Annotated in this window: 98 protein-coding genes, 8 tRNA genes, 5 pseudogenes and 1 riboswitch (1 of these 112 running past the window's edge); of the genes and pseudogenes, 55 read left to right on the forward strand and 56 right to left on the reverse strand. The window is 72.9% G+C overall.

The features are described 5' to 3' along the window. Positions 1-170: 170 nt before the first annotated feature. Positions 171-1,940, reverse strand: a complete 1,770-nt coding sequence (locus tag V1L54_RS19825) for an ATP-binding SpoIIE family protein phosphatase (RefSeq protein ID WP_330119411.1) — start codon at positions 1,938-1,940, stop codon at positions 171-173. Between the two features lie 235 nt (positions 1,941-2,175). Continuing rightward, the gene (locus V1L54_RS19830; protein WP_330119412.1) at positions 2,176-3,588 is read right to left on the reverse strand and encodes an NAD(P)/FAD-dependent oxidoreductase; all 1,413 of its coding nucleotides are present in this window, start codon (positions 3,586-3,588) and stop codon (positions 2,176-2,178) included. Between the two features lie 332 nt (positions 3,589-3,920). On the opposite strand from V1L54_RS19830, the gene V1L54_RS19835 reads away from it, so the two are divergent. Both V1L54_RS19835 and V1L54_RS19840 read left to right on the forward strand, forming a co-directional pair. Beyond that, positions 3,921-4,754, forward strand: coding sequence for a TetR/AcrR family transcriptional regulator (locus tag V1L54_RS19835; RefSeq protein WP_330119413.1), 834 nt, complete (start codon positions 3,921-3,923; stop codon positions 4,752-4,754). An 857-nt stretch (positions 4,755-5,611) separates the two neighbouring features. Continuing rightward, a complete protein-coding gene (locus V1L54_RS19840; RefSeq protein WP_330119414.1) occupies positions 5,612-7,711 on the forward strand; it encodes an NPCBM/NEW2 domain-containing protein in 2,100 nt (699 codons plus the stop codon). Between the two features lie 57 nt (positions 7,712-7,768). Here the strand turns inward: V1L54_RS19840 and V1L54_RS19845 are convergent. From V1L54_RS19845 to V1L54_RS29505, 3 genes and pseudogenes are all read right to left on the reverse strand, one after another. Next, positions 7,769-8,706 (reverse strand): annotated as a pseudogene (locus tag V1L54_RS19845) (IS481 family transposase); the annotation flags it as partial. 73 nt (positions 8,707-8,779) lie between these two features. Further along, positions 8,780-9,379 carry a class I SAM-dependent methyltransferase gene (locus V1L54_RS19850; RefSeq protein WP_330119415.1) on the reverse strand — a complete coding sequence of 200 codons (600 nt, stop codon included), beginning with the start codon at positions 9,377-9,379 and terminating at the stop codon, positions 8,780-8,782. Positions 9,380-9,445: 66 nt separating this feature from the next. Further along, complete coding sequence (locus V1L54_RS29505) at positions 9,446-9,877, reverse strand: FAD-dependent oxidoreductase (protein ID WP_443076710.1); 432 nt, start codon at positions 9,875-9,877, stop codon at positions 9,446-9,448. 91 nt (positions 9,878-9,968) lie between these two features. On the opposite strand from V1L54_RS29505, the gene V1L54_RS19860 reads away from it, so the two are divergent. Beyond that, entirely contained in the window at positions 9,969-10,571 is a 603-nt protein-coding gene (locus tag V1L54_RS19860) for an XRE family transcriptional regulator (protein ID WP_330119416.1), read from the forward strand. A 349-nt stretch (positions 10,572-10,920) separates the two neighbouring features. Here the strand turns inward: V1L54_RS19860 and V1L54_RS19865 are convergent, their stop codons facing one another. Then, entirely contained in the window at positions 10,921-13,149 is a 2,229-nt protein-coding gene (locus V1L54_RS19865) for an asparagine synthase-related protein (RefSeq protein WP_330119417.1), read from the reverse strand. Positions 13,150-13,801: 652 nt separating this feature from the next. On the opposite strand from V1L54_RS19865, the gene V1L54_RS19870 reads away from it, so the two are divergent. From V1L54_RS19870 to V1L54_RS19905, 8 genes are all read left to right on the forward strand, one after another. After that, entirely contained in the window at positions 13,802-15,307 is a 1,506-nt protein-coding gene (locus V1L54_RS19870) for an NsdA family TPR-like regulatory protein (RefSeq protein WP_330119418.1), read from the forward strand. Between the two features lie 85 nt (positions 15,308-15,392). Then, positions 15,393-16,685 (forward strand): L-2-hydroxyglutarate dehydrogenase, encoded by a 1,293-nt coding sequence (gene lhgD, locus V1L54_RS19875; RefSeq protein WP_443076718.1) that lies wholly within the window; start codon positions 15,393-15,395, stop codon positions 16,683-16,685. A gap of 166 nt (positions 16,686-16,851) precedes the next feature. Further along, complete coding sequence (locus V1L54_RS19880; protein WP_330119419.1) at positions 16,852-18,417, forward strand: outer membrane protein assembly factor BamB family protein; 1,566 nt, start codon at positions 16,852-16,854, stop codon at positions 18,415-18,417. Positions 18,418-18,499: 82 nt separating this feature from the next. Further along, a complete protein-coding gene (thyX, locus tag V1L54_RS19885; protein ID WP_330119420.1) occupies positions 18,500-19,285 on the forward strand; it encodes an FAD-dependent thymidylate synthase in 786 nt (261 codons plus the stop codon). Positions 19,286-19,413: 128 nt separating this feature from the next. Then, complete coding sequence (gene trmB / locus V1L54_RS19890; RefSeq protein WP_443076719.1) at positions 19,414-20,181, forward strand: tRNA (guanosine(46)-N7)-methyltransferase TrmB; 768 nt, start codon at positions 19,414-19,416, stop codon at positions 20,179-20,181. Positions 20,182-20,367: 186 nt separating this feature from the next. Continuing rightward, positions 20,368-21,591, forward strand: a complete 1,224-nt coding sequence (locus V1L54_RS19895; protein WP_330119532.1) for a PrsW family intramembrane metalloprotease — start codon at positions 20,368-20,370, stop codon at positions 21,589-21,591. Positions 21,592-21,782: 191 nt separating this feature from the next. Next, positions 21,783-22,559 carry an HNH endonuclease gene (locus V1L54_RS19900; RefSeq protein ID WP_330119421.1) on the forward strand — a complete coding sequence of 259 codons (777 nt, stop codon included), beginning with the start codon at positions 21,783-21,785 and terminating at the stop codon, positions 22,557-22,559. Between the two features lie 26 nt (positions 22,560-22,585). Further along, positions 22,586-23,101: a very short patch repair endonuclease gene (locus V1L54_RS19905; protein WP_330119422.1), complete on the forward strand. Its 516-nt coding sequence runs from the start codon at positions 22,586-22,588 to the stop codon at positions 23,099-23,101. On the opposite strand, the gene V1L54_RS19910 is transcribed toward V1L54_RS19905, so the two are convergent. Together V1L54_RS19910 and V1L54_RS19915 are read right to left on the reverse strand one after the other, a co-directional pair. Then, a complete protein-coding gene (locus V1L54_RS19910) occupies positions 23,015-24,214 on the reverse strand; it encodes a DNA cytosine methyltransferase (protein WP_330119423.1) in 1,200 nt (399 codons plus the stop codon). The two genes, V1L54_RS19905 and V1L54_RS19910, sit on opposite strands and share 87 nt — an antisense overlap. 272 nt (positions 24,215-24,486) lie before the next feature. Further along, positions 24,487-25,119: an ATP-binding protein gene (locus V1L54_RS19915; RefSeq protein WP_330119424.1), complete on the reverse strand. Its 633-nt coding sequence runs from the start codon at positions 25,117-25,119 to the stop codon at positions 24,487-24,489. A 215-nt stretch (positions 25,120-25,334) separates the two neighbouring features. On the opposite strand from V1L54_RS19915, the gene V1L54_RS19920 reads away from it, so the two are divergent. The 4 genes from V1L54_RS19920 (at position 25,335) to V1L54_RS19935 (ending at position 31,215) form a co-directional block, all read left to right on the forward strand. Then, the gene (locus tag V1L54_RS19920; protein WP_330119425.1) at positions 25,335-26,180 is read left to right on the forward strand and encodes a helix-turn-helix domain-containing protein; all 846 of its coding nucleotides are present in this window, start codon (positions 25,335-25,337) and stop codon (positions 26,178-26,180) included. Continuing rightward, the gene (locus tag V1L54_RS19925) at positions 26,180-26,398 is read left to right on the forward strand and encodes a DUF397 domain-containing protein (protein WP_330119426.1); all 219 of its coding nucleotides are present in this window, start codon (positions 26,180-26,182) and stop codon (positions 26,396-26,398) included. Before V1L54_RS19920 ends, V1L54_RS19925 begins: the two co-directional genes overlap by 1 nt. Positions 26,399-26,662: 264 nt before the next feature. Then, positions 26,663-28,207: an ATP-binding protein gene (locus tag V1L54_RS19930; RefSeq protein WP_330119427.1), complete on the forward strand. Its 1,545-nt coding sequence runs from the start codon at positions 26,663-26,665 to the stop codon at positions 28,205-28,207. Between the two features lie 26 nt (positions 28,208-28,233). Further along, entirely contained in the window at positions 28,234-31,215 is a 2,982-nt protein-coding gene (locus V1L54_RS19935; protein WP_330119428.1) for a Z1 domain-containing protein, read from the forward strand. 70 nt (positions 31,216-31,285) lie between these two features. Here the strand turns inward: V1L54_RS19935 and V1L54_RS19940 are convergent, their stop codons facing one another. After that, complete coding sequence (locus V1L54_RS19940; RefSeq protein ID WP_330119429.1) at positions 31,286-31,873, reverse strand: ATP-binding protein; 588 nt, start codon at positions 31,871-31,873, stop codon at positions 31,286-31,288. A 286-nt stretch (positions 31,874-32,159) separates the two neighbouring features. Here V1L54_RS19940 and V1L54_RS19945 point away from each other — a divergent pair, with 286 nt between their 5' ends. After that, on the forward strand, positions 32,160-32,648 hold the full coding sequence (locus V1L54_RS19945) for a glutathione peroxidase (protein WP_330119430.1): 489 nt from the start codon (positions 32,160-32,162) through the stop codon (positions 32,646-32,648). Positions 32,649-32,721: 73 nt separating this feature from the next. On the opposite strand, the gene V1L54_RS19950 is transcribed toward V1L54_RS19945, so the two are convergent. Beyond that, positions 32,722-33,912: an epoxide hydrolase family protein gene (locus V1L54_RS19950; protein ID WP_330119431.1), complete on the reverse strand. Its 1,191-nt coding sequence runs from the start codon at positions 33,910-33,912 to the stop codon at positions 32,722-32,724. Between the two features lie 137 nt (positions 33,913-34,049). On the opposite strand from V1L54_RS19950, the gene V1L54_RS19955 reads away from it, so the two are divergent. Both V1L54_RS19955 and V1L54_RS19960 read left to right on the forward strand, forming a co-directional pair. Next, on the forward strand, positions 34,050-34,787 hold the full coding sequence (locus V1L54_RS19955; RefSeq protein WP_330119432.1) for an antibiotic biosynthesis monooxygenase: 738 nt from the start codon (positions 34,050-34,052) through the stop codon (positions 34,785-34,787). A gap of 64 nt (positions 34,788-34,851) precedes the next feature. Beyond that, positions 34,852-35,313: a PPOX class F420-dependent oxidoreductase gene (locus V1L54_RS19960; protein ID WP_330119433.1), complete on the forward strand. Its 462-nt coding sequence runs from the start codon at positions 34,852-34,854 to the stop codon at positions 35,311-35,313. Positions 35,314-35,595: 282 nt separating this feature from the next. Here V1L54_RS19960 and V1L54_RS19965 read toward each other — a convergent pair whose 3' ends face one another. From V1L54_RS19965 to V1L54_RS19980, 4 genes are all read right to left on the reverse strand, one after another. After that, positions 35,596-36,663, reverse strand: a complete 1,068-nt coding sequence (locus V1L54_RS19965) for a M23 family metallopeptidase (RefSeq protein WP_443076711.1) — start codon at positions 36,661-36,663, stop codon at positions 35,596-35,598. Between the two features lie 11 nt (positions 36,664-36,674). Further along, a riboswitch (cyclic di-AMP (ydaO/yuaA leader) is annotated at positions 36,675-36,832 on the reverse strand. Between the two features lie 317 nt (positions 36,833-37,149). Further along, positions 37,150-38,370: a PP2C family protein-serine/threonine phosphatase gene (locus V1L54_RS19970; protein WP_330119434.1), complete on the reverse strand. Its 1,221-nt coding sequence runs from the start codon at positions 38,368-38,370 to the stop codon at positions 37,150-37,152. 98 nt (positions 38,371-38,468) lie between these two features. Continuing rightward, entirely contained in the window at positions 38,469-39,779 is a 1,311-nt protein-coding gene (locus V1L54_RS19975; RefSeq protein WP_330119435.1) for an APC family permease, read from the reverse strand. A gap of 118 nt (positions 39,780-39,897) precedes the next feature. Continuing rightward, a complete protein-coding gene (locus V1L54_RS19980; RefSeq protein ID WP_330119436.1) occupies positions 39,898-40,713 on the reverse strand; it encodes an AfsR/SARP family transcriptional regulator in 816 nt (271 codons plus the stop codon). 270 nt (positions 40,714-40,983) lie between these two features. On the opposite strand from V1L54_RS19980, the gene V1L54_RS19985 reads away from it, so the two are divergent. From V1L54_RS19985 to V1L54_RS19995, 3 genes are all read left to right on the forward strand, one after another. Continuing rightward, positions 40,984-41,892, forward strand: coding sequence for a manganese catalase (locus tag V1L54_RS19985; protein ID WP_330119437.1), 909 nt, complete (start codon positions 40,984-40,986; stop codon positions 41,890-41,892). Positions 41,893-41,992: 100 nt separating this feature from the next. Further along, on the forward strand, positions 41,993-42,328 hold the full coding sequence (locus tag V1L54_RS19990) for a hypothetical protein (protein WP_330119438.1): 336 nt from the start codon (positions 41,993-41,995) through the stop codon (positions 42,326-42,328). After that, entirely contained in the window at positions 42,321-43,745 is a 1,425-nt protein-coding gene (locus V1L54_RS19995; RefSeq protein ID WP_330119439.1) for an Nramp family divalent metal transporter, read from the forward strand. Before V1L54_RS19990 ends, V1L54_RS19995 begins: the two co-directional genes overlap by 8 nt. Positions 43,746-43,789: 44 nt before the next feature. On the opposite strand, the gene V1L54_RS20000 is transcribed toward V1L54_RS19995, so the two are convergent. Together V1L54_RS20000 and V1L54_RS20005 are read right to left on the reverse strand one after the other, a co-directional pair. Continuing rightward, on the reverse strand, positions 43,790-44,326 hold the full coding sequence (locus tag V1L54_RS20000; protein ID WP_330119440.1) for a GyrI-like domain-containing protein: 537 nt from the start codon (positions 44,324-44,326) through the stop codon (positions 43,790-43,792). A gap of 99 nt (positions 44,327-44,425) precedes the next feature. Beyond that, positions 44,426-44,689 carry a hypothetical protein gene (locus V1L54_RS20005; protein ID WP_330119441.1) on the reverse strand — a complete coding sequence of 88 codons (264 nt, stop codon included), beginning with the start codon at positions 44,687-44,689 and terminating at the stop codon, positions 44,426-44,428. A 271-nt stretch (positions 44,690-44,960) separates the two neighbouring features. Between V1L54_RS20005 and V1L54_RS20010 the strand changes: the two genes are divergently transcribed. Together V1L54_RS20010 and V1L54_RS20015 are read left to right on the forward strand one after the other, a co-directional pair. Continuing rightward, the gene (locus V1L54_RS20010; protein ID WP_330119442.1) at positions 44,961-45,503 is read left to right on the forward strand and encodes a hypothetical protein; all 543 of its coding nucleotides are present in this window, start codon (positions 44,961-44,963) and stop codon (positions 45,501-45,503) included. A 94-nt stretch (positions 45,504-45,597) separates the two neighbouring features. Then, positions 45,598-46,656 (forward strand): fatty acid desaturase family protein, encoded by a 1,059-nt coding sequence (locus V1L54_RS20015; protein WP_330119443.1) that lies wholly within the window; start codon positions 45,598-45,600, stop codon positions 46,654-46,656. Here the strand turns inward: V1L54_RS20015 and V1L54_RS20020 are convergent. Continuing rightward, complete coding sequence (locus V1L54_RS20020; protein ID WP_330119444.1) at positions 46,637-48,418, reverse strand: SpoIIE family protein phosphatase; 1,782 nt, start codon at positions 48,416-48,418, stop codon at positions 46,637-46,639. The two genes, V1L54_RS20015 and V1L54_RS20020, sit on opposite strands and share 20 nt — an antisense overlap. A gap of 201 nt (positions 48,419-48,619) precedes the next feature. Here V1L54_RS20020 and V1L54_RS20025 point away from each other — a divergent pair, with 201 nt between their 5' ends. Then, on the forward strand, positions 48,620-51,103 hold the full coding sequence (locus V1L54_RS20025; protein ID WP_330119445.1) for a SpoIIE family protein phosphatase: 2,484 nt from the start codon (positions 48,620-48,622) through the stop codon (positions 51,101-51,103). 106 nt (positions 51,104-51,209) lie between these two features. Here the strand turns inward: V1L54_RS20025 and V1L54_RS20030 are convergent, their stop codons facing one another. The 7 genes from V1L54_RS20030 to V1L54_RS20060 all read right to left on the reverse strand — a co-directional run bounded on the left by V1L54_RS20030 (position 51,210) and on the right by V1L54_RS20060 (position 56,263). Next, positions 51,210-51,551 carry a hypothetical protein gene (locus tag V1L54_RS20030; protein WP_330119446.1) on the reverse strand — a complete coding sequence of 114 codons (342 nt, stop codon included), beginning with the start codon at positions 51,549-51,551 and terminating at the stop codon, positions 51,210-51,212. Positions 51,552-51,654: 103 nt separating this feature from the next. Continuing rightward, positions 51,655-51,727, reverse strand: a tRNA-Lys gene (locus V1L54_RS20035). 216 nt (positions 51,728-51,943) lie between these two features. Next, positions 51,944-53,944 (reverse strand): DEAD/DEAH box helicase, encoded by a 2,001-nt coding sequence (locus V1L54_RS20040; RefSeq protein ID WP_330119447.1) that lies wholly within the window; start codon positions 53,942-53,944, stop codon positions 51,944-51,946. Between the two features lie 232 nt (positions 53,945-54,176). Then, complete coding sequence (locus V1L54_RS20045; protein WP_330119448.1) at positions 54,177-54,941, reverse strand: hypothetical protein; 765 nt, start codon at positions 54,939-54,941, stop codon at positions 54,177-54,179. A gap of 55 nt (positions 54,942-54,996) precedes the next feature. Then, positions 54,997-55,395, reverse strand: a complete 399-nt coding sequence (gene crcB, locus V1L54_RS20050) for a fluoride efflux transporter CrcB (RefSeq protein ID WP_330119449.1) — start codon at positions 55,393-55,395, stop codon at positions 54,997-54,999. Beyond that, positions 55,392-55,904 carry a fluoride efflux transporter FluC gene (locus V1L54_RS20055; protein ID WP_443076712.1) on the reverse strand — a complete coding sequence of 171 codons (513 nt, stop codon included), beginning with the start codon at positions 55,902-55,904 and terminating at the stop codon, positions 55,392-55,394. The genes crcB and V1L54_RS20055 overlap by 4 nt, the downstream gene beginning before the upstream one ends. Then, positions 55,901-56,263 carry a metallopeptidase family protein gene (locus V1L54_RS20060; protein WP_330119450.1) on the reverse strand — a complete coding sequence of 121 codons (363 nt, stop codon included), beginning with the start codon at positions 56,261-56,263 and terminating at the stop codon, positions 55,901-55,903. Before V1L54_RS20060 ends, V1L54_RS20055 begins: the two co-directional genes overlap by 4 nt. Before the next feature lie 115 nt (positions 56,264-56,378). On the opposite strand from V1L54_RS20060, the gene V1L54_RS20065 reads away from it, so the two are divergent. The 4 genes from V1L54_RS20065 to V1L54_RS20080 all read left to right on the forward strand — a co-directional run bounded on the left by V1L54_RS20065 (position 56,379) and on the right by V1L54_RS20080 (position 58,443). Then, complete coding sequence (locus tag V1L54_RS20065; protein ID WP_330119451.1) at positions 56,379-58,064, forward strand: metallophosphoesterase family protein; 1,686 nt, start codon at positions 56,379-56,381, stop codon at positions 58,062-58,064. Between the two features lie 116 nt (positions 58,065-58,180). Then, positions 58,181-58,253 (forward strand) — tRNA-Glu (locus tag V1L54_RS20070). 38 nt (positions 58,254-58,291) lie between these two features. Next, a tRNA-Asp gene (locus V1L54_RS20075) sits at positions 58,292-58,366 on the forward strand. A 3-nt stretch (positions 58,367-58,369) separates the two neighbouring features. After that, positions 58,370-58,443 (forward strand) — tRNA-Phe (locus V1L54_RS20080). Positions 58,444-58,542: 99 nt separating this feature from the next. Here the strand turns inward: V1L54_RS20080 and V1L54_RS20085 are convergent. The 3 genes from V1L54_RS20085 to V1L54_RS20095 are packed head-to-tail and all read right to left on the reverse strand — an operon-like array spanning position 58,543 to position 61,351. Further along, positions 58,543-59,757 (reverse strand): site-specific integrase, encoded by a 1,215-nt coding sequence (locus V1L54_RS20085; RefSeq protein ID WP_330119452.1) that lies wholly within the window; start codon positions 59,755-59,757, stop codon positions 58,543-58,545. Beyond that, positions 59,754-61,172 (reverse strand): replication initiator protein RepSA, encoded by a 1,419-nt coding sequence (repSA, locus tag V1L54_RS20090; RefSeq protein ID WP_330119453.1) that lies wholly within the window; start codon positions 61,170-61,172, stop codon positions 59,754-59,756. The genes V1L54_RS20085 and repSA overlap by 4 nt, the downstream gene beginning before the upstream one ends. Beyond that, positions 61,169-61,351, reverse strand: coding sequence for a hypothetical protein (locus V1L54_RS20095; protein ID WP_330119454.1), 183 nt, complete (start codon positions 61,349-61,351; stop codon positions 61,169-61,171). The genes repSA and V1L54_RS20095 overlap by 4 nt, the downstream gene beginning before the upstream one ends. A gap of 236 nt (positions 61,352-61,587) precedes the next feature. Between V1L54_RS20095 and V1L54_RS20100 the strand changes: the two genes are divergently transcribed. Further along, positions 61,588-62,361: a GntR family transcriptional regulator gene (locus V1L54_RS20100; protein ID WP_330119455.1), complete on the forward strand. Its 774-nt coding sequence runs from the start codon at positions 61,588-61,590 to the stop codon at positions 62,359-62,361. Between the two features lie 13 nt (positions 62,362-62,374). Then, positions 62,375-62,887, forward strand: coding sequence for a GNAT family N-acetyltransferase (locus V1L54_RS20105; RefSeq protein WP_330119456.1), 513 nt, complete (start codon positions 62,375-62,377; stop codon positions 62,885-62,887). A gap of 213 nt (positions 62,888-63,100) precedes the next feature. On the opposite strand, the gene V1L54_RS20110 is transcribed toward V1L54_RS20105, so the two are convergent. Beyond that, entirely contained in the window at positions 63,101-64,360 is a 1,260-nt protein-coding gene (locus tag V1L54_RS20110; RefSeq protein WP_330119457.1) for an IS110 family RNA-guided transposase, read from the reverse strand. Positions 64,361-64,779: 419 nt separating this feature from the next. On the opposite strand from V1L54_RS20110, the gene V1L54_RS20115 reads away from it, so the two are divergent. Further along, on the forward strand, positions 64,780-65,397 hold the full coding sequence (locus tag V1L54_RS20115) for a hypothetical protein (protein ID WP_330119458.1): 618 nt from the start codon (positions 64,780-64,782) through the stop codon (positions 65,395-65,397). A gap of 267 nt (positions 65,398-65,664) precedes the next feature. Here the strand turns inward: V1L54_RS20115 and V1L54_RS20120 are convergent, their stop codons facing one another. From V1L54_RS20120 to V1L54_RS20130, 3 genes are all read right to left on the reverse strand, one after another. After that, the gene (locus tag V1L54_RS20120) at positions 65,665-66,114 is read right to left on the reverse strand and encodes a type II toxin-antitoxin system HicB family antitoxin (protein WP_330119459.1); all 450 of its coding nucleotides are present in this window, start codon (positions 66,112-66,114) and stop codon (positions 65,665-65,667) included. A gap of 679 nt (positions 66,115-66,793) precedes the next feature. Further along, complete coding sequence (locus tag V1L54_RS20125; RefSeq protein ID WP_330119460.1) at positions 66,794-67,396, reverse strand: hypothetical protein; 603 nt, start codon at positions 67,394-67,396, stop codon at positions 66,794-66,796. Between the two features lie 234 nt (positions 67,397-67,630). Then, positions 67,631-68,134, reverse strand: a complete 504-nt coding sequence (locus V1L54_RS20130) for a YfbM family protein (protein ID WP_330119461.1) — start codon at positions 68,132-68,134, stop codon at positions 67,631-67,633. 258 nt (positions 68,135-68,392) lie between these two features. Here V1L54_RS20130 and hrpA point away from each other — a divergent pair, with 258 nt between their 5' ends. The 3 genes from hrpA (at position 68,393) to V1L54_RS20145 (ending at position 73,010) form a co-directional block, all read left to right on the forward strand. Further along, positions 68,393-72,409, forward strand: coding sequence for an ATP-dependent RNA helicase HrpA (gene hrpA / locus V1L54_RS20135; protein ID WP_330119462.1), 4,017 nt, complete (start codon positions 68,393-68,395; stop codon positions 72,407-72,409). 144 nt (positions 72,410-72,553) lie between these two features. Next, positions 72,554-72,628: transfer RNA gene (locus tag V1L54_RS20140), tRNA-Asp, on the forward strand. A 163-nt stretch (positions 72,629-72,791) separates the two neighbouring features. Continuing rightward, complete coding sequence (locus tag V1L54_RS20145; RefSeq protein WP_330119463.1) at positions 72,792-73,010, forward strand: DUF6274 family protein; 219 nt, start codon at positions 72,792-72,794, stop codon at positions 73,008-73,010. Between the two features lie 710 nt (positions 73,011-73,720). On the opposite strand, the gene bldC is transcribed toward V1L54_RS20145, so the two are convergent. Both bldC and V1L54_RS20155 read right to left on the reverse strand, forming a co-directional pair. Next, a complete protein-coding gene (gene bldC / locus V1L54_RS20150; protein ID WP_003949541.1) occupies positions 73,721-73,927 on the reverse strand; it encodes a developmental transcriptional regulator BldC in 207 nt (68 codons plus the stop codon). 475 nt (positions 73,928-74,402) lie between these two features. Next, positions 74,403-75,263 (reverse strand): DUF8083 family protein, encoded by an 861-nt coding sequence (locus V1L54_RS20155; protein WP_330119464.1) that lies wholly within the window; start codon positions 75,261-75,263, stop codon positions 74,403-74,405. Positions 75,264-75,518: 255 nt separating this feature from the next. On the opposite strand from V1L54_RS20155, the gene V1L54_RS20160 reads away from it, so the two are divergent. Next, a complete protein-coding gene (locus V1L54_RS20160) occupies positions 75,519-76,712 on the forward strand; it encodes a Leu/Phe/Val dehydrogenase (RefSeq protein ID WP_330119465.1) in 1,194 nt (397 codons plus the stop codon). A gap of 425 nt (positions 76,713-77,137) precedes the next feature. Further along, the gene (locus V1L54_RS20165; RefSeq protein WP_330119466.1) at positions 77,138-77,410 is read left to right on the forward strand and encodes a DUF3073 domain-containing protein; all 273 of its coding nucleotides are present in this window, start codon (positions 77,138-77,140) and stop codon (positions 77,408-77,410) included. A 128-nt stretch (positions 77,411-77,538) separates the two neighbouring features. On the opposite strand, the gene purM is transcribed toward V1L54_RS20165, so the two are convergent. The 3 genes from purM to V1L54_RS20180 all read right to left on the reverse strand — a co-directional run bounded on the left by purM (position 77,539) and on the right by V1L54_RS20180 (position 81,136). Further along, positions 77,539-78,633: a phosphoribosylformylglycinamidine cyclo-ligase gene (gene purM / locus V1L54_RS20170; protein ID WP_330119467.1), complete on the reverse strand. Its 1,095-nt coding sequence runs from the start codon at positions 78,631-78,633 to the stop codon at positions 77,539-77,541. A gap of 64 nt (positions 78,634-78,697) precedes the next feature. Then, positions 78,698-80,257: an amidophosphoribosyltransferase gene (purF, locus tag V1L54_RS20175; protein WP_330119468.1), complete on the reverse strand. Its 1,560-nt coding sequence runs from the start codon at positions 80,255-80,257 to the stop codon at positions 78,698-78,700. 75 nt (positions 80,258-80,332) lie between these two features. Next, a complete protein-coding gene (locus V1L54_RS20180) occupies positions 80,333-81,136 on the reverse strand; it encodes a maleylpyruvate isomerase family mycothiol-dependent enzyme (RefSeq protein ID WP_330119469.1) in 804 nt (267 codons plus the stop codon). Between the two features lie 196 nt (positions 81,137-81,332). Here V1L54_RS20180 and V1L54_RS20185 point away from each other — a divergent pair, with 196 nt between their 5' ends. Then, on the forward strand, positions 81,333-81,611 hold the full coding sequence (locus V1L54_RS20185; RefSeq protein ID WP_330119470.1) for a hypothetical protein: 279 nt from the start codon (positions 81,333-81,335) through the stop codon (positions 81,609-81,611). A gap of 32 nt (positions 81,612-81,643) precedes the next feature. Here V1L54_RS20185 and V1L54_RS20190 read toward each other — a convergent pair whose 3' ends face one another. Beyond that, positions 81,644-82,159: a helix-turn-helix domain-containing protein gene (locus tag V1L54_RS20190; RefSeq protein ID WP_330119471.1), complete on the reverse strand. Its 516-nt coding sequence runs from the start codon at positions 82,157-82,159 to the stop codon at positions 81,644-81,646. 94 nt (positions 82,160-82,253) lie between these two features. Then, a pseudogene (locus V1L54_RS29510) lies at positions 82,254-82,556 on the reverse strand (ATP-binding protein); the annotation flags it as partial. On the opposite strand from V1L54_RS29510, the pseudogene V1L54_RS20195 reads away from it, so the two are divergent. From V1L54_RS20195 to V1L54_RS20205, 3 genes and pseudogenes are all read left to right on the forward strand, one after another. Next, positions 82,517-82,918, forward strand: a pseudogene (locus V1L54_RS20195) (NsdA family TPR-like regulatory protein); the annotation flags it as partial. The pseudogenes V1L54_RS29510 and V1L54_RS20195 overlap by 40 nt on opposite strands. Before the next feature lie 67 nt (positions 82,919-82,985). Beyond that, positions 82,986-83,096 (forward strand): annotated as a pseudogene (locus V1L54_RS20200) (DUF397 domain-containing protein); the annotation flags it as partial. Between the two features lie 134 nt (positions 83,097-83,230). Then, positions 83,231-83,458 carry a DUF397 domain-containing protein gene (locus tag V1L54_RS20205; protein ID WP_330119472.1) on the forward strand — a complete coding sequence of 76 codons (228 nt, stop codon included), beginning with the start codon at positions 83,231-83,233 and terminating at the stop codon, positions 83,456-83,458. Positions 83,459-83,691: 233 nt separating this feature from the next. Here V1L54_RS20205 and V1L54_RS20210 read toward each other — a convergent pair whose 3' ends face one another. From V1L54_RS20210 to V1L54_RS20230, 5 genes and pseudogenes are all read right to left on the reverse strand, one after another. Beyond that, the gene (locus V1L54_RS20210; RefSeq protein ID WP_330119535.1) at positions 83,692-83,952 is read right to left on the reverse strand and encodes an ankyrin repeat domain-containing protein; all 261 of its coding nucleotides are present in this window, start codon (positions 83,950-83,952) and stop codon (positions 83,692-83,694) included. Positions 83,953-84,416: 464 nt separating this feature from the next. Then, on the reverse strand, positions 84,417-85,034 hold the full coding sequence (locus V1L54_RS20215) for a sugar O-acetyltransferase (RefSeq protein ID WP_330119473.1): 618 nt from the start codon (positions 85,032-85,034) through the stop codon (positions 84,417-84,419). Between the two features lie 362 nt (positions 85,035-85,396). Further along, positions 85,397-85,969, reverse strand: a pseudogene (locus V1L54_RS20220) (phosphotransferase family protein); the annotation flags it as partial. A gap of 57 nt (positions 85,970-86,026) precedes the next feature. After that, positions 86,027-86,497: an SRPBCC domain-containing protein gene (locus V1L54_RS20225; protein WP_330119474.1), complete on the reverse strand. Its 471-nt coding sequence runs from the start codon at positions 86,495-86,497 to the stop codon at positions 86,027-86,029. A gap of 155 nt (positions 86,498-86,652) precedes the next feature. Beyond that, positions 86,653-87,303, reverse strand: a complete 651-nt coding sequence (locus V1L54_RS20230; protein ID WP_330119475.1) for a TetR/AcrR family transcriptional regulator — start codon at positions 87,301-87,303, stop codon at positions 86,653-86,655. 104 nt (positions 87,304-87,407) lie between these two features. Here V1L54_RS20230 and V1L54_RS20235 point away from each other — a divergent pair, with 104 nt between their 5' ends. Beyond that, positions 87,408-88,433: a glycoside hydrolase family 113 protein gene (locus tag V1L54_RS20235; RefSeq protein ID WP_330119476.1), complete on the forward strand. Its 1,026-nt coding sequence runs from the start codon at positions 87,408-87,410 to the stop codon at positions 88,431-88,433. A gap of 154 nt (positions 88,434-88,587) precedes the next feature. Here the strand turns inward: V1L54_RS20235 and V1L54_RS20240 are convergent, their stop codons facing one another. After that, positions 88,588-88,761 carry a hypothetical protein gene (locus V1L54_RS20240; RefSeq protein ID WP_330119477.1) on the reverse strand — a complete coding sequence of 58 codons (174 nt, stop codon included), beginning with the start codon at positions 88,759-88,761 and terminating at the stop codon, positions 88,588-88,590. 7 nt (positions 88,762-88,768) lie between these two features. Further along, the gene (locus V1L54_RS20245; RefSeq protein WP_330119478.1) at positions 88,769-89,230 is read right to left on the reverse strand and encodes a GNAT family N-acetyltransferase; all 462 of its coding nucleotides are present in this window, start codon (positions 89,228-89,230) and stop codon (positions 88,769-88,771) included. A gap of 166 nt (positions 89,231-89,396) precedes the next feature. Here V1L54_RS20245 and V1L54_RS20250 point away from each other — a divergent pair, with 166 nt between their 5' ends. Both V1L54_RS20250 and V1L54_RS20255 read left to right on the forward strand, forming a co-directional pair. Further along, positions 89,397-90,041: a dihydrofolate reductase family protein gene (locus V1L54_RS20250; RefSeq protein WP_330119479.1), complete on the forward strand. Its 645-nt coding sequence runs from the start codon at positions 89,397-89,399 to the stop codon at positions 90,039-90,041. Between the two features lie 147 nt (positions 90,042-90,188). Beyond that, entirely contained in the window at positions 90,189-90,677 is a 489-nt protein-coding gene (locus tag V1L54_RS20255) for a type II toxin-antitoxin system CcdA family antitoxin (RefSeq protein WP_330119480.1), read from the forward strand. Between the two features lie 57 nt (positions 90,678-90,734). Here V1L54_RS20255 and V1L54_RS20260 read toward each other — a convergent pair whose 3' ends face one another. Then, positions 90,735-91,976 (reverse strand): hypothetical protein, encoded by a 1,242-nt coding sequence (locus V1L54_RS20260; RefSeq protein ID WP_330119481.1) that lies wholly within the window; start codon positions 91,974-91,976, stop codon positions 90,735-90,737. A 97-nt stretch (positions 91,977-92,073) separates the two neighbouring features. Next, on the reverse strand, positions 92,074-92,991 hold the full coding sequence (locus V1L54_RS20265; protein WP_330119482.1) for a bifunctional helix-turn-helix transcriptional regulator/GNAT family N-acetyltransferase: 918 nt from the start codon (positions 92,989-92,991) through the stop codon (positions 92,074-92,076). A gap of 177 nt (positions 92,992-93,168) precedes the next feature. Between V1L54_RS20265 and V1L54_RS20270 the strand changes: the two genes are divergently transcribed. After that, positions 93,169-93,432 carry a type II toxin-antitoxin system prevent-host-death family antitoxin gene (locus V1L54_RS20270; RefSeq protein WP_330119483.1) on the forward strand — a complete coding sequence of 88 codons (264 nt, stop codon included), beginning with the start codon at positions 93,169-93,171 and terminating at the stop codon, positions 93,430-93,432. Further along, the gene (locus V1L54_RS20275; protein WP_330119484.1) at positions 93,429-93,680 is read left to right on the forward strand and encodes a type II toxin-antitoxin system RelE family toxin; all 252 of its coding nucleotides are present in this window, start codon (positions 93,429-93,431) and stop codon (positions 93,678-93,680) included. The genes V1L54_RS20270 and V1L54_RS20275 overlap by 4 nt, the downstream gene beginning before the upstream one ends. An 85-nt stretch (positions 93,681-93,765) precedes the next feature. Here the strand turns inward: V1L54_RS20275 and purL are convergent, their stop codons facing one another. Genes purL through purS form a run of 3 tightly spaced genes read right to left on the reverse strand, consistent with a single transcriptional unit; the run spans position 93,766 to position 96,957 of the window. Further along, positions 93,766-96,015, reverse strand: coding sequence for a phosphoribosylformylglycinamidine synthase subunit PurL (gene purL / locus V1L54_RS20280; RefSeq protein ID WP_330119485.1), 2,250 nt, complete (start codon positions 96,013-96,015; stop codon positions 93,766-93,768). 1 nt (position 96,016) lies between these two features. Further along, positions 96,017-96,694 carry a phosphoribosylformylglycinamidine synthase subunit PurQ gene (purQ, locus tag V1L54_RS20285; protein ID WP_330119486.1) on the reverse strand — a complete coding sequence of 226 codons (678 nt, stop codon included), beginning with the start codon at positions 96,692-96,694 and terminating at the stop codon, positions 96,017-96,019. After that, on the reverse strand, positions 96,691-96,957 hold the full coding sequence (gene purS, locus V1L54_RS20290) for a phosphoribosylformylglycinamidine synthase subunit PurS (protein ID WP_330119487.1): 267 nt from the start codon (positions 96,955-96,957) through the stop codon (positions 96,691-96,693). Before purS ends, purQ begins: the two co-directional genes overlap by 4 nt. Positions 96,958-97,290: 333 nt before the next feature. Between purS and V1L54_RS20295 the strand changes: the two genes are divergently transcribed. From V1L54_RS20295 to V1L54_RS20325, 7 genes are all read left to right on the forward strand, one after another. Further along, positions 97,291-97,608 (forward strand): histone-like nucleoid-structuring protein Lsr2, encoded by a 318-nt coding sequence (locus V1L54_RS20295; protein WP_330119488.1) that lies wholly within the window; start codon positions 97,291-97,293, stop codon positions 97,606-97,608. A gap of 113 nt (positions 97,609-97,721) precedes the next feature. Continuing rightward, positions 97,722-97,796: transfer RNA gene (locus tag V1L54_RS20300), tRNA-Gly, on the forward strand. 71 nt (positions 97,797-97,867) lie between these two features. Then, positions 97,868-97,940: transfer RNA gene (locus V1L54_RS20305), tRNA-Gly, on the forward strand. Positions 97,941-98,091: 151 nt separating this feature from the next. Next, positions 98,092-99,087 carry an ABC transporter ATP-binding protein gene (locus tag V1L54_RS20310; RefSeq protein WP_330119489.1) on the forward strand — a complete coding sequence of 332 codons (996 nt, stop codon included), beginning with the start codon at positions 98,092-98,094 and terminating at the stop codon, positions 99,085-99,087. Next, a complete protein-coding gene (locus tag V1L54_RS20315; RefSeq protein ID WP_330119490.1) occupies positions 99,084-99,914 on the forward strand; it encodes an ABC transporter permease in 831 nt (276 codons plus the stop codon). Before V1L54_RS20310 ends, V1L54_RS20315 begins: the two co-directional genes overlap by 4 nt. Positions 99,915-99,955: 41 nt before the next feature. After that, positions 99,956-101,251, forward strand: coding sequence for a sensor histidine kinase (locus V1L54_RS20320; protein WP_330119491.1), 1,296 nt, complete (start codon positions 99,956-99,958; stop codon positions 101,249-101,251). Continuing rightward, a complete protein-coding gene (locus tag V1L54_RS20325) occupies positions 101,248-101,904 on the forward strand; it encodes a response regulator (protein ID WP_330119492.1) in 657 nt (218 codons plus the stop codon). Before V1L54_RS20320 ends, V1L54_RS20325 begins: the two co-directional genes overlap by 4 nt. Positions 101,905-102,496: 592 nt before the next feature. Here the strand turns inward: V1L54_RS20325 and V1L54_RS20330 are convergent. Next, entirely contained in the window at positions 102,497-102,685 is a 189-nt protein-coding gene (locus V1L54_RS20330) for a hypothetical protein (protein WP_330119493.1), read from the reverse strand. A gap of 494 nt (positions 102,686-103,179) precedes the next feature. On the opposite strand from V1L54_RS20330, the gene V1L54_RS20335 reads away from it, so the two are divergent. Next, positions 103,180-103,252, forward strand: a tRNA-Gly gene (locus tag V1L54_RS20335). Positions 103,253-103,310: 58 nt separating this feature from the next. Here V1L54_RS20335 and V1L54_RS20340 read toward each other — a convergent pair. From V1L54_RS20340 to purD, 4 genes are all read right to left on the reverse strand, one after another. Then, positions 103,311-104,243: a phosphoribosylaminoimidazolesuccinocarboxamide synthase gene (locus tag V1L54_RS20340; protein ID WP_330119494.1), complete on the reverse strand. Its 933-nt coding sequence runs from the start codon at positions 104,241-104,243 to the stop codon at positions 103,311-103,313. A gap of 171 nt (positions 104,244-104,414) precedes the next feature. Further along, positions 104,415-105,917, reverse strand: coding sequence for a N,N-dimethylformamidase beta subunit family domain-containing protein (locus V1L54_RS20345; protein ID WP_330119495.1), 1,503 nt, complete (start codon positions 105,915-105,917; stop codon positions 104,415-104,417). A gap of 321 nt (positions 105,918-106,238) precedes the next feature. Next, positions 106,239-107,948: a hypothetical protein gene (locus V1L54_RS20350; protein ID WP_330119496.1), complete on the reverse strand. Its 1,710-nt coding sequence runs from the start codon at positions 107,946-107,948 to the stop codon at positions 106,239-106,241. Positions 107,949-108,153: 205 nt separating this feature from the next. Further along, complete coding sequence (gene purD / locus V1L54_RS20355) at positions 108,154-109,458, reverse strand: phosphoribosylamine--glycine ligase (RefSeq protein WP_330119497.1); 1,305 nt, start codon at positions 109,456-109,458, stop codon at positions 108,154-108,156. A gap of 366 nt (positions 109,459-109,824) precedes the next feature. On the opposite strand from purD, the gene V1L54_RS20360 reads away from it, so the two are divergent. Beyond that, positions 109,825-110,565 carry an SLATT domain-containing protein gene (locus V1L54_RS20360; RefSeq protein ID WP_330119536.1) on the forward strand — a complete coding sequence of 247 codons (741 nt, stop codon included), beginning with the start codon at positions 109,825-109,827 and terminating at the stop codon, positions 110,563-110,565. Between the two features lie 20 nt (positions 110,566-110,585). Here V1L54_RS20360 and V1L54_RS20365 read toward each other — a convergent pair whose 3' ends face one another. Continuing rightward, positions 110,586-111,662, reverse strand: coding sequence for an alkene reductase (locus V1L54_RS20365; protein ID WP_330119498.1), 1,077 nt, complete (start codon positions 111,660-111,662; stop codon positions 110,586-110,588). Between the two features lie 135 nt (positions 111,663-111,797). Between V1L54_RS20365 and V1L54_RS20370 the strand changes: the two genes are divergently transcribed. Then, on the forward strand, positions 111,798-112,103 hold the 5' portion of the coding sequence (locus tag V1L54_RS20370) for a MerR family transcriptional regulator (RefSeq protein WP_443076714.1). Its footprint extends 141 nt past the window's final position; 306 of the gene's 447 nt are visible here — the first part of the coding sequence; its start codon is at positions 111,798-111,800; the stop codon falls past the right edge of the window.

The raw sequence follows: 112,103 nt of genomic DNA on the forward strand, positions 1-112,103 counted from the left end.
TGTTGTCAGGAGAGCCACTGGGTCCCTGACAACTCGGGGAACCTTACGGACCGGTCCCCGGGCTGTCAAATCCCTCGCGGAGCGTTCCGCTCCGGGCCACCGGGACGGCCTCTCGGTGCCTCCGGCCGGGTGTCACCCGTCCGGAGGGACGGTCCGGCGCCCCGGGGCCCCTACTGAGGAACGGTCTCCGGGAGGGCGAACTCGCACCACACCGCCTTGCCGCCGCCCGGTGTGCGCCGGGAGCCCCAGGCGGAGGAGATGGTCGCGACGATGGAGATGCCACGGCCGCTCTCGTCCGCCGGCTCCGCACGGCGGCGGCGCGGCAGATGCTCGTCGCCGTCGGTCACCTCGATGATCAGGCGGCGGTCCGTGCGGCGCAGACGCAGGCGCATCGGCGGGGTGCCGTGCTGGAGTGAGTTGGCGACGAGTTCGCTGGCGGCCAGCACACCCAGGTCGTGCAGCTCCGCGGGGAAACGCCAGCTGGCCAGGACTCCGGAGGCGAAGGCCCGGGCGCGGGGCGCGGCCTCGTTGCCGCCGAGGAGGTCGAGCGCGGCGTTGTGGAAGAGTTCCGCGTCCTGGCCGGTGCGGACCGGGTGCTGGAGGACGAGGAGGGCCACGTCGTCGTCGTGTTCCGCGGTGATGCCCAGGGCCCGCTGGAGCCGGTCGCAGACGGTCTGCGGAGTGCCGGTGGCTCCGGCGAAGGCTCCCTCCAGGGCGTCGATGCCCTGGTCGATGTCGGCGTCGCGCCGCTCCACCAGACCGTCGGTGTAGAGCACGGCGGAGGAGCCGGGGCCGAAGGCGACCGGGGCGGAGGTGTGCAGCCAGCCGCCGGTGCCCAGTGGGGGGCCGGTGGCGGCCTCCGCGCGGTGGACAGTGCCGTCCGGGTCGCGGACGAGGATCGGCATGTGGCCCGCGGAGGCGTACACCAGACGGCCCTCGTTGGGGTCGTGGACGGCGTAGACGCAGGTGGCGATCTGGTTGGGGTCGATCTCGGCGGCGAGTCCGTCGAGGAGCTGGAGCACTTCGTGGGGCGGCAGGTCCAGCCGGGCGTACGCGCGGACGGCGGTGCGCAGCTGCCCCATGACGGCGGCGGCCCGTACCCCACGGCCCATCACATCGCCGATGACGAGGGCGGTGCGGCCCGCGCCGAGGGTGATGACGTCGTACCAGTCGCCGCCGACCGCCGCCTCCGTGCCGCCCGGCTGGTAGGCGGCGGCGACCCGCAGGTCGTCGGGGTGCTCCAGCTGCTGCGGCAGCAGGCTGCGCTGGAGGGTGACGGCGGCCTCGCGCTGGCGACGTTCGCTGGCGCGCAGCCGCTCGGCGACCTCGATCTGGTCGGTCACCTCGGCCGCGAAGACCAGGACGCCCCGCTCCGGTTCCGGGCCGGGCAGCTCGATGGGGGTGCAGGTGAAGGTGTAGTAGCCCGGACGGGTGCGGCCGGGGCGGGCGGGGACACGGCGGGACTTGACCGTGCGGGGTCTGCCGCTGCGCAGGACCTGGTCCATCAGCGGGAGCAGGCCCAGCTCGGCCAGTTCGGGCAGGGCCTCGGCGGCGGACGCGCCGGGGGTGCGCGGGCCGAAGACGTCGGTGTAGGCGCCGTTGACGAACGCGACACGGTGGTCGGGGCCGTGGACGAGGGCGACCAGCGCCGGGAGGTGCCCGAGCAGGTCCTGCACGGACAGGGCGTCGATGCCGCGGCCGGTCCCGCCCCTCGCGTCCGCCGCGGCCGTCGCGGCCGTCGTGCCGACCCGGCCCGGCGCCTCCGCCCCGTCGGCCTCGGGGACGGAGGCGCCGCCCTGGCCGTCCCGGGACTCGTTCCGGGCGGCCGGTACGGCGCCGGGCGGGGCGGCCGGTGCCTGGGGCCTGCGCCGTACCGCCCGGGCGGCGGCGATACGCCGCGGTGTGCCGGGCAGCCGGGCGCTCCAGCGCGTGAAGTTCACTGCGTGCGGTCCGATCCAAGTTCCGATGAGTCTGTAGTGCCTGCGTCTGTGTCTGCTGCTGTGCTGCGGGTGGGTGCCGGCGGGATCCGCTCGCGAGAACGTCCACGGGACCGTGCGCCGTTCCGCCCGGGCGTCCGTTCGTGGGACGGCCGGACCGGCGCCGGCCGGCGCCCCCTCATCGGCGCGGGCCCGCCCATCGTCACACGCACAGTGTGGCCGACGGGGCCGACATCCGTCAGGATCCCTTGGGACGGCGGTCGGTGCCCGCGGCGAGTTCGAACTCGGCGCGCGGGTGTTCCAGCGACCCGAGCGAGACGATCTCACGTTTGAACAGTCCGGCCAGCGTCCATTCGGCGAGGATGCGCGTCTTCCGGTTGGCGGTCGGCATCCGGTTCAGGTGGTACATACGGTGCAGCCACCAGGCGGGGTAGCCCTTGAGCTTGCGGCCGTAGACATGTGCGACGCCCTTGTGGAGGCCGAGCGAGGCGACGGACCCGGCGAGGGCGTGCCGATACTCCCCGAGCTCCTCACCGCGCAGCGACGCCACCAGGTTGTCGGCCAGGACACGGGCCTGGCGCAGGGCGTGCTGGGCGTTGGGGGCGCACGTCCGGACCGGCTCCTCCCCGCCGCCCCCCACGCCTCCGGTCCGGGGCTCGTCCTCCGCCGCCAGGTCCGGGACGGCGGCGGCGTCTCCGGCGGCCCAGGCGTGCTCGGTCCCCTCGACGCGCAGCTGGGCGGTGCAGCGCAGTCGGCCGCGGTCGTCGCGGGGGAGGTCGGTGGCGGCGAGCACGGGGTGGGGTTTGACGCCCGCCGTCCACACGAGGGTGCGACACGGATGGCGGGAGCCGTCGCTCAGTACGGCGACCCGGTTCGCGCAGCTCTCCAGCCGGGTCCGGAGGCGTACGTCGATGTTGCGGCCGCGCAGCTCGCGGAGGGCGTACCGGCCCAGTGCCCCGCCGACCTCGGGGAGGATGCGATCGGCCGCCTCGACCAGGATCCACTTCTGGTCCCGGGGGCGGATGTTGTGGTAGTAGCGGCAGGCGTAGCGGGCCATGTCCTCCAGTTCGGCGAGGGCCTCCACCCCCGCGTAGCCGCCGCCGACGAAGACGAAGGTGAGGGCGGCGGCGCGGATGCCGGGGTCGCGGGTGGAGGAGGCGATGTCGAGCTGTTCGAGGACGTGGTTGCGCAGGCCGATGGCCTCCTCGATGGTCTTGAAGCCGATGCCGTGGTCGGCGAGGCCGGGGACCGGGAGGGCGCGGGAGACGGAGCCCGGGGCGAGGACGAGTTCGTCGTAGGGCAGCTCGACGGGACCGGTGCCGGCCTCCCCGGTGGCGGGGGTCTCGACGGTGACGACGCGCCTGGCGTGGTCGACGGCCTTCGCCTCGCCGACCAGGACCCGGCAGTGCGGCAGCACCCGGCGCAGGGGCACGACGACATGGCGGGGCGAGATGGATCCGGCGGCCGCCTCGGGCAGGAACGGCTGGTAGGTCATGTACGGCTCGGGGCCGAGGACGGTGATCTCCACGCCGCCGTTCCCGTCCCGCGCGCGTCTCAGTTCCTTCTTCAGGCGCCGCTGGAGGCGCAGGGCGGTGTACATGCCTACGTAGCCGCCGCCGACCACGAGAATGCGCGCGGGTTCCTTCGTCACCTGTCCATGACGCACCCGCGGACGCACGTTTGTCCACAGGTCGGGAGAATCGTATGACCGGCGGAAGGGTGGGTTCCGGACTGCTCCCTGCGACTGCCCGGTGAACGGAACCGCAGGTCGGAGCGGGAATGCGCATATGCCGGCGCGGCGCTGGGGGAGGTGGCCGGAGCGTACTCCGATCAGGGTGGGGACGTGGCGGAACAACGCTCTTTCTCTGGTGACCGGGCCTCAACTATGTTCGTAGGACGCCGGGGCGGAGTCATGACCGTAGCCCCGGTGGCAAGGGCGGGGAGTCTCCGGGGGGAGACTGCTCATTACCGGGGGAACACAACATGCATATGCAGGGCATTCAGGGCTCTCGTTGGTCGACCGCCGTCGTCTCGGACTCATCCGCGGAGAACGGCGTCACTCACGCGGTCGGTGGAGGAAGCGTCGGGGGAGGCGGGCGCACGACTCCGCTGCGGGTCGACGCCCAGCGCAATCTGGAGCACGTGCTGCGTGCCGCCCGCGAGGTCTTCGGCGAGTCGGGATACGGCGCTCCGATGGAGGACGTGGCGCGTCGGGCACGGGTCGGAGTCGGTACGGTCTACCGGCGTTTTCCCAGCAAGGACGTACTGGTGCGGCGGATCGCCGAGGAGGAGACGGCGCGGCTGACCGAGCAGGCGCGGACGGCGCTGCGGCAGGAGGAGGAGCCGTGGCCGGCGCTCTCCCGGTTCCTGCGCACCTCGGTGGCCTCGGGTGCGGGGCGACTGCTGCCGCCCCGAATACTGCGGGTCGACTCGTCGGACGACGAGTCGACCGGAGACAGCGGTGGCGAACGCGGCGGGTCGCGGGCGCCGCGGGGCGGCGGGCACGGGCAGCCGGGGCTTCGGCTGGTGGACGACCGGATGACCTCGGAGGCGGGGCCGGACACGGCCGGTCGGCGGGGTGACGAGGACGACGCGGGGGCGGCGGCGCTGCTCGACGTGGTCGGACAGCTGGTGGAACGGGCCCAGGCGGCCGGTGAGCTGCGCTCCGATGTGACCGTCTCGGACGTACTGCTGGTGATAGCGACGGCGGCGCCTTCTCTGCCGAACGCGGCGCAGCAGGCCGCGGCCTCGGAACGGCTGCTCGACATCCTGCTGGAGGGGCTGAGGCCGCGGACCGGCAGGCCCGCACAGGCCTGAAGGGCCGACCGGACCGACTGCTGAGGCTTCCGGGGTTGCCGGGGCTTCCGAGGCGGCTCCGGCCGTCCGCCGCGACCGGGCCGAACGGGCCGGAGCGGCGGCCGGCGGCCGGATCGGAGACCGACTGACCGGCTGACTGGGGGCGATCCGACTGCGGGAACCGGGGGACGGGCCGGAGCCGCTCAAAGGGGACTCGAAGGGGGCCGGAGTCGGCCGGGCGACACCGTGCGGGCCGGGCACTGCCGGAACGGAAGTGCCCTGGGGCGGCCGGCCGCCACCGGACCAGGACGCCCCGAGTGGTGCAGCCGAGTGGGCAGCCGGACGGAACGTCCACGGCAGCCCCTGGAGTGCTCGTTCCCGCGGGGCGGTCGCCCGGGACAGCCCTCCGGAGTGGCCGGAGGTGCCGGAAGGGCGGCGCGGAAGCGGGCTCGCGGCAAGCAAGGGCTCGGCCGCCTGTCCGCAGCGCCCCGGTCCGCTCCCGGCTCGTTTCTCAGGCCTTTCTCGGCCACCTTCTGCCCGTTGTCGATCTGTCGCGGCCCGAAAGCAGACCGCTTGGGAGGTGATTTCCGGCCAACTTCGGCGGGTGCAGGCGGGTCCGGGCACTCCCGCGCTCTGTGGGAGCGCTCCTATACAGCGTGGAGACCGTTCGCGCCCACCACTTCACGGTTCGCCGCCCCGGATGGGTGATTGAGAAGCACTCCCGAAGCCCGCGCCGCCACCGTTGTGACACGCTTTGCCGGTGTTCGGTGGCAACGGTGTGTACGGGGGTCCTCGCTTTGAGTGTTGACGAGCGGGAGGAGCCGCGCGTTCCGGGAAGAGCGTGCGGTACGGACGGGGCGGGTGAAGCGGGCGGACTCGTGCCGCGGCGGTGTTCGGGGAACTCAGCGCGTCCGGAGAACCCGGAGGACCCGGAGGACCCGGAGGACCCGGAGAGCGGGAAGAACGGGGAGGACCCGGAGGACGGGGAGGAGGCGCCGCCGGGCGACACCGAGTTGGTGTCGCGGATGCGCGGCGGGAACACCACCGCGTACGAGGAGTTCCGCCGGCGGCACTACGACGCGGTGCGCCGCTACACCGGCCACTGCTGCCGGACCGCGGCCGCCGCGGACGCCCTGGCCGACGAGGTCTTCGCGCGGACGCTGCTGACCGTGCGCGACGGCACGGGTCCGGACACGGCGATGCGCGTCCATCTGCTGACGGTCGTCCGGCAGGTGGCTGCGGCCTGGGGGCGTACGGCCTGCTGGGAGCAGCTGGCCGAGGAGTTCGCGGTGTTCGCGGTGGCGGCCGACTCACCGGGCAGCGGCGAGTCCTTCGAGTCGGACGCGGATGTACGGGCCATGTGGCGGGCCGAGCGCTCGACGGTGGTGGACGCCTTCCGCTGCCTGCCCGAGCGCTGGCAGGTGGTGCTGTGGCACACCGTCGTCGAGAACGAACCGCCGCGCGGGGCCGCGCCGCTGCTGGGCCTGACGGCACCGGCAGCGGAGAGGCTCGCCCGCCGGGCCGAGGAAGGGCTGCGGCAGGCCTACCTGCACGCGCACATCGGCCGGGCCCGGGCCGCGGGCGGGGACTGCGCGCACCACGTCGACCGGCTGGGCGCGTACACCCGCCGGAGCCGGCGGACGCGGCCGGGACGGGGACTGCACCGGCATCTGGAGCAGTGCGCGGACTGCCGGTCGGCCGCGCGGGGCGCCGGGGACGTCCGCGAGCGGCTGCGGCTGCTGCTGCCGGTGGCGGTCATGGGCTGGGGCGCGGCCGAGTACGCGGCGCACCCGAGGTGCCCGGCGCGCTCGGCCTACTCGGCGCACTCGGCCGCGGGCGAGCACGGCGTCCGCCGCGCGGGTCCGTATCCGCGCCCGGCGGAGACGGCCGGTGCGGCGGGCTACGCGGTGGTGAGTGCCCTGGGCGACGGTGCCGTACCGGGCTCGGTGGGCGAAGCCGGCCCGGCCGGTTCGACGTGGCCGGCGAGGGCTGCCCGCGGGGAGGGTCAGGCCGGCCGGAGGTGCCTGCTCGACGCGCCGGCCGGCCGGTCGGGCGCGGACGGCACATCGGTGTCCGACGGCCTGTGCGCCACCGCGAAGGCCGGTGTCACCGCGGGTGTGATGGCCGCCGCGGTGGCCACCGCGCTGACCCTGGCGCTGGTCGGCGACGGCCAGCGGCCCCGCGGGCCGCAGCCGGGCGCGGGAAGCCCGGGCCCGGCCGCGACCCTGCCCGACACGGCGGACGGCGCGGGTACGGGTGCGGAGGTGAAGGGCTCCCGGTTACGGGATCTGGAGGTGGCGGACGCGGAGCCGGCGGTGGGCACGGCAGTGACGGGTCCGGGCCACCGGGCCGGTCCGTCCGGCCGGACGGACCGGCCCGGTGGCCCGGCGGGGGACGCGTCTGTCCCCCCGGCGGCGCCGGGCGTCCCGGGCGGGGGCGTCGTTCCGGACGTCCCGGAGTCCGTCCGGCCGGATGTCGGCAGCCCTCTGACCTCCCCGCCGTCCACGCCGCCTCCGGCGGTACGGCCTCCGGCGGCGCGCTCCGGGCCCACCGTCCACCGGCTGGAACAGCTGTACCGGGACGGGTCCGGTGCCGGTGGGCCCGATGTCCGCAGGGGTGAGAGCGGCTGGCTGTGGCCCCGCTCCCACCTGTACGTCGACGGGCGGGACCGCGGCCCCGGCGCCACGGTGCGCGCCGGTTCGTCGGTGGTGGTCGAGGTGGGCGGGGCCTGCACCGTGTTCGAGGCGCTGGTCGGGGTGGACGATCTGACGCTGGGCCGGGGCGCGGTCCGCTTCGCCGTCCACGCCGACGGGGTCCGGCTGTGGCGGTCGGGCCTCCTCCGCAGGGGTGACGCGCCGGTGCCGGTACGGGTGCCGCTCACCGGACGGCGTACGGTCCGGCTGGTGGTCGAGGCGCGCACCGTCGTGGACCAGACGGTGCTGGCGGACTGGGTCCGGGCGCGGTTCGGCTGCCGCTGACCGGCCGGTCACACCACCCGCGCCGCCCCGTAACACCCGGGGCGCCACGGGGCGGCGTGCGGTGTGGCCACGGTGATGGCTGTAGGTGCGGAGGAAGTCGACCAGAGCTGCGGTGCGCTCGGCGCCGCTGGTGTACGGGCGAACATAGGCCCATTAGTCGGGGAGTGTGCGGTTCAGGCGCTCCACCTTGCCGTTCGTCTGCGGGTGATAGGGCCGGGTGCGTTTGTGGATGATGTCGGCGCCACGCGGAGTCCGGGTGAACAGCCTGGATCTGTAGCAGGATCCGTTGTCCGTGAGGACGCGCTCGACGCTGATGCCGTGTCCGCTGAAGAAGGCGTTTGCCCGCTGCCGGAACTCCGCGGCGGTCTCCTTGCGTTCGTCGTTGAGGGCCTCGCTGCAGGCGAGTCGGGGGTGATCGTCGGTGATCGTCAACGGCTGTGTGGACGAAGCTGTAGCCGATCACGGGGCTGCCGCCTTCGCGCGCGCTGGTCGTGGCTTGCCGGTTGGCGCCGGCCTGCTGCCGGGGCATGACCCGATGCCCGCCGCCGTCGGGAATGTTGCCGAGCTTCTTGATGTCCACGTGGACCAGTTCGCCGGGGCGTGATCGCTCGTACCGCCGGATGATCTGGCTGGTGGGCCGGTCCATCCATCGCAGACGGTCCGGGTTGTGGCGGGTCAGGACACGGTGGACGGTCGAGGCGGGCAATCCCAGGATCGCCCCGGTTCTGGCCGGGCCGGGTTTTCGCCCACGCCGCAGGTCGCAGATGCGGGACTCGACATCTGTGGGGGTGTGGTGGGGAGTTCTGCGCGGCCTGCCGGGGCGGTCGTACAGGCCGGCATCGCCTTCGGCTCGCCAGCGGCCGGACCCACCTGTGAGCCGGGGTGCGGGAGATGCCCATCTCATCGGCTACGTGGGCGACGGGCCTGCCGACCCTGACCCGATCGACGAGGAGCCGTCTGCCATGGACGGTCAGCCGGTCATTGGGGTGGGGCAAGAGGACCTCTGTGGTGGTGTGGAGGTGAAAGACCTCGGCGCTCCCCGGAGGGGCGAGGCGGAGTCCGGCGGGCTTACGGCAGGCGTACCGCTCGCAGGACGGCGTCTTGGGTGTGGTGCGTGCCGGCGGGGGTCGGGGTGGCACGAGGGCGGGTCCCGTTGGTCAGTACGTTCCAGGCGGTGGGGTCGAGGAGTCGGGCGATGTCGTCGGGCTGGTAGTAGTCGGCGGGGTCGAAGTCCTCGCGCGGTGTGAGGTCTGCGCGGGCGTGGGTGGCGAAGAGCAGCGTTCCGCCGGGGGCGACAGCGTTGAGAAGGCCGTGCAGCGCCGTGTGGCCGGGCTGGCGGTGGAGTGGGAAGTAGTGGATGGACACCAGGTCGAAGGCGTCTGCGGGGGGCGGCGTGGTGGTGAGGTCGGCCCGTGCCCACGCCACGCGGCCGTTGACGCCGGCGGCAGCGGCGGCAGCGCGGTGCAGGGCGGTCCCGGAGATGTCGACCGCGGTGACCTGCCAGCCGCGCTGGGCCAGCCAGAGTGCGTCGGCTCCCTCGCCGCATCCGACGTCGAGCGCCTGGCCCGGCGGCAGGCCGGCGGTCTCGGTGACGAGTACGGGATTGGGGTTACCGCTGAATGCCTGATCGCGACTGCGGTACATCTCGTCCCAGTGCTGGGCGTCCATAGCGCCTGAGTCCTCTTCACGGTCTCTCGTCGGTGTTCGGCGTGCGGGGCGCTCGGATCGCTGCCGTCACCGTGGCGTCCCCGTCCTTTGACCCGGCCTCCTCGTCCGGGCCGGACGAGGAGGCCGCACGCGATCACGCCGAGGACGAACACCGCCACGGTCACCCAGAAGGCGACGGTGTTGCCGTGCACGGATGCCCGCCCGGCAGCGTCGGGGTCGCGCGCCGCGGACAGCGCCCGGCCCGCCTGCACGGTGCCGCCGTAGCCGGCCACCTCGGAGCGTCCCCGCTTCCTGCAGCTCACCGGGCGGCGCCCCGGCACGGGAGAGGAAGCCGTGCATGTGCGCCGCCGGTGCGTCGCGGGGCCAGCCGTCGTCGATCACCAGCACGGACCTGCGGGCGCGTCCGAGCACGAGCGCCGCGCTCGAGCCGGCCGGGCCTGCGCCGACCACTACGACGTCGTACCGGCCACCCCTGTTGACCTGGGCGTTTCGGGTCATCGTGACCACCTCCGACCGTCAAGGTGCGCCCACTTCGGCAATCTCGCAAAGTTCTTTGCAGAAATTGCAAACCACAGGCAGGGTGGGACGCATGAGTGATGGCTTCGGTGCCGTGCTGGCCGCGGTCGGCCCCCGGCTGCGCGAACTGCGCCGCCGCCGCGGCGCCACCCTGACCGCCCTGTCGGAGACCACCGGCATTCCGGTCAGCACCCTGTCCCGACTGGAATCCGGGCACCGCAAACCGGGCCTGGAACTCCTGCTGCCCCTGGCCCGGGCCTACCAGATGCCGGTCGAGGAGCTGATCGGCGCCCCGGCCGACCTCGACCCCCGGGTGTATCCGCAGCCGGTCACCCGCAACGGCATGACGGTCGTCCCGCTGACCCGCAAACCCGGCGGACTGCAGGCGTTCAAACACATCCTGCCCGCCGGCCTGACCGACGGCCGCGAACCCGACCCCCGCTCACACGAGGGCTACCACTGGCTGTACGTCCTGCGCGGCCGCCTGCGCGTCGTGCTCGGCGACAAGGACTTCATCCTCACCGACGGCGAAGTCGCCGAATTCGACACCCACCTCCCGCACTGGTTCGGCAACGCCGACGAACACCCCGTGGAATTCCTCAGCATCCTTGGCCCCCAGGGCGAACGCGTCCATATCAAAGCCAGCTACCGCCCCGAAGACCCCCGTCCCCTCTGAACAGCCCGCAGGCACGTACCCCGTGGGACGGGACAAGGCTCACCTCAGGCAGATCGCCGCCGGATGTCAACAACGTTCGTGGTCAACACACCTGGGCGAGGGAGGGAACCCGCGGGCCGACCGGAAGCGCCCGGCGGAGGGCCCGCTCGCGTTGCCGGCCGACGCGGCGAGCACGAGCAGCGGGTTCCCCGGGACCGCGGGGTCCCCGGGGCCGGGGGCGGGGCGTCTCCCTGGCCGGAGACCCGGGAGAGCGCCGGGGCCGCGAGCCGGGTGAGCCCTGGCCGGCGCGGCACCAGGTCATCCGGCCCGCGGGAGCGGCAGCCGTACCGGGCCGGTGCCCGGCGGGGCGTCACAGGCTCGGGCGCTGCGGCACCCCGCCGGCCACCGCCCGCTGGCGCGGCGCGGCGGTGCCCGTCCAGCAGCTCCCCCGGCGGGCCAGCAGCCGCCGCAGCCAGACCTCGGTGGAGACCAGTTCCGCCAGCCCGTCCAGCGGCAGCGGCTCGCCCTCGGCGGCCGCCCGCAGCGCCCGGCGGACGACCCGGGCCTCCACCAGTCCGGCGTCGGCGAGCAGCGGGGCGTCGAAGAGGTCGATGAGCTCGCCGATCCGGCTCCGCAGCCCGGTCCGTGCCGCCGCCGTGTCCGTGACCTGGGAGGGGACGCCCCAGCCGGGCGGCAGCTCGCGGATGCCCGCCCCGGTCAGGACGGCGCGCAGCACCGAGGCCCGCGCTCCCGGCTGGACGCGCAGGGCCTCGGGCAGGGCCCGGCAGGCGCGTACGACCTGGTTGTCCAGGAAGGGCGCGTGCAGCCGCTGGCTGCGCACCTCGGCGGCCTGTTCCAGCAGGCGGTGGTCGGCGGCCAGCCGGGCCAGTGCGGCGCGCGCCCGCCGCTCCCCCGGCCGGGTGCCGGTCTCGTCGGGCACCGGGCGGAGCGCGGCCTGCTCCAGCCGAATCGATACTTCCGCCAGCACCTCGCCCGTCAGCCAGCGCGCGGCCGGTCCCGGCCGGCACCAGGTGAGGGCGGCCAGCGAGGCGTCGAGCGCACCGTACGCGCCGGCCCCGTTACCGGCCCCGCCGCCCGCGCCGACGGCCGCGCCGTCCGGTCCGGCGCCGCCCGCCCCGACCACGGCCGGCTCGTGCTCGCGCAGCCGCCGCGCGGCGTCCAGCATCCCGTCCCGGTACGGGGTGCGGGCCAGCCGCCGCGCCGCCCGGTAGACGGTGAGCGGCACCAGCACCGACCGCCCGGGCGGGCCCTCCGCCCTGGCCAGCGCCGTGACGGGCCGCAGCAGATGGCGGCGGCGCCGGTCCAGCAGCAGGTCGGCCAGCCGGGCCGGGTGCCCGTCGAGCACCTGCCGGGCGCCGTAGCCGCCGAGCTGGTCGGCGCTGCCCGCGGCCAGCCGCCGCCGGTGCCGTTCGGCGGTGATCAGCGAGGGGCCGGGTTCGTCGGTCAGCGGCCCGTCGACGAGCGGGCCGCCGTCCGGTCCGGCGTACGGCAGGGCCTCCTCGCCGAGCGCGACGACGACGTGGTGCAGCCGGGGGTTCTCGGCGATGCTGCGGGCCCGTTCCAGTTCGACCGCGCGGCCCGACGGCAGCCCCTGGGCGCCGGAGGCGTCGAGGGGGCCGAGGGGGCCGAGGGTGAGGTCGTTGAAGGTGACGGCGAGCAGCCGCTCGCCGGCCGCCGTCCCCGCCGTGCCGTACACGGTGCCCGGCATGCCCGGCAGTCCGGCAGCCAGCAGCGCGAGCGTCGCGGAGGCGCTGCCGCCGGACAGGTCGGCGCCGATGCCGGGCGCGGGTCCGCGCGGCGGGCGGCCCGCGCGGCGCTGGGCGGGGCCCATGCCGGGGACCGGGCCGGGGTCGAGGTCGTCGAGGTCGGGCACGGGGGCGTGGCGCGGGGCCGCCAGCCGTACCCGTACCGCCTCCACCAGGGCGTCGCGGATGCCCGCGACCGCGTCGTCGGCGTCGACCGGGGCGGCGGCGACGACGGTGGGGACGGCGGGTTCGTAGCTGACGGTCTCCCGGCTGCTGCCGTCGCGCAGGATCAGGGCGTGGCCGGGCGGTACGCGCCGCACCCCGGCGTACGGGGTGCCGTCGCCCAGGGCCTCGGGCACGTCGGGGCAGGCCAGCAGGGCGGCGAGGTGTCCGACGTCGAGCTGGGCCTCGATCAGGTCGGCCAGCGGCAGGGCCGCGGTGGCGTAGGCGGTGCCGCCCGCCCACGGGGTGTGGAAGACGGGCCGGGCGCCGGCGAGGTCGGTGGTGACGGTGACGCGGCGGCCGATGCGCACCACGGCGGTGTAACTGCCGGGCCAGGCGGTCAGATGGCGCAGGGCGCCGCCGCGGGCGGCGAACAGCCCGACGCGCAGCTGCTCGTCGGAGGCGCCGCAACAGCCCAGCACCGCCAGCCGGTTGCCGCCGTCGACCTCGACGACGCGCACCTCGTCGGGGCGCCAGTCACCGACCGCCCACAGCGGGTCGGGGCCGTCCCACAGCTGCTGTGCGCCGACCGGCCGGATCTCCCGCCCGGGCCGCGGCGCGGTGCCCGAGCCGCGCGCGTTGTCCGCGGCCCACCCCACCAACCACCGCATCCCCGCCTCCGCATGGGCCCGGAACCGCCGGCGGCCGGCCGGCCGCCGGCTGTCAACTGCCGTCGCTGCGGACCATGCTGCCACGGGATGGGCGCGCGGGAGGTGTACCGGTGCGCGGACGCGCGGATGTCGGGCGCCGGTCGTCGACGCCCCTACCGGTTGCCGAATCGCATCGCAAACAGCGTCATTCGGCCAAATATTTGCCGTGAAATATGCCGCGCGAAATCTCGTGCGAACATCCTCGGCAGTCCGGGAGGCATCGTCGCCTCCCGGACCGTACCGCCGCCCGCGGGGAATGGGGCGACGGCGTTCCCCCAGCCCACTGTGTCCAGTTCAGCGGGCCGACCCACGCAGCACCCATGGAAGCGCTTCCCCTCCGCGCCGCACAGAGCGCACGGACCGGCGCACCGGCACACACCCGGAGCACACGCCGAACGGGCATGCCCGGCCGTGCCCGGACGCCCCCGAACCCGCCCCGCGGCGGCCCGGAAAGCGTTCGCACGTTGCCGATCGCGCACTCCCGCACGGAGTCGAATCCCGCCATCCCCTCAGACGCCCCTTAACGGTAGGGATGCGGCGAACTACGCTGGGTTGACGGAATGCCCCGTGTGCGGCACGGGGCGGCCGTCGGCTGTGGGTCAGGGGTGCGCGCATGTCCAGGGAGCCACGCGGTCCGAACGAGAAGCTCGGCGCCGTTCTCGCCCTCGCGGGAATCAGCAACGCCGGACTCGCCCGCCGGGTCAACGACCTCGGCGCGCAGCGGGGGTTGAGCCTCCGGTACGACAAGACCTCGGTCGCCCGGTGGGTGTCCAAGGGCATGGTGCCCCAGGGCGCCGCCCCGCACCTCATCGCCGCCGCGATCGGCAGCAAACTGGGACGTCCCGTTCCGCTGCACGAGATCGGGCTGGCGGACGCCGACCCGACCCCGGAGGTGGGCCTGGCCTTCCCGCGCGACGTGGGCGCGGCGGTGCGCTCGGCGACGGAGCTGTACCGGCTCGACCCGGCCGGCCGGCGGGGCGGTGGCGGCGGCGTCTGGCAGTCCCTGGCGGGGTCCTTCTCGGTGAACGCCTACGCCCTGCCCACCTCCCGCTGGCTGATAACCCCGGCCGACAGCTCGGTCGCGCGGGACGCGGCGGCCCTGGCGAAGGCCGCGGAACGGGAGCGGCGGCGGTCGCGCTCCCTGGGCCCACCGGGCGCCCCGGGCCCGGGCGCCGCCCTCCCGCCGCCCGCCCCGACGCATCTGCGCGTCGGCCACAGCGACGTGGCCAAACTGCGGGAGGCCGCCCAGGAGGCGCGGCGCTGGGACTCCAAGTACGGCGGCGGCGACTGGCGTTCGTCGATGGTGCCCGAGTGCCTGCGGGTGGACGCCACCCCGCTGCTGCTGGGCTCCTACAGCGACGAGGTGGGCCGCGCGCTGTTCGGCGCCACCGCCGAACTGACCCGGCTGGCCGGGTGGATGGCCTTCGACACCGGCCAGCAGGAAGCCGCGCAGCGCTACTACATCCAGGCGCTGCGGCTGGCCCGGGCGGCGGCCGACGTGCCGCTGGGCGGCTACGTCCTGGCGTCGATGTCGCTGCAGGCGACGTACCGCGGCTTCGCCGAGGAGGGCGTGGACCTGGCGCAGGCCGCGCTGGAGCGCAACCGGGGCCTGGCCACGGCCCGCACGATGAGCTTCTTCCACCTGGTCGAGGCACGCGCCCACGCCAAGGCGGACGACGAGGCGGCCTGCGGTACGGCGCTGGCGGCGGCCGAGGGCTGGCTGGAGCGCTCCCGGGACGGCGATCCGGACCCGTCCTGGCTGGAGTTCTACTCCTACGACCGGCTCGCCGCCGACGCCGCCGAGTGCTACCGCGACCTGAAGGCGCCGGGCCAGGTGCGCCGCTTCACCGAGCAGGCGCTGGCGCGGCCGACGGAGGAGTACGCCCGCTCGCACGGGCTGCGGCTGGTGGTCTCGGCGGTCGCGGAGCTGGAGTCGGGCAACCTGGACGCGGCCTGCGCGGCGGGCGCCCGGGCGGTGGAGGTCGCCGGGCGGATCTCCTCGGCGCGGACGAACGAGTACGTGCGGGACCTGCTGCACCGGCTGGAGCCGTACGGCCACGAGCCGCGGGTGGCGGAGCTGCGGGAGCGGGCGCGCCCGCTGCTGGCCGCGCAGGCGTGACGGGGGCCGTGACGGGGCGACGGCACCGGGCGGCGGGTGATCCGGGGCGTCCCGTGAGGATTGCCTGTCAGTGGCACGGGCCATGATGGAAGACGTGTCCACTGTCTCCTCGGCGTTCACGGTCTCCCCCGGTTCTCCGGCGGCCCCCGCGCGGCGCGCCGCGTACGACTGCGACGTGCTGGTGGTCGGCGGCGGCATCGTCGGGCTGGCGGCGGCGTACGCGCTCACCCGGCTCCGGCCCGGTCTGAAGGTGACGGTCCTGGAGAAGGAGCCCGGCCCGGCCCGGCACCAGACCGGCCGCAACAGCGGGGTGATCCACAGCGGCGTCTACTACCGGCCCGGCTCGCTCAAGGCGCGGTTCGCGGTGCGGGGCGCGGCGGAGACGGTGAAGTTCTGCGCCGAGCACGGCATCCCGCACCGGATCACGGGCAAGCTGATCGTCGCCACCGAGCGGGCGGAGCTGCCCCGGCTGCACGCCCTGGTGCAGCGCGGCCGGAAGAACGGCATCCCGGTGCGGGAGCTGGGCCCGGCCCAGATCACCGAGTACGAGCCGCATGTGCGCGGCCTGGCGGCCATCCACGTCGGCACCACCGGCGTCTGCGACTTCGGCGCGGTCGCCGCCGAGCTGGCCCGGCTGGTGTCGGCGGCCGGGGGCGAGGTGCGCTGCGGCGCCGAGGTGGCGGCCGTGGACCGCCGCCCGGGGCTGGGCGTGGCCGTCCGTACGGCGGCGGGCGCGGTGGTGCGGGCCCGGGCCATGGTGAACTGCGCGGGGCTGCACTGCGACCGCGTCGCCCGGCTGGCGGGCGACGTACCGCCGGTGCGGATCGTGCCGTTCCGCGGCGAGTACCACGAGCTGGCCCCGGAGCGGGCGGGGCTGGTGCGGGGCCTGGTCTATCCGGTGCCGGATCCGGCGTTCCCGTTCCTGGGCGTGCATCTCACGCGCGGGGTGGACGGCTCGGTCCACCTCGGGCCGAACGCCGTGCCGGCCCTGGCCCGGGAGGGCTACGGCCGGGGCACCGTCCGCCCCCGCGAGCTGGCCGGGACGCTGGCCTGGCCTGGCACCTGGCGCGTCGCCCGCCGCCACTGGCGGTACGGCGCGGGCGAGCTGCGCCGCTCGCTGTCGAAGGCGGCCTTCACCGAGGCGGTGCGGCGGCTGCTGCCGGAGGTGGACGCGGCGGATCTGCGTCCGGCCCCGGCGGGGGTGCGGGCCCAGGCGGTCGGGCCGGACGGCGCGCTGGTGGACGACTTCCTGATCACCGAGGGCCCGCACACCGTCCACGTCCTCAACGCTCCGTCCCCGGCGGCGACGGCCGCCCTGCCGATCGGCCGCGAGGTGGCGCGCCGGGCCCTGGCGACGCTGGACGCGGCGGTGCGCTGACCCTCCGCCCCTCCGGCCGGGCGGCGTCCGGCCGGCCGGTGCCCGGCCCACCGGTGCGGCGCCCCGACTGGCATGATTCCCCCCGGGCTTTGTCATGTTCCGGTGCCGCTGCACGCACCGGGCGGGCGCCGGGGGGCGGCCGGGAACGGGAACGGGGGGCACGACGATGGCCGAGGACGGCAGAGCGCGCGGCGGCCGGGAGCTGGTACGGCCCGGCCTGTGGCTGGTGGCGGCGGGCGCGGCCCTGGGGCTGGCGCTGGAGTTCCACTTCCTGGGCTGGACGTCCATCCCGGGCAACTCCTGCGGCGGCAGGTACCGCCCCTGCCCGGAGGGCACCACACCGACCATCCTGCTGGCGTTCCTCTTCTCCTTCGCCGGCTTCTTCGCCCTCACGGGGGCGGTCATCGCGTTCCGGAAGGTCCGCCCCGGCAAACTCCTGCCCGCCGTCCTCGTCCTGGTGGGCGCGCCGCTCGCGCTGTGGCCGGGCTGGCAGGCGCACGTGTGGCTGCGCGGTCCGGTGCTCGACCCCGTCTGGGAGGCCGACCGGGACCGTCCGGCGACGGTGCGCGGGCGCGGGACGTGGACCGTGGGCGGGGAGCCCGGCACCGTGGTCCGGGTCCGCGACGACGCACTCACCGCGTACGGCGTCCGGGACGGAGAGCGCGCGTGGACCCTCAAGGCGCCCCCGCGCGCCTCGGTGTGCGGGATGAGCGACACCGTCGTCGACGGCATCGGCCTGGTCGCCTTCGGACCGCACGAGAAGCCGTGCGACACCGTGTGGGGTGTCGACGTGCGCGCGGGCCGCACGGTGTGGGAGCGGAGGATCAGCGGCGTCCCAGACTTCACCTCGGCGAGCGACGGCCTGCTCACGGCCGCCGCGGGCACGGCGGTCGTACTGACGGACGGCGCCGTCCGCGGCTACGGGCTCGCGGACGGGGAGCCGCGCTGGACGGCGGAGCTCACGGAGGCGGGCGGCACCGCCGGGCGGGACGGCGTACGGTGCCGGCCGCAGGTGGCCTCCGCGTCCGACAGGTCCGGCGGTGCCGCCGTCCGGGCCGTCGTCGAGTGCGCGGAGCGGTCCGGCGACTTCCGTTCGGCCTGGCTGGTGACCCTGGACGGCGCCACGGGCGAGGAGCGCGACCGCCGCGAGCTGCCCGTGGAGAGTTCCGTGAGCACGGCGATGGTGGTCTCGGCCGACCCGTTCACCCTCCTGCTGCGGGAGCGGGACGAACGCGGCACCGCCGCCGTCCTGGCCTACGGCGGCCCGGACGGCGGGGGCGAACCGGTGCTCATCCCCCTCACCGCCGACGAGGAGGACCTGGTCGTCGCCCCGGAGTACGGCTTCTTCGCGGCCCGCCCGGCACTGCTGGCCACGGTGGACAGAGACGCGCTGGTCGTCGCCGTCCGGCAGCCCGGCGCCTCCGACCCGGAAGGGGTCTCCGCCTACTCGCTGCGGGACGGACGGCGCCTGTGGCACACCGGCCTGGGCCACGAGGTCACCGCCCTGGCCCCCGCCGGCCGCGGCGGGGTGGCCGTGCTCGGGGACAACGGCCGGCTGTGGACGCTCGCCACCGGCGACGGGGAGCGCCGGGGCGAGGACGACGGGGTCACCCTGCGCGGCGTGTCCCCGGATCTCGACCTCAACCCGCAGCTCGTCCGGGCGGGCGGCACCTGGATCGTCGTCAACTCCGACGGCGACCGCCACCCGCCCCTGCTCGCCCTCGGGCCGTGACCGCGCCCGGGCCCGCCGCCCGGCGGCGGGCCCGCAAATGCGACACTGACCCGTACACTCCCGAGCCCCAACGGAGACCGCCTTGCGCCCCGTCGAACCCGAGATCCGCCTGATCGCCCGCCCCAGCCTCGACTACGAGGAGGTCGCGGCCTACCTGGCCGAGGTCGGCGGCGAGAGCTGGCTGGAGCGCCTGGACCGCGGCGACCTGGACGACGCGCAGAACCTCGCCGAGTTCGCCGGCCGCATCTGCTACCGCTCCTGGGAGCCGGGCCTGAACCCGAACGTCACCCGCATCCGCACCGAGCAGGACAAGTACCTGTCCAACATCCTGGCCTCCGCCCACGGCTCGGTGCTGGAGCACTTGAGCTTCTCCTTCGTGCTGCACAACGTGAGCCGGGTGGCCACCCACGAACTCGTGCGGCACCGCGCCGGTACGGCCGTCTCCCAGGAGTCGCTGCGCTTCGTCCGCCTGGACGACCTGCCGTTCTGGTTCCCGGAGTGGGCGAAGGCGGACGAGGAGCTGATGAAGCGCGCCACCGATCTGCTGGGACGGATGGAGGAGTTCCAGGGCTGGATGGCCGAGCACTTCGGGCTGGACGAGGAGGGCGTGAAGTTCGCCGAGAAGAAGGCGAAGACGTCCTTCATGCGCCGCTTCGCCCCCGAGGGCGTGGCGACGGGCCTGGTGTGGACGGCCAACGTCCGCACCCTGCGGCACGTCATCGAGAACCGCACCGCGCCGGGCGCCGAGGAGGAGATCCGGCTGGTCTTCGCCAAGGTGGGCGAGCTGATGCTGCGCGAGGCCCCGGCGCTGTTCGGGGACTACACGGTCGAGGACGGCGCCTGGGTGCCGGGCTGGCGCAAGGTCTGACCGTCACCGGCCGCCCGCCCGCCGGGACGGGCGGCCGTAGACTCGAAGCCACTGTGTCCGAGAAAGCACCAGAGACCACCGCAGAGACCGCCGCGCACGAGCCGTTGCCCGCCCCGCGCCGCGGGCGGATGTTCCCCGACGGCGACGGCCCCTCCGCCGACCCCGCCGGAGACCGCCACGAGCGCCGCATCCGCAGCTTCCAGCCGCGCCGCAGCCGGGTCACCGTCAACCAGCGCAGGGCCCTGCTGAAGCTGTGGCCGAAGTGGGGCGTGGAGATCGACGGCGACCGCCGGCTGGACCTGGACGCGCTCTTCGACACCCTCCCGCCGGGCGCCCCGGTCGTGCTGGAGATCGGCTTCGGGATGGGCGAGGCGACGGCCGAGATGGCCGCCGCCGATCCGGGCACCGGCATCCTCGCCGCCGACGTCCACACCCCGGGACAGGGCAATCTGCTGGCGCTGGCCGAACGGGACGGGCTGACGAACGTCCGGGTCGCCAACGGGGACGCGATCATCCTGCTGCGCGAGATGCTCGGCCCGGGCGTCCTCGCCGGGATCCGCGTCTTCTTCCCCGACCCGTGGCCCAAGAAGCGCCACCACAAGCGCCGAATCATCCAGCCGGAGTTCGTGTCGCTGGCCGCCTCCCGGCTGCGGCCGGGCGGGCTGCTGCACTGCGCCACCGACTGGGAGCCGTACGCGGAGCGGATGCTCGAGGTGCTGTCCGGCTGCCCCGCGCTGGAGAACACCCGGGCGGACGGCGGCTACGCGCCCCGGCCGGACTTCCGGCCGCTGACCCGCTTCGAGCGGCAGGGCCTGGCGAAGGGGCACGTCGTCCGCGACCTGCTCTTCCGCCGCGTCCCGGACCCGGACCCGGGCACGGGTACGCCCCCGTCCTGACGCCGCCCTCCCGTCCCCTCTCATCCCCTCTCATCCCCTCCCGCCCGGCCTTCCCCGCCGCCCGGCCGCCGGAAACCCCCGGACCGACACCCGGCCGATACTCATCCGATCCGGAGTGGAGTCTGGCAATCCGCCCCCGTGTGGACTAATCCTCGTCGGGTGCACCATGAGCTCCCGACGGCGACGATGACGGCGGACGGCGCGCGGCGCAGCGGCGCCGCGCGCCGCGTTCTGCCCGCCGCGGCCCTCACCGTGCTGCTGGGGCTGTGCGGGGCGGTGATCCTGGCGCTCGTCCACGAGCAGACCGGCTCCCACGGCTTCCTCGTCGGGCTGAGCCTGGCCCTGGTGCCCGTACCGCTGCTGCTGGCCGGCTTCCGCTGGCTGGACCGGGCCGCGCCCACCCCGCTGCGCAACCTGCTCTTCGCCTTCGGCTGGGGCGCCTGCGCGGCCACCCTGGTGGCGATCACCGTGAACGGCTTCGCGACCGAGTGGCTGGCCTCCTCCGTCCTGCCCCGCGCCCCGGACCGGGCCGACGTGCTGGGCACCACCGTCGTCGCGCCCGTGGTGGAGGAGACGGCGAAGGCGGGCGCGGTGCTGCTGCTGTACCTGCACCGGCCGCGGGACTTCGGCGGGCTCCTCTCCGGCGTCGTCACGGCGGGGGTCACCGCCACGGGCTTCGCCTTCACCGAGAACATCCTCTATCTGGGGCGGGCCTTCGGCGAGGACCTGGCGTTCGGGCAGCGGGGCCTGGAGTCGACGACGCTGGACACCTTCGTCCAGCGGGTGGTGCTGGGGCCGCTGGCGCACCCGCTGTTCACGGTGCTGGTGGGGCTGGGCTTCGGCGCGGCGGCCCTGGCCGCCCGGCACCGGCGCGTGCTGCGCACGGCGCTGCCGCTGCTGGGGCTGGTGGCGGCCGTCCTGCTGCACGCGGTGTGGAACGGCGCGGCGTCCCGGACGATGGACGTCTTCCTCACGGTCTACGGCGCCTTCATGGTGCCGGTGCTGGCGGCGGTGGCCGCGGTGGCGCTGTGGGCGCGGCGGCGCGTGCTGCGCACCGTACGGGCCACGCTGCCGCGGTACGCGGCGGCCGGGTGGCTCGCGGACCCCGAGCCGCACGCCCTGGGCTGCCTGCGCGCCCGCACCCTGGCCCGCGACCTCGCCCGCCGCGGCGGCGGGCGGCGGGCCGCCCGCGCGGTGGCCGAGTACCACCGCGCGGCCACGTCCCTGGCGCTGCTCCGCGCCCGCGCGGAGCGCGGCGCCCCGCCCCCTGACTTCCCCGACCACGAGCGCGCCCTGCTCCAGACCCTCTGGCACCGCCGCCCGATCGCGGGCCCGCCGACCGCCTCGGCGGCGTCCCTCAGCGCCCCGCCCCGTCAGGGCGCCCGGCGCCGGGCGGCGTACCGGCACTGAACTTTCTGGTGAGCCCAGCTTCGGCGTATGCGTGCCGTTGAAGGTATCGATGGTGACTCTGGACCGGTTCGAAGCCTGGGTACCCCTGCCAGTCACACCGTTCGCCGGCCGTGACGATCTCGTTCCCAGCCCACGCGGCCCGGACTGGTAGACCTCACTCACAGCAGGAACAATCGGCCATAATGTTAGGCATGCTTCCTGTCTTTGATGAGCCAGCCGATGAAAGCCTCGCCCCGGACGGGACACCTTGGTGGATGCTAAAAACCTGGCCTGGCTCCAAGGTGACTTTTGGCGGAGAACCCAGAATCGCCGCCTGGCTCTGGTTCAATAAAGAAATCGGCGAAACTTTCACAATGCGCGAAATAAGGGAGAAACTGGGAAAAGAGGTAGCAGAAGACGCGGAGCACCTGAATCGTCGGCTACGGGAGCTCAGAAAGTTCGGCTGGAAGATCCCGTCCCACAAGGAGGACCGCACTCTCCCGGTCAACACTTACCGTCTCGAAGGAAGAGGGAAAAAAATTTGGATCAAGGCAGAGCGCACAAAGCGCAATGCCGTGTCCGGCCGCATACGGCGACAAGTTTTTGAACGCGACGGGTACCGCTGCAAACTGTGCGGCGTAGGAAGCGGGGAGGAGTACCCTCGCGACCCTGGAAGCAAAGCTCGCATGACTGTCGGGCACAGAATTCCTCAAGAGAGAGGGGGATCGTCGGAGCCGGACAATCTCAGGACCGAGTGCTCAAAGTGCAATGAGGAACTCCGGGACGACATGAGAAATCCGGAGACCTACGCAGAAGTACTGACCGAGGTAAAGAATCTGAGGACAGCAGACCTGAGGTCTCTCCTTACTTGGCTCCAGGCAGGCGAACGCACTCGCTCCAGGCTTGACGAAGCATTCGACCGGGCGCGTATGCTGTCACACGATGACTACAGCCAACTCATCAAGCATCTGAAATCTCGCCTCGGCTAACGCCCATCGATAATACCGGCCTCAACATGACTACCAACCTTCGGAAAAGTAAATTGGAGCACAACGAAGCTGAGCCAGATGCCTGGCAACCACCGGAGGGATCCTGGGCTTCATCAGCTGCACGGCGGCGGAACATGCAAGCCATCCGGAGCCGGGATACGAAGCCTGAGCAGACGGTCCGGCGGCTCGTGCATGCTCTGGGGCTCCGGTACCGCGTGTCAGCGAGGCCTCTCAAGAACCTTCGCCGGACGGCCGACATGGTCTTCCGCCCGGCGAAGGTCGCGGTGTTCATCGATGGGTGCTACTGGCATGGCTGCCCGGAGCACTACGTGCCCCCGAGGACCAACCCTGGCTACTGGTCAGGCAAGGTAGCGGGGAACATAGCCCGGGACCGGGACACTGACCGGCAACTCACAGAAGCCGGCTGGACTGTGCTGCGGTTCTGGGAGCACGAGTCACCCGACGACTGCGCGCTCAAGATCGCCGCAACGGTCAGCCGGATCCGCGCCGAGAGAGACAGACGGCGTGGGCAGCTCGAATAGCCTGGCATCCTGCGCCTCGCTCACCCTTACCATGCCCTCACATGGATTTTTGGCTCCTGCTTCAAGTGCTGCGGCAATCTGCATGCCGACGGCCTGGGCAACAGGAGGAGGAAAGGCATTTCCTACCTGCCGATAAGCAGCAGTTTTGCGGCCTGTGAACTTCCAGGATGCCGGGAAACCCTGAATGATTGCGGCCTGAGTGACCGTGAGCTTTGGACCGATCGGAACACCTTCGCGGTCCACGCTGTACAGGTCGCGTACAGGGTCCACCATCTCTTCCGGCTCGTTTGCCACTCCCATGGCGTCGACGCCGAGCTTGCGCCAGGCTTTTTTCGCGCGAGTGGGGCCAAGGTCCGCGCCACCGTGCTTCTTCGAACCGCCTACGAGAGTGGGTGCGACGCCGGTCTTGGCCTTCTCATACCACCGCTTGTAGGCGTCCTTGCCCTCTGGCGTGTCACCGAATCTCTTGCGCATCGTGGGTGCGAGCGCCTTGGCAACTGTGACTACCGGGATGTTGTCCGGGTCCGGCCACTGAAAGTAGCCGGCGTAATCCTTCTGCATCGCAACCAGGATCGCCCTGGGCCTCAGTTGGGGAACTCCGTAGTCGCGAGCTTCGAGGACCCTCCAGCCGAGGTAGACATATTCCATGTCTTCCAGGCGCTGGATGATCTCCTCTCGGTAGCTCCTGAACTTTTCCGCTGGCTCCACCAGCCCGCGTACGTTTTCGATCATGACAGCCCTGGGCTGGAGGAACCGCACCAGTTCAAGCGCTTTGGGAAACAGGTCTCGCTCATCGTCCCTGCCCAGCTGTTTGCCTGCGGCTGAGAACGGCGGGCAGGGAACACCGCCGGCGAAGAGGTCGAGGGGCTCGTCTCCCAGACCTGCCTTCTCAGCCAACTCACTGGGCTCCAACTTGGTGAGGTCCTCCTGGAGAACCTTGCAGCCCCCCCAGCCGGGCTTGCCCTTCACGTTGTGCTCGAGGGTGTTGCAGGCGTTGTCATCGATCTCAACGAGCGCCAGGTGGCGAAAGCCAGCGTTGTGCAAACCGAGGGCTTGCCCCCCTGCACCTGCGCAGATCTCCACTGAGGTGAACCTAGACTCAGTGCGGCTCATGCGCCCTCCTTCCAGATGTGCCTGACGGACACATTGCGCGATCCGCCGTCACAGAGGGTTACAGGCCCCACTGACAACGCGGCCTCCAAGACTGGGCTGCCGTGAACGGATGTCACTCTGGTCACGCTGCCCAGCACACTGAACACCCATACGATATTGCTCCCGCCTCCGCTGTCGAGACCGAGGGTGACTCATGGCCTCAGTGGCTCCATCACCGCCTCGGCGCATCATGCCGCACTTCTCGTAACGCTGGCCGGAAAGCCACGAAGCAGTCATGAAGCCCCGCTCCCTGCTCCGTGGCCCGACTGGATTTGGCCAAGGACGCAGTCGGGGTCCCGGCCCTGCGCTGTCAGCCAGTGGCGGAGGTCTGCGATCAGGCCTGTCACTGAACCCTCAAGGGCAGCAAGGTTGCGCGTGCCGGTCGGCATCAGCTGACCAGAGAGACGGCCGTAGACCTCCAGAGCAGTCACAGCCCGCCGGAGCCGCAGGCACTCCTCGCCCGTTCCCAGTGGGAACTCGCACCACACAGCCTTGCCGGACGCAGTGAGAAGCGTCCCCCAGGCGGCGGTCACCGCAGCGAGCAGACGCAGACCGCGGCCGCTCTCGTCGTAGTCGGTGGGGTGGCGCAGCGTGGGGACCGCGTAGCACTCGTCGTGGACCTCGAGTCGGAGTCGGCCGTCGCCCATCATCAGGACGAGTGACGCAGTGGCTCCCTCTCCTACGTGTCTGTAGACGTTGGCAGCGAGTTCACCCGTGACCAGTTCCGCCTGGCTCAGCAGGTCGGTCAGCCCCCAGAGCCCCAACTGCTCCCTGACAGCCGACCGCAGCCTGCCGAGTTCCTCCGGGACCGCCCTGAAGGGCAGCACCGAGCGCAACCGGGGTTCCCTGATGCCGTATGCGTCCATCGGAACGCACTCCCCTCTTGTCGCCTCAGCCTGCGCCTGCCGCTCCCTGCGACTCCGCTGAGTAACTAGATGATTGCGAGTATGGCATGGGATATTTCTTCATGTAACTTCTCACAGAACTCGACCGGGTGAATCCACGGAATATCAACTTGGACCGCTCATAGCCTGGGCGGCCGCGCGTGGGCAGTCGCCCGCAGATCAGGAAGGGTGCCGTTATGCCGTCGAGGGTCACGACCCGACGCCGCCAACTCGGCGCGATGATGCGGAAGTTCCGCGCCCGGTCGGGGATGACGCTTGAGGAGGCAGGTCGCCTCGTCGGAGTCTCGAAGGCCACCGTCAGCCGGTACGAGACGCAGGAAGGGCCGGTGAGGTGGCTCGTCGTGGACGCTCTCTGCCGACGCTACGGGGTGACGGATACCGAGCGGGAGGCTGCCGTCAGGCTCGCCAAGGACGCCAAGCGGCAGGGCTGGTGGGACCCGATCGCGGACAAGCTTCCCGAGACCATGAACCTGCTGCTCACCCTTGAGGACGAGGCAGTACGCGAGGATCACTTCGCCTGCTTGTACGTCCCCGGCCTCCTGCAGACCCGCAGGTACACGGAGGCCGTGCAGCACGCTTCCGAGATGCGGCTCACGAACGAGGAGATCGAGCGGCTCGTCGATCTGCGCATGAAACGGCAGGAGATTCTCACCCGAGACCGGCCGCCTCACCTGTGGGCCGTGCTCGATGAGTCGGTCATCCGCCGCGTCGTGGGCTCACCGGAGGTGATGCGCGGGCAACTCGGGCATCTGCTGGAGGCCGGCAGGTCGCCCAACATCACCCTTCAGGTGCTGCCCTTCTCCAAGGGAGCGCACTCCGCCGCCCTGGGCAGCTTCGTCATCATCGGCGGTGCCGAGTCCTCGTTGGATGTCGTGTACGTAGATATCCACGTGGGCTCGATCTTCCTGGAGAAGGAGGAGGAGCTGGAGCGGTACCGGCTCGCGTTCGACTACCTCCGCGCCCAGGCACTGGACATGGCAGCCTCAGTCGAGCTGATCGAACGTGTCCGTGAGGAGATGTGATGACACCGGCCATACCAGTGCTTCCGGAGAGCGCCTGGTTCAAGTCCTCATACAGCGGTGCAGGGGCGACCGAGTGCGTTGAGACAGCCTCTCTTCCGGGGGGCATGGCAGTACGGGACAGCAGGAACCGCGATGAGGCTGTGCTGGCCTTCTCCGCTGGAGCATGGGGCGCGTTCCTCAGCCGAGTGAAGGACCAGGGCAGCGAAGGCGTGATGTGAGGCGGCATCTGGGCGCTAGGAACAGTGACGGCCTCGTGGCTGCACAGGTGGAGGTCAGTGCGGGGAGTGGGCTCCCCGCGCTGACCGTGGATGCGCAATGAGGGCGCATCCACGCAGATCGTCTGTGGTCAAAGTCAACGACGATTTCATTACAACTAGCGCTCACATGCGACTGTACGCATACACTCACGGGGTCAACAGAACCCATGGGCCACCGTTCCCCCACACGCAGGCCCTCCCTGTGCGCCAAGGAACCGCGAACGTATGCCGCCCTCCGCTTCCCTCTCCGCCATCTGGCAGTACGACGTCCCAACCAGCGGAAGCACCCACCTCCCTCCGGACGCCGGGTATGCGAAAGCCCTGACCAACCAGGGGTACGGCTTCGAGGCCGCCGTCGCTGACCTCATCGACAACTCGATCGATGCCGGCGCTGACGCCGTCGTGGTGCACTTCCTCCGCGACGCGGACCGCATCGTGTCCCTGCTGGTCATCGACAACGGCCGGGGGATGGACGACGCGGCCCTCGACGGTGCCATGACTGTCGGCCGCCGCCGTGACTACGGTGACGAGGCCCTCGGCATGTACGGCACCGGCCTCAAGGCCGCCTCGCTCTCGCAGGCACACTCCCTGACGGTGATCAGCCGTACCAAGCGCAGCCCGGCCGCCGGCCGCAAGCTGACCGCGGAGAGCATTGAGGACGGTTTCCGCTGTGACAAGGTCGAGTCCGGGTTCGCGCAGCAGCAGATCGATGTCTACGACGGCATCATCCAGTGGCAGGGCACGATCGTCCGCTGGGACCGGGTACGCGCCTTCGAGACCGTCGCACCAGGCCAGAGCGAGCAGTACCTGACAAAGGCCATCTCCCGGCTCGAGACCCATCTCGGGCTTTACTTCAACAGGTTCCTCAGCCGCGGGCTCATGCTGGACATCGCCGTGTGGGACGTGACCACGGACGAGGAGACCGACCACATCAGCGTGGAACCGCTGGACCCGTTCGGCTACAAGGTTCCCGGCAAGGCCGGTTATCCGAAGAAGTTCTCCGCGCTGGTGGAGGGCGTGGGCCAGATGGAGCTGGAGGCACACATCTGGCCTGCCAAATCGGGCCTGGCCGGCTTCCGGCAGATCGGTCCCGTGCAGGACCGCCAGGGGTTCTACTTCTACCGGAACGACCGGCTCGTACAGGCTGGCGGCTGGAGCAACCTGCGCAGCCCTGAGGGCCACCTGGTGCTCGCCCGTGTGGCAGTGGACCTGCCGGACAAGGCCAACGAGGTGTTCAGCCTCACGGTCAAGAAGGACGGGGTCGAGGTCACCCCGGCCTTCACCATTGGAGTGGAGAAGGCGGCCGACAGCTCCGGCGCCACGTTCCGTGCGTACCTCGCCGACGCCGAGGCCACGTACCGGGAGGGCATGTCCCGTTCCGTCATCGAGCGACCCAAGGTCATCGAGCCAGGCAAGGGTCTCGACCCCAAGGTCAAGCGGGCCGTACGCGAGGAACTGCCGCTCAAGGAGGGCGAGGACCCCGTCCGTATCGAGTGGGTGTCTCTCCCCGAGGACCAGTTCTTCAAGCTCGACCGTGACGGCCACGCCATCCTCCTCAACAAGGGGTTCCGGGAGGACTTCAACGACGGGCGGCGAGGCGGCTCGAACGACGCTCCCATGGTCAAGACGCTGCTGTACCTGCTGCTCCAGGACAGCTTCGGTCTCGGCCGCTGGGAGAGGAAACGGGCCGACCGCATCGAGTACTGGAACAGCATCCTGCTCGCCGCCGCCCACGCCCAGCGCGAACGCCGTCTCCGGTCCGGTTCCTGAACACCGCCGTCATCCCGGGAAATGACATGACTGATGCTCTGCTGGAGATCCACACTGCGGCCCTGAGCGGCATGGGCGCCACTCCCAGCCACTTCCGCAAGTGGGCTTATGTCGCCGCAGAAGAGGACTTCCCCGACGCCGATCTCAGTGAGGGCACGTTCCGTGCCCGGCTCTCCGATGAAGCGTCGCGTGGCGGCCCACTCGTCTCTCTCTGGGCCCGGGCGCTGACGGCCTGGGACTTCGCAGAAGAACTGCGCTGGTCGGATACCACCCCCCGCACGGACGAGCGCCGCAGCGCGGCCTATGACCGGCTCCGCTTCGGTGATGACCTCCGTAAGGTGCTCGACACGGTCATCCCTGTCTCCCACATGCCCGGGGCCACCGTTATCGCCCGCGAGCACACTCCCTGGTATACCCCTGAGCGCGCTGCGGCACGGTCCTTCTACTGGCAGGCGTACGCGCGCAAGCTCCGGGAGAAGGGCTGGTCCGAGGCGGCGATCGCGAGCCTGGACGAAGCCAGCCGGGCCGTTGTTGAACGTCTCACCGACCCCGAGCAGAGCGCGGTACGGCAGGCGAAGGGCTTGGTCGTCGGAAACGTGCAGTCCGGCAAGACCGCCAACTTCACCGGCGTCATCGCGAAGGCCGTGGACGCCGGGTACCGCCTGGTCATCGTCCTCGGCGGCACCCTCAACCTGCTGCGCGCCCAGACTCAGCGCCGACTCGACATGGAGCTGATCGGCCAGGAGAACATCCTGCGCGGGGCCGATCCCGACGATATCGACTCGCTTGTCGGTATCGATTACGTGGGCGACGACGCCGAGTGGTCCAAGTTCGTGCGGCACGGCGGACGCCCCTCCGCACAGCGTGCCTTCGACATCGAGCGCCTGACCACCCGCGACAACGACTACAAGAGCCTCGCCCAGGGGATTCGCGCCCTGGAGTTCGAGAAGCGCGAGTCAACGCTGCCGCTGTACGACCCCGCCAACCTGCACCACGCGGCGGCCCGGGTGATGGTCGTCAAGAAGAATAAGAGCGTTCTGACAAAGCTGGTCAAGGACCTCAAGCAGATCCACGGCATCCTCGGTGAGCTGCCCGCCCTGATCATCGACGACGAGTCCGACCAGGCGTCCGTCAACACCTCCGACCCCAGGAAGTGGGCTCAGGGCTCCACCGAGCGCACGGCCATAAACGGCCTCATCTCGCAGCTCCTAGGTCTGTTGCCGCGCGCCCAGTACGTCGGTTACACAGCGACTCCGTTCGCGAACGTCTTCATCGACCCGGGTGACGCCCAGGACATCTTCCCCAGCGACTTCCTCATCTCCCTGCCCCGCCCCGAGGGCTACATGGGCGTCCAGGACTTCCACGACCTTGACTCCCCGCTGTCCCACTCAGAGCGCACCGTTGCCAATTCTCACGAGAAGGCGCACGTCCGCGGGATCCGCGACAGCTCCGACGACCGTCTCCGGGAGGCTATGGACAGCTTCGTCCTCGCTGGTGCCATCAAGCTGTTCCGAGCGGACCGCTACGTGGACGACGAGCCGTTCCGGCACCACACCATGCTCGTCCACCAGTCCGTGCGCGTGGACGACCACGCCGAACTCGCCCTGCGCATCAACACGATGTGGCACGAGGCCGGCTACACGTCCACGGAAGGCCACGCCCGTCTCGCCAGGCTGTGGGAATCTGACTTCGCACCGGTTTCCGCCACCCGTGCGGCCAGCCTTCCCAACCCGGCCTCCTATGAAGAACTCCGTCCGTACATCAGCCGTGCGCGGCAGCTCATCGGGCGTGGCGGTAACCCGGTCGTGGTCGTCAACGGCAACACAGACCGGTACTTCGATCAGCTCGACCTCGATTTCGACCGCACACCAAACGTCTGGAAGATCCTCGTTGGCGGCACCAAGCTGTCCCGCGGCTTCACCGTCGAGGGCCTCACCGTCACCTACTACCGGCGTACAAGCCGCCAGGCTGACACCCTCATGCAGATGGGGCGCTGGTTCGGGTTCCGACCCGGTTACCGCGATCTCGTGCGCCTGTACATCGGCCGTGAGGAACCTCTGACAAAGACCTCGACTATCGACCTCTACGAAGCCTTCGAAGCGATCTGCCGCGATGAGGAGTTGTTCCGCCAGCAGCTCATCCAGTACGCCACGCTCGTTGACGGCAAACCACAGGTGATCCCCGCACAGGTTCCTCCGTTGGTCGCACAGCACCTGCCCTGGATCAAGCCGTCGTCCCGCAACAAGATGTTCAACGCCGAGCTTGTGGAGGTACGCTCGCCGGGCAAGCCGATCGAGCCTGCGGCCTATCCCCTGGACCCGGCAGCCCTCCGCCGCAACACCGAGCGGTGGCGGCCTCTGCTGGGCACCTTCTCCGCAGAGCCGACCGCTTTCACCAATCCGTCGAACGAGGGTGACGGCCCCGGCCGGACCTTCACCGCTCTCACCGCACGTGTCAGCCACTCCGAACTGTTCGTGGTGCTCAGCGCACTCGAGTGGGAACGCGAAGGTATCTTCCAGCCGCACCTGCGTTACCTGGTGCAGCTCGACGGCCGGCTGGCCACCGTCAACGACTGGCTGCTGATCTCTCCCCAGCTTGCCCACGGCAGCCGGGTCGAGGCATCCGTGGAGGGCTCCGTCCCCCTCTCCCTCGTACGCCGGAGCAGGCAGGCCGGGAAACCCTCCTTCGGCAGGATCGCCAGCGTGGAGCACCAGGCAGCAGCCCAGCGGCTCATCAACACAGCCGCTGACCCGGCCTCCGGGCCGGCTACGGGGCCTGCCGTGGGGCCGAACACCGGCGTGGCACTGATCTATCCGGTGGTCGAAGGCAAGAAGGAGGATGACGTACGCGCTGCCGTCTCGCGCGGCAAGGCGGACCCGGCAAAGGTGGTGATGGCCTTCACTCTGGTTCCGCCGGAGTCAGCGATCGGTTCCTCGCGTCGTCTCGTCCGCTTCCAGGCCAAGAACTCCCGTCATGACGCGGCGATCATCTCGACAACCGATGTCTGACAGAGACCAAAGCTGACGGGCGGTACGCCGGTGGCCGCGCCCCCGTCGGGGGGCGCGGGCGGGGAGCGCGTCAGTGCGTGGGGGACTTCGCCGTCCGGCGGCGGACGCGCGGGCGGTGGAGCCGGCCGGTGCGGGCGTCGGTGAGGCCGAGGACCAGGGCGAGCCGTATGCGCAGGCTCCGCCGGGTTCGGGCGCGGCCCGGGGCCGGGTGCGGGGACGCCTCGCCGTGGGGCCGGTGGGCGGGGTGGTCCTGCGGGGCGTTCGCCAGCTCGCACCACACCACCTTGACGTCCTCGCGCAGGACGAGCCCCCAGCGGTCCGCCAGGGCGTCGAGCAGCACCAGTCCGCGCCCCGACTCCCGTTCGGCGGACTCACCGGGGAAGGCGGGCAGCGCCCGTACGCCCGGGTCGGTCAGTTCGACGCGGAGCCGCCGCCGGCTCGCCGAGACCGCCAGGGTGACCGGTGTGCCGGTGCCGATGTGCCGGATGACGTTGGCGACGAGCTCGCTCACGCACAGCTGGGCCGTGTCGACGTGTTCGGGGAAGCCCCAGAGTGTCAGCTGCGTACGGAGGGCGCGGCGGAGTTCGGCCACCCTCTGCGGCTCTGCCGGAAAGGAAAGCTCCCACCGTTTCCTGACCAGACAGTGCCTGAGGCGCATGCATGCCGTCCCTTCGGGCCCGGGCGGGGGCCCACCGGTGAAAGTGACCGATCAGGTGCGCTGAGTGATAACGCAGCGTGAGTATGACACGGGACACACTGTCATGAGCTGCTTGAATATGGAACCTTCACAAACCTTCCTACCCGTGACGCCTTCTGTTAAGAAGTTTCTGACCTGCGAAAATCGGTAGAACGTTCGGTACAGCACGGGGAGGTGGGGGAATGCCCGCCGGGGGTTGGAGAACTCACGGCGGCCGGGGGGCGCGCTCTCTGTTAGACAGGGGGTTATGAGCCTCTACGACATCCCCCTGCGCACCCTCTCCGGTGAGCCCACCTCCCTCGCCGAGTACCGCGGCAAGGTCCTGCTGATCGTCAACGTCGCCTCCCGCTGCGGGATGACCCCGCAGTACGAGGGCCTGGAGCGGCTGCAGAAGCAGTACGCCGACCGCGGCTTCACCGTGATCGGCGTGCCCTGCAACCAGTTCGCGGGCCAGGAGCCCGGCACCGCCGAGGAGATCGGCACCTTCTGCTCCGCCACCTACGGCGTCACCTTCCCGCTGCTGGAGAAGACCGAGGTCAACGGGGACGGCAGGCACCCGCTCTACACCGAGCTGACCAAGCTGGCCGACGCCGAGGGGCAGGCCGGGGACGTCCAGTGGAACTTCGAGAAGTTCCTGGTCGCGGCGGACGGTACGCCCGTCGCCCGGTTCCGGCCCCGCACCGAGCCGGAGGCGCCGGAGATCACCGCCGCCGTCGAGGAGCGGCTGCCCGCCTGAGGGACCGCGGACGCGGACGCGGCGCCGCGCCCCGGCGGCCCGGTGCGGCGCCCCGGGCCGCCGGGGCGCGGCCTCACTCCCGCAGCCCGGCGAAGAACGCGCGCAGGTCGGCGGTGAGCAGTTCGGGCTGCTCCATCGCCGGGAAGTGACCGCCCCGTTCGAAGCTCGACCAGTGCGCGGTGACGCCGTCCGGGTCCACCAGGGGCCGCACCGCCGGATCGGCGGCGAACTCCGCGACGCCCATGGGGACATCGGCGGTGGCCGGGTCGCCGGGGCCGGGCGGCGCCGCGGCCAGGCCCGCCATCTCGCGCCGCGCCTCGCACGTGAAGTGGGCGGTGGAGGCTCCCAGGCCGCCGAGCCAGTAGAGCGTCACCTTGGTGAGGAGCTGGTCGCGGTCGACGGCGTCCTCGGGGAGTTCGGCGGCCGGGTCGGTCCACTCGTGGAACTTCTCCACGATCCAGGCGAGCTGGGCGACCGGGGAGTCGGTCAGTCCGTAGCCGAGGGTCTGCGGGCGGGTGGACTGGAGCTGGAAGGAGCCCGTTCCGTCCGCCCCGAAGGCGGGCCCGGGGCGGACGGCCACCGTGCCCATGGCGGAGAGCACCGCCAGCATGTCGTCGCTCCCGGCGAGCGAGAGGTGGACGCCGGCCAGACGCTCGGGGACGGTGCGGCGCAGGGTGTCGGCGACGCCGCTGCCGACGTCGAAGGCGTGGACGCCGTACCGGTCGTGGCCCAGACGGCGCATCAGCCCGTCGAAGGCGGCGGCGGTACGGCTCACGCCCCAGCCCGGCTCGGACAGCGGGGTGGAGAAGCCGAAGCCGGGCATGGACGGGGCGACGACGTGGAAGGCGTCGGCCGGGTCGCCGCCGTGGGCGCGGGGGTCGGCCAGGGCGTCGACGACGCGCAGGAAGTCCACCGGGGAGCCGGGCCAGCCGTGGCACAGCAGCAGGGGCAGTGCGCCGGGCTCGGGTGAGCGGCGGTGGAGGAAGTGGAACCGCTGCCCGTCGATGTCGGTGGTGAACTGCGGGACGGCGTTCAGCTCGGCCTCCCGGGCCCGCCAGTCGTAGCCGGTGCGCCAGTACTCGGCCAGCTCCCGCAGGTACGGCAGGGGCACGCCCCGGCCCCAGCCGGGCTCGGGGGAGTCGGCGGGCCAGCGGGTGCGGGCCAGCCGCTCGCGCAGGTCCGCCAGTTCGGCGTCGGGGACCTCGACGCGGAACGGGCGGAGGGGATGGGGGCCGGCGGTTGCGGCTGTCCTGTTCGCTGCCATGTCCGGCACGCTACGGGGCCCTGCGGAAAGGTTCTGTCCTCGTTGGCCGGACAACCGCTTGACTTCAAGCGGACTTGAGGTATGAGGGTGGGCGCGTACGGACGGACACACCGCTGCTCGCGAGGAGGTATCACGCCATGCCCGAGACCAGACCGCTCACCCACCCCGACCCCGCCCGCCCCGGCGTCGGCGCCCCGTTCTTCAGCTTCTGGGACGTGGGCACGCCCGAGCGGCAGCGCGCCGCCGTCGCGGCGATCGAGGCCGTCTGGACGGGGCGGCCCTGGCCGCTGCCGGGCCTGCTGTCGTACAGCGTGTACGCCGGGACCGACGGCCGGACGCTGCTGCACTACTCCCAGTGGGCCGACGAGCGGGCGTACGAGGACTTCGTGCGCGATCAGCGCGCGCACCGCAACGACGAGGTCGACCGCGCGGTGCCGGGCATCGAGCGGCTCGACCTGGTGCGCACCCGGTACTACCGCGGCTTCGGGCTGCCCGGGGACGGGAACGGGAGCGGGGAACGGCCCGAGCCGGGCTGCGTGGTGATCGTGGACGTGACGTTCGACGGGCCCGACGAGGCGCGGCAGCGGGCCTGGGTGGACGCCGTCGGCGAGGCGCTGGACACCGACCCCGCCCCGCCGGCCGGCGGCATCTCCGGGCACTTCCACCTCTCCACCGACGGCACCCGCGTCGTCAACTACGCGGAGTGGGTCAGCGAGCAGGCCCACCTCGACGCCCTGGCGGCGGCGGGCGAGGGGGTCGGCTCGCCCACCCCGCAGTGGCACCGGGTCCGGAACTTCCCCGGGCTGGTGCGCAGCGACGTACGGCGCTACCGGCTCGCGTTCACCGCCGAGCGGCCCGGGAGCGGCGGGGAATGACGGGAGGGCCGGGGGTGTTGGGGCGGAAGTGACAGCCGGGAGGACAGCCGGGGAGGGGACCGCCATGGCCGGGAACGCGGGGAAGCAGGCGCCGGAGGAGCTGCTCGCCCTCCTCGCCGAGCGCGATCTGGGGGTGCTGGTCACCCTCAGGCGGGACGGGCGGCCCCAGCTGTCGAACGTCAACCACACCTACGACCCCGAGCGGCGGCTGATCCGGATCTCGGTCACCGCCGACCGCGCCAAGACCCGGAACCTGCGGCGCGATCCCCGCGCGAGCTTCCATGTCACCAGCGCGGACGGCTGGGCCTGGACGGTGGCGGAGGGGCTGGCCGAGCTGACGCCGCCCGCCGCCGAGCCGGGCGACGCCACGGTCGAGGAGCTGATCGAGGTGTACCGGGCGATCCGGGGCGAGGAGCACCCAGACTGGGACGACTACCGGCGGGCCGTGGTCGCCGACCGGCGGCTGGTGGTACGGCTGCCGGTGGACCGCGCGTACGGGCAGCCGCCGCGCCGGACCGGCGCGTGAACGGGGTGCCGGGCCGTGCGTGAGGGTGCCGTGGGGGCGGGGAGGACCGACGGCCCTGGTGTCGGGGGGTGGATCACCAGGGCCGCCGGGGCATGTGGGCAGGTGCGGTGCCCGTACGCCGCCGCCTCGTCCCCTCCTGGGCCGGCCGACGTGCACACCGGCGGTGTGCGAGGCGGCGGCGCTGGTGGTGGGGGGTCAGTAGGAGGGGGGAGGAGGAGCGGAAGGAACCTCGTCGGGTCCGGGCCGGCACCGGAGTCCGGGCCGGCATCGGAACCGGCCGGGTCAGATCTTGAGGCCCTTGCCGCGCAGCCAGGTCAGCGGGTCGATCGGGTCGCCGCCGCCGGGGCGGACCTCCAGGTGGAGGTGCGGGCCGGAGGAGTTGCCGGTGGAGCCGACGCGGCCGATCACGTCGCCGGTGGTCACCTTGCCGCTGGTCTTGGTCATCGAGGACAGGTGGCAGTACCAGATCTCGGTGCCGTCGTCGAGCCGGAGGATGATGCGGTAGCCGTAGGAGCCGGCCCAGCCCGCCTCGACGATCTCGCCGGTGTGCACCGCCTTGACCGGGGTGCCGGACGGGGCGGCCATGTCCAGGCCGGTGTGGTTGTTCGCCCACATCGAGCCGGAGGCGCCGAACTGGGAGGAGAGCTGGAACGAGGAGAGCGGGAGGGTGTGGCTGGCGGCGAGCTTGGCCAGGCGCTCGGCCTCGGCCTTGCGCTTCGCCTCCTCGGCTGCCTTGCGCTTCGCCTCGGCCTCGGCCTCGGCGGCCTCCTCGGCGGCGGTGGCCGCGGCCTGGTCGGCGGCGGCCTGGAGGGCGGCCTGGGTGGCGCCCGTCTGCTGCTGGTCGACCTGCTGGAGGATGCGGGCCCGGAGCGCCTCGCCGGCGTCCGTCGTCAGGCTCGCGGTGGTGACGACCGGCGCGTCCTGGTCGGCGTCCCCGGTGCCCAGCGGCGACGCCTGGCCGAGGTTGAGGGGGTTGGCGGTGCTCTCGTCGGAGACCGGGGTGACATCGGTGCCGGTGTCGTCGCCGTCTATCAGGGCGCCGACGCCGGGGACGGAGTCCAGGTCCAGGTCGGGCATGGCGATGGCGGCCGGGGACTTCACCTTGGCCGTGGCCATGCCGCCCGCGCCGACCGCCGCGATCATGCCGACGCCGAGGACCGCGCCGCTGCGCGCCATGCCGTTGCGCTGCTTGACGACACGGTGCCGGCCGCGGACCGGGCGGACGGAATCCTCGGTGGGATTCCACACCCGCCGCTCCCCGTCGCCGTCCGGGCCGAACGGGGCGAAGGTGCCGGTGTGCAGGTCGTACGAGACCTCGGGGGCCTCGGAGGCCGGGCTGCTGGACGCCACGGGGGCGCTCTCCTTTCCTTCCTTCTCGCCTACCGGGTTAGCTGACGGGTTCGGAGCAGGAAGGTCTCCTACGGGCTCGCACATGCGGATGCACGTGCACGCGCTTGCCCGATTCACCCCAAGAAGTGGTTCCCCGGTTCCCTGGGTGCGGGCTCCGCGGTGGCGGAGTCGCACGGTCAGGATTCGGCGACGGCGCACGGTGCCGCCTCTTTCGACGGCAGTGACGACCGCGCTGCGTTATCGAACGTTAATAGAGGGGCAGCCGGGATTCCAAGTCCCTCCTTCACATGGTGAGTAATTTCGACGGGGATTTAACGGGGCATCTCCCGCCCAAAACGGGCGAGTTGCCACCCCCTACGGGTCGAAGAGACGTAAGTCACTCAGCTGAGGGCCGGCCAGATGGTACGGATGTGTGCACGACGGCGATACGCAGCGTGACCGACGGCGCCGCGGCCGGTGGCACCGAGGGTCACCGGGTTCACGGGGTCATCCGGGTTCGCCGGAGCGGGACGGGGGCGGGGGCGGCGCGGGGTCGCGCATGACCGCCAGCAGCGCCATGTCGTCGTCCGTACGGCCGTCCGCGTGCGCGTGGACGTCCGCGACGAGGGCGTCCAGCAGGGCGCCCGGGCCGGGGAAGCGGCGGCCGCGCAGCCGGGCCACCGGGTCGTAGAAGACGCCCTCGGCGTTCCGGGCCTCGGTCACCCCGTCGGTGTGGAGCAGCAGCAGCGCGCCGGGCGGGAAGGGCACCGGGCCCGTACCGCCGTCCGGGCCCTCCGGCGCGTCCGCCGGACCCGCCATGTCCCCCAGCCCCAGCGGCAGCGCGTACGAGTCCGGCTCCAGGGTCCGCACCGAGGCTCCGCCGGCGGACAGCAGCAGCGGGGGCGGATGACCCCGGCTGACGATCCGCACGCTCTCCGGCTCCCCGGCCGGCCCCGGCGGGAGCTCGGCCAGCACGGCCGTGACGAACTCCACGGGCCGTCCGGCGCCCCCGCCCGGGAGGCAGTCCGACTGCCCGGCCCGCTGGGACCGCTCCCGCAGGAGGGCGTGGTCGATCCGGTCCGCGACCGCCGCCAGGTCCGGCTCGGTCTCGGCCGCCTCCCGGAAGGCGCCGAGCACCACGGTGACCGTGGCCACCGCGTCCAGCCCCTTGCCGCACACGTCACCCACCAGCAGCCGCACCCCGTACGGGGTGCGCTGCACGGCGTACAGGTCGCCGCCGATCCGGGCGTAGGCGTGGGCCGCCTCGTAGCGCACCGCCAGTTCCAGGCCGCCGATCCGGCCGGGCGGCACCGGCAGCACGGCGAACTGGACCGCCTCGGCCACCTGGCGGACCGAGGCGAACCGCTGCTCGCCGTGGCGCAGGGCGTGGTTGACGGCGAGGGCCAGCACACCGAAGGCGGCGACCGCGCCCAGTCTCAGCAGGCCCTCCGTCCAGCCGGGGCCGCCCCGCAGCAGCACGGCGGCGTACGCCAGCACCGCCGCGATCCCGGTGAACAGGGTGCCGCGCGCCGTCCACAGCGCCGCCGCGGCCAGGGGCGCGGCACCGAACGCCGTTCCCAGCAGCAGACTGGGCGGCGTCGCCAGGTTGACGGCCAGCCCGGCCACCAGCAGCACCAGCGGCAGCAGCCACGGCGGGCGGCCGACACCCGGAATGGCGCGGGCCCGTTCCCGGCCGCTGTCCGTCGCATGCCGTCGATCGCCGTGCACTTCTCCCACTCTTCCCGACCCGCCGCGGCCCGGCGAGTCGATCAGTGCGGGCGATCAGTGCGAGCGGGCAGTACGGGCGGACGCCGGATCGGCGCCGGTCAGCGCCGCCGGGCGGCGGCCGTACGGCGTACCCCGTACACCGCGGCACCGGCGGCCAGCACCGCCGCCCCCGAGAGGACCGAGACCGCGGGCAGGGCCAGGGCCAGCGCCGCGCACCCGGCCAGCCCGACGACGGGGACGATCCGGGCCGGACGGCCCTCGGCGGGGGTGAGGGTCCGGGCGGAGGCGTTGGCGATCGCGTAGTAGGCGAGCACCCCGAAGGAGGAGAAGCCGATCGCGCCGCGCACGTCCGCCGTGGCCGCCACCACCGCCACCACCGCGCCGACCGCCAGCTCGGCGCGGTGCGGCACGCCGAAGCGCGGATGGACGGCGGCCAGCACGGGCGGCAGATGCCGGTCGCGGGCCATCGCCAGGGTGGTGCGGGAGACCCCCAGGACCAGCGCCAGCAGCGAACCGAGCGCGGCCACCGCCGCGCCCGCCCGTACCACCGGCACCAGCCGATCGGCGCCCGCGGCGCGGACCGCGTCGGCCAGCGGCGCGGTGGCCTCGCCCAGTCCGGTGCTGCCCAGCACGCTCAGCACGGCCACCGCGACGGCGGCGTAGACGGCCAGGGTGATGCCCAGCGCCAGCGGGATCGCCCGCGGAATGGTGCGCTCCGGATCACGCACCTCCTCACCCAGGGTGGCGATGCGGGCGTAGCCGGCGAAGGCGAAGAACAGCAGCCCGGCCGCCTGGAGGACCCCACCGGGCGTCATGCCCGCGCCGTCGTCCGCGCGCAGCGAGAGCCGGGCCGCGTCCGCCGCGCCGGAGGTGAGGGAGGCGACCACCACCGCGGCCAGCACCGCCAGCACCACCGCCACGATCGCCCTGGTCAGCCAGGCGGTCTTCCGCATCCCCGCGTAGTTGACGGCGACCAGCGCCACCACCGCGGCCACCGCGACCGCGTGCGCCCGCTCGGGCCACGCGTACAGGCCCACCGTCAGGGCCATCGCCGCGCACGAGGCCGTCTTGCCGACCACGAAGGCCCACCCGGCCAGATAGCCCCAGAACTCGCCCAGCCGTTCGCGGCCGTAGACGTAGGTGCCGCCGGAGTCGGGGTGGCGGGCGGCCAGCCGGGCCGAGGAGGTGGCGTTGCAGTACGCCACCACCGCCGCCAGTGCCAGGCCGGGCAGCAGTCCGGAACCGGCCGCGCGGGCCGCCGGGGCGAAGGCCGCGAAGACACCCGCGCCGATCATGGAGCCGAGGCCGATCACCACCGCGTCGCCGGTGCCCAGCCGCCGCCGCAGCCGGGGGGACGGGCCGTCCGGCGCTCCCGGCGCCCCGGCCGGCACCGCCGGTGACTCGCCCATCGCCCGCTCCTCCTCGCGTCCGCGCTCCCGTCGGCAGGACCGTACCCGCCCCCGGTGAACGGCATCCGGCCCGCACCGTACGCCGCACACCGCGCGCCGCGCGCCGCGCGCCGGGCCGTCAGGGCACGGCCGGACCGCGGTCCAGTGGACGGCCCAGGCAGGGCGCCATCAGACGCCGGAACTCGGCGGACGGTGCCAGCCCCAGTTCCCTGCGCAGCAGCAGCCGGAAGAACTCGTAGTGCCGCAGCGCCTCGGCGGCGTTGCCCTCCGCCATGTGCACCCGGACGACATGGCGGTGCGCGCTCTCCCGTAGCGGCTCGGCCTCCACCGCGGCCATGGCCGCCTCCATGGCCGCGGTGCGGAGGCCGGCGCGCAGCAGTCGCCGGCACACCGCCTCCAGCGCGTGCAGCCGGGTCTGGCGGAAGTGCTCCCGGGCGATCAGCAGCCAGTCCTCGGGCCAGTCCGGCAGCAGGTCCTCCCCGAGGCAGTCGAGCGCGTACCGCGGCACCGGACCGGCGGCCCGCGCGTCACCGCCGGCGTCACCATCGCCGTGCGGCGCGGTGAGACGGGCCGCGCTCCGCTCCGCCAGGTGCAGGTCGACGCCGACCCGGGGGGCGAGGGAGAGGGTCGCGTCGCCGAGGCGGACCAGCTCGCACGGTCCGCTGCACCGGGACAGCCGCCACAGCGTGGAGCGCAGGCTCGCCCCGGCGCGCCGGACGGCCAGGTCGGGCCAGAGGGTCTCGGCCACGACCGGCCTGGCCACCCCCTCGCGGTGCAGCGCCAGGAAGGCCAACAGCCGCTGCACGGACGGGCTGAGGACCACGCACCGGGAACGTATCTCCAGGTGGAAGCGGCCCAGCAGGGTCAGCCAGGCCTCCCGGTCCGCCGGGTCCGGGTGCGGCTGCCAGGAGGTGAGGGTGAAGGAAGTCGTCATGGTGGGGGCTCTCCGGGTGGGGACGCCGGCCCGGCCGGTCTCCGGATCGGTCGGACGCGGAGGTTCCCGTCCGGCGACTTGTCACACTCTCTGCTGCCATATTCCGACATGTCCATCACGCCGTTCCGCGGAGACGGCGCGGTGACGGGCGCTCCCTAGCGTCCGGAGGGACGGAGCGCACCGGCGTTCCGTGCGCAACGGACCCGCGTACACAGCGCGTTCCGACCCTCCGAAGGCCGGGCCCGACCCGGCCGGGAAGCGAGAGCACCGATGTTCCGACACACCCAGCGGCTGCAGTTCGACGCCAAGCCGGAGAAGCCCGACCCCGTTCTCGCCCGCAAGCTCCAGGAACTCGTCGGCGGCGCGTACGGCGAGATGACCGTGTCGATGCAGTACCTCTTCCAGGGCTGGAACTGCCGCGTCAAGGGCAAGTACAAGGACCTGATCATGGACATCGCCACCGAGGAGATCGGCCATGTGGAGATGCTCGCCACCATGGTCGCCCGGCTCCTGGAGGGCGCCCCCAACACCGAGACCACCAAGGTCGCCGTCTCCGACCCCGCCGTGGGCGCCGTCATGGGCGGCATGGACCCGCAGCAGGCGATCATCGCGGGCGGCGCGGCCCTCCCCTCGGACAGCAACGGCTACCCGTGGAACGGCCGTTACGCGGTGGCCAGCGGCAACCTGCTGGCCGACTTCTACGCCAACGTCGCCGCCGAGGCGCAGAGCCGGCTCCAGGCCGCGCGCATCTACAACATGACCGACGACCCCGGTGTGAAGGACATGCTGAAGTTCAACCTCGCCCGGGACACCTACCACCAGAACCTGTGGCTGGCCGCCATCGAGCAGCTCCGCGAGGACAACCTGGAGGACGTCGTCGTCCCCGGCGCCCTCACGGACGAGGAGCACCGCGAGCACGCCGCGAGCCTGTGGCACCTGTCCGACGGCGACGCCGCCGCGGCCGGGCTGTGGGCCTCCGGCCCGACCCCGGACGGCGACCACGAGTTCACCGTGCTCTCCGACCCCGAGCCGCTGGGCGAGAAGGCGTCGCCCCCGCCGCCCGACCCGAAGCTCTTCGCCACCTACGACGGCTCCTACGGCGAGCCCAAGAGCCCGGCCCTGGGCACCGAGGTGGGCCTGAAGGGCAAGATCAGGGGCGCGCTCTCACCCGACGAGTGAGGCGGTACGGGCCCGCTCCGCGCGGGGCGGGCCCGCCCTCGTCCCACCCCCGCGGACCGCGGGTCCGCGGGCCGCCCGCGAGGAGAGAGCGAGACAGATCATGGGCACACGCGACTCCGCGGTACGCGATCCCGCGGACCGGACGGCCCCGGCGACGGCCGTCCGGCACACCCCGGGTCCGGTCACCGCGACGCTCCTGGCGCTGTACGCCGCGGCCGCGGCCGTCGGCGCCGGCGCCGGGGGGACGGCCGAACGCCTGCTGGCACCGGTCCTGCTCGCCGCCGTCGTCCTGCGGCTGCTCGCCCTGCGGCCGCCCGCCCCGCGGCGGTGGCCCGGGACACGGCCGCGGGGCGGGACACGGCGGAGGACCGCCCCGCCGCCCGCCGCCCGGGGCGGCACCGCCGGGAGCGGGAACGGGGGCGGCACCGATGCTTGACCCGCGCCAGCCCCGCGACCGCCTCCGGGGCGCCCCTCCCACCGCCGCGCCGCTGCTCGACCCGCCGGACACCCCTGACCCCGGCCCGGCACCGGCCCCGGCTGCGGCGGACACCGCGCCCCCCGCCGGACCACCCACCGCACGGCCTCTCCCGGGCGGCCCCGGCCCCGGCTCGGTCACCGGCACCGGGGCCGGTGCCGGTGACCGGTCGCCCCGCCCCGGCGCGCGGGCCGTGGTCGCGATGCTCGGCCCGGCGTTCGTGGTGTCGGTCGCCTACGTCGACCCGGGGAACTTCGCCACCAACATGTCCGCGGGCGCCCTGTACGGCCCCCTGCTGCTGTGGGTGATCGCCCTGGCGAACGTGGTGGCGATCTTCGTCCAGTACCTGGCCTGCAAGGTCGGCGTCGCCACCGGCCGCGACCTGCCGGAACTGTGCCGCGAGCACACCCCCCGGCCGGTGTGCCGGGGCCTGTGGGTCCAGGCCGAACTGGTCGCCATGGCGACCGACCTGGCCGAGTTCGTCGGCGGCGCGGTGGCCCTGTACCTGCTGTTCGGCATCCCCCTGGTGCCCGCCGCGTTCATCGTCGGGGCCGCCTCACTGGTGCTGCTGGCCCTCGCCCCCGAGGGCAGGCGGCGCTTCGAGCTGGTGATCGGCGGCTTCCTCCTGGTGATCCTCGCCGGCTTCCTCTACCAGAGCCTGCGGGCGGGATCGTGGAGCGGAGCGCTGACCGGACTGCGCCCCCGGTTCGCCGACACCCAGAGCATCCTGCTGACCACCGGCATGGTCGGCGCCACGGTGATGCCGCACGTGATCTACCTGCACTCCTCCCTCAGCCGCGGGTACGGCCGCGCGACGCCGGAGCGCAAGCGGACGGTGCTGCGGGCCAACCGCACCGCCATCCTGATCGCCCTGGGCACCGCCGGCCTGGTCAACGCGACCATGCTCACCGTCGCCGCCGCGGCCTTCCACGGCGGGTCCGGCACCTACGAGACCCTGGAGCAGTTCCACCACGGCCTGGGCACCACCCTCGGCACCGGCGCGGCGCTGGCGTTCGCCCTGGCCCTGCTGGCCTCGGGGCTGGCCTCCGCGGGGGTGGGCACCTTCGCGGGGCAGATCATCATGCGCGGCTTCCTGCGCCGCCGCGTCCCGCTGACGCTGCGGCGCCTGATCACCATGGGACCGCCCCTGGCCGTGCTCGCCCTGGGCGTCGATCCCACCCAGGCCCTGGTCCTCAGCCAGGTGGTGCTGTCCTTCGGCATCCCCTTCGCCCTGATCCCGCTGGTGGTCTTCACCGCGCGGCGGAGCATCATGGGCGCCCTGGTGAACCGGCCCGTCACCACCGCCCTGGGCACGGTCGTGGCCCTGGCGATCACCGGGCTGAACCTCTTCCTGGTCCAGGACGTGCTGCTGGGCTGAACCATCCGTCCCGGCCCCTCCGGGCCGGGCCGGGCCGACGGCCGTCAGCGGGCCAGCCGGAAGGCCAGCTCCACCTCCCACCGGCTCATGTCGGGCTCCACCCGCGGATCGGTCAGGTAGCTCTCCAGCCGGCATCCCCACCGCTGCCCCGCGGCCGTCTCCGCCATGTCCCACTCCAGGCCCCGCCTGGCGGCCCAGTCCAGCAGTCCGGCGGTCGCCCCGGTCAGCTCGCCGGGGTGGCCGCGGTGGGTGAGGACGGCGTACCGCCCGGCGGGCAGCGTCCCGTTGAACAGCTCGGCGCCGATGCCGTCACCGCCGCCGACCGGTTGGGGGGCGGCCACCGGCACCCCCGCCTCGACCTCCAGCTCCCCCGCCATGCCGATCACGCGGTACCGGAAGAACGGCGGTCCCTCGGGTGCGGCGCCCCGCTCCGCCAGCCATCCGATGATCTCCGGCAACCGGTCGCCGGCCACGGCGAACGTGTCCATGGTGACGGTGCGCCGCACCCCCACGTACGGCCGCCCGGCCCGCTCCTCGACGGCCGGCCCGGCCGGCTTCCGTGTAGTCCTGCCTGTCGTCATGCCCGGGCGGACCGGCCGACGGCGCGAAACTCATCGGCGCGCGCCGGGCGTCGGGGGCCGGCCGTCACACGGGAGAGCGCACCCGCCCCGGGGCCCGGGTCAGAGCTCGTCCGCCTGGGTGCGGTCGTCCCCGGAGGACTGGCTCGCCGCCAGCCAGGAGCGCGCCGGTCCCGCGGGCCGGGCGGTGTCCACGGTGAGGTGGAGCCGGGTCCCGGCCTCGCCCTCGGCGGGGTAACTGCGCTGCTCGGTGGCGGCGAAGCAGCGCCGGAGGGCCTCCGCCACCCGGCGGGCCACCTCGGGCGACCTCGCGACGACACGGACCTCGGCACGTTCGTCCGAGGGCACCGGTTCCGCTGATTCCATGCTGGTCTCACTTCTCGGGGCGGGGCGAGGTGCCGGTGGGCGCGGTTGTGGTCGCCCCGGGGAGGGCACCCGCACGGCGGGCGTACGGCACCGGACGTACGGCGGGTGCACGAGGCGATTCCGCCCCCCGACCCTACTCCGGCCGCGCCCCGCCGCACGGACACACTCACCTGCGGAAGGGCTCCGGACCGCTCCCCGCCTTTGACAACCGCACCGGAATAGAGGACAAATGGAAAGCAAGGGCCTCCGACCCATGCCATGAAGGATTGACATGCGCGATCTCCTCGATCGGCTGCGCACCATCGAAACCCGCCAGCGGGAGCTCCGCGAGGAGCACGCGACGGTGATCCGCACGATCGTGGCGAGAGCGGGCGGGGTCAGCCAGGCCGCCGCCCTCCTGGGCCTGGACCCCAAGACCGTACGGGCCCGCGAACGCGCCGCCGGGGTGGCCATGATCGTCTACCGCGGCCCCCACACGGCGAGGACCACCCCGGACGGGCGGCTCCACGGCGAGACCGGGCAGGACGAGGACAGCCCGGCCCAGCGGGACGCGGACCGCATGTGGTTCGCCGTCGCCCGGGACCGGCGCCCGCTCCTGCGGGCCGTCGTCTACGTCGTCGACGGCCGGGTCACCCGGATCCGCGAGGTCGGGGACGGCCCGTGGCAGGAGAACCCCGAGGGCCGGGTCGCCCTGCCGCTCGGCGCGCCGCTCACCCCCGCCGACCTGGCCGAACGCCTCCCCACCATGCCCCTGGCCGTCGGCGACCCCCGGCCGATGGTGCGAGGCAGGATCCGCGAGTACATCGCGCTGTGAGGGCGGGCCGCACCCCCGCGGCTCCCCGCCGTCCCGGCCCCGGCACCGGGCCCACCCGGAAGCGCCACCGACAGCCCAGAAACGGAAGCACCGCATGACCACACACACGACATCCCGCCCCCCGTCACCGCCCCCGCGCCCGTCCGGCAGCGACTTCGCCCGGCTGTCGAGGAAGATCTCCGAGGCCGGGCTCATGGACCGCCGCCCCGGCTACTACGCGGTCCGGATCACGGTGGTGGCCCTGCTCTACGCCGGCGGCTGGGCCGCCTTCGCCCTCGTCGGCCGGAGCTGGTGGACGCTGGCCGTCGCCGCCTTCCTGGCCCTGATGTTCGGCCAGGTCGCCCTGGTCGCGCACGATGTCGCCCACCGCCAGGTGTTCCGGCTGCGCGGGCCCAGCGAGACGGCCGGACGGGTGGCCGGGGCCTGCATCGGGATGGGCTACGGGTGGTGGCAGGACAAGCACACCCGGCACCACGCCAATCCCAACCACGAGGAGCTCGACCCCGACGTCAGCCCGGATCTTCTGGTCTGGTCCCAGAAGCAGGCCCGCGCCGCCCGGGGACTGCCCCGGCTGATGGGCCGCGCCCAGGCCTTCCTGTTCTTCCCGCTGCTCACCCTGGAGGGCTTCAACCTCCATGTGGCCAGCGCGAGGGCGCTGGCCAACCGCTCCCTCAAGCACCGCGCGCTGGAGGGCGCGCTGCTGTTCGGGCACTTCGCGGTCTATCTCACCGCGCTGTTCTGGGTGCTGCCGCCCGGTATGGCGATCGCCTTCCTCGTCGTCCACCAGTGCCTGTTCGGCGTCTACCTGGGCGCCATCTTCGCCCCCAACCACAAGGGCATGCCCACCCTGACCGGCGACGACCGCCCGGACTTCCTGCGCCGCCAGGTGCTCACCTCGCGCAACGTGCGCGGCGGCCGGTTCACCGACGTCATGCTGGGCGGGCTGAACTACCAGATCGAGCACCACCTGTTCCCCAGCATGCCCAGCCCCAACCTGCGCAGGGCCCAGCCCCTCGTCCGCCGCCACTGCGCGGAACTGGGCGTGAGCTATCTGGAGACCGGGCTGCTCGCCTCCTACCGGCAGGCGCTGGCCAGTCTCCACCGGGCCGGGGCCCCGCTCCGCGCCGCCCGCCTCACCGGGCAGAACGGCTGACCCCGGCACCCGCGCCCGCCCCGCCACCGGAACCGCCGGACGCCGGGACGCGCAGCGCGAGCAGGGCGATGTCGTCGGTGCTGCCGGAGGCCATCCGGCCGATGATCCGGTCGCAGAACTCGTCCAGGGGCCGGCCGGCGAGCGCGGCGGCGTGGCGGCGGAGCCGGCCCAGCCCGGTGTCCAGATCGCTGCCGGGCACCTCGATCAGGCCGTCGGTGTAGAGCAGCAGGGTGGAGCCGGGCGGCAGGGGCACGGTGGCGTCCGTACGGCCGCCACCGCCGAGGCGGGAGCCGAGGAGGAGGTTCTGCCCCTGCTCGAGGTACTCGACATGCCCGTCGGCGGTGACCAGGAGGGGCGGGGGGTGGCCCGCGCTCGTCCACCGCAGCTGCCAGGGGCCGCCCTCGGGGCCCTCGACCCGGGCCAGCACGAGAGTGGCCATGGGGACGTTGGTGATGGCGGGGATGGCGTCGTCGAGCCGGTCGACGATCGCGCCGGGCGGGCCGGTGTGGTCCCAGGCCAGGGAGCGGAGCATGCCGTGCAGCTGGGCCATGCCCGCGGCGGCGGTCAGATCGTGGCCGACGACGTCCCCGATGACCAGCGCGGTGGCGCCGTCGCGCAGGAGGAAGGCGTCGTACCAGTCGCCGCCGACCTGGGAGCCGACGGGGGCCGGCTGGTAGCGGGCGGTCAGCCGCAGCGGACCGGGCTGGGGCGGGGTGATGAGCAGGTTGTGCTGCATGGCCGCGGCGATCTCGCGCTGCCGGCCGAAGAGCCGGGCGTTGTTGACGGCCAGGCCGACGCGGCGGCCGATGTCGCCGACCAGCGCCAGATCGGCGGCGTCGAACGGCCGGGCGGGATCGGTGCGGACCAGGGTGAGGGCACCGATGATCTGCCGGGCGGTGCCCAGCGGTGCGGTGATGGCGGAGGTGGCGCCCACGGACCGGAGGAATCCGCTCTGGACGGCGGCCAGGGGCGAGTCGGGCGGGGCGGTGAGCTCCCCGGCCCCCAGGAGGACGGGTTCACCGCCGTGCAGGACGCGCACCAGCGGGGAGCGGGAGTGCGCGGCCGCCGCCGGGAGAGGTTCCCGCCACACCTCCCGGCCGGTGTCCCGGCCCTCGGGACCGGTCACCGCGACCCTGCGGACCTCGTCCTCGGCGGCGTTCCCGACCCGCAGGTCGACGGCTGCCCAGTCGGCCAGCCGGGGCACCAGAAGACGCCCCAGCCGGCCGAGGGCCTCCTCGGTGTCCAGGGTCTGGGCCAGCGCCGAGGTGATCTCCGCGACCAGGGCCATCCGGTCGGTGAAGTCCTCCAGGGCGATCATGTGCGTGGACCGGTCCCCGTACGGCCGCCGGCCGGCGGTGGCGCCGGTGAGCAGCACGGTCATGCCCAGCAGACGGCCGTCCCGGACCACGGGGACGCCGGACCAGTCGACCGGGACCAGATGTCCGTCGCCGCGCAGCAGGCTGCCCCGCTCACCGTGCGCCGGGGTGCGCCGGGCAAGGGCCGTGAGCAGCGGGCACCGCTCGCGCGGGGGCGCCGAGCCGTCGGCGCGGCGGTGCAGCAGCTCGTGGAAGTCCTCCCCGGTCAGCTCCGCGGCGGTACGGCCCAGCAGCTCCTCGGCGGCGGGATTGACCGCCGCGATCAGCCCGGCGGTGTCCACCACGGCCAGACCGGCACCCAGATGGTCGGACACCTCCCGCCAGAACCCCGGCTCCGCCGCCCACCGCCGGGCCCCGCTTCCGCCACCGGCCACGTTGTCGGCCACACCATCTCCTCAGGTCGGTAGATGTTCTCACCGCTCGCCGTCCGCCGGCCGCGCTCCTCCCCTCCTCCCGGATGTCCCCGGGGGTCCTCGTACCCCCGCGCACCGGTCCGTGACACGGTCCCACCGGCATGCGCGCCGGACCCGGCCGGGGTTGAATGGCCGGGTAGGTCGCACTTCGTACCCCCGGGGTGAGACAGCCGAGTGAACCCGACCGCGTACCCCCACGGCACCGGCGGCCGGCCGCCGGACGGCGCCGCCGTGTTCGTGCTGGACGCTTCCGGGACCGTGCTGGAGTGCACGACCGCGGCGCAGACGCTGACCGGCCGCTCCGGCGACGAGCTCCGCGGCCGCCCCTTCGCGGACCTCACCGCCGACCCCGGAGCCTGGCCCGGACCGCCCGGCGGCACACCCGCTGGACCGTGGACGGTCCACGTCACCCTGTCACGCCGGGACGGCCCGCCGGCCGGGGCGGACGCCGATGCGGACGCCGAGGTGGACGTCGAGGTGCTGCCGCTGCCCGCCGCGGGCGAGGCCCGCTTCCTGCTCTGCGCCGTCCCCTCCGAGGCCGGGCGCCGCTGGTCGGAGGACCAGGCGCTGCTCCGCACGCTGTTCGCCCAGAGCCGCATCGGGCTGGCGATCCACGACACCGGGATGCGCACCATCCGGGCGAACCTCGGGCCGGAGCACTTCGGCGCCCCCCGGACGGCGGGCTCCTGGGCGCACGCGCCCGGCAGGCACCTGCGCGCGATCCTGGTGCCGGAGGACGCCGCGGCCGTCGAGGAACGGTGGCGGCGGGTGATGGAGACCGGTGAGGCGGTCATCGACTGGGAGCACTCCGCACGGCGGCTGTACGCCCCGGGGCGGGAACGGATGCTGTCCTCCTCGGCCTTCCGGCTGGAGGACTCCCACGGCCGCACCGTCGGAGTCGTGGCGATCTTCACCGACATCACCGAGCAGACCACCGCCCGGCGGCGGCTGGCCCTCCTGCACGCCGCCGCCTCCCGGCTGGGCCGGATCCTGGACGTCACCCGCAACGCCGAGGAACTGACCGGGGTCCTCGTACCCGCCTTCGCGGACCTGGCGTGCGTGGACCTGTCCGACGCGGTGTCCCAGGGCCGCGAGTCCGCCGCGTTCCTCCCCGGAACGGTGCTGCGCCGGGTGGCGGTGGCGGCGTCGGACGGCGTCTGGCCCGCCGACACGTACCGCCTCGGTGACACCGTCCGCGCCCGGGAGGCGGAGAGCGACGCCCTCCGCGAGGGGGGAACCGTCCTGGTGAGCGACATGGCCGCCTGGCGCGAGCAGTTGCGGATCGACCCCGAGCGGCTGCGGCTGCTGTTCCCCGGCCGGGCGACCTCGGCACTGTTCGTCCCGCTGTGGGCCCGGGGCCATGTACTGGGCGTCCTGGGGCTGTGGCGCACCGGCGACCGCCCGCCCTTCGCCGAGGGCGACGTGCCGCTGGTCGAGGAGATCGCCTCCCGGGCCGCGCTGAGCCTGGAGAACGCCCGGCGCTACACCGCCGAGCTGCGCACCGTCGAGAGCCTCCAGCGCAGCCTGCTGCCCCCGGAGGACGCGGACCTCGGCGCGGCCCGGACCGCGGGCAGCTACGTCCCGGCCGGCACCGCGGCGGGACTGGGGGGCTGCTGGTACGACGTGATCCCGCTGTCCTCCGCGCGGGTCGCCTTCGTCATCGGCGACGTGGCCGGACACGGGCTGGCCGCCACCGCCACCATGGGCCGGCTGCGCACCGCCGTGCAGACCCTGGCCGACCTGGACCTCTCCCCCGAGGAACTCCTCACCCATCTGGACGACCTCGCCATCCGCCTCTCCGCCGCCGAACCGCGGGACACCGCGGACGGCGTCGTCGGCACGACCTGCCTGTACTGCGTCTACGACCCGGTCACCGGGCGGTGCGCCATGGCCAGCGCCGGACACCCGGCACCGGTGCTGGCCGGCCCCGGGGGAGACATGCGCCCGGTGGAGCTCAGCCCGGGCCCCGCCCTGGGCGTTGGCGGCATGCCCTTCGAACCCGTCGAACTGCGTCTCGCCCCGGGCAGCGTGCTGGCCTTCTGCACCAGAGACCTGGCCGCGCTCCACGAGGACACCGCCGGCGCCGCCGCCGGGGGCGGCGGGCCGTCACGGCCGCCGCACGAGAGCGTCGCCGCCGCCGTGGCGGCCGGCCGCCCGCCCGCCGAGATCGGGCGGGCCGTACTGGACCACGTGCTGACCGAGCCCCCGGCCGACGACGTGGCCCTCCTCGTCGCCGAGGTCCGGGCCCTGCCCGAGGACGCCACCGCCGCCTGGCGGTTCACCGCCGACCCCACCGTCGTCGCCCGGGCCCGCCAACTGGCCACCGACCGGCTCACCGACTGGGGACTGGAGGACCTGACCTTCACCACCGAACTCATCGTCAGCGAACTGGTCACCAACGCCGTCCGCTACGCCGGCCCGCCCGTCGAACTGCGCCTGATCCGCGACAGGACACTGATCTGCGAGGTCTCCGACCCCAGCCAGACCCAGCCCCACCTGCGCCGCGCCCGCCTCACCGACGAGGGCGGCCGCGGCCTGTTCCTCGTCGCCCAGCTCGCCCACCGCTGGGGCAGCCGCTACACCGCCTCCGGCAAGACCATCTGGACCGAACAGCCCCTGGACGCGCCCCCCGGAACGCCGTCACCGGACCTGTTCTGAGCCCGCCCCCGGCCCGTCCCGGGCGGCCTTGCACCGCAGTTCCGCCGGCCGGCCCGCCGCACACCAGGGCGCCCCCGCGATCACACATGGAAGTGGCCGCACGGATTCAGGGACACCGGCGCCCCGCCTTCGCCGAGCGGCGGTCGTACTCCTTCGTGTCCCACCACTCCTCCAGCAGAGTGCGGACCAGGGACACGAGCATCCGGAGACGTTCGGGACCGGCCGCGGACGAAGTGAACACGTCCGCGAAGGACTTGTCCCTCCAGGGAAGGGTGAACTCCCAGCGCTCCTCCTGACATCCCTGGCGCCGCACGGTGAGCCGGTACGTCAACGTCACACTGCGGTCGGAACGGTGCTCCACCGAGAGACCCGTGACATCGAACCCCACCCTGCCGTCACCAGTGGTGTACGAACGGGCCAGGGCCCGCTCGGCCGCTGTCCGACCCACCGCGCACCACCCCGCACTCCCCCTCGTCCGGCCGGAGAACACACCCATGCCGGGGCGGACGGAAGCGCCCCGGCCGGTGGGGACCGGGCGGGGCGCCGAGCGGTAGGCCGTGTGGGACTCGAACCCACAACCAATGGATTAAAAGTCCACTGCTCTGCCAATTGAGCTAACGGCCCGCCCCCGAAGCATAGCCCGCGCACCGGCCGTGTTCCGAAGGCATTGCGCGTGCCGCGACAGGTGGTGAACCTCTTCGGCGGGAGCCTCGTTGAACCCGGGCCGGAACGCGGGCGGAACCCGGACGGGGCCCGGCCGGAAACGGCGGAGGGCCCGGCCCGGAGCGGTGCTCCGGGCCGGGCCCTCCGGGTGCGTCGCGGGCCGGGTGCCGTACGGCGTCAGCCGTTGCGCTTCCAGCGCGGCTTGTCGGCGCGGCGGTCGAACGACGGGCGGCGGTCCCGGTCGAACGGGCGGTCACCGCCCCGGTGGTCGTCCCGGCGGTGGTCCTCGGGACGGCTGTACGGACGGCGCTCGCCGCCCCGGTCGCTGCGGTCCCGGTTGAAGGGACGGTCGCCGCCCCGGTGACCGAACTCACGGCGCTCGCCGCGGTGCTCGCCACCCCGGAAGCCGCCCCGGTCGCCGCGGTCGTCCCGCCGGTCGTACGAGCGGTCGCCCCGGTCGTTGCGGTCCCGGTTGAAGGGACGGTCGCCACCGCGGTGACCGAACTCACGGCGCTCGCCGCCGCGGTCGCCGCGGTCCCGGCCGAAGGAGCGCCGGTCCCCGCCCCGGTCGCCACCCCGGTCGTCGCGGTCCCGGCCGTACGGGCGGCGGTCGCCGCCGCGGTCGCCGCGGTCCCGGTTGAAGGAGCGCCGGTCGCCGCCCCGGTCGTCCCGCCGGTCGTACGAGCGCTCCTCGCGCGCCCGCCGCGCGGCGGCCTCGGCCGCCGCCTCGGCGGCGATCACCTCGGCGGTGGCCTCCGCGGCCGCGGCCTCGGTCGCCTCGGCGACCGCCGCCACCGCCGCCTCGGGGTCCTCGCCCCGCTCGCGGGCGGCGCGCGCCGAGAGCTTGTCGGCCTCCTCGCGGAGTTCGGCCGCCCGGCGCCGCACGTTCTCCAGCTGCCGGGTGACCTCGGCCACCTCGCGCTCGGCCTGCTTGGCGGCGTTCAGCGCCGACTCGGCCTGGACCTCGGTCAGCGACCGGGCGCCGGTGATCTCCACCACATCGTCGTCGAAGGCGTCGCCGCGGCCGATGACATGGCGCGAGGCGTCCACGCCCGCGTCCTCCATCAGCCGGAAGATCTGGCGGCGCTGGTGCGGCAGGGCCAGCGAGACGACCGTGCCGGAGCGGCCCGCGCGGGCGGTGCGGCCGGAGCGGTGCAGGTAGTCCTTGTGGTCGCCGGCCGGGTCCACGTTCAGCACCAGGTCGATGTCGTCGACGTGGATGCCGCGCGCGGCGACGTCGGTGGCGACCAGCACGTTGACGCGGCCGTCCTTGAAGTCGGCCAGCGTGCGGGTGCGCAGGCCCTGGGTCATGCCGCCGTGCAGCGCGTCGGCGCGCACACCCGCCTCGCGGAGCTGCTCGGCGACCCGGTCGGCGCCCATCTGGGTGCGGACGAAGACGATCGTGCGGCCCTTGCGGGCGGCGATCGCGGCGGTGACCGGCGCCTTGTCGCGCGGCTTCACGATCAGCACGTGGTGGCTCATGGTGGTCACCGCGCCCTGGGCGGCGTCCACCTCGTGGTGGACCGGCTCGACCAGGTAGCGGCGGACCAGGGTGTCGATCTCGTTCTCCAGCGTCGCGGAGAACAGCATCCGCTGGCCGCCCTTGGGCAGCTGGTCGAGCAGTTCGGTGACCTCGGGCAGGAAGCCCAGGTCGGCCATCTGGTCGGCCTCGTCCAGGACGGCGATCTCCACCTCGTCCAGCGAGCAGGAGCCGCGGTTGATCAGGTCGCGCAGCCGGCCGGGGGTGGCGACGAGGATGTCCACGCCGCGCTCCAGCGCGGTGATCTGGTTCATCATCGAGGTGCCGCCGCAGACGACCTTGAACTTCAGGCCGAGGACGTCGCCGTAGGGCTGGAGCGCGTCGCTGACCTGCATGGCCAGTTCGCGGGTGGGGGTGAGGATGATGCCGCGGGGGCGCTTGCGCTCGGTGCGGCCGCCGGCCAGCCGGGCCAGCAGGGGCAGGCCGAAGCTCAGCGTCTTGCCGGAGCCGGTGCGCCCGCGGCCGAGGATGTCCTTGCCGTTCAGGGCATCCGGGATGGTCGCGACCTGGATGGGGAACGGGACGGTGACGCCGTTGTGCGCCAGCTTGCGCACGATCTCCCCGGGCAGGCCGAGGTCGGCGAACGTGGTCGTCGGCTCGTCCTCGGGCAGGACGATCTCATGGGTGGTCAAAGACATGCGAAGACAAAACCTTCCGGAGTCATGGCACGCGCCCACAACTCCGTGTTCTCGCATACGACCGCCTCGGTGCGGTCAGCCACGGCTCGGGTAAGGGACGCGCCACACGGCGCGCTGGAAACGGCGCCGGGCAAATGGGATCAAACGATCTGCCACCATACGACCCTGTGTCCCGGAGCGCAAATCCCTTTCCGGGGGCCGAGGGTCGGCGGTGGAGACCGCTGCGGTCAGTCTACCGTCCCCCGTTTCGGAGCCGTTCGCCGGAGTCGGTCCGGGGCTCCTCGGGACGGTGGGCGAGGTGGTGTTCGAGGCGGTCGGAGTCAGCGGATTCGTGAGCGTACACGGAGTGAACGCGGTGCGCGCCGTCGTTCATTCCCGCCCCCGCGAGGGAGTTGTCCGGCCCGTCGCCCGGGCCGTCCCCGGACGAGGAGGCCGAGGAGGGGGCGGCGGGCGGGGTGGTCGGCGCCGGGGAGGACGGGACCGGAGTGCGCGAGGACGCCGAGGACGGCGAGGACGGCGAGGACGCCGAGGACGGGGCGGGGCGGCTGCCGCCCGCCGTGGGCGTACGCCCGGGGCGCGGGGCGTCCGCGGGGCGGGAGGTCCGGCCGGACGGCCGCCGGGTGGCGTCGCGGTCCCCGGCGTCCCTGTCGTCCCGGCCCGCGCCGTCGCCCTCCCCGGCGTTCCCGGCTTCCCCGTCGTCCTGGCCGCTCCTCCCGCCGTCCCGGCCCCTGTCGTCCTTCCGCGCCGGCCCGCGCCGCCCGCCGCCGTGGCCGTCCCCGGCGCGCGGCACCGCCGCGCCCTCCGGGCGCGGGTCGGCGGCGTCGCGGGACACCTGGTGCCCGGCGGGCCGCCGCCCGCCGCCGTCCCCCTCCTCCGGGGAGCCGATCGTCATGCAGCCGCCGAGCGCGGCGAGCAGCAGGACACCCGCGCCCGTACGGACGCCCGCACGGGCCGGGGCACACGGGGACGTACGGGTGGCGGACGGGATCAGGCGCACGGGCGGCACCTCCGGGACACGGCGGGGAACGGACGGGCGCCCTGCCCAACTCCCGTCAGCCCGCCAGGTAACGCACCAGCGCCAGCCCCGCCCAGAGCGAGCCCAGCGCGACCGCCGGGGTGAGCACGGCGTTCGCCAGCGCCGCCCGCGCCCGGCCGCGTTCGGCCAGCCGCAGCGTCTCGTAGGAGAAGGCGGAGTACGTCGTCAGCGCGCCGCACAGCCCGGTGCCGAGCAGCGCCACCGCGCCCGGCCCGGCCGCTCCCGCCCAGGCCGCGCCGGTCACCGTGCCGAGCAGCGCGCTGCCCGCGGCGTTGACGGTGAGGGTGCCCCACGGGAAGACCGACTCGTGCCGCGCCCGCACCGCGCGGTCCACGAGGTACCGCAGACACGCCCCGGCCGCCCCGCCCAGCGCCACCGACGCCCAGGTGAGCCAGCCGCCCCCGCCCGCCGTCACCCCGCCGCCACCCCGCCGGCACCGTGGCCCCGCACCACCGCCCGGGTCGCGGCGGCGCCCGCCCAGACCGCGCCGAGCGCGGCGGCGAGCGTGCCGCCCAGATACGCCGCCGCGGTGCCCGCCGCACCCCGCTCCAGCAGCGTGACGGTGTCCAGCGCGTACGCCGAGTAGGTGGTGAAGCCGCCCAGCACCCCCGTGCCCAGGAAGGGCCGCGCCAGCGGGTGGCCCCGGCCGTACTCGGCCACCAGCACCATCAGCACGCCCAGCAGCGCGCAGCCGGCCGTGTTGGCGGCGAGGGTCGCCCAGGGCGGGCCGCCGGGCGGGGCGGGCCAGGCCGAGGTCAGGGCGTGCCGGGCGGTGGCGCCGAGCGCCCCGCCCGCCGCGACGGCGGCGAGGACGGCCGGGGTCCGCCGGGCGCGGAGGCCGCCGGCGGTCCCGGCCCGGTGGGCGGGCACGCGCGGACCGGCGTCCGGGCCGACGGGCCCGTCCGGCGCCGGACGGCCGCTCACCCGTACCCCAGGGCGTGCAGCCGCTCGTCGTCGATGCCGAAGTGGTGGGCGATCTCGTGCACGACCGTGATCTCCACCTCCTCGACGACCAGCTCGCGGTCGCCGCCGTCGCGCTCGCACATCCGCAGGGTGGGACCGCGGTAGATCGTGATCCGGTCCGGCAGGACCCCGGCGTACCACTCGCCGCGCTCGGTCAGGGGCGTGCCCTCGTACAGCCCGAGCAGCTCGGGGTCCTCGGCGGGCGGTTCGTCCTCCACGAACACCGCCACGTTGTCCATGAGCCGCGTCAGCTCCGGGGGGATCCGGTCGAGCGCCTCGGCGACCAGTTCCTCGAACTCCTCGCGCGTCATCTCCAGCACGCGCCCATTGTCCGCCACCGCCTCCCGGCGCCGCGGGGCCCGGGTCCGCCCGGTGCGTCCCCGGCCGCTCCCGCGCCGCCGCATAGTCGATCTCCGGACGGGCATAGGCTTCGGCATGAGCCGTGAACCGCGTCGGCCGCTGAGAGCCACCGCCCGCAGGGCCGCAGCCGTTCCGCGCGCTCTTCTCCGGCGCCGCCGGACGCACCGCCGGGCAGGCCCGCCGCTCCCCCTCGACCACGCCTCCCGCCCCTCCCGCCCCTGGGCCCGGGCGTTCGGGCTGGTCGTCGTCACACTGCTGGGCGCCTGGCTCGGGCTGCTGGTGGTGGGCAGCGTGCAGGCGCCCGTGGGGCCGGTGAACACCCGGATGGCGCTGGAGCCCTCGGCCACCGGCGGCACCCGGATCGACGTACCGCCGCTCGGCTCGCTCGACCTGGACACCCACCACGCCCCGCTCAGCCTCGACGTCGACGTCGACCAGCTCGACCCCGTGCGCGCCCAGGCGCTGGTGGACCACCCGGAGCGGATCAGCGGGCTGGAGGAGCGGATAGCCCAGGACGTCCAGTCCGGCACCCGCGAACTGGCGGTGAAGTCCTGTGCCGCGGTGCTCGCCGGCGCCACGGCACTGGGCCTGGCCGTCTACCGCCGCCCGCGGCGGGCCCTGGCGGCGGGCGGGCTCTCCCTGGCGCTGCTGGCGGCCTCCGGGGTGGCGGCGTACTCGACCTGGAACCCGAAGTCGGTGCTGGAGCCGAAGTTCTCCGGACTGCTGGCCAGCGCGCCCAGCGTGGTGGGCAACGCGCGCAGCATCGTCACCGAGTTCGACGTCTACCAGCAGGAGCTGGCCCGGCTGGTGACCAACGTCACCAAGCTGTACGACGCCGTCTCCACCCTGCCCTCGTACCAGTCCGACCCGAACACGATCCGGGTGCTGCACGTCTCCGACATCCACCTCAATCCGGCCGCCTGGAGCATCATCGCCTCCCTGGTCGAGCAGTACGAGATCGACGTGATCATCGACACCGGCGACACCATGGACCACGGCACCGCCGCCGAGAACGGCTTCCTCGATCCGATCGAGGACCTGGGGGCGCCGTTCGTGTGGGTGCGCGGCAACCACGACTCGCGCTCCACCCAGGCCTACCTGGAGGACCTGGAGAACGCGTACGTCCTGGACGGCGGCGCCTCGGTGACGTTCGACGGCCTGCGGATCGCGGGCATCGGCGACCCGCAGTTCACCCCGGACCGCTCGACGAAGCCCGGCGGCAAACCGGCCGAGACCAGGGCCGGACGGAAGCTGGCCGAGGCCATCCGGGCGAGTGAGGAGCGGGGCGAGCCGGTGCACATCGCGGCCGCGCACAACCCGGACGCGGCCGAGCAGACGGACGGCGACGTGCCCCTGGTGCTGGCCGGGCACCTGCACGTCCGCAAGACGCGGATCCTGGAGGAGGGCACCCGGCTGATGCTCCAGGGCTCCACGGGCGGCGGCGGGCTGCGGGCCGTGGAGGGCGACGAGCCGGAGAAGGTGATGGCCTCGGTGCTCTACCTGGACCAGGAGAGCAAGCGGCTCCAGGCCTGGGACGAGATCACCCTCGGCGGGCTGGGCCTGACGACGGCCGAGGTCAGCCGCCATCTGCCGGACGACGAGGAACGGGGCGGCCCGTCCCCCTCCCCCACGTCCTCCCCCACGTCCTCCCCCACCTCCACGCCCACGTCCACGCCCTCTCCCGGCGCCTCGCCGCCGCTCTCCCCCTCCCCCTCTCCCCCGACGCCCTCCGCCCCCGCGACGCCCTCGCCCACGGGATAGCGGCCCGCCACGGACGTCCCCGGACACCCCCGGGCAACTGTTTTGGCGAACCGTCCCCGCATCCCATATGCTTCTCACGTCCCCGACGCGCTGAGAAGCGCCCAGGTGGGCCATCAGCCCTCATCGTCTAGTGGCCCAGGACGCCGCCCTTTCAAGGCGGTAGCACGGGTTCGAATCCCGTTGGGGGCACGCAACAATCTGTGCGAGACTGGTGCTCGCACATGCTTGGTCCTGTGGAGCAGTTTGGAGTGCTCGCCACCCTGTCAAGGTGGAGGCCGCGGGTTCAAATCCCGTCAGGACCGCGCGGCTGGGTAGCTCAGTTGGTACGAGCGTCCGCCTGAAAAGCGGAAGGTCGCCGGTTCGACCCCGGCCCCAGCCACCGCAGCCCACCAGGGCAGAAACCCCCGTCGAAATCATCGGCGGGGGTTTCGCGTTGGCGTACTGACGGCAGTACGACGGCAGCGGGGCTTGTCGCCGCTCACTCGAAGAGCCTGCTGAGCTGCGTCAGCGCCTTCCGCTTCTCCTCCGCCGAGGCGTGGGCGTACACCCCGAGCGTGACCTGGAGATCGCTGTGACCGGCTATCTCCCGGACGATGTGGGGCGCTACGCCGAGGTCGAGCAGCAGCGAGACGAACGAGTGACGCAGATCATGGAAGCGGTAGCCCTCCAGGCCGGTCCGCTTCTGGAGGGCGTACCAGTGGCGGTTCAGGTTGCGCGGATCGACGGGTGAGCCGACGGCCGTCGTGAAGACATGGCCGGAGTCCAGCCACTCCTCTCCGCAGTTCTGGTGCTCCCGCCGCTGCTGCTCGCGCCGGGCCCGCAGGGCATCCACGACGAAGGGCGGCAGCGGGATCGTCCGGCACGAGTGCCGTGTCTTGGGCGGCGCCGACACCAGCTCCCCGTTGATGCGCTGGAGTGAGCGGGTCACGGCGAGTTCGCCCTTGTCCAGGTCCACCGCGTCCCACCGCAGGCCGAGGAGTTCGCCCTTGCGGAGCCCGAGGGTCAGGGCCATGAGGTACAGCGCGTACAGCCGGTCGTTCTTCACCGTCGCCAGCAGCTCGCGGGCCGACGCCGGTTCGAGCCCCTTGCCACGCGCGTACGACGGCCCCTCCACCTGGACGAGCTTGGCGACGTTGCGCGACACGAGTTCTTCCCGCACGGCGTTCTGGAGAGCGTTGCGGAGCACGGCGTGAACGAGCTGGATCATCCGGGCCGACAGCCGCCGGCTGCAGCACCGGCCGCGCGAGCAGCACTGCACCTCCTCGGGCCGCCGGGCGTCCAGCTTCCGGGCACAGCACAGGCACAGCTCGCGCAGCCGTGCCAGCATCCCCAGCACGTCCCGGGGCGCCAGCCGTTCGAGGCGCTTGCCGCCGAGCAGCGGCACCAGGTAGAGCCGGACGGCCGACTCGTAGGCGAGGAGGGTCTTGGGCCGCCGCCGGGGAGTCACCACATGCTCGATCCAGTACGCGAGGTAGGCCCCGACCGTCCAGGACTTGTCGGCGACGGGGATTCCGCGGTTCGCCTGCTCCAGCATCCGCACGAGCTTGGCGTGGGCATCGGCACGCGTGCGCGCGTACTGGCGCTTGCGCTTGAGCGTGCCCGCCGAGGTCGGGACGTAGGCCGCTGCCTCCCAGCGCCCGTCCTTGCGGAGCGTGAGCGTTCCCTCGCCGTTCAGACGGCTGCGGCGGCTCATGTCCAGCCCTCCCCCTTGTCGTCGAGTTCCGCGAGTGCTTCGCGGGCGGTTTCGCGGTTCTGGCGGATGTCCCGGGCGATGGAGGCCGCGAGCCAGGATTCGCCCGGGGTGTGGCCGTGCCCGGCGTAGGTCCAGTGGGCGAGCACGAGCGTGGAGCCGTCCCCGTCGAGATCTTCGGGCAGGCCCCGTTCCCGGCGTTCCTGCCGGGCGCGGAAGTCGGCGCGGACCTGGCGGCGCTCGGCGAAGGTCGAGGAGTAGCGGCGGGACTTGGTCAGGAAGTGGCCCCGGAAACCGAGCATGTGCGCCCAGGCCCACAGCTTGCGCTCGGGATAGGCGCCGTCCAGGGCACGACAGGCTTCGATCAGCCGCCGGGTGTGCGGGGGCAGGCCGGGCCGCTTGTCGAGTTCGGCCAGCTCCCCGATGCGGCGGTCCACGGTGCCGGTGGACTCGGCGGCCTTGGTGGCGTACTTCGCCACGTACGCGGCCACGGCCTGCTCGGTCAGCTCCTGCCCGCCGGTGCCGATCGCGCGCACGTCCACCTGTGCGCCCCAGCGCAGGACGCGGGCGGGGAAGTCCCCGGCGCCCGGCACGGGGACGGCCACCCGGGAGGCGGCGGCCCGGATCGCGTCGCCCAGCAGACCGGTACCGGCCCAGGCGGGCGGAGCGTCCCCGGGACCGCCGGGGCCGTCCAGGCGCACGATGGCGTGAAAGTGGACCGCGCCGCGCTTCTGGAACTCGGCGACCTTCCCGAAGGAGACCCGGCACACCTCCCGCAGGGCGCGCTGGGACAGCCCGGCGCGGGCGGCGATCTCCCGGCGCAGGTAGACGGTGAAGCGCCGCCACAGGTCTCCGGCGTGGTTGTTCCACAGCACGGCCCCGGCGTAGTCGTACCGGGCCGGATCGAGCGCCGTGCCCAGCTCCAGGGCGTCCTCGGCGTGGACGGCGTCGCAGCGGCAGCGGCCGGAGTCGGGACGGTTGTGGACCGGGCCGAACGAGGGCGCCGTCAGGGTGACGAACACCCCGGGATGAGCCCGCACCCGGTCCGGGACGCCCATCCTCGGGTCACCGGTCAGCCCGGCCCGTATCAGGTGGTAGGCATCCCCCGCGTACGTCCAGGCGCACGACGGACAGCGCGAGGCCCGCCGATTCCCACAGGCCACCCGCAGCCGCCCACCGGGTTCTTCCTCCGTGGAGTATGAGTGCAGGACCTCCCCGGTCCGGGCATCGCGGACCACGGTCGCGCCGGACAGGTGAACCGGGTCCGAGCAGCCACCAGTACGGCGCACCTGGTCGCGCCAGCGGTCGAAGCCCGGGGCCGAGGCGACGCGCAGCAGATCGGCCAGGGTCAGCGGATCGGTGCCCACGGACGCGGCGACACTGGCCACGGCCTCCGGAGCGACGGGGAAGGCCGTCACTCGGCCACCTCCGGATCACCGACTATCTCGACCTCCAGGACCTTCGCCCCTCGGCAGGCCGGGCAGAAGATCTGGAATCCGGTGGTGTCGTAGCCGCTGCCCGCACAGTCCGGGCACTCCAGCCACTCGATGCTCATGAAGTCCCGACGACAGGCGTTCGGGTCCTGGCAACTCGGCATGCCGCACACCGGGCAGCAGCGAGCCGAACGGCGGACGATCCTCGGCACCGGGGGGCCGGACCGGCGCTGTGCATGAACGAGTGACACGGGCATGATGGGACCTCCCTTGGAAGAGGGGTGGGGCGGCGCGTCTGCTTGGCGGTAGGGCGCCGTCCCTCAACTGGCTTGAGCCAGTTAACCATGGAGGGTCGCATGCATCAATGAGCTGGCTTAAGCCAGCAGCTATGCTGTTCGGTATGACCACATCTGACCCACCTCCCCAGCAGCTTCCGAGCAGGCGCATCGCGGAGGAGCTACGAGCGGAGATCCAGGCCGGCCGACTCTCGCCCGGCGACAAGCTGCCGTCCGAACGGGCGCTGGCCGAGCGCTACGGCACCGCGCGGAACACGGCTCGCGAGGCGATCCGCCTGCTGGCCGAACAGGGCTTGGTGACCGCCAAGCACGGGCGCGGAGTCTTCGTGCGCGAGCCGCAGCGCCTCTTCCGCTTCGGCAGCGACCGCTACTCCTCGAAGAACCGCGAGACCGGCCTGACGCCCTTCCGACTGGAAGCGCAGCGCCAGGGCAAGACGGCCAGGATCGATGTCGTCGGCATCGAACGGGAGGCACCACCGCAGGACATCGCCGAGCGCCTGAACGTACCGGCCGACGAGGCCAGCGTCCTCCACCGGGAGAACCACTACTTCGCCGACGACGAGCCGGTGCAGATCGTCTCGACCTACCTCCGGTGGGAGGAGGCGCAGGGCACCGCGCTCATGCAGCCCAGGACCGGCCCGCACGGCATCTACGGGCGGCTCGAAGAACTGGGCCACGTCATGACCCGCGTGCGCGACGAGATCAGCGCCCGCATGCCGACGCCGGAGGAAGCCGCCGTTCTGGGACTCCTGCCCGGCGTCCCGGTCCTTGAGGTGCTGCACACCAGCCTCGACCAGGACGGCGTCCCCTTCGAGGTCTCCCGCTACGTGCACCGGGCGGACCAGACCGGCCTACTGTACGAAATGCCCGTCGAGTAGCCAGGAGGACCGTGTGGGAAGCCTGAGAGTCCGCCCGTTCGAGGAAGCAGACCTGCCCGACGCGGCAGCGGCGCTGGTGGAGGTGCACGCGACGGACGGGTATCCCGTCGAAGGAGTCTCCGACCCGGAAGCCTGGCTGCGGTCGGACGATGTGTTGGCCTCCTGGGTGGCAGAGGCCGACCACCAAGTCGTCGGGCACGTGGCGGTGATGAGCCCCAACGGTGAGGACGCCGTAGCACTCTGGATCCGACAAAGCGGGGAGAGCCCCGAGCGCGTGGCCGTACTCGGCCGACTCTTCGTGACCAAGAGAGCCCGGAATCGCGCCCTGGGCGAGGAGCTGACGCAGACGGCGACGGCCTACGCGCAGACTCACGGCCTCCGCCTGGTGCTCGACGTCATGACGAAGGACACCGCCGCCATACGCCTCTACGAACGTCTCGGATGGCGCAGGATCGGCGAGACCACGCACCACTACGGCGACGGGCAGCAGACCAGCGCCCTTTGCTACGTCGCGCCATCCAGCTAGCGCGTTACAAAGTTCTCTACCTCATCAAGGCGGCTCGCTCCGCTCGCCGCGCGCGGCCCGGCTCCCCGCCGGGCCTGCGCTCCTGTCTTCGCCCCGCTCCGGCCCGGCGTCCGCCGGCCGCGCGGCAGCAGCAAGCGCCGGGTTGCTGTCAGGGCTGGTCGGTGGCTGGGGCGGTCGGCTCCGACGGCTTTAGGCAGCCACCTTGGGATTCTCCTATGTCAAGCTGCGGTTTGCTGGTCGCTGAGAGGTTCTGGGGTCGGGGTGCCGGATTCGCCCGCCAGTTGAGAGTTCGGAGCGCTCCTCCCGGTCAAGGGCGCCTGCGGCGTCGCTGCGCGATGGGCTTCGCCCACCCTGGACCGCTCGTCCCGCTCCTGGTGCGGGCTGGCTGTCGGGCGAATCCGGGTGTGTGCCGCTCCGTGGCGGGCCGGAGGATCCGTCCGGGTGGGCTTGGCGTTGGTGGTCGTGGTGCAGGCTGCGGTAGACGACGTCGGCGAGGCGGCGTTTGAGGACACGAAGGGCCTCGGGCCGGGTCTTGCCTGCCGCTGTGAGCCGGTCGTAGAGAGCCCGGGCGGGTGGATGGATCTCGGGCCTGAGCTGGGTAAGTGCAATGACGTGGAGGGCCGCGTTCAGCCGGCGATTGCCGCCGCGGTTGAGGCGGACGCGAACGTTGTTGCCGCTCCAGACCGGTATCGGGGCCGCCCCGGCGTGCAAGGCGAAGGCTGCTTTGCTGGCGAAGCGGTCGATCCCCGCGGTCTCACCGACCAGCGTGGCCGCGGTCAACGCGCCCACCCCGGGGATGGCCAGCAAGTTGGGTGCCAACGGAGTCACCTGGCGCGTCAGCCGCCGCTCCAGTGCTGCGATCTTCTCGCTCAGCGCCCGGATATCGGCCACCAGCTCCAGCGCGAGTTCGCGTCGTACCGAGACCGCACAGGCGGCCAGGCGACCCAACAGCTTCGCCTGCACGCATTTGCGGCTCAGCTCCCGGGGCCCCGGCGCCAGGTCGGGGTCCAGAGCATGGCAGTGCCAGCGCAGGCGGTTGATGATCCGGGTGCGCTCGGCAATCAGCGCCCGGCGGTGGTCGACCAGCAGCCGCAGTTCCAGAGCTTCCTCATCCAGCCGGGCCGCCGGCAACTCCGGCTCCCGCTGCGCGGCACGGGCCACGGCCAGAGCATCGATGGGATCCGACTTGCCGCGCTGCCGGACCGAGGCACGAGCCCGGGCCATCAGCCTCGGCGGCACCGCCACCACGCTCTCGCCACCGGCCAGGAGATCCCGCAACAGTCCGCCGGCCACGTGACGGCAGTCCTCCACCGCCCACCGCACCGGCTCGCCCAACCGACGTGCCCAGGCCACCGCCCGCAGATGGCCGTCCTGACGGGCAGGCACGGTCAGCTGCCCGCGCTTGCATCCCGCACCATCGACCACCACCAGTGTGTGGCTGTCCTTGTGCGGGTCCACCCCGATCACCAGCATCGCCCTGCCACCCTTCACGCCGAAGTGAAGGCCGACCGGGGGCATACCTCAGTTGGGGCTGCTGCCACTCTCCTACCAGGCCACTCCGGTCAGCCCGAGCCTCAGCCGACGGGGACAAATCCCAAGCAAGCCCCGTCACCAGGGCAGCGAGCCTCCGAGCCACCCGCCGGCTGAGACCGACCCTGCGCCATCCGAAGCGACAAGGCCACAGCCAGACTCACACTGAGGCGAGCCTCGAAGATCGGGGCCCACATCGGGCATTAGCGGGCAGGTCCACAGACCGCCCGAGTCGCCGAAAGCTTACGGGCCCCGATCTCTCACCCCAAGGCAGCTCCCGCCCAAAGCCGCTCCACCGACCCTGACCGGCAGCTTTCTGGAAACTCGGTGCTCAGCTACAACATGACTCGTAGCCTCGGTACATGACGGATGCAGCGGGGTCCAAGTGGCTCGTAGACATCAACAGTGACTCGCCTCTTGAGCTGGTCCTACGAGGGCATCTGTGGATCGAGTCGCGACTCATTGGGGTGTTAGGTGTTGTTGCGCCGCACCCTGAACGGATCGACTTCAGCCGCTTCACCTACCCGCAGAAGGTAGCTCTAGCAGCCGCACATGACTTCCTTGAAGAGGAAGACGTTCCTGCTTACCTGAAGCTCAACTCGATGCGGAACAAGGTGGCACACCGACTGGATGCTGCCCTGAGCGAGCAGGACGAGACTGACTTGATCAACTGCCTAAGCCCTATCCTCCGGCGCAGCTCCATGGTCGACGACGCCAGGGTGGCAGGAAGGCCTTGGCCCTATGCCCTCCGCCACGTCATGGCTGCGATGATCATCCGTCTCGAAGAGAGGCATAAGGCCTACCTGAAGACACAGGAGGACAATCGACGGTTGGTGGAGCAGATGCGGAAGGTAACCAAGGAGCTTCGCACGGAGAGGGAGCAACGCGGAGCCCAGGCGGCCTCACTGCGACAAGCTGACGCGGGTGAACCTCTTGGGCCGTCTCTGGGCCGTCAGGAGACGGCCAAGGGCGACCAATGACGACAGACGCAGACAGGTGCGCTCAGCGGAAGCGCAAGTCAGAGGCGTGACGCAGGTCGCCGACCAAGTCGTTTTCGTCCCAGCGCGGGGGTGCGGCAAGACGGGAGTGTATTTATCACCTAGGTACACCGCATCGACAGATGCCGATTACGTGCAGATCGCGCGGTCAACGCTAGCTACTCAGGGTCACTTATTAAAGTATAAGTATGGGCTCCTGCCAGCCTGCAAGCTGGCAGGAGCCCATACCACGCAAGGCGCTAAGTTGACCTAACCCTTCTTTGGAGCGAGTTTGGCGATGTACTGATGTGAGACGCCAAGCATTGAGCCTGCATCCCTGACCGTAGCCTTCGCAGTCAGGATTCGCGCAGCAGCCGCCAAAGCTTCAGCAGCAGCCTTGCTGGCTAGCTCAGCCTCTTTTCTGGCCTCTTCAGCTGTGATGATGGCGTTGGCCATATCTGGATCGGCTGGCCGCATCACAACCTTGAACGAGTCATCAGGCACCTCCAATAGCATGGCTACCACGTCGACAGCCATCTTCCGCGCTTCGCTCCACGTGCGCCCCTGGGTAACACCGACCAGCCCCTTAGGTAGGTCGTTGACCGTAACCACCCAGTGCGCCCCGTCTTGAGTTGCAGTCGCATGGTAAGTACTGGTTTCGGCCACCTCTCCTTTCCCCTTCCTTTCTTTTCCCTCTTCTGTGCGCTTTGCCGAAGTCATGAGATCCTGATCGGGTGGGGGGCCGACCTGGACTCGGCCCCCCAGTCGATCACGCTCCTTCCGCCGCCTTGATCAAAGCCTTGGCGGTTCCTTCGGCGATCTCTCTGTGTCGCGGGACAGGAAGAGACACACCCCGAAGGGTGTAAATCTCGTGTTTTGCCCCCTGTCGTGCGAGTACGAGATCAGCGTCCTTGCTCGCGGCGATCTGCCGCAGTTCCTGTATCAAGGTGCTTTTGCGCACCATCTATGTCTACCACGGGCGACGGAGCTTGTCTACAGGATGCGACAAGCGCTGGGTGTGACCACATATGCAACGGTGCCCCATCGATCGAACTTGTAAGGCGGTAGTCAGGCCAGTCTGTGTACATCGGCAGGGTCGGCACAGATGCGGCTGACGGCAGTCTGACGGCAACGTCGGCGAACGCCGCCGAACGCAGCCGTACGTCATGAGCTGTCAACGCTGGTCGTTGTCGGGCCGGAGGATGATCCACTCCGCACGATCAACTCGCCTGAAAAGCGGAAGGTCGCCGGTTCGACCCCGGCCCCAGCCACCGCCGCAGAGATGCGAGAGCAGCCCCTCCGGGTTTCCGGAGGGGCTGCTTCGCGTGTCATGTACGCCACGGCTTCCGGGCGCGCGCCACCGGTGCGGTACGCGGGCCGGACGGCGCTCCCCACCCGGTCAGTGCGGGCGCAGCGCGCCGATCGACTCGTAGAAGACGTAGGCGACGTAGAAGTGTCCGTAGAACACGGCCGCCACGACGACCGCCGGAACGATGGAGACGCACCCGCCGGTCGGGCCCTGTGCGTTCGGGCGGAACCGCCCGTCCAGCCGCTCGGCGCACTCCAGGTAGACGGCCAGGCCGACGACCACGGGAGCGGCGAAGGCCACGCCCAGGGCCAGCACGGAGGCGATCATCTTGACGGCGGCCTCCCGGCCGTCCGCGCCGGAGGCGCCGTCGGCGTCGGGAAGATCGAGCCACGTCGTGAAGAAGAACGCGTCGGCCATCACCGTCAGCACCGCGCACGTCACGAGGACGGTGACCACGCTTCCCGAGCCGCCCGTCTGCCGCGCGCCGCCGGAGGGCTCCCAGGGCGTACGCCCTGCCCGTCCCGTCTCCCCCCGGGCCGCCTTCTCCGGGAAGAACCGGTCCACCACCCACTTCTCCAGGACCAGTCCGAAGACGGCCACCACGAAACTTCCCTGCCCCAGTGTCGTGTTGGAGAACTTCCAGAAGACGAAGAAGGCGGCGAGCGCGAAGAGGACTCTTGCCAGGTTTCTCATGACTCCCGATTCGTCAGGAGAGGCGCCCCCGTGAGCCACGGTCTGCCGCGCGGTGGCCGGTCAGACCGCCCGGGTCCGGCACGCACGAGGCCGTGGTCCCGCACGGCATGTCCGCGAACCGCCCGGCGCCCCGGCACAGAGCCTGGCAGGACCAGCCGGGACCGGGGAGCCGAATACAGCGAAAGCGACCGGCAGCGGTAGCGCGCCGTACCGCGCACGCCCCCAACGGCGGGCTCAGGAGATCCACAGCAGCACGGCGTCGCCGTCCCGGGCGGCGGCGGCGAGGAAGACGCGCAGCGCCTCGTAGTGGTGACGGACGTACTCCAGGCCGTCCGCCCCGCCCTCGTCCCACAGGCCCGAGGGGTAGGTGCCGGCACGGATCAGTTCGGCGGGGTCGAGGTCGGCGACGAGGGCCCCGAACGGTGTAGCCGCCAGTTCCCCGACGACCTCGGCCACCTCCGCCGGGGCGAGGTGGCGGGGCGGGGTGTAGCCCCAGTCGGCGGCGCCGGGGATCAGCTCGCCGCCGAGGACGACGTCCACGAGGAAGCCGGACCGCTCCAGCAGGAAACGGATGCCGTCCCAGGCCTTGTCCACGTCCAGGCGGCGGGCCTGCCCGGGCTCCGGCTTCGTCTCCCACTCCGCCATGCCCGTCTCCAGGACCAGCTCGTGCGCCCATTCCGGGTCGCCGAGCGCCCGCTGGAACTGCTCCGGGGTGAGGCGCGCGTACTCTCCGGTCATTCCGCGCAGGTTAGGAGGGGCCGCTGACAGCGGCGGGCCGCCGGACGTACGCGGGTGCCCGGCGAAGCGGGCGGCGGGTGCCGGGAGACCCGCCGAGGCGAGCGGCGGAAGCCGCCCGTACCGCCTCCGGCGGTGCGGGCCCGGCCCCCGTACACCCCGCTCCGGCCGGGCGTTCACGGTGTGGGGTGACACGCCTCTCCCGGGGACCGGCGAATTGATTCGCCCGGCACGCGGGACGGGTGCGATCCTGGAGGCCGTATGTCCACTGTGTCTGATCCCACCCTCCCCGCCCTCCTGGAGCGGCTGCCCGAACTGATGCCGCGCGACCAGCAGCGGCTTGGCCGGCGCCTCGAGGGCACCCGCCGCATCCGCAAGCCGGAGGCGCGGCGGGCCGTGCTGTCCGAGATCGCCGCCGAGATCGAGCGGGCCGAGCTGCGCGTCGCCGCCCGGCGCGCCGCCGTGCCCGCGATCGACTACCCCGAGCAGCTGCCCGTCAGCCAGAAGAAGGACGACATCCTGGCGGCGATACGGGACCACCAGGTGGTGATCGTCGCCGGCGAGACGGGCTCCGGGAAGACGACGCAGATCCCCAAGATCTGCCTGGAGCTGGGCCGCGGGGTGCGCGGGCTGATCGGGCACACCCAGCCGCGCCGGATCGCGGCCCGCACGGTGGCCGAGCGGGTCGCCGAGGAGCTGCGCACCCCGCTGGGCGGCGCGGTGGGCTGGAAGGTCCGCTTCACCGACCAGGTGGGCGAGGACACCCTGGTCAAGCTGATGACGGACGGCATCCTGCTGGCGGAGATCCAGACCGACCGCGAGCTGCGCCGGTACGACACGATCATCATCGACGAGGCGCACGAGCGCAGCCTCAACATCGACTTCCTGCTGGGCTACCTCGCCCAGCTCCTCCCCCGCCGCCCGGACCTGAAGGTCGTGATCACCTCCGCGACCATCGATCCGGAGCGCTTCTCCCGGCACTTCGGGGACGCGCCGATCATCGAGGTGTCGGGCCGCACGTATCCGGTGGAGGTCCGCTACCGGCCGCTGCTGGAGGAGGAGGGCGAGAACTCCGACCGGGACCAGATCACGGCCGTCTGCGAGGCGGTGGAGGAGCTCCAGGCCGAAGGGCCGGGCGACGTCCTGGTCTTCCTCTCCGGCGAGCGCGAGATCCGGGACACCGCCGACGCGCTGAACAAACGGAACCTCCGCGCCACGGAGGTCCTTCCGCTGTACGCGCGGCTGTCGCACGCCGAGCAGCACCGCGTCTTCCAGAAGCACGGCGGGCGGCGGATCGTGCTGGCCACCAACGTCGCCGAGACCTCGCTGACGGTGCCCGGCATCAAGTACGTCGTCGACACCGGCACCGCCCGCATCTCCCGCTACAGCCACCGCACCAAGGTCCAGCGGCTGCCGATCGAGCCGGTCTCCCAGGCCAGCGCCAACCAGCGCAAGGGCCGCTGCGGCCGCACCTCGGACGGCATCTGCATCCGGCTGTACTCCGAGGAGGACTTCCTCTCCCGGCCGGAGTTCACCGATCCGGAGATCCTGCGGACGAACCTGGCGTCCGTCATCCTCCAGATGACCGCGGCCGGGCTGGGCGAGATCGAGCGCTTCCCCTTCATCGACCCGCCGGACCACCGCAGCATCAAGGCCGGTGTGCAGCTCCTGGAGGAGCTGCACGCGCTCGACCCGAAGCAGAAGGACCCGCGCAGGCGGCTGACGGAGACCGGCCGGAAGCTGGCGCAGTTCCCCGTCGACCCGCGGCTGGCGCGGATGGTGCTGGAGGCGGACCGCAACGGCTGCGTCCGCGAGGTGATGGTGATCGCCGCGGCGCTGTCCATCCAGGACCCGCGCGAGCGTCCCGCCGACAAGCAGCAGCAGGCCGACCAGCAGCACGCCCGGTTCAAGGACGACAACAGCGACTTCCTCGCCCTGCTCAACCTGTGGAAGTACGTGCGGGAGCGGCAGAAGGAGCTGTCCTCCTCCGCCTTCCGGCGCATGTGCCGGGCGGAGTTCCTCAACTACCTGCGCATACGCGAATGGCAGGACATCTACGCCCAGCTGCGCCAGGTGGCGAAGTCCATGGGCGTCCACCTCGACGACCGGGACGCCGACGCCGACCGCGTCCACCAGTCGCTGCTGGCGGGGCTGCTGTCGCACATCGGCTTGAAGGACACCGAGAAGAACGAGTACCTGGGCGCGCGCAGCGCGAAGTTCGCCGTCTTCCCGGGCTCCGCGCTGTTCAGGAAGCCGCCGCGCTGGATCATGTCGGCCGAGCTGGTGGAGACCTCCCGGCTGTGGGCGCGGGTCAACGCGAAGATCGATCCGGACTGGATCGAGCCGCTCGCCGGGCACCTGGTCAAACGCGTCTACAGCGAGCCGCACTGGGAGCAGAAGCAGGCGGCGGTGATGGCGTACGAGAAGGTGACGCTCTACGGCGTCCCCGTCGTCGCCCAGCGCAAGGTGAACTACGGGCGGATCGACCCGGAGACCTGCCGGGACCTTTTCATCCGCAACGCGCTGGTGGAGGGCGACTGGCGCACCCACCACCAGTTCTTCCACGACAACCGCAGACTGCTGGGCGAGGTGGAGGAGCTGGAGCACCGGGCCCGGCGCCGCGACATCCTCGTCGACGACGAGACGTTGTTCGACTTCTACGACCAGCGCATCCCCGAGCACGTGGTCTCCGGGGCACACTTCGACTCCTGGTGGAAGCGGAAGCGCCAGGAGGAGCCGGATCTGCTCAACTTCGAGAAGTCCATGCTCATCAACGAGCGGGCCGAGCGGATCACCAAGGCCGACTACCCCGACCTGTGGCGCCAGGGACCGCTGAAGCTGCGGGTCACCTACCAGTTCGAACCGGGCACCGACGCCGACGGCGTGACCGTCCACGTCCCGCTCCAGGTGCTCAACCAGGTCGAGTCGCGCGGCTTCGACTGGCAGATCCCGGGGCTGCGCGCCGATCTGGTCACCGAGCTGATCCGTTCGCTGCCCAAGCCGATCCGCCGCAACTGCGTGCCCGCCCCCGACTACGCCCGGCGTTTCCTGGCGGCGGTCGCCGGGGACGGCGAGGCCCAGCCGGCCGCCCCGCCGGACGAGCCGCTGACGGCCGCGCTGGCTCGGGAACTGACCCGGATGACGGGGGTGCGGGTGAGTCCGGAGGACTTCGACCCGGCGAAGGTCCCCGACCATCTGAAGATCACCTTCCGGGTGGTGGACGAGCGGCGCCGCAGGATCCCGGGGAACGCCGAGAGCAAGGACCTGGAGGAGCTGCGGCTGGCGTTGCGGTCCCGCACCCGGGCGGCGCTGGCCAAGGCGTTCGACGCCGCCCGGAGCACCGGCGGCGGGGCCGGGGAGGGGGACGGCGGCGGGCCCGGTGGCGGTCCCGGTGTCGAGCAGCGCACCGGCCTGACCTCCTGGACCGTCGGCACCCTCCCACGCACCTTCGAGACCCGGCGGGCGGGTCAGCCGGTCAAGGCGTATCCGGCGCTGGTGGACGACGGGGACTCGGTCTCGGTGAAGCTCTTCGACACCGAGGACGAGCAGCGGCAGGCGATGTGGCGCGGCACCCGCCGCCTCATCCTGCTGAACCTGCCCTCCAATCCGGCCAAGTTCGCCCAGGACAGGCTCTCCAACCAGGACAAGCTGGCCCTGGCCGCCGCCCCGCACGGCAGCGTCCAGGCGCTGTTCGACGACTGCGTGACGGCCGCCGCCGACCGGCTGATCGCGGCGCGCGGCGGCCCGGCCTGGGACGAGGAGGGTTTCCGCAAGCTGTTCGACGCGGTGCGCGCCGACCTCACCGACGCGGTGCTGGCGACCGTCCGGCAGGTGCGCGAGGTGCTCGCCGCCCGGCAGGCGTGCGAGCGCCGGCTGAAGTCGCCGCCGCTGGCGAAGAGTCCCACGCTCGCGCCGAACCTGGCGGATGTGCGGGAGCAGCTCGCGGAGCTGGTCGGCCCGGGCTTCGTCACCGCGCACGGCACGGGCCGGCTGCCGGACCTGCTGCGCTACCTGACGGCCGTGGACCGCCGGCTGCAGCAGCTTCCCGCCAACGTCGAGCGGGACCGTGCCCGGATGGCGAAGGTGAGGGAGATGCGGGACGAGTACGAGTGGCTGCTGGAGCAGTTCCCGCCGGGCCGGCCGGTACCGCGTGAGGCGCGGGAGATCCGCTGGATGCTGGAGGAGCTGCGGGTCAGCTACTTCGCGCACGCGCTGGGCACGGCCTACCCGGTCTCGGACAAGCGCATCATGAAGGCGGTGGACGCGGCGGCCCCGTGACGGCGGCCGTCCGCCGTGGCGCGGGCCGTGGCCCGGCGCGCGGCATGAGCTGTGGCAAGGCGGCCACGGTAAGTGAGTTCGCGCCGCGGCCCCGGGCTGCTGTAGAGTCCTTCTCGCAGCTCAGGACATCCGGCTGCGGCTCAAGGTCCTGTGGAGCAGTTTGGAGTGCTCGCCACCCTGTCAAGGTGGAGGCCGCGGGTTCAAATCCCGTCAGGACCGCAGTACGAAGGCCCGGTTCCCTCGTGGATCCGGGCCTTCGGTCGTTCCGTGCCCCGGCTGCCTCCCGCTCGCTCACGGCGGCCCGTTCGCACCGCCCTTCGGTGCGGGCCGTCTTGACGGTCCGACAGACCGCGGGTACCTCTCCTGCAAGGAGGTGGGCGCCATGCCGGCGACTTCGGAACGTCCACGGCACGAGACACGGGCACTGCTGAGAGCGCATCTGTCGGCGGCGGCCCGCTACGGCCATCTGACCCGCCACTGCCCCGTCTGCCACCGGCTGCAGCGGCTGGCGACGGAGCAGCCGGCGGACGAGCTCCCCGGCCCGCGTCCGGAGACGGAGCGGGGCGGCGGGCCCGGCGCCGTGGACGGTGTCCCGGGCTGACCGTCCGGTGACCGCGGACCGGTCCCGGAAGCCACCGGGCCGTTCACGGCCGGACGCCACAGCGACGGAGACGAGCATGGATCGCCACCCGGCCGGAACACGGCCCGGGTGGCGGTTCCGTCCGGTCCGCACCCTCCTCCGCATCCCGGGCCGGGCCCACCGGTCGGCGAGGGGTACGTCATGCACTTATTTCCCATTACCGCACGTTAGCCACTACGGACAAGATGCCTGCGATGTGACGGGTGTCACCGAATCGGATGGCCGGACAGGGGAATTCGCCGCCTTCCCGGCTTAGCCAAATTTAATATGTGCCATTGCACTGCCGTCCCATGACACTCCCCCGGCTTCTTCTTCACATGTCCTCCACAGCCTCCCCGGGCCCGGGAGCGGTCTCGGCCACTGCTCAACACCGCCCGGAGAGCCGCCTGTTGACGGTCGAGCAGCCCCGGGGAACACCGAACCCCGCCCCGGACAGGTCCGGAAACGGGGTCTGGGCGGGCTCCGGAACGGGCCGCGGGACGGGGCCGGCCGCCCCGCCGGAAAGCCCTCCGGAGACAGAGATCGCGCCGGGCCCGGCGGAGCCCAGCGCGATCGAAGTCCAGGCCGCGTGGGGGACACCGGCCCGACAGATGGTGCTGATGGTGCTGTGCGGGACGAGTGGCGGGATGGGGGTCCCAATTCGCCCGTTGTGCGGGGTTGTGCGGGGCTGGTCAGGCCTCGCTGCGCTGCTGCGGGATGCCCGCCAGCAGGGCGCGCACCTCCGCCTCGCGGTAACGGCGGTGTCCTCCGAGCGTGCGGATGGACGTGAGCTTGCCCGCCTTGGCCCAGCGTGTGACCGTCTTCGGGTCCACGCGGAACATGGTGGCGACCTCAGCCGGGGTCAGCAGCGGCTCGGCATCAGGGGTGCGAGCGGTCATGAGCGGCCTCCTCGGGAGAACCGAACCATCACGGTTCTTTCCTCTAAATTCTGCACCTTGACCCGCGTTGCCCGAAATGGCAGGCGCGGGCCGAGTCGGTTATAGGACGAACGGCTTGTCCTCGGCACTACAACTACACCATCTGTCCAGCCACGTCGGCCAAACCGACGGAATTGCCCTCTCAGGTGGCCAACCTCGACGGAAGCCGATGGACCATGCCATAACGGACAGTCACACCCTCGTGACGATCGGTTACAACGTGAGCAGAGCTCCCCAGGCTCCCCGAGCACAGTGCAATACCGATGGATCCGACCTTAGTTGGACGGATGAAGCCCTGTCCGGACTCCTTGTCCTATTTTGACACGAGAGGTGGTCTTCAGAGCAAGACCCTTGCCAGTGCTTTCCGTCACGCGTGGGCCAAAGCTTCGGCCGGTCCCGGGCCGGAACGGATCCCCCACCGGCTCCCGACCGGTCCTCAACTGGCCAGTCCCCGTTGCCGTACGGCGCGCCAGCGGTCGGACAGCCGCTCGTACGCGGCGCTCGCCCGGGCGGCGTCCCCCTCGCGCAGTGCCGCCAGGCCCTCCGCGGTGTCGGCGGCGGAGTGGTCCGCGGCGAGCTCCTCCTCGGAGAGGGTATACACCAATCCTCCGTAGTCCAGCTCCACCAGCGAGCGGGGGTGGAACTCCTCCAGCCAGCGCCCCACGTCCACCAGGCCGTCGACCAGCGGGCTGTCCTCCAGCTCCTCGCGCAGCACCTTCAGCCCGCGGGCCAGCCGCCGCCGGGCCTGCACCATCGGGGTGCGGTAGCGCAGCACCAGGCCGCCCTCCGGGGTGCTGCCGAGGCCGCCGCCCGTCCCCTTGCCGTACTCCCGCTCCTCGTCGGCGAAGAGCACGAACCAGCGGATCGGGACGTGCCAGGCCGCCGAGCGGATCCACGGCCGGGCGTCCGGGTTGCGCTCCCGCCAGCGCTCGTAGTCCGCGGCGGCCTCCCGGCGCACCACCGGCGGCACCGCGGTGTCCAGCACCGGCGCCGGCAGCTCGTCGCCGAGCCGGCCCAGCGCCAGCCAGCCGCGCAGCCGGGTCCGCCAGGGGCACACGCACAGCACCCCGTCCGCCTCGGCGACGAAGGCGTCCGCGCTCTCGCGCACCGGCACCACCACCGGCGGCACCGGCACCAGGCCGGCCAGCGAGCGGCGCAGCTCGTCCTGGGCACCGGGCAGGTGCTCGCGCCGGGCGTAGCGGGCCCAGTACGAGCGCTCCGGCTCGGGGAAGGCGGCCAGTGGCTCGTAGACCCGCAGATAGGACGCGTACGGGACGACCACCGGAGTAGTGACCACGGGTTATTCCTCCCGGAGCGGTCAGCCGGGGGCGGCGGACCGAGGCGGACTGGGACTGTCGGGGGACGGGCAGGAGCGGGACAAGGGCAGTTCAATACCCTGATCCTGGCACCGCAACTGCACCGCGGGCGCACCCCGGTACTCCCGGGGGCGCCCAGGCCGTACCCTCATGCCATCCGGCCCACCCGCATCCTCCGCCACAAGCGGGGGATGCTGGAAAGGGCATCCCCTCCGCGACATACAGGAGTCACCACCGTGACTGACGTACGTCCCGCCGCCGGCGACCACGAACGGGCAGCGAGCGCCGAGCGCACCGCGCCCACCGCGCACACCACGAATACAGCCAGCACCCCGAGCACCACCCTGCACACCCTGTTCCACTCCGAGCAGGGTGGCCACGAGCAGGTGGTGCTCTGCCAGGACCGCGAGACGGGCCTGAAGGCCGTCATCGCCGTCCACTCCACCGCACTGGGCCCGGCCCTGGGCGGCACCCGGTTCCACGCGTACGCCACCGAGGCCGACCCGGAGGAGGCCGCCCTGCGGGACGCCCTCAACCTGGCCCGCGGCATGTCGTACAAGAACGCCCTCGCCGGGCTGGACCACGGCGGCGGCAAGGCCGTGATCATCGGTGATCCGGAGCAGCTCAAGAGCGAGGCGCTGCTGGAGTCCTACGGGCGCTTCGTCGCCTCCCTGGGCGGCCGCTACGTCACCGCCTGCGACGTGGGCACCTATGTGCAGGACATGGACGTGGTCGCGCGCACCTGCCGCTGGACCACCGGCCGCTCCCCCGAGAACGGCGGCGCGGGCGACTCCTCGGTGCTCACCGCCTTCGGCGTCTTCCAGGGCATGCGCGCCAGCGCGCGGCACCTGTGGGGCGAGCCCACGCTGCGCGGCCGCCGGGTCGGCGTCGCCGGCGTCGGGAAGGTCGGCCGGCACCTGGTGGAGCACCTGCTGGCCGACGGCGCCGAGGTCGTGATCACGGACGTGCGGGCCGAGGCCGTGGAGCGGATCCGCGCCGCGCACCCGGAGGTGACGGCGGTGGCCGACACCGACACGCTGATCCGCACCGAGGGGCTCGACGTGTACGCGCCCTGCGCGCTCGGCGGCGCGCTGAACGACGAGACCGTCCCGGTGCTGACGGCGAAGGTGGTCTGCGGCGCGGCCAACAACCAGCTCGCCCACCCGGGGGTCGAGAAGGACCTCGCGGGGCGGGGCATCCTCTACGCGCCCGACTACGTGGTGAACTCCGGCGGCGTGATCCAGGTGGCGGACGAGCTCCACGGCTTCGACTTCGCTCGTGCGAAGGAAAAAGCCGCGAAGATCCACGACACCACGCTCTCGATCTTCGAGCGCGCCGCGGCCGACGGGGTGCCGCCGGCGGTGGCGGCGGACCGCATCGCCGAGCAGCGGATGGCCGAGGCCCGGCGGACCCGGCGGCCCGGCGCCTGACCCCGGCGCGCCGGGCGCGTCCGGTCCGCACCGGTGCGCCCGGGCTTCCGGCACCCGCGCCGTGGCCGGATCCGTACGCCTGTGCCCCGAACCGGCCCCGGCGGCCGGTCCCGCGCGGCCTGCTGACGCAGTGTCTCACCGGCCATCACGTACAGTGAGGGGCGGTGCGGGAGACATCCCTCACCACCCCTTGGCGGGTGACCGGACGGACAGAAGGTAAAATCGTCACTGACCAGCAGGGAAAGGGTCGCCAGACGGTGTGCGCACCGGCCGTGTCGTGCGGGCGGCGTACCGTAGGGCGACGGAAGCAGGTACCGTTGAAGCACCACGGACGGTCTCTCGATCGCATCGAGGGCCCGCTCCGCATCGTGAACGCGTGTCAAGACTCTGGGGCCGTTGAGCCCCGTCGTTGAGGGGGTCGAGCCATGGGGCGCGGCCGGGCCAAGGCCAAGCAGACAAAGGTCGCCCGCCAGCTGAAGTACAACAGCGGCGGGACCGATCTTGCACGCCTGGCTGAGGAGCTGGGCGCATCGACAGCGAACCAACCGCCGAACGGCGAGCGGTTCGAGGACGATGAGCTGGACGACCCGTACGCCAAGTACGCGGAGCTGTACAACGACGACGAGGATTCCGAGAGCGACGACCATCCGGTCGACTCCCGGTCCCCCTCTCCGTCGAACCACCGACGTCGCGCCTGACGCCGTCGTCCACCACCGAGTACACCGGTCTCACATCGATCATCACCCGGTCCGGCCTCCGCCGGACCGGGTTTTGGCCCTCTTCCGGCACCCCGACGGCCCGGGCCGCCCAGGACGCCCGGCCCCGCTCAGCCGGCATAGTCCCCGGTCAGCTCCACCGCCGCGGCACGCTCGCCCCGTTCGGTGATCTCGCCGGCCACCCAGGAGTCCACCCCGCGCTCGCCCAGCAGCTCCAGCGTGGCGCCGACCGACTCCGGCGGTACGACGGCGACCATGCCGACCCCCATGTTGAGGGTCCGCTCCAGCTCCGCCCGCGCCACCCGGCCGAGCTCGCCCACGGTGCGGAAGACCGCCGCCGGGCTCCAGGTGGCGCGGTCCACGGTGGCGTGCAGCCCCTCGGGGACCACCCGGGCGAGGTTGGCGGCGAGCCCGCCGCCGGTGATGTGCGAGAAGGCGTGCACCTCGGTGGCGCGGAGCAGCGCCAGGCAGTCCAGCGAGTAGATCCGGGTGGGCTCCAGCAGCTCCTCGCCCAGCGTCCGGCCGAACTCCTCGACCTGGCGGTCCAGCGCCCAGCCGGCCCGGTCGAAGAACACGTGCCGCGCCAGCGAGTACCCGTTGGAGTGAAGCCCGCTGGACGCCATCGCGACGACCACGTCCCCCGTACGGATGCGCTCGGCGCCCAGCACCCCGTCGGCCTCGACGACGCCGGTGCCCGCGCCCGCCACGTCGTACTCGTCGGGGCCCAGCAGGCCCGGGTGCTCGGCCGTCTCGCCGCCGACCAGCGCGCAGCCGGCCAGCACGCAGCCCTCGGCGATCCCCTTGACGATCGCCGCGACCTTCTCGGGGCGGACCTTGCCCACACAGATGTAGTCGGTCATGAACAGCGGCTCGGCGCCGCAGACCACCAGGTCGTCCATGACCATGGCCACCAGGTCGTGGCCGATGGTGTCGTGGACGTCCATCTTCTGGGCCACTGCGACCTTGGTGCCCACCCCGTCGGTGGCCGAGGCCAGCAGGGGACGCTCGTAGCGCTTGAGGGCGGAGGCGTCGAAGAGGCCGGCGAAGCCGCCGAGCGCGCCGACGCTCTCGGGGCGGCGGGCCTTCTTCACCCACTCCTTCATCAGTTCGACGGCGCGGTCGCCCGCCTCGATGTCCACTCCGGCGGCGGCGTAACTGGCGCCCGCACCGGTCTCGGCGGGGTCGGGTGAGTCGGTGGAGGTCATGGTCTTCCTCTGTGCGGGGCCGGCGGAGGCGGCGGGGAGCTGGGGGGCGGCTGGGTGCGGCTGCTCAGGGCCTGCGCAGCGCGTCGGCCGCGCCCGGGCCCCCGAGCAGGCTCCGCACACCGTCCGGGTCGGCACCGGCGGGTTCGGCCGTCTCGGTCTCCAGCAGGTGCTTGCCCAGCAGCCCCGGATCCGGCAGCTCCATCGGGTACTCCCCGTCGAAACAGGCCCGGCACAGGTCCGGCTTGGCGATGGTGGTCGCCTCGACCATGCCCTCCAGGGAGATGTACGCCAGCGAGTCCGCGCCCAGCGAGGTGCCGATCTCCTCGACCGACAGGCCGTTGGCGATCAGCTCGGCGCGGGTGGCGAAGTCGATGCCGAAGAAGCAGGGCCACTTGATGGGCGGGGAGCTGATCCGCACGTGCACCTCGGCCGCGCCCGCCTCGCGCAGCATCCGCACCAGGGCGCGCTGGGTGTTGCCGCGGACGATCGAGTCGTCGACGACCACCAGGCGCTTGCCGCGGATGACCTCCTTGAGCGGGTTGAGCTTGAGGCGGATGCCGAGCTGGCGGATGGTCTGCGAGGGCTGGATGAAGGTCCGGCCGACGTAGGAGTTCTTGACCAGGCCGCTGCCGTAGGGGATGCCGCTGGCCTCGGCGTAGCCGACCGCGGCGGGGGTGCCGGACTCCGGGGTGGCTATGACCAGGTCCGCCTCCGCCGGGGCCTCGGCGGCCAGCCGGCGGCCCATCTCCACCCGGGAGAGGTAGACGTTGCGGCCGGCGATGTCGGTGTCGGGCCGCGCCAGGTACACGTACTCGAAGACACAGCCCTTCGGCTTCGCTTCCGCGAACCGCTGGGAGCGCAGCCCGTCCTCGTCGACGGCGATCAGCTCGCCGGGCTCGACCTCCCGGATGAAGGAGGCGCCGACGATGTCCAGGGCGGCCGTCTCGGAGGCCACCACCCAGCCGCGCTCCAGCCGGCCGAGCACCAGCGGGCGGATGCCCTGCGGGTCGCGGGCGGCGTAGAGGGTGTGCTCGTCCATGAAGACGAGGCTGAAGGCGCCCTTGACCTTCGGCAGGACGCCGGGCGCCGCCTGCTCCACGGTCAGCGGCTTGCCGTCCCCGTCCACCTGGCCCGCCAGCAGCGCGGTGACCAGGTCGGTGTCGTTGGTGGCGGCGACCCGGTTGGCCCGGCCGCCGGTGCTGGGCAGCTCCGCCACCAGCTCGGCCAGCTCGGCGGTGTTGACCAGGTTGCCGTTGTGGCCCAGCGCGATCGAGCCCTGCGCGGTGGCCCGGAAGGTGGGCTGGGCGTTCTCCCACACCGAGGCGCCGGTCGTCGAGTAGCGGGCGTGGCCCACCGCGATGTGGCCCCGCAGGGAACCCAGCGAGGTTTCGTCGAAGACCTGGGAGACCAGGCCCATGTCCTTGAAGACGAGGATCTGCGAGCCGTTGCTCACAGCGATTCCCGCGGACTCCTGTCCCCGGTGCTGCAACGCGTACAGCCCGAAATAGGTGAGCTTGGCGACCTCTTCTCCCGGGGCCCAGACACCGAAGACGCCGCAGGCGTCCTGGGGGCCCTTCTCACCCGGGAGCAGGTCGTGGTTGAGTCGTCCGTCGCCACGTGGCACGCGTTCGAGTCTAGGACAGGTCACGCGGTGCTCCGAATCCGGGCGGTCGCCGCGCGAATCGCTCACACTGGGGCATCAGCCCAGTACAGGAAGGTGCTCACGCAGATCGGCGCGTTCGCCACTGGCTGTGAGATGCGCCGCATCGAGCTCCCTGGCCCAGTCGGTGCGGCCGGTGGCCAGCCGGATCCAGGTGAGCGGGTCGGTCTCCACGACGTTCGGCGGGGTGCCCCGGGTGTGCCGGGGGCCCTCGACGCACTGGACGACCGCGAAGGGCGGGATGCGCACCTCCACCGACGAGCCGGGCGCCTTGGCGGCCAGCGCGTCGGCCAGCAGCCGTACGGCGGCGGCCAGCGCCTGGCGGGCCGGCGGGACGCGGACGCCGGTGGCGCGGACCAGGTCGTCGCCGTGCACCACCAGCTCCACCAGCCGGGTCACCGTGAAGTCCAGGGCGCGCATCGCGCCGAAGCCGTGCGGCAGCAGCACGTCGGGCCGCACCGCCTGCTCCAGCACCGGCTCCAGCTGCTCGACGGCGTCGTCGACGGCCTGTGCCGCGCTCTCGTACTCCTGGGCGTGCTTGCGGGTCGCCGCGTCGAGCCGGTCGGCGACGGCGGCGGTGGACACCGCCCAGGTGTTCAGGTCCGCCTGCGGCCCGGCCACCCGGGGCGGGGGCTCGGCCAGCAGCCGGGGCACCGCCTCGATCTGCCCGGCGATGTGGACGACGAGGTGGTGCACGTCCCAGCCGGGCAGCCCGGAGGGCCGGGCCAGCTGCTCGGGGGTGAGCTGGTGCACGGCGATGCGCACGGACTCCACCTGGCCGATGAGCCCGGCCCGCACCAGAGCCGGATCGTACGTCCTGGGCTTGCGCTTCGCGGGAGGCATGGCGTCAGCGTAGAACGCCGGGTGACCGGAGCAGGGGGTTACCCGCCGGTCGCGGCGATCAGTCGTACCGCGGCGCCCCGGGCGGCGGGCCGTGGCCTGTGCCCCGTGCCCGTGTCCTCCCTATGTCCTCCGGCAGAGGCGCGGTTCCCCCGCGCGACCGACGCTCCCCCGCCCTCCGGCCGGAAGGCTGGTGCCCATGACCTCCATAGCCGTCCTCGCCGCGCTCGGCACCGTGTTCCTCGGCCTGACCGTGCTGACCGTCCGCAACGAGCCCCCCTTCTGGGCGGTGCTGCTCGTCTGCCTGGCCACCTATCCGCTCGGCACGCTCCTGCTCCGGCTTCCCGTGCTCGCCGACGCCGAGTACGGGACCGCCGTCGAGTGGGGCGTACGGCTCGCCCTCATCTCCGTCGGCACCGCCCTGCTGGGCCCGGTACTCGGCAGGAGGCGGCGCCGGGCCGCGACCGACGGCGGGTGACCCCGGCACCGCGCGCCCCCTCTTGCGTCTTCCTACGGCTCGGCGGCTCCCCGGCCCGTGAGCAGGGCGGCGATGACTGCGCGGGCCCCGGGCCCGGCCCGCAGCGCCGGCAGCCGCTGGTACTCGGCGACGACGGCGGGCAGTTCGGTCACCCGCGTTCCGTTCAGCCGTGCGTCGAACGCGGCCGGCTCCCCGGGGGACGCCAGGGCCAGGGCGGCGCGCAGCTCGGCGAGGGTCTGCGGACCGGTGGGCGTGCGGTCGGCGGGCGCGCGCCCGGCGGACTCCGCCACGGCCCGGGAGCCGTCCGCGAGCAGTTCCCTCACCGCCGTCAGAACCCCGTGGGCGGCCAGGATCTCCTCGGCCCGGTCCAGGAACTCCGGCTGCTGGGTGCGTCTGCCCTGCTCCATGGGTTCGACCTGGGAGGTGCTGTATCCGGCCTGCCGGGCCAGCTCCCGCCGGTCGATGCCGGCCCGCGTCCGGAAGATCTTCACCAGCCGCCCCACGTGCCGTACGGCCCACGGCGGCGGGGCGGGCGCGGGGCCGCTCATCCGAACTCCCCCCCGGCCATGGGGGCCGTGGGCGCGGTGGACGTGCCACCGCCACAGCACCCGTACACCGGACTCCGCCGCACGGTCCCCGGTCGGTGACGCTGACCGTCAGCCGGTCCCGGCCGGTCAGCGTCAGCACGACCGTGACGCGGTCGCCACCGCCGTGCACCACGGCGTTGGTGACCAGCTCCGAGACGATCAGCGCGGCGTTCTCGGCCTGCGCGGCGGGCACCCGCCACCGCCCGCAGACCCGGCGCACGTACTCCCGGGCCCGCCGGGGGCTCAGCTCCGAGCGCCCGTCGACGGCGGTGGTCGTCCACCGGCCGCGCTCACCGCGGCGGGGACGGGCGGGCGGCACGGGCCGCAGCCCGGGGACGAGGGGTGGGCGTGGGGTCATGGGCGTCCCACTACAGCCACGGGCGCTGGGCCCATGAGTCCGGCATGATCCACGCGAAGACGGGTGACCTCCAGGCCGCCGAGGAGCATCTGCGCCTCGCCCTCGACATCCACGGTCTGGACCGCAGGCGTACCCGTGCCATCGTCCTGGCCGACCTCGGCCACGTCCAGCTCAAGCGCGGCGACACCGACCGGGCGCTGGCCACCTGGCACGACTTCCTGGACTGCGCGGAAGGCGCGCACTCCGTACGGATCGACGACGGTGTCGGCAACATCACCGCCCGCCTGCCGGGCGTCCCGGACACCGCGTCCGCACAGCGGCTCGGGGAACGCCTGGCTTCCCGGCGCGGTATGACCGCCTGACCTCGCGCTCCGAGTTCCGGCGGAGCCGGCTGCGCTGCCCAGAACGTTCGCCGCAAAGGAGTAGATCATGAAAACAGCCCCGCCCGTGGTGGACTACACGGCCTTGACCTGGACCAAGGCCAGTGCCGACAGCGGCCAGGGCGCGTGTGTGGAGGTCGCGGCGGCCCCGCAGGGCTGGGTGGCCCTGCGCGACAGCAAGCACCCCGAACGCGAACCGTTCCTGTTCACCCCCCGCAGAGTGGGCCGCGTTCCTCGACGGCGCCCACCGGGGAGAGTTCGACCACCTGTCCTGAAGGCGACCGAGGAGGCACGATGGCCGGCACCAACCCGACTCCTGCTGACCTCAGCAACGCCGACTGGTTCAAGAGCGCGGCAAGCTCGGCCACCGGCGGCTGCCTGGAGGTGGCTTTCCTGCCCGGTGACCGGGTCGCGCTCCGCGACAACGAGGACCCGGACAACCCGCCCTTCGTCGTCACCCGCCACGTCTGGGAGTGCTTCATCGACGGCGCCAAGGGCAACGAGTTCGACATACCCGCCTGACCACCAGGCACCACGGGGGGCCGGCTCCCCGGTCAGCCCGAGACCGCACCCGTGATGCTCGCCGAGGCACCGGCGGGCCGCTCACCTGTGGACACCGGCTGGTGGGCCGAACTCGACACGCCTGTCAGGACATGGTCCACAGCAGTACCGGTGAGGTGCTGGGCGTCGTCTCCTGCGCCAAGCGCCCCGGTGACGGGCAGGATTCATCCTGAGTGAGTGAGAGATCATGCCGGCTACGGAGCTAGGGGAGCTTTTGTTGTTGAGTGCGCTCCTGCTGCCCTGAGAATTTCGGTGATGTCGGGGTGGGGGCCATTGTCCGCCCAGTCCAGCGGCGACCAGCCTGCGCCCTGGTCTTCGCGGAGGTCGGGATCGGCGCCGTGCGCCAACAGTTCCCGGACCGTTGCGGTGTGTCCCCGGCAAGCAGCCGCGCACAGCGGTGTGCCTTCCGAGCCGGGACCACTGCTTTCAGTGCCAGGGGAAGCCCCGGCCTCCATGAGCAAGCGGGCCACTTCGGTCTCTCCCTGTACTGACGCCAGGTACGGAGGAGTGGTGCCGTCGGTGTTCCTTCTCTCCGGGCTTGCTCCACTGCGCAGCAGGGTCTTCGCGCACCTGGCGTCACCTGACAGGATTGCCGCGAAAAGGCGGTGGGAGAGCTTCTTCTGCTGCCGCTGCTTCACAGCTGGTGAGGCTAACGATCACAGGTACGCCAGAGCCACTCGTATCCATTCGTTGATCATTGCGACCAGCACAGTGGCCTCGTAGCGGACGGCGAGCTTGTCGTATCTCGTGGCCACAGCCCGGTGGCGGTCGGGTAGCCGGGTCACGGCGCCGTGGCCCGGCTACCCGACCAGTGGCGCGGGATCGCCGCCCACTATGACAAGACCGCTGAGTCCTACCAGGCGGCCGTCACCCTCGCCGCGCTGCTGATGTGGGCGTGACACTTTGACGGCAGCGGCCCCTAGGGTTCGATGTGCCTGATGGGCCGGCACGGATTGCCCACGGCGACGACGCCGGAGGGAATGTCCTTCGTGACGACCGAACCTGCACCGACGATGCTGTGGTCGCCGATCGTCACTCCGGGGGTGATGGTGACCGATCCGCCGAGCCACACGTTGTCACCGATCACGACGGGTTCGGGGAGCTCCCACCCTTCGAGCCGACGGGTGATGTCCTGTGCGTGGTTGGGCGTGTAGATGCCGCAGCGCGGTCCGATGAGGCAGTCCGCGCCGATCGTGACCTGCCCGCCGCCGATGACGAGGAAGTCCGCGTTGATGAACGTCCGGTCGCCGATGACGAGGCGCATCCCGTAGTCGATGCTGATGGGCGGCCTGAAGTCGATGTCCTCGCCTGCTCCGGGGACGAGCTCGCGGAACAGCCGCCGCGCTTCGGCGGGGTCGTCGTAGAAGACGCGGTTGATCTTCGCGCACGTCGCGTGCGCGTCCCATGAGAGCTCCTGGAGCGCCGGGGAAGTGCGGTAGCGGATCCAGTCGCCGGCGATCAGACGCCGTAGATCCTCATCGGCCGCGAGGAGAGCCTGCATCCTCTCGTCGGCACGTCCGAGTTCGCCCTGAGTCACGCTGCCTCCCCTATTTGTCAATGCGATTAACATATTCGGGTGGTCGTCTGCCGGTGTCAAGCCTTGGCCGGCATGATCGCCCCCACCGTGACCTGCATGGATACGGCGGCAGACGCCGGCTTCCCCGGGCCCGTCGACCGTCCCCGTACCCGGCCAGCAGCCGTGGCCGCCGACAGGGCCCGCTCCCCCAAGGCCGACCGCGCCGGTGAGGACCGGCCTGGCCGGCTCCCGAACCGCATCCGCCCAACGCGATCATCGGTGACGACGTGATCACCGGCCCGCATGTACGCGTGTGGGAGTTCTCCGCCGTCTCCTGCTCGTCGATGCGTCAGGACGCACCCGCAGTGGTCGGGCCCGCGCAGCTACAGCCGGGATCTCAGCACGTCGACCTCACAGCCCGGTGCGAACGGGCCGAAGCCGTGCTCGACCAGCCAGCGAACCGCCAGCAGGCTGCGCAACGACCACCACGCGCGGATCACGTCGAGGTCGACACCGGTGCCGTAGCCGGCGACGACGTCGCCGAGGTGCTCCTCGTGTCCGAGCGTCAGGGTGGCGAGGTCGAACAGGGCATCACCCCGGCCCGCCTCGGACCAGTCGATGACGCCGGTGATCCCGTCGCCGTCGACGAACACGTGAGTGATCTGCAGGTCGCCGTGCGCGAACACCGGAGTCCACGGCCGGAGCGCGGCCCCGGCGGCCCGGCGGTTGCGGGTGACCAGGTCGGCGGGCAGGACGCCGTTAGTCACGAGCCACTCGCACTCGCCGTCGAGTTCCGCCGCCAACGCGTCCAGGCCCCTTCCGGTCCGGCCGGGCCAGGGCGGCAACGGCGCGTCGTGCAACGTCCGGACGGCGGCACCCGCCGCGGCCCACGCCGCCGGCGACGCGGTCGACGGCTCGCCGAGGCGGCCGAGCGCCGTCCCCGGGACCGCGGCGACCCCGGCCGTCCGGTCCCGGCCGCGGCCGCGGGCTGACCGCCGTGGGCGGGGCCCGGCTCACCCGGGGTGGTCGTCCGGCTCCACGAGCCGGGCGAGGTTCTCCAGGGCCATGCGTGTGCCCGTCTCGTTGTCGGCGGCGGGTACGGCGTCGGGGATGCCCTCGTGCACCATCAGGACCTCGGTGCCGCCGTCCGCGTCGGTGAGCGTGGTGGTCATCGTCATCGTGCCGCGCAGGGCGGGGTCCCCGGTCTCGAACTCGAACACCTCGACCACCCGCTCGTCCGGCACGAGCTCCGCGAAGCGACCGTGGTACGTGTCGGTGTGCGCGGCCGACTTGCCGGTGCCGGTCGGCGCGTCGTAGGTGAGCGAGACGCGGAACCGCCCTCCTTCGCGGGCGTCGAACTCGTGCACCCGGCCGCGCATGCCGGCCGGCACCCGCCACCGCGCGATCGCGTCCGCGTCCACCAGCGCCCGGTAGACGGCCGAGCGCGGGGCGTTCACCCGCCGGGACATCCGCGCCGCGTACATGTGAGTCGACTCCTCTCCGGAACACGGTCGACGGCCTGTGGAGCGGCGACCGGCTGCCGGTGCGGCTCCGCGGTCATGCCGGAGTATTGCCCCTGGGCCCCGGGCGTCCGGGCGGACGCGCCGGTTCGCTGCGTTCCTCCGGTGCGGTCGCGTCGTCATCGGCGCTCGCCGCGCCGCAGCCGCTCCTCGGCCGCGTCGAGTGCGGGCACGAGCGGTGCGAGCGCGGAGCGGAGCAGATCGGGCAGCGAGCCGGCCGGGACGACGAGCCCACCGGCCGCCGGGGACGCGGCGGCCGGCTGCAGCCACCGCTCAAGCGCCACCCGGACGGCGGCGGCGACGCTCGCCGCGAGCACGCGGGCGGTGTACGGGTCGGTCCCGCCGAGGCGGTTGTCGATCGCGTCCGCGAGGGGGCGGCCGATCGCGGCGGCCGTGTCCAGGAAAGCGGTGCGCAGCGCGGGGGCGGTGGTGATCAGCAGCAGTACGTCGCGGTCGGGGTCGCCCGGGTCGGTGTACTGCTCCACGACCGCGTCGACGACGTCGTCGGCGAGGCGGGCACCGGCCCGGGCGGCCACCGCCGCCGCCACCCGGGACTCCCGCTCGGCGGTGACGGCGGCGACGATCGCCTCCTCGCGGCTGGAGAAGTAGTTGTTGTAGGTGCGGGGCGAGACGCCGGCGGCCTGCGCGATGTCGTCTACGCGGACGTTGTCCGGCCCGTGCTCCAGGGCCAACCGCAGTGCCGCCGCGCGCAACGCCTCCCGGGTGGCCTGCTTCTTCCGCTCGCGCAGCCCGCTTCGTCGTGTCGTCACGTCCCCAGCATCCCAATGACCGTGCGTGCACGCAAACTTGCGTGCACGCATCTTTTGCGCTTAGCGTCAGACCCCCACAGCAGCCGTCAGGAAGGACCAGGAGCATGCGGGCCAAGGGCATCAGTTACGACACCGGTTTCGTCCGCGGGGGAGTGATCTCCCGTGAGCGCTTCGACCCGGACGTGGTCAGACGCGAGTTGAGCGTCATCCGCGACGACCTGCACTGCACCGCCGTCCGCGTCATCGGCGGCGATCCGGAGCGGCTGGAGTCGGCCGCGGCCCACGCCGCCGACCTCGGCCTGGAGGTCTGGTTCTCGCCCTACCCCCTGGAACTGACCGGCGGGGAGATGCTCGACCTGTTCGCCGACTGCGCCGCCCGCGCGGAGCGGCTACGGCGGCAGGGGGCCGAGGTCGTGTTCGTCACCGGCGCCGAGGTGAGCCTGATGAACAAGGGGTTCCTGCCCGGCGACACCCAGGAGGACCGGCTCCGGCTGCTGCTGGACCGGCGGGACCGCCTGCCCGAGCGAGTGGGCGAACTCAGCGCGCGCGTCAACGGCTTCCTCACCGAGGCCGCCCGCCTCGTCCGCGAGCGCTTCGGCGGAAGGATCACCTACGCCGCCGTGCCGCTCGAACGCGTCGACTGGGCGCCCTTCGACTTCGTCGGCGTGGACCTGTACCGGTCGGCCGAGGTGGCCGACCGGTTCGCCGAGGGGGTGCGCGAGCTCGTCGCGCAGGGGAAGCCGGTCGCCGTCACCGAGTTCGGCACCGCCGCCTACCGCGGCGCCGGCGAGCTGGGCGGACGCTGCATGGAGATCGCCGAGTACGACAGGGGGACCGGCGCGCCGATCCGGCTGAACGGCGAGTTCACCCGCGACGAGGCCGGCCAGGCCGCCTACCTCCGCGAGCTGCTGGAGATCTTCGACGCCTGCGGTGTCGACAGCACCTTCGTGTTCCTCTTCGCGCTCGACAACTTCCCCCACCGCCCCGACGGCGACCCCCGCGACGACCTCGACCTCGCCAGCCCCGGCATCGTCAGGGTCCTCGACGGCCGCCACGGCGGGACCTACTCCGACATGCCCTGGGAACCCAAGGCCGCGTTCACCGCACTGGCCGACTCGTACCGCGCCTGATCGCGTCACGCGATCGCGTCCGCGTCCACCAGCGCGCGGTAGACGGCCCCGAGCGCGGGGCGTTCACGCGCCGGGACATCCGCGCCGCGTACACGGGTCAGCTTCTCTCCGGGACGCGGCCGGTGTCCGGGTCCCGGCACCAGACGGACTGGTGCTACGGCTCCACGGTCATGCCGAAGTCGTACACCTCGGGACGGCCCGCGTCCGGCCACCACCGCCAGGCACCCTCCAGCCCGTCGGCCAGGCGGCGCGGGCCGCCCCGGCGGGCGGTGGCCGTGCCGTCGCCCGCCGCGCCGGAGGTTTTCCGGCGGTGACGTCGCCGGGCCACGCCGGGGTCAGCGCCGGACGGTGAGGACCAGTCGCGGCAGCAGCCGGCCGGCGATGGAGCCCGAGGGGACGTCCCCCGTGCGCACCGCGCCCATCGCGCGGTAGAAGGGCTCGGCGTGCGGGTCCGCGTCGATCGTGAGCCGGGCGAAGCCCAGTTCCCGCGCGGCGGTGACGGTGTGCCGGAACAGCAGGCGGCCGATCCCCTGGCCGATGGCCCGCGGCTCGACGAACATCATGCCCAGCACGCCGACCGGCGGTTCGCCCTCAAGGGTGGTGAAGCCCAGGACGCGGCCGTCCCGGTCGGCCACCGTGGCCCGTCGGCGTACGACCTCGTCCGCGGCGACGGTGAGCTCGTCTCTGCACGCGTCCAGGAACGCGGCGTCATAACCCCAGTGCGCCTTGGACCGCAGCGCCAGGTCGGTGAGGGCCGCCGCCTCCGCCGCCCGCGCGGGCCTGATCCGCACGCTCATCCGCACCTCCGTCCCGCACGCGGGTTCCCCGATCCTCGCAGTCCGCAGCCGCGCGGGAGAAGTACGCGATGCCCCGCGACCGGGCGGGGCGGGCCGGTCACGGCCGCGGCGATGAGTTCTTCCGGCCCGTACGGTCCCACTGTTGTCGACAGCCAGGAGGAAACACATGGGTCAGCTGCTGCGAGTCCAGAACTTCGTCGTCTCGCACGACGGTTTCGGTGCCGGTGAGGGCCAGAGCCTTGAGAGGCCGTTCGGCCACGCCGACCCCGGGGAAATGTTCGCCTGGGCCGGTGCCACGGCGAGCTGGCCCAACCGCACCGCTCCCGGGGGCAGCCGCGGTCTGGACGACTACTTCACGCGGGACTTCACGCACAACATCGGCGCCGAGATCATGGGCCGCAACAAGTTCGGGCCCCAGCGCGGGCCCTGGCAGGACCACGACTGGCTCGGCTGGTGGGGTGACGAGCCCCCGTTCCGCACCCCGGTGTTCGTCATGACCCACCACGAGCGCCCCTCGTTCACGCTCTCCGACACCACGTTCCACTTCGTCGGCGGCGATCCGGCCGCGGTCCTGGAGCAGGCGCGGGAGGCGGCGCGGGGCAGGGACGTCCGGCTCGGCGGCGGGGCCACCACCATCCGGCAGTTCCTGGACGCCGGCCTCGTCGACACCATGCACGTGGCGGTCTCGCCGGTGCGGCTCGGATCCGGGGTGCGGCTCTGGGATTCCCCCGATGAACTGCTCGACCGGTTCCACCACGAGGCCGTGCCCAGCCCGAGCGGCGTGACGCACCATCTGTTCTGGCGGCGGTGAGGCGGCGGTACGCGGGCCGTTCGGGGAGGGCGGCGCGGTTCCGTCCGCGGTCCGGTACGTGCTGCCGTGGGCAAGCCCGTCGCGTGATTACACAACGAGTGTGTAATGCTTGCGGGAGAGCACGGCCCGACGCCGGAGGAGTGCGGCATGCGTATGAACATCTCGGTTCCCGACGCCCTCGCCGAGCAGGTCCGCGCCCGTGATCTGCCCATCTCGGCGATCTGCCAGGAGGCCCTGCGCGACGCGGTGGAGCGGGCAGCGGCGCGGGAACGGGCGAGGGAGAACGTCACCAGCGGCATCGCCGCCGTGGTCGAACGCCTGCGCGGCACGATCGACGACCGGGACCGCGAGCGGCTCAGGAGCGACCGTGAGCTGCGCGAGGAGGGCCGCGACGACGGCGTCGCCTGGGCGAGGGACTACGCCACGGCGGCCGAGCTGAAGTACCTGGCCTCCTACGGCTCCGGGAGAGGACGGGAGAAGTCCGTCCCGCTGCGCAGCCTGTTCGCCTTCCTCTCCGACAAGAGGAACGAGAAGGTCACCCACATCCCGGTCATCAAGGCGGAGGACCCGTACTGGGGAGGGTTCATCGGCGGCGCCGGGGAGGTCTGGAACGTGGTGGCGGACCGGCTGCGCTGAGCGGGGCCCGTCGGACGCGGCCGTCCCCGCGCCCCGGCGGGCGTCCGCACGCCCGGGTCAGTCCGCCCGCGCGAAGTCGTCCGCCGTGGGCAGGACGACGTCCGTGCAACCGCGCCGCTCGGCGACGTCCTCGACGTAGGCGCGGAAGACCGGCTCCAGGTGGCGGCCCGCACCCTGGACGTACGGGTGGCCCGCGGTGAGGACGTGGACGGCGGGCTTCCCGTCGCAGACGGAGGTGGCCCACCAGGCGTTCGACCGGCCGTCGTAGCCGCCGCTGCCGGGGACGACCACCGCCCTGTCCGTGTCGACGGTGTCGGGTGAGACGCGCTCGGCGGCGTCACCGAAGAAGCTCTCGGCGCTGAGCCACCAGCGTCCCCGTCCCTCGTCGGCCTCGCGGTACCGCCGGTAGGCGGGGTCGTCCCGGTACCGCAGGTGCGTCGCGCCCCGGGCCTCGCCGCTGACGGTCAGCAGGCAGCGCTCCCGCCACACCAGCTCGTCGGCGCGGCTCTCCAGCGCCCGGTCCGGCAGCCAGCCCGAGGAGTTGTCCAGATCCGCCGAGCCGTACCAGGCGCAGGTGCCCTCCGCCTCGTCCGGGTCGACCGTTTCGGTGTTCAGCGCCGGTATGCCGTCCGGCGGCTCGGGGAGACGGTCCGGGCAGCCCAGCTCGGCGGCGAGGTTGTCTGCGGTGGCGGCCGCGATGTCCGCCAGCCGGTCGCGGTCGGCCTGACGGAGCTGGCCGTCCTGTCCGAACTCCCGGTACGCCACCAGGTCCAGGGTGGCCGAGGCCCGTATCGCGGTGATCTCCTCGCCCCGGTGCTCGCCCCCGGGGCAGGGCAGCCGGACGGCGACCCCGTTCTCGGTGACCTCGCCTGCGATGCCGCCGCCGACCGGCTGGTGCACGAGCGGGACGCGGATCCACGGGTTGGAGGGGTCGAGCGGGTCCTGGAAGCTGTCGTCCACCGGTTCGGAAGTCCACCCGGTGGGCTCGGTGGCGAGCTGCACGATGAAGAACTGCCGGGTGCCCGACCCGCCCAGCGCCTCAGCGGCCTCCGCGCTGCGCAGCACGCAGGCCTGGGCGAAGGGTCCGTCCGGCTCGATCTCCTCGGCGGCGGTGATCTCTCCTCCGCTCCCGGACAGGGCCAGCACCTCGCCTGCCGGGACCAGGCCCGCGCACGCCTCGTCAACGGTGTTCCGGCGGTCCCACATCTCCCACAGCGTCCAGCCGCTCAGCCCGATCGCGAGGACGGCCGTGCCGCACACCAGCCGGTTGTACGCCCTCCGCCACCGCCCGCGGTCCATCTCCCCGTCTCCCCCCGTCCCGTCGCCCCGCCGTCCCGTACGGCCCCGGCACCCGTCCGGCGGTGAACCTACCAGCGCCCCACGACACCGCGCCCGCTCACTCCCGCGGACCGGACGGCGGCCCAGCGGTGATCCGCTTCTCGAACCAGTGGTGGGCGTACGGTTCGTCGTTGAAGGCGGGGACCTCCGTGAAGCCGTGGGAGCGGTACAGGGCGATCGCGGCGGTGAGCACCTTGTTGGTGTCCAGCCGCAGCACCTCGTGGCCGTGGTGCGCGGCCCGCGCCTCCAGTTCGGACAGGAAGCGGCGGGCCAGGCCCAGGCCCCGGGCGCGGGGCGCCACCCACATCCGCTTGACCTCGGCCGGGGCGCCGGACGGCAGCTTCAGGCCGGCGCAGCCGACGGGCTCGCCGTGCAGCCGGGCGACGAGGAACACACCGCGCGGCGGGCGGAGTTCGCCGGCGTCGGGCAGCAGGCTCCGGGCGGGGTCGAAGCCGGTGTCGAAGCGCTCCTGGAGTTCGGCGAAGAAGGAGTGCAGGCAGTGCCGGGCGTCGGGGTGGTCCGGGTCGGTGACCTCCAGGGTGACCGTGGCGGCGGTCAGCAGCCGTTCGGCCTCGGCCATGGCGGCGGTCAGCCGGGCGCGCTGGCCGTCGTTGAGCGGCGCCAGCAGGGAGCCGGCCAGTTCGGCGCTGCGGGCGTCGAGTTCGGCGCGCTCGGCGCGGCCCGCGTCGGTGAGCCGGACGGTGCGCACCCGCCGGTCCTCCGGGTGCGGCTCCACCGTCACCAGGCCGTCGGCCGCCAGGGCGCGCAGCAGGCGGCTGACGTACCCGGAGTCCAGCCCGAGGCGCTCGCGCAGCCGCCGTACGTCATGCGCGCCGCCGCGCTCGCCGATCTCCCACAGCAGCCGCGCCTCGCCGACGGGCCGGTCGCGGCCCAGATAGCGGTCGTGGAGGACACCCACGCGTTCGGTGACGGTGCGGTTGAAGCGCCGCACCTGCTCGATCTGCTCCGAATCCATTCTCTGACTCTAGTCAGAGAATGGATGTCGGACCAGAGGCCGACCACCCGCCGCCACGCGGCGGACTCAGCCGATGCGACCGGTGCGCTCGCGCGCCCGCCACCCTGGGCGGTTTCCGCTCCGCCAACAGGGGCCGGAAACACCACCAGAAGTGTGGTGCTTATGTACACTAGATATATGTCTGCTACATATCCCATCGCGGAAGCACGCGGCAAACTCGGCGATCTCGCTCGCCGGGCCGCCCAGCACGAGCACATCACCCTGACCGACCGCGGTGTCCCCACAGCGGTCCTCATCTCCCCCGCCGAACTCGAGGACCTGGAGGACGCCCTCGCGCTGGCCCGCCTCGAGCGGGATCGCGCGCTCGGCCGCGCCGAAGCACCCATTCCGCACGACGAGGCACGCCGCGCCCTCCTCGATGCCGCCGGGAGAGGGGAGTGACCTGGCGGGTCCTGTGGGAGCCGACCGCCCTCAACGCGGCCGCGGGGCATCTCAAGAACGACTCCCGCGGTGTCGACGCCCTCCTCCGGGCCACCGATCGGCTCGCCGAGAACCCCCGGCCCGAGGAGTCCCGTCCCTGGGGAACCGATCACCGTCGGCTGCGCCACGGGCCCTGGCGCGTTCTCTACCGCATCGACACGGGCGCCCAGGCCCTGCATATCGAGCACATCGGCCACACCGGCGCGTGAACCCGCGACGCGTCCCGCCCCCCGGTGCGGGGACGGGACGCGTCGCGGGCACCCGTGCCCGGTTACCGCGCGCGGGCCGTCAGGCTCAGGCCAGCAGGGCCGGGATGGTGGCCTCGTGGACCTCGCGCAGCTCGGCCAGCGGGATCGTGAACTGGCCCTGCACCTCGACGGCGTCCCCGTCCACCACACCGACGCGGGTCGCGGGCAGACCGCGGGCGTTGCACATGTCGGTGAAGCGCAGCTCCTCGCTGCGCGGCACCGCCACGACCGCGCGGCCGGCCGACTCCGAGAACAGGAACACGAACGGCTCCAGCCCGTCGGGGACGATCAGCCGGGCGCCCTTCCCGCCCTTGAGGCAGGACTCGGTCACCGCCTGGACCAGCCCGCCGTCGCTCAGGTCGTGCGCGGCGTCGATCATGCCGTCCCGGGAGGCGGCGACCAGGATCTCGGCCAGCAGCCGCTCCCGCTCCAGGTCCACCTTCGGCGGCAGTCCGCCCAGGTGGTCGTGGACCACCTGGGACCAGGCCGAGCCGCCCAGCTCCTCGCGGGTCTCCCCGAGGAGGTAGAGGAGCTGGCCCTCCTCCGCGAACGCCATCGGGGTGCGGCGCGCGACGTCGTCGATCACGCCGAGCACGCCCACCACCGGGGTGGGGTGGATGGCCACGTCGCCGGTCTGGTTGTAGAGGGAGACGTTGCCGCCGGTCACCGGGGTGCCCAGCACCCGGCAGCCGTCGGCCAGACCGCGGCAGGCCTCGGCGAACTGCCACATCGCGGCCGGGTCCTCCGGGGAGCCGAAGTTCAGGCAGTCGGTGACGGCCAGCGGCTTCGCGCCGGTGGCGGCGACGTTGCGGTACGACTCGGCCAGCGCGAGCTGCGCGCCCGCGTACGGGTCGAGCTTGGCGTAGCGGCCGTTGCCGTCGGTGGCGATGGCCACGCCCAGGCCGGTCTCCTCACTGATGCGGATCATGCCGCTGTCCTCGGGCTGGGCGAGGACGGTGTTGCCGAGCACGTAGCGGTCGTACTGCTCGGTGATCCACTTCTTGGAGGCCTGGTTCGGGGAACCGACCAGCTTCAGGACCTGCTCGCGCAGCTGTGCGCCGTCCTTGGGCCGGGGCAGGGCGTTCGCGTCGTCGGCCTGGAGGGCGTCCTGCCACTCCGGGCGGGCGTAGGGCCGCTCGTAGACCGGGCCCTCGTGGGCGACGGTGCGCGGCGGAACGTCGACGATCTGCTCGCCGTGCCAGAAGATCTCCAGCTGCTCGCCGTCGGTGACCTCGCCGATGACGGTGGCGATGACGTCCCACTTCTCGCAGATGGCCAGGAAGCGGTCCACCTTGTCGGGCTCGACGACGGCGCACATGCGCTCCTGCGACTCGCTCATGAGGATCTCCTCGGGCGAGAGCGTGGAGTCGCGCAGCGGCACGGTGTCCAGCTCGACGCGCATGCCGCCGGAGCCGTTGGAGGCCAGCTCGGAGGTGGCGCAGGACAGGCCCGCGGCGCCGAGGTCCTGGATGCCGACGACCAGGTTCTCCCGGAAGACCTCCAGGGTGCACTCGATGAGCAGCTTCTCCTGGAAGGGGTCGCCGACCTGGACGGCCGGGCGCTTGCTGGGCTTGTCGGAGTCGAAGGACTCCGATGCCAGGATGGAGGCGCCGCCGATGCCGTCGCCGCCGGTGCGGGCGCCGTACAGGATGACCTTGTTGCCCGCGCCGGACGCCTTGGCCAGATGGATGTCCTCGTGCCGCATCACACCCACGCACAGCGCGTTGACCAGCGGGTTCCCCTGGTAACAGGAGTCGAAGACGACCTCGCCGCCGATGTTGGGCAGGCCCAGGCAGTTGCCGTAGCCGCCGATGCCGGCGACGACACCGGGCAGGACGCGCCGGGTGTCGGGGTGGTCCGGGGCGCCGAAGCGCAGCGGGTCCATCACGGCGACCGGGCGGGCGCCCATGGCGATGATGTCGCGGACGATGCCGCCGATGCCGGTGGCCGCGCCCTGGTAGGGCTCGACGTAGGACGGGTGGTTGTGGGACTCCACCTTGAAGGTGACGGCGTAGCCCTCGCCGACGTCCACGACGCCGGCCTGCTCGCCGATGCCCACCAGCAGCGCGTCGGAGGGGGGAGCCTTCTCGCTGAACTGGCGCAGGTGCACCTTGCTGGACTTGTAGGAGCAGTGCTCGGACCACATCACGGAGTACATGGCCAGCTCGGCGCCGGTCGGGCGGCGGCCGAGGATCTCGCGGACCCGGTCGTACTCCTCGCGCTTGAGGCCGAGTTCGGCCCAGGGCTGCTCGACGTCGGGGGTGGAGCTCGCGTGCTTGACGGTGTCGAGAGTCATCTCAGGTGGTGACCAGCTTCTTCAGTACCGACGTGAAGAACCCCAGGCCGTCGGTGGTCGGCCCGGTCAGGGTCTCGACGGCGTGCTCGGGGTGCGGCATGAGGCCGACGACGTTGCCGGCCTCGTTGGTGATGCCCGCGATGTCGCGGCGGGATCCGTTGGGGTTGACGTCCACGTAGCGGAAGACGACCCGGCCGGTCGCCTCCAGCTCGTCGAGGGTGCGCTCGTCGGCGACGTAGCCGCCCTCGCCGTTCTTGAGGGGGACGGTGATCTCCTGGCCTGCGGTGTAGTCGGACGTCCAGGCGGTGTCCGCGTTCTCCACCCGCAGCCTCTGGTCGCGGCAGACGAAGTGGAGGTGGTCGTTGCGGGTCAGCGCGCCGGGCAGCAGGTGCGACTCGCACAGCACCTGGAAGCCGTTGCAGATGCCCAGCACCGGCAGGCCCGCGCGGGCCTGGTCGACGATCGTCTCCATCACGGGCGAGAACCGGGCGATGGCGCCGCAGCGCAGGTAGTCGCCGTAGGAGAAGCCGCCGGGGAGGACCACGGCGTCCACCTGGTGCAGGTTCTTGTCGCGGTGCCACAGCGCGACCGGCTCGGCGCCGGCGAGGCGGACGGCGCGCCGGGCGTCGACGTCGTCGAGGGAGCCGGGGAAGGTGACGACTCCTACCCGGGTCGTCATACGGGGGTCACCTCTTCGGTCTGCTCGACGCGGACGGTGAAGTCCTCGATCACGGTGTTGGCGAGGAAGGTCTCGGCGAGCTGGTGGATCCGGGCGAGGGCGGCGTCGTCGACGGGCCCTTCCAGTTCGAGCTCGAAGCGCTTGCCCTGGCGGACGTCCGCGATGCCCTCGTAGCCCAGTCGCGGCAGCGCACGCTGAACCGCCTGGCCCTGGGGGTCGAGGATCTCCGGCTTGAGCATGACGTCGACTACGACGCGAGCCACAGGTACTCCTGGGTGGGTGTTGGTGCTGGAGGCTGCCGCTTCAGCGTACCCGGCAGAAAACTCTACTCGCGTAGATAACCGCGCCCCGGGTCACGGTCAGGTATCGGCCCCCGAGAAAACACCGAGAAGTGGTGCACGAATCGGCGCCGAAAAAGTAAAGTCCTCCCGACGACATCACGCGCGGCCGGGAATTCATCCCGCCGCGAGTCAATGCCTGCCGCTGCACAAAGGGAAAAGGCATTGATCCCGACCGGCCGGAACGCCGACATCACCGCATGTCACCGGTGGTTCACAGCGCTTTCGGCAGTGATCCACTCGAAAGGACCGATATCCGTGGCGCAGCGCGTAGTGGTCACACTCTCCGACGACATCGAGGGCGGGGAGGCATCGGAAACGGTCACCTTCGGTCTCGACGGCAAGTCCTACGAGATCGATCTCAACCGCGAGAACGCGAAGAAACTGCGCATGAGCCTCGCGCCCTATGTGCGGGCCGGCCGCAAGCGGTCGAGGTCGGGCGGGACGTACCACCGCACCTCCGTCGCCCCGGACCCGGCCGCGGTACGGGCCTGGGCCCGGTCCAACGGCTTCGAGGTGCCGCCGCGCGGACGCATCCCCAAGAAGGTCTACGACGCCTTCGAGGAGGCCCACTGAGCGGTCCGCCGAGCGGCCCGGCGGACCGACTTGCCAGACACCCCGGGTGATCGGCTAGAGTCAGGGGCACGCCGCCGGGGCGGCCGGAAACGGCCGGAAGCCCGGATGGCCACGCGGGTGTAGCTCAGTAGTAGAGCGCCCTCTTTCCAAGAGGGAGACGCAGTGTGCAATTCCTGTCACCCGCTCCATTCTCTCCTCCGGCCCCCCGGGATCGGGTAGAGTGATGGCGCGCCTCCCGGTGAGAGCCGGGTGGTGGCATGCGGACGTAGCTCAGTTGGTAGAGCGCAACCTTGCCAAGGTTGAGGTCGCGAGTTCGAGCCTCGTCGTCCGCTCGGCGAAAAGGCCCCGGTCCATCGGACCGGGGCCTTTTGCCGTGCTCGCCGCAGCCGGCGGCGCCGGCCGGCCGGCGCCGATGACATTTGTCACCCGCGCTCATGACAGCCCGCACTGCCCGGGCACCCGTTCCCGCAGGATGCTGAGGACATGAACACCAGGGAACAGGTCATCGAGGTGAGCGGGCTGCGGCGGCGCTACAGCTCGCCCAAGGGGGACGACTTCGAGGCCGTACGGGGCATCTCGTTCTCCGTGGCGCGTGGCGAGCTGTTCGCGCTGCTGGGGACGAACGGCGCGGGCAAGACCTCCACCGTCGAGCTGCTGGAGGGACTGGCCGCGCCCAGCGGCGGACAGGTGCGCGTCCTCGGTCACGACCCCTGCCGCGAACGCTCCCGGGTGCGGCCCCGGATCGGCGTGATGCTCCAGGAGGGCGGCTTCCCGTCCGACCTGACCGTCGCCGAGACCGCCCGGATGTGGGCGGGCTGCACCACCGGGGCGCGCCCCACCGGGGAGGTCCTGGCCGCGGTGGGGCTCGGAGAGCGCCGCGAGGTACGCGTCAAGCAGCTCTCCGGCGGCGAGCGGCGGCGGCTGGACCTGGCGATGGCGCTGCTCGGCCGGCCCGAGGTGCTCTTCCTGGACGAGCCGACGACCGGGCTGGACGCCGAGGGGCGCCGGGAGACCTGGCGGCTGGTGCGGGAACTGCGCGCGGCGGGCACCACGGTGCTGCTGACCACGCACTACCTGGAGGAGGCCGAGGAGCTGGCCGACCGGCTGGCGATCATGCGGGCCGGGCGGATCGTCGTCTCCGGCACCCCGGCCGAGGTCACCGCCACCCGCCCCTCCCGGATCCGCTTCACGCTGCCCGCGGGGGTGCCGGCGGCGCGGCTGCCGCTGTCGCTGCGGGCCGCGGCCGGGGAGGACGGCCGGGTGGAGATACGCACCGAGCGGCTCCAGGAGTCGCTGACCGAACTGCTGCTGTGGGCCCGGCAGGAGGGGGTGGAGCTGGCGGGGCTGGACGCCCGCTCGGCCTCCCTGGAGGAGGCCTTCCTGGAGATCGCCCACGGCGCCGCCGGGGACTCCGGGGACGAGGAGAACGACGGGAACGGCGCGGGCGCCGCGCGGCTGACGAAGACGGGGACACGATGAGCACGACGGACACCACACCCGCCACGGGCACCGGGAGCACGGGGCGCGCCGCCGGCACCGGGGCCGCGGCCGCGGCACGGCGGATGCGCTCGCTCGCCCGCGCCGAGCTGACCCTGCTCGTCCGCAACCGCACCGCGCTGTTCACCGCCCTGCTGATGCCGCCCGCCATGGTGCTGTTCATGCGCTCCTCGGTCGAGCAGATCCCGCTGGAGGACACCGGGCTGGACGCGACCGGCGTGGTGATGACGGGCGGCTTCCTCATGGTGCTGATCTTCGTCGTCTACTCCAACCTGGTCTCCACCTACGTCTCCCGGCGCGAGGAGCTGGTGCTCAAGCGGCTGCGGACCGGTGAGCCGCGGGACTGGGAGATCCTGTCCGGGACCGCGGTGCCGGTGGCCGCCGTGGCGCTGGCGCAGTGCGCGCTGCTGGTCGCGGCGGGCGCGGTCCTGCTGGATATGACCCCGCCCGAGCGCCCGGGCCTGCTCGTGCTGGGCGTGCTGCTGGGCGTCGTCCTGACGGTGCTGCTCGCCGCCGTGACGGCGGTCGTCACCCGGACCGCGGAGAGCGCGCAGATCACCGCGCTGCCGCTGGTGCTGGTCGCGTTCCTCGGCTCCGGGATGTTCGTCCCGCTGGAGATCGTCCCGGACGGGCTGGCCGACGTACTGCGGCTGCTGCCCATGACACCGGTGGTCGAACTGGTGCGGTACGGCTGGTTCGGCGGCGGGGAGGCGGACGGGATACTGCGTGCGGTGGCGGTCGCGGCGGCCTGGTCGGTCGCGGCGTGGTACGCCGTACAGCGGTGGTTCCGCTGGGAGCCGCGGCGCTGAGCACGGCGCCGGACGGGGAAACCGGGCGGGGAGCGAGCGGGATGACGGTGGCGGTCGAGGGCGGCGCGCTGGGCTGGGTGCGGCGGGTACGGCGGTCCAGCGGGCCCGCGCGTTTCCACCAGTACACCCGGTACACGATCTACAGCTTCGCCTTCTTCGAGGGACTGATGCTGCTCGGCTGGATCGTCGCCCAGACGGCGGGGCCCGCCGTCTGGTCCGCGGCGGTGCTCGGGCTGTTGTTCACCGCGCACGTGGTCTGCCAGCTGCTGCTGTCCCGGGCCGGGCTGCGGTACTACCTGGGCACGGCGGAACGGCCGGTGCGGCTGACGGCGGTGTACCTCGCCCTCACCGTCGCCGGGATCGCCGGCGCCCTCGCCCTGACCCTGAGCGGCGTGGGGGAGCTGTCGCCGTCCGACGCGCTGCCGCTCGTCGCCTGGCTGGTGATGTTCCTGGCCGGGCCGCTGCCGCTGGTGCTGCCGGCCGGGCGGAGCGCCGGGCTGGTGGCGGCGCTGCTGGCGGCCTCGGTACTGGCCGCGGGGATGCTGGGGGCGCCCGCCCGGGGGCTGGTGGCGACGGTCGTCGGCGGAGTCCTCGGCTCGCTGCTCTTCGGTGTCTCCTACCGCTGCTCGGCCTGGACGATGCGGGTCGTCAGCGAGCTGGAGGCCGCCCGGGAGACCCAGGCCCGGCTGGCGGTGGCCGAGGAGCGGCTGCGGTTCGGCCGGGACCTGCACGACGTGCTGGGCCGCAACCTGTCGGTGATCGCGCTCAAGAGCGAGCTGGCCGTCCAGCTCGCGCGGCGCGGCTCGGCCTCGGCCGTGGACCAGATGACCGAGGTGCAGCGCATCGCCCGGGAGTCCCAGCGGGAGATGCGGGAGGTCGTGCGCGGCTACCGGGAGGCCGATCTGCACACGGAGCTGGTGGGCGCTCGGGGGGTGCTGCGGGCCGCCGGGATCGACTGCCGGATCGAGGACAGCGGCAGCGGGGAGCTGCCGGGGGCGTTGCAGTCGGCACTGGGCTGGGTGGTCCGGGAGGGCACCACCAACGTGCTGCGGCACGCCGACGCCCGGTGGTGTGTGATCCGGCTGCGGACCGGGCCCGGGGACGGCCCGGCCGAGCTCGCCGTGGAGAACGACGGGGCCACCTCGCCCCGGGCCGCCGCGGGGGGCGGCTCGGGGCTGGCCGGACTGCGCGAGCGGCTGGTCGCGCTCGGCGGCACACTGACCGGCGAGCGGCACGGCGGCACCTTCCTGCTGACGGCCCGGGTGCCGGTCCGGACGGCGGGCGGGGCGGCCGGCCGGGCAACCGGAGAGGACGCGGGAGAGGACGGCACACGGTGACGGAGCACGGCCGGTACACCGGCACCGGCGACACCGGCGGCGGACACCCGGTACGGGTGCTGCTGGCCGACGACGAGCACCTGATCCGGGGCGCGCTGGCCGCGCTGCTGGCCCTGGAGGACGACCTGCTGGTGGTCGCCGAGGCCGCGTCCGGGCCCGAGGCGCTGGCGATGGCCCGGGCACACCGCCCCGACGTGGCGGTGCTGGACCTCCAGATGCCGGGCAAGGACGGTGTGGCGGTGGCCGCGGCGCTGGGCACGGAGCTCCCCGGTTGCCGCACCATGATCGTGACCGGGCACGGCCGTCCGGGGCATCTGAAACGGGCCCTGGCGGCGGGGGTGCGCGGCTTCGTGCCCAAGACGGTCTCGGCGCGGCGGCTGGCCGAGATCATCCGCACGGTGCACGCCGGGAACCGCTATGTCGACCCGGAGCTGGCGGCCGACGCGATCAGCTCCGGGGACTCCCCGCTGACCGCCCGCGAGGCCGAACTGCTGGAACTGGCGGCGGACGGGGCACCGATCGCGGAGATCGCCGAACGGGCCGCGCTGGCGCCGGGGACGGTCCGCAACTACCTCTCCTCGGCCGCCGCGAAACTGGCGGCCGAGAACCGCCACGCGGCCGTGCGCGTCGCCCGCGAGCGCGGCTGGCTCTGACCTCTCCGCCGGCCCGGGCCTCCCGCCGCCGTGGGCGGGGCGGTGCCCGCCCGCGCCGCCGAGGGCTCCGCCGGGAGAGGGGCGGACCGCCGGCGGCGGCGGTCGCTCCGGCCCGCGGACGCGCGGGCCGGGTGTCCCGTCCCGGTCGGCGGGCGAGCCGCGACGCCCGCCCCGCGCTTGCCCGGCGGAGTCGCCGGAGCCGCGGCTCCGGACGTGTTCCCGCTCCGCCGCGCGGCGCCGGGGCCGGAGGTCCCGGTCCTCCCGCGCTCCGCGGGCTGTCACGGCCGGTTCGGCCGCCGCACCGGTGCCCCGGGCCGGGCCCGCCCCGCACGCCGGGCGGGCCCCGACGCGGACGCGTGGGGGCGCGGGATCCCCTCGGGTGCCGCACACCGGGCGGAGCCGGCGGAGGGGATCGCCACGGCGCCGGAGCATCCGGTGGCGGGAATTCCGCCGGGAATTCCGCTCCGGGGAGACGTCCGCCCGGCCGCGGCCGGCGCCGGAATGCGGCGGGCCGTGGACCGCGCGTACGTCCGCCCCGGGCGAAAGACCGCCGCCGGTCGCGCGGAACCGGCGCCCGGCACGCTTTCACGGCCTATTTCATGATGGCCGAGAGCTGGGATATCTGCGCCACCACTCCGTTCGCGAGCGGCACATTGATGATCCCCGACTGCGCGGTGGTGACGGTGGCGGCGGTCATGACCGGGACCACCGGGTGCTCCGGTGCGCCTCCGGCGTCGTGGCCGTTCACCAGGGGATCGCGGTTGACCTTCTCCAGCAGCACGGGCTCCTCCTGCACGGACGGCCGGGACGGCCGGCGCGCACAGTGCACCGGGCGTCCCGGGAACGGAAGAGGGGGACGTCCGGCCGCCGGCGGGCACACCGGCAGCGGTTCCCCCGTTCTGCGCGGAACCGGTGGAGGGCCGTTCCCGCCACCGGTTCCTCCACCGCGATCAGTACGGGAAGGCGAATATCCGCGGACAACCCGCCACTGTCCGTGACGCACATCACGCCCGGCGTTGCAGGAATATCACCTTCCGGAATTCCCGCCCGGACGCCGGGGGAATCCGGTGAATTCCCCGCCGAGTTCACCGGACGGCGCGACGAGGCGACAGCGCGGGCGGAGCGGCCGCGTCCGGGTGCGCGGGGCGTGACGGCCCCGGGCCGTCACCCGGCCGCCGGCGGTGAACCGGTGGGCGCGGGCCCGCGGGCGGGTTGGCTATAGTGGAGGCGCGCCGTACGGAGAACGCCCGGTCGGGCGGGAAGCGCACGGTGCGTGCGGACGTAGCTCAGTTGGTAGAGCGCAACCTTGCCAAGGTTGAGGTCGCGAGTTCGAGCCTCGTCGTCCGCTCGGCGAAAAGGCCCCGGTCCACCGGACCGGGGCCTTCGTGCCGCGCGGGCCCGGGACGTCAGTCCCAGCGGGTGCCGGTCAGCAGCTCGTACGCCTCGACGTACCGGGCGCGGGTGCGCTCCACCACCTCGGCGGGCAGTTCCGGCGGCGGCTGCTCGCCGTGCCGGTCCCAGCCGGCGGCCGGCGAGGTCAGCCAGTCGCGGACGATCTGCTTGTCGAACGAGGGCTGGGAGCGGCCCGGCTCCCACTGGTCGGCGGGCCAGAAGCGGGAGGAGTCGGGGGTGAGCACCTCGTCGGCGAGCACCAGCAGCTCGTCCCCCGCCGTACCGTCCGCCCCGTCCGCGGTGGACCCGTACCCGAACTCGAACTTGGTGTCGGCCAGGATGATCCCGCGCTCCCGGGCGATGTCCCGGCCCCGGGAGTAGACCGCCAGGGTCAGCTGGCGCAGCGCGGTGGCCGTCTCGGCGCCCACCCGGCGGGCGACCTCCTCGTAGGAGACGTTCTCGTCGTGCTCGCCGACCTCGGCCTTGGTGGCCGGCGTGAAGATCGGGGCGGGCAGCTCGGAGCCGTCCACCAGTCCCTCGGGCAGGGCCAGCCCGCAGACCGTGCGGGTCTCCTCGTACTCGGCCAGGCCCGAGCCGGTGAGGTAGCCGCGGGCCACGCACTCGACCGGGACCATCCGCAGGGAGCGGCAGACCACCGTGCGGCCCGCCCAGCCGGCCGGGGCGCCGGGCGGCAGCTCGGTGGAGACCACATGGTTCGGCACCAGGTCGGCGAGCTGGTCGAACCACCACAGGGACAGCTGGGTGAGGACGCGTCCCTTGTCGGGGATCTCGGTGGGCAGCACCCAGTCGTACGCGGACACCCGGTCGCTGGCGACCATCACCAGGTCGCCGTCCTCGTTCCGGTACAGGTCCCGCACCTTGCCCGTGTGCACGTGCGTCAGGCCCGGCACCTGCGCGGGCTCGGGCTTGTCGACGAATCCGGTCACGGCTCCTCCTGTGGCTTGGTACGTGATGCCGATTGTCCCGTATGGGAGGACACGGCACCGGCCGGGGTCGGACGGACGGGTGGGCCGGACGTACCCGAACGGCCCCGTCCCGGCGGGGAGATGACCGGCCGGCGGCCGGAGAGCGGGCCGCCGCCGGCCGGCGGCCGTGCCTCAGCCGTGCCCGCAGATGCGGTCCAGGAGGTTGGCCGTCGCGCGCTGGACGCGGGTGTCGACGTGGCCGGGGCGGTCCAGGGCCGGTGACCAGGCGAAGGTGCCGGAGGCGAAGACCAGGGCGCCGCTGGGCGCCCGGTACAGGGAGGTCTCCTGGTGGCGCCGGGCGCCCGCGGCGTCCTGGTAGGGCGAGTGGGCCAGCAGGACCCGGTCGGTGTGCAGGGGCAGGGCGGTGCGCGGGAAGTAGCGGTCGGCCTCGCCCGCCACCAGTCCGGGCAGCTCGTCGCCCTCGGCCGCCCCGGTGGCCTCCCACAGCCAGTGGTGGGCGTTCCGCACGACCAGCGGATACGGCCGGGGCACCTGGCCGGCGTACTGGATGCCCAGCACCTGCTGCTCGGCCTCGCCCTGCTCGCGCCAGCGCTGGGAGCGGCCGGGGCCGCGGTCCTTGCGGCAGGTCAGCAGCCGGTCGGGGACGCCGGAGGCGGAGGCCCGCAGCTCCACCTGCCAGTACATGGTGTTGGCGGAGAGGAAGACCAGCGAGGTGCCGCTGTCGCGGGCCTTCTCCACCGCGCGGCGCATCGGCACCGACCAGTACTCGTCGTGGCCCGCGAAGACCAGCCCCCGGTAGCGGGCGGGGTCGACGCGCCCGGCGTGCAGATCGCGGGTGTCGGCGTAGGCGAGGTCGTAGCCGTAGCGCTCCGCCCAGCGGATGAAGTCGTAGGCGTGACCCACGTGCAGGGGCAGGCCCGCGCCCGCGTACGGCCGGTCGAAGGAGACGGTGACAGCCGCGTCCGCCTCGCCCAGCAGCCGGCCCTCGGCGTCCCAGGCGTGGTACAGGCTGGCGCCGGTGCGGCCGTCCTCCGGGAAGAGGTTGTACGCCTGCCAGGTGACGTCCGGGACGACCAGCAGCAGATCACCGGGCCGTTCGTCGCGGACGGTGAACGGGATGTGCGAGCGGTGGCCGTCGGCGGTGGTCAGCACGGCCACATGGGCGCCGGTGCTCCAGTACTCGGGGACCTGGAGCCGCCAGGAGAGCCACCAGTGGTGGCAGGAGACGGTGCGGTCGGCGGTCAGCGGCTCGGGCTGGACGATGCCGGACAGCCGGGGGCTGGTGATGATCTTGGTGGCGCCCTCGCCGCCGTAGTGGCCGATGCGGTAGATGTCCACGCCGAACGGCTGGGGCGGGTTGACCGTGATCCGGAAGTCGATGGACCCGCCCGGGCAGACGGCGCTCTCGGAGGTGAAGCCCTTGATCTGGCAGCGCACGTCGTCGGCGGTGCGCGGGCCGCTCCGGGAACTCCGGGACGGGACCGCCGCGCCGCCGTTCCCGGTGCCGCCGCCCAGGCTGCTGTGGTCGAGGTACCAGGGGACGACGTGTCCGGTGTCGTCGAAGTAGTGCTCGCCGCACCGGAGCCAGGGCAGCGGGCCCTGGCCGAACGGATCGGTGACCGCGTGGGCGAGAGCCCCCGACTCCCAGCGCCGGCGAGTCTGCTCCGTGCTCACCTGTTCGCCCCTCCCTGTCGTCCCGGCTGCTTCCGGCTTCGCTTCCGCGATGTCAGACACCAGCACATCACATAACGCGAACAGTCGGTCACCCTTTGTCGCCGGACGGCCGGAATCGCACCCTCCCCCGCCGGGGAGGGCGCCCGGGAGGCCACCCCGGCGCATGACGCCCGAAGATTCCCATACAGGGACAAGACGGACGCGACACGGAGAAGAAGCGAACACGGAACGGGCGGAGTCGAGCAGAGGGGAAAGGGAAACGACACGGCACGAAAGGGCACGACACGGCGGCCCCGGAGGGCGGCGGGAAAGATCCTGTCGCTAGACCAGCCGTATGGGTTTGTCGTGTCGCACGCCCACGGCCGCCAGCCAGTTCCGCAGCGGCTCCGGATCCCCGTCCTCGGCCAGCGCGCGGACGGGCCGGGCCAGATCGGAACGGCGCTCGCCGTCCACGAACAGGGCGGGGCCGTCCAGCCAGTCCAGACCGGGAACCGCGCCGGCCGTGTCCACGGCCGCGCAGCAGACGGCCGCCGTGATGTGCTCGGCCAGCAGCTCGCGGCCGGCGCGCGGCGGCTGCGGCGGAAAGCCCCCGCCGGGCAGCGGCGGGAACGGCGCGGACGACGGGGGTGACGGGGCGGGCGCGGGCGGCGCGGGCAGCACGGCCACTCCCCCGGCCGTACGGGCGGCGGTCTCGGCGCCGCCGCCGGCCGCGGGGACGCCGGCGGCCTCCTCCCGGGCGAGCACCGCTCCTATCCGGGCCACGAACTCCTCGGCGCCGCCGCCGTCCGCGGCGGTGGCGGCCAGCCGGCCGAGCAGCTCGTCCAGTGTCGGGTTCCCGGTGGCCCGCAGCACCGTGAAGAGCCGGGCCGCCTCGATGCGCCAGATGCGGTCCACGACCTCCTCCGGATACTGCTGCCAGTCCACCGGCACCCAGTCGGGTCCGGGCTCGGTCGGCCCGTCGTGGAACAGCCGGGCGGCCAGCAGCGAGACCGCCCGGTCCACGGCGCCGGGCTCCTCCAGCAGATCGCAGGCGGGACGCTCGCCCAGCCGGCTGGCGAACCCCTCCGCCAGCCGGTCGCGCCGGGACAGTTCGGTGAGCGCCGCGACCACCCCGGCGTCCAGCCGCACCGGCCAGCGTCCGGTGCGCCAGGCGGGCAGCGCGACCCGGGTCAGCAGCCGGTCCCAGCCCGCGTACGCCAGCCCCACCTGCTCCTGGGCGACGACCCGCAGGCCGTAGTCCACGGCCTGGGCGCGTACGGCCGCGGCCGACGCGACCATGCGCTCCATCTCCGCGGCGTGGGCGGCCCCGGCCCGCAGCAGCAGCCGGGCGATCCAGCCGGCGAAGCCGTACCCGAGCCGCTTCGGGAGCAGGCCGCGGACCGTCGCGGCGACCGCGGCGGCGGCGTCCAGCCCGCGGACGAAGCGCCGCGCGGCGGCGATGTCCGGATGCGCGGACGGCCCCGTCCCGGCGACCACCGGGGCGAGCAGCGCCCGCAGCTCGGCGACCCGCATCCACCACAGGAAGGGGGAGCCGATGACGAGCACCGGCGCCGCGGCACGGGCACCGCCGGGGCGGAACGGCCAGGCCCCGAACGGTCCGCGGCGGCGGCCCCGGGTGATGTGCGCCCGGTCCTCCAGCCAGCTGTCGCAGTCCGGTGTGAGGGCTATGCCCGAGGGCGCGGGCACGTCCAGCCGGTCGGCGAGCTCGCGTATCAGCCGGTACAGGTCGGGGGCGGCCGCCTCCTCGATCTGCACCGTGGGGCTGACCGCCGGGCGCGCCCGCGCGACCACGGCGGCCACCGCGGCCGCCGCGGCGAGGACCGGCAGGGCGACGGCGACGGCCGCCCAGCGGGCCGCGTCCCAGCCCGCGCCGCCGAGCCGGCCGGTCGCCCCGCCGGCCAGCAGCACGGCGGCCACGGCGGTGGGCAGCAGCGCGGCGCCCAGCGCGGCGCCGCGCACCCGCAGAACCGCCAGCGCGTGGTCGCGCGCCGAGCGCGCGCCCGTCTCAGGTAGTGCCACGAATCCGCTCACCCCCTTGCCGTTCCTCCGCGCCTGTCATCCCCCACTGTGGCACCGGCGGGCGACATCGCAATGTGCGGTGGGCCACTTGCCGGAGTCACCCGCGGGAACCTTAGCCGGGAGGCGCGGCGGCCTCAGCCGGACGAGGAGCCGGTCACTCGATGGAATGGCTTTGGGTAAAGCTGGGTGCGCGACCGACCGCGCCGGGGGTGCCCTGTTACGCGCCCCCTCCGGCCGGTCCGGCCGCTTCGGCCGGTTCTGCGGACCGGGCCGGTCCGGCGGCTCCGGCGGCGATGTCCGTGCGGTGGTGCGAGCCGGCCAGCCGGATGCGGGAGACGGCGCGGTAGGCGTTCTCCCGGGCCTCGGCCAGCCCGGCGCCGGTGGCGGTGACGGAGAGCACCCGGCCACCCGCGCTGACCACCCGGCCCGACTCATCCCGCCGGGTGCCGGCGTGCAGGACGTACGCCCGGGGCGCGTCCCGCTCGGCGACCTCGTCCAGCCCCTCGATCACATCGCCCGCGCGGGGCGCCGCGGGGTAGCCCTCGGCGGCGACGACGACGGTGACGGCCGCCGCGTCGCGCCAGCGCAGCGGCGGGAACTCGGCCAGCCGCCCGGTGGCCGCCGCGTACAGCAGCCCGGACAGCGGGGTCTTCAGCCGGGCCAGGACGACCTGGGTCTCCGGGTCGCCGAAGCGGGCGTTGAACTCCACCACCCGCACACCGCGCGAGGTGAGCGCGAGCCCGGCGTAGAGCAGCCCGGAGAACGGGGTGCCGCGGCGGCGCAGTTCGTCCACGGTGGGCTGCAGGACGGTGGCCAGCACCTCGTCCACCAGCTTGGGGTCGGCCCAGGGCAGCGGCGAGTAGGCACCCATGCCGCCGGTGTTGGGGCCCTCGTCGCCGTCGTGGGCGCGCTTGAAGTCCTGGGCGGGCCGCAGCGGTACGACGCACTCGCCGTCGGTGACGGCGAACAGGGAGACCTCGGGGCCGTCCAGGTACTCCTCGATCACCACCCGGTCGCACTCCCGGGCGTGGGCGCGGGCCGCCTCGAGGTCGGCGGTGACGACGACGCCCTTGCCGGCGGCCAGGCCGTCGTCCTTGACGACGTACGGAGGGCCGAAGGCGTCGAGGGCCGCGTCGGCCTCCTCGCCGGTGGTGCACACGTACGAGCGCGCCGTGGGCACTCCGGCGGCGGCCATGACCTCCTTGGCGAACGCCTTGGAGCCCTCCAGCCGGGCGGCCTCGGCCGACGGGCCGAAGACCGCGATGCCGCGCCCGCGCACGGCGTCGGCGACCCCGGCCACCAGCGGGGCCTCCGGCCCCACCACGACGAGGTCGGCCCGCAGCCCGGCCGCCAGGTCGGCCACGGCCGCGCCGTCGAGGGCGTCGACGGGGTGGAGGGTCGCCACCTCGGCGATTCCGGCGTTGCCGGGCGCGCAGTGCAGCGAGGTGACGTCGGGATCGAGGGACAGGGAGCGGCACAGGGCGTGTTCGCGGGCGCCGCCGCCGATGACGAGGACCTTCACACCCGCAGCCTATCGATCCGGCTCGCCCGCCTCCGTCCGTGTCACCTGTCGGACGGCCCTCCGCGCGGCCCGGCGTACCGGCGCGGAGGCCCGCTAGACGTCCGCGGAAGTCGACAAGACATCAAGACACCAAGGCACCAAGACGGCAAAACGCCAAAACGGCAGGAAATCGACAAGTCAAGGCCCGTCACTCTTTTGGCGGACAGAGGAGGGCCCTTTATACCCACTCGCGGGCCACATATGGGCGGAAATACCGCGAAGGAGTCGGTGCCTCCCACTTTTGGCGGTAGGAAGGGGCCCTAGCGGTTCCGCGAGTGGTCCGAACGAGGACTGTGTTGGGAGTGGCAGGTGAGTCAGCCGGAGGACATGTGGCCCGAGGCGGCCGGCGGCACGGGGCGGGGCGCGCGCAGGGATCTGCGCCGGGACCTGCTCGGGCGGCCTTTCCCCCTGGGGGACTGGGCCGAGCCGGCCGAGCGCCTGGACGAGCTGTACCGATGGGCGGAGGAGGGCGCCCTGCAGGTCGCCGAGTGGTATCTGGCCGACCGGGCGCGCAAGCGCCGGGGCGCCCGGCTGCTGCGGGCGGGCACCGCGCTCTCGGCGGCGGCGGCCGGCGCCCTGCCGCTGCTGGACCTGGCCGGCGCGCTGGACGGCGCGGCCCTGTGGTCCTTCCTGGCGCTGCTGGCCGCCGCGGTGTGCGCGGGCTGCGACCGCTGGTTCGGCCTGACGTCGGGCTGGATGCGGGACATGGCCACCGCGCAGGCCGTGCAGCGGCGGCTGGAGATGCTGCAGTACGACTGGGCCTCGGAGTGCGTGCGGGAGGTGCTGGGCCCCACCGAGGGCACCGCGAGCGAGGCGGCGGAGCGCTGTCTGGGGGTGCTGCGGCGGTTCACGGAGGACATCACCGAGCTGGTGCGGGGCGAGACCGCCTCCTGGATGGTGGAGTTCCGCTCCGGCCCGGCGCCGCTGCACACCCAGTCGCTGACCCCGGCCGCCTGGCGCGCCCGGGCCGATCTGGCGGTCGCGGCGCAGTCCTCCCGCTTCCCGCTGCCGCCGGGCTCGCGTCCCAGCATGCCGCGGCAGCGGCCCCCGGAGGGGCCGCCGCGCTGAGCGCCGCCCGCGGCCGGGCCTCAGGCCGCCGCGTACTGGTACGCCGGGTAGGTCAGATACCCCGCGTCGCCGCCCTGGTAGTACGTGGCCTCGTCGACGGGCGCGACCGGGAGCCCGGCGCGCAGCCGCTCGACCAGGTCGGGATTGGCGATGAAGGCGCGGCCGAAGCTGATGAGGTCGGCGCCCAGCCCGAGCCAGCGGTCGGCGTCGTCCCGCCCGGTCTGCTTCGGCCCCATCGGGAACACCGGGTTCATGACGAGGGTGCCCGGCCACGCCCGGCGCAGGGCCACCAGCACCTCCTCGTCGGCGGTCGCCTCCAGGTGGACGTAGGCCGGCCGGAGGCGGGCCAGCTCGGTCAGCAGCGCGGTGTAGAGCTCGGTGACGTCCCTCTCCGCCACGCCCCAGAACGTCCCGCCCGGGGAGAGCCGGATGCCGGTCCGGTCCCCGCCGACGGCCTCGACGGTCGCGGCGGTCGCCTCGACGGCGAACCGGATCCGGTTGGCCACCGAACCCCCGTAGCGGTCCGTGCGCAAATTGGCGTTCGAGGAGAGGAACTGCGAGATCAGATAGCCGTTGGCGCCGTGCAGTTCCACGCCGTCGAAGCCGGCGTCGACGGCGCGGCGGGCGGCCCGGGCGTAGGAGAGGGCGTGCTCGGGCACCTCGGCGGTCGCCAGGGCGCGCGGCACCGGCGCGGGCCGCGGTCCGGTGGGGGTGAACACCTCGCCGGTGGCGGGGACGGCCGAGGGACCGACCGGCTGCGTGCCGGTGGTGTCCGGGTGCGAGACCCGGCCGCCGTGCATGAGCTGGGCGAAGATGCGGCCGCCGTTGGCGTGTACGGCGGCGGTCACGGGACGCCAGGCGGCGACCTGCTCGTCGGTGTGCAGCCCCGGCGTGCCGGGGTTGGACTGCCCGACCAGGCTCGGCTGCACGCCCTCGGTCACGATCAGCCCCGCCGTGGCCCGCTGGGCGTAGTAGGCCGCCATCGAAGGCGTCGCCAGGCCGCCGGCGGCGGCCCGGGCCCGGCTCATCGGGGCCATCACCACCCGGTTGGGAAGGGTCAGTTCGCCGAGCCGGTAGCTGCTGAAAAGCGACGGCATGTCAGGACTCCTCGATGTTCCGCGTACTCCGCGTACTCCGCGGCGCCCGTTTCCCGGGCACGACGGCTACGCTAGAACCTCACATGGATGTCAGGTACAAGTCGCTGTGACGCGGATCACACTCGGGAGGACGGCGTGCGCATCGGGGAACTCGCGGCACGGACCGGGGCCAGCGTCCGGTCCCTGCGCTACTACGAGGAGCAGGGACTGCTCACCAGCGTTCGCAGTGCCGGCGGGCAGCGGCACTACGCGGAGGGCGACGTCGAGCGGGTCGCGTTCCTCCAGCGGCTGTACGCCGCGGGGCTGTCCAGCCGCACCATCGTCGAGCTGCTGCCCTGCGCCTACGCGCCCAGCGAGGAGAACTCCGACGCCGCGCTGGAGCGGATGGCGCGGGAGCGCGACCGGCTCTCCGCGCACATCGACGAGCTGCTGCGCACCCGC

This window comes from Streptomyces rubellus, from assembly GCF_036323805.1.
Taxonomy (GTDB): Bacteria; Actinomycetota; Actinomycetes; order Streptomycetales; family Streptomycetaceae; genus Streptomyces.

What these genes read in the sequence shown, in the direction of transcription:
- V1L54_RS19835 (WP_330119413.1), top strand. Translation starts at nt 3,921, where the DNA reads ATGCATATGCAGGGCATTCAGGGCTCTCGTTGGTCGACCGCCGTCGTC.
- V1L54_RS19850 (WP_330119415.1), bottom strand. Translation starts at nt 9,379, where the DNA reads ATGGACGCCCAGCACTGGGACGAGATGTACCGCAGTCGCGATCAGGCA.
- V1L54_RS29505 (WP_443076710.1), bottom strand. Translation starts at nt 9,877, where the DNA reads ATGACCCGAAACGCCCAGGTCAACAGGGGTGGCCGGTACGACGTCGTA.
- V1L54_RS19860 (WP_330119416.1), top strand. Translation starts at nt 9,969, where the DNA reads ATGAGTGATGGCTTCGGTGCCGTGCTGGCCGCGGTCGGCCCCCGGCTG.
- V1L54_RS19865 (WP_330119417.1), bottom strand. Translation starts at nt 13,149, where the DNA reads ATGCGGTGGTTGGTGGGGTGGGCCGCGGACAACGCGCGCGGCTCGGGC.
- V1L54_RS19870 (WP_330119418.1), top strand. Translation starts at nt 13,802, where the DNA reads ATGTCCAGGGAGCCACGCGGTCCGAACGAGAAGCTCGGCGCCGTTCTC.
- lhgD (WP_443076718.1), top strand. Translation starts at nt 15,393, where the DNA reads ATGGAAGACGTGTCCACTGTCTCCTCGGCGTTCACGGTCTCCCCCGGT.
- V1L54_RS19880 (WP_330119419.1), top strand. Translation starts at nt 16,852, where the DNA reads ATGGCCGAGGACGGCAGAGCGCGCGGCGGCCGGGAGCTGGTACGGCCC.
- trmB (WP_443076719.1), top strand. Translation starts at nt 19,414, where the DNA reads ATGTTCCCCGACGGCGACGGCCCCTCCGCCGACCCCGCCGGAGACCGC.
- V1L54_RS19895 (WP_330119532.1), top strand. Translation starts at nt 20,368, where the DNA reads ATGACGGCGGACGGCGCGCGGCGCAGCGGCGCCGCGCGCCGCGTTCTG.
- V1L54_RS19900 (WP_330119421.1), top strand. Translation starts at nt 21,783, where the DNA reads ATGCTTCCTGTCTTTGATGAGCCAGCCGATGAAAGCCTCGCCCCGGAC.
- V1L54_RS19905 (WP_330119422.1), top strand. Translation starts at nt 22,586, where the DNA reads ATGACTACCAACCTTCGGAAAAGTAAATTGGAGCACAACGAAGCTGAG.
- V1L54_RS19910 (WP_330119423.1), bottom strand. Translation starts at nt 24,214, where the DNA reads ATGAGCCGCACTGAGTCTAGGTTCACCTCAGTGGAGATCTGCGCAGGT.
- V1L54_RS19915 (WP_330119424.1), bottom strand. Translation starts at nt 25,119, where the DNA reads ATGGACGCATACGGCATCAGGGAACCCCGGTTGCGCTCGGTGCTGCCC.
- V1L54_RS19920 (WP_330119425.1), top strand. Translation starts at nt 25,335, where the DNA reads ATGCCGTCGAGGGTCACGACCCGACGCCGCCAACTCGGCGCGATGATG.
- V1L54_RS19925 (WP_330119426.1), top strand. Translation starts at nt 26,180, where the DNA reads ATGACACCGGCCATACCAGTGCTTCCGGAGAGCGCCTGGTTCAAGTCC.
- V1L54_RS19930 (WP_330119427.1), top strand. Translation starts at nt 26,663, where the DNA reads ATGCCGCCCTCCGCTTCCCTCTCCGCCATCTGGCAGTACGACGTCCCA.
- V1L54_RS19935 (WP_330119428.1), top strand. Translation starts at nt 28,234, where the DNA reads ATGACTGATGCTCTGCTGGAGATCCACACTGCGGCCCTGAGCGGCATG.
- V1L54_RS19940 (WP_330119429.1), bottom strand. Translation starts at nt 31,873, where the DNA reads ATGCGCCTCAGGCACTGTCTGGTCAGGAAACGGTGGGAGCTTTCCTTT.
- V1L54_RS19945 (WP_330119430.1), top strand. Translation starts at nt 32,160, where the DNA reads ATGAGCCTCTACGACATCCCCCTGCGCACCCTCTCCGGTGAGCCCACC.
- V1L54_RS19950 (WP_330119431.1), bottom strand. Translation starts at nt 33,912, where the DNA reads ATGGCAGCGAACAGGACAGCCGCAACCGCCGGCCCCCATCCCCTCCGC.
- V1L54_RS19955 (WP_330119432.1), top strand. Translation starts at nt 34,050, where the DNA reads ATGCCCGAGACCAGACCGCTCACCCACCCCGACCCCGCCCGCCCCGGC.
- V1L54_RS19960 (WP_330119433.1), top strand. Translation starts at nt 34,852, where the DNA reads ATGGCCGGGAACGCGGGGAAGCAGGCGCCGGAGGAGCTGCTCGCCCTC.
- V1L54_RS19975 (WP_330119435.1), bottom strand. Translation starts at nt 39,779, where the DNA reads ATGGGCGAGTCACCGGCGGTGCCGGCCGGGGCGCCGGGAGCGCCGGAC.
- V1L54_RS19980 (WP_330119436.1), bottom strand. Translation starts at nt 40,713, where the DNA reads ATGACGACTTCCTTCACCCTCACCTCCTGGCAGCCGCACCCGGACCCG.
- V1L54_RS19985 (WP_330119437.1), top strand. Translation starts at nt 40,984, where the DNA reads ATGTTCCGACACACCCAGCGGCTGCAGTTCGACGCCAAGCCGGAGAAG.
- V1L54_RS19990 (WP_330119438.1), top strand. Translation starts at nt 41,993, where the DNA reads ATGGGCACACGCGACTCCGCGGTACGCGATCCCGCGGACCGGACGGCC.
- V1L54_RS19995 (WP_330119439.1), top strand. Translation starts at nt 42,321, where the DNA reads ATGCTTGACCCGCGCCAGCCCCGCGACCGCCTCCGGGGCGCCCCTCCC.
- V1L54_RS20000 (WP_330119440.1), bottom strand. Translation starts at nt 44,326, where the DNA reads ATGACGACAGGCAGGACTACACGGAAGCCGGCCGGGCCGGCCGTCGAG.
- V1L54_RS20005 (WP_330119441.1), bottom strand. Translation starts at nt 44,689, where the DNA reads ATGGAATCAGCGGAACCGGTGCCCTCGGACGAACGTGCCGAGGTCCGT.
- V1L54_RS20010 (WP_330119442.1), top strand. Translation starts at nt 44,961, where the DNA reads ATGCGCGATCTCCTCGATCGGCTGCGCACCATCGAAACCCGCCAGCGG.
- V1L54_RS20015 (WP_330119443.1), top strand. Translation starts at nt 45,598, where the DNA reads ATGACCACACACACGACATCCCGCCCCCCGTCACCGCCCCCGCGCCCG.
- V1L54_RS20040 (WP_330119447.1), bottom strand. Translation starts at nt 53,944, where the DNA reads ATGTCTTTGACCACCCATGAGATCGTCCTGCCCGAGGACGAGCCGACG.
- V1L54_RS20065 (WP_330119451.1), top strand. Translation starts at nt 56,379, where the DNA reads ATGAGCCGTGAACCGCGTCGGCCGCTGAGAGCCACCGCCCGCAGGGCC.
- V1L54_RS20085 (WP_330119452.1), bottom strand. Translation starts at nt 59,757, where the DNA reads ATGAGCCGCCGCAGCCGTCTGAACGGCGAGGGAACGCTCACGCTCCGC.
- V1L54_RS20095 (WP_330119454.1), bottom strand. Translation starts at nt 61,351, where the DNA reads ATGCCGAGTTGCCAGGACCCGAACGCCTGTCGTCGGGACTTCATGAGC.
- V1L54_RS20100 (WP_330119455.1), top strand. Translation starts at nt 61,588, where the DNA reads ATGACCACATCTGACCCACCTCCCCAGCAGCTTCCGAGCAGGCGCATC.
- V1L54_RS20110 (WP_330119457.1), bottom strand. Translation starts at nt 64,360, where the DNA reads ATGCTGGTGATCGGGGTGGACCCGCACAAGGACAGCCACACACTGGTG.
- V1L54_RS20115 (WP_330119458.1), top strand. Translation starts at nt 64,780, where the DNA reads ATGACGGATGCAGCGGGGTCCAAGTGGCTCGTAGACATCAACAGTGAC.
- V1L54_RS20120 (WP_330119459.1), bottom strand. Translation starts at nt 66,114, where the DNA reads ATGACTTCGGCAAAGCGCACAGAAGAGGGAAAAGAAAGGAAGGGGAAA.
- V1L54_RS20125 (WP_330119460.1), bottom strand. Translation starts at nt 67,396, where the DNA reads ATGAGAAACCTGGCAAGAGTCCTCTTCGCGCTCGCCGCCTTCTTCGTC.
- V1L54_RS20130 (WP_330119461.1), bottom strand. Translation starts at nt 68,134, where the DNA reads ATGACCGGAGAGTACGCGCGCCTCACCCCGGAGCAGTTCCAGCGGGCG.
- hrpA (WP_330119462.1), top strand. Translation starts at nt 68,393, where the DNA reads ATGTCCACTGTGTCTGATCCCACCCTCCCCGCCCTCCTGGAGCGGCTG.
- V1L54_RS20145 (WP_330119463.1), top strand. Translation starts at nt 72,792, where the DNA reads ATGCCGGCGACTTCGGAACGTCCACGGCACGAGACACGGGCACTGCTG.
- bldC (WP_003949541.1), bottom strand. Translation starts at nt 73,927, where the DNA reads ATGACCGCTCGCACCCCTGATGCCGAGCCGCTGCTGACCCCGGCTGAG.
- V1L54_RS20165 (WP_330119466.1), top strand. Translation starts at nt 77,138, where the DNA reads ATGGGGCGCGGCCGGGCCAAGGCCAAGCAGACAAAGGTCGCCCGCCAG.
- purM (WP_330119467.1), bottom strand. Translation starts at nt 78,633, where the DNA reads ATGACCTCCACCGACTCACCCGACCCCGCCGAGACCGGTGCGGGCGCC.
- V1L54_RS20180 (WP_330119469.1), bottom strand. Translation starts at nt 81,136, where the DNA reads ATGCCTCCCGCGAAGCGCAAGCCCAGGACGTACGATCCGGCTCTGGTG.
- V1L54_RS20185 (WP_330119470.1), top strand. Translation starts at nt 81,333, where the DNA reads ATGACCTCCATAGCCGTCCTCGCCGCGCTCGGCACCGTGTTCCTCGGC.
- V1L54_RS20190 (WP_330119471.1), bottom strand. Translation starts at nt 82,159, where the DNA reads ATGAGCGGCCCCGCGCCCGCCCCGCCGCCGTGGGCCGTACGGCACGTG.
- V1L54_RS20205 (WP_330119472.1), top strand. Translation starts at nt 83,231, where the DNA reads ATGGCCGGCACCAACCCGACTCCTGCTGACCTCAGCAACGCCGACTGG.
- V1L54_RS20210 (WP_330119535.1), bottom strand. Translation starts at nt 83,952, where the DNA reads ATGGAGGCCGGGGCTTCCCCTGGCACTGAAAGCAGTGGTCCCGGCTCG.
- V1L54_RS20225 (WP_330119474.1), bottom strand. Translation starts at nt 86,497, where the DNA reads ATGTACGCGGCGCGGATGTCCCGGCGGGTGAACGCCCCGCGCTCGGCC.
- V1L54_RS20235 (WP_330119476.1), top strand. Translation starts at nt 87,408, where the DNA reads ATGCGGGCCAAGGGCATCAGTTACGACACCGGTTTCGTCCGCGGGGGA.
- V1L54_RS20245 (WP_330119478.1), bottom strand. Translation starts at nt 89,230, where the DNA reads ATGAGCGTGCGGATCAGGCCCGCGCGGGCGGCGGAGGCGGCGGCCCTC.
- V1L54_RS20250 (WP_330119479.1), top strand. Translation starts at nt 89,397, where the DNA reads ATGGGTCAGCTGCTGCGAGTCCAGAACTTCGTCGTCTCGCACGACGGT.
- V1L54_RS20255 (WP_330119480.1), top strand. Translation starts at nt 90,189, where the DNA reads ATGCGTATGAACATCTCGGTTCCCGACGCCCTCGCCGAGCAGGTCCGC.
- V1L54_RS20260 (WP_330119481.1), bottom strand. Translation starts at nt 91,976, where the DNA reads ATGGACCGCGGGCGGTGGCGGAGGGCGTACAACCGGCTGGTGTGCGGC.
- V1L54_RS20265 (WP_330119482.1), bottom strand. Translation starts at nt 92,991, where the DNA reads ATGGATTCGGAGCAGATCGAGCAGGTGCGGCGCTTCAACCGCACCGTC.
- V1L54_RS20270 (WP_330119483.1), top strand. Translation starts at nt 93,169, where the DNA reads ATGTCTGCTACATATCCCATCGCGGAAGCACGCGGCAAACTCGGCGAT.
- purL (WP_330119485.1), bottom strand. Translation starts at nt 96,015, where the DNA reads ATGACTCTCGACACCGTCAAGCACGCGAGCTCCACCCCCGACGTCGAG.
- purQ (WP_330119486.1), bottom strand. Translation starts at nt 96,694, where the DNA reads ATGACGACCCGGGTAGGAGTCGTCACCTTCCCCGGCTCCCTCGACGAC.
- V1L54_RS20310 (WP_330119489.1), top strand. Translation starts at nt 98,092, where the DNA reads ATGAACACCAGGGAACAGGTCATCGAGGTGAGCGGGCTGCGGCGGCGC.
- V1L54_RS20315 (WP_330119490.1), top strand. Translation starts at nt 99,084, where the DNA reads ATGAGCACGACGGACACCACACCCGCCACGGGCACCGGGAGCACGGGG.
- V1L54_RS20320 (WP_330119491.1), top strand. Translation starts at nt 99,956, where the DNA reads ATGACGGTGGCGGTCGAGGGCGGCGCGCTGGGCTGGGTGCGGCGGGTA.
- V1L54_RS20360 (WP_330119536.1), top strand. Translation starts at nt 109,825, where the DNA reads ATGTGGCCCGAGGCGGCCGGCGGCACGGGGCGGGGCGCGCGCAGGGAT.
- V1L54_RS20365 (WP_330119498.1), bottom strand. Translation starts at nt 111,662, where the DNA reads ATGCCGTCGCTTTTCAGCAGCTACCGGCTCGGCGAACTGACCCTTCCC.